70 protein-coding genes, 1 tRNA gene, 1 rRNA gene and 1 pseudogene are annotated in these 81,251 nt (G+C 39.5%); 44 read left to right on the top strand and 29 right to left on the bottom strand.

Going from position 1 to position 81,251, the window contains the following annotated elements; translation table 11 throughout:
• Positions 1 to 24 precede the first annotated feature (24 nt).
• The 5 genes from rrf (at position 25) to ABJE44_RS00490 (ending at position 4,689) form a co-directional block, all read left to right on the top strand.
• Positions 25 to 140 (top strand): 5S ribosomal RNA (gene rrf, locus ABJE44_RS00510).
• Between the two features lie 615 nt (positions 141 to 755).
• The gene (locus tag ABJE44_RS00505; protein WP_348113639.1) at positions 756 to 1,118 is read left to right on the top strand and encodes a hypothetical protein; all 363 of its coding nucleotides are present in this window, start codon (positions 756 to 758) and stop codon (positions 1,116 to 1,118) included.
• Between the two features lie 27 nt (positions 1,119 to 1,145).
• Positions 1,146 to 1,874 (top strand): YjbF family lipoprotein, encoded by a 729-nt coding sequence (locus tag ABJE44_RS00500; RefSeq protein WP_348113638.1) that lies wholly within the window; start codon positions 1,146 to 1,148, stop codon positions 1,872 to 1,874.
• Positions 1,875 to 1,876: 2 nt separating this feature from the next.
• Positions 1,877 to 2,593, top strand: a complete 717-nt coding sequence (locus ABJE44_RS00495) for a capsule biosynthesis GfcC family protein (protein WP_348113637.1) — start codon at positions 1,877 to 1,879, stop codon at positions 2,591 to 2,593.
• Positions 2,594 to 2,637: 44 nt separating this feature from the next.
• On the top strand, positions 2,638 to 4,689 hold the full coding sequence (locus ABJE44_RS00490) for a YjbH domain-containing protein (RefSeq protein ID WP_348113650.1): 2,052 nt from the start codon (positions 2,638 to 2,640) through the stop codon (positions 4,687 to 4,689).
• Between the two features lie 10 nt (positions 4,690 to 4,699).
• Here the strand turns inward: ABJE44_RS00490 and ABJE44_RS00485 are convergent, their stop codons facing one another.
• Both ABJE44_RS00485 and ABJE44_RS00480 read right to left on the bottom strand, forming a co-directional pair.
• Complete coding sequence (locus ABJE44_RS00485; protein WP_348113636.1) at positions 4,700 to 5,710, bottom strand: AraC family transcriptional regulator ligand-binding domain-containing protein; 1,011 nt, start codon at positions 5,708 to 5,710, stop codon at positions 4,700 to 4,702.
• A gap of 1 nt (position 5,711) precedes the next feature.
• A complete protein-coding gene (locus tag ABJE44_RS00480; protein ID WP_348113635.1) occupies positions 5,712 to 6,632 on the bottom strand; it encodes a GGDEF domain-containing protein in 921 nt (306 codons plus the stop codon).
• A 320-nt stretch (positions 6,633 to 6,952) separates the two neighbouring features.
• Here ABJE44_RS00480 and ABJE44_RS00475 point away from each other — a divergent pair, with 320 nt between their 5' ends.
• From ABJE44_RS00475 to ABJE44_RS00465, 3 genes are all read left to right on the top strand, one after another.
• Entirely contained in the window at positions 6,953 to 9,634 is a 2,682-nt protein-coding gene (locus tag ABJE44_RS00475; protein WP_348113634.1) for a TonB-dependent receptor, read from the top strand.
• A 152-nt stretch (positions 9,635 to 9,786) separates the two neighbouring features.
• The gene (locus tag ABJE44_RS00470; protein WP_348113633.1) at positions 9,787 to 11,715 is read left to right on the top strand and encodes a phytase; all 1,929 of its coding nucleotides are present in this window, start codon (positions 9,787 to 9,789) and stop codon (positions 11,713 to 11,715) included.
• 46 nt (positions 11,716 to 11,761) lie between these two features.
• Positions 11,762 to 12,226: an EVE domain-containing protein gene (locus ABJE44_RS00465; protein ID WP_348113632.1), complete on the top strand. Its 465-nt coding sequence runs from the start codon at positions 11,762 to 11,764 to the stop codon at positions 12,224 to 12,226.
• Between the two features lie 28 nt (positions 12,227 to 12,254).
• On the opposite strand, the gene ABJE44_RS00460 is transcribed toward ABJE44_RS00465, so the two are convergent.
• The 4 genes from ABJE44_RS00460 to ABJE44_RS00445 all read right to left on the bottom strand — a co-directional run bounded on the left by ABJE44_RS00460 (position 12,255) and on the right by ABJE44_RS00445 (position 15,580).
• On the bottom strand, positions 12,255 to 12,740 hold the full coding sequence (locus tag ABJE44_RS00460) for a hypothetical protein (RefSeq protein ID WP_348113631.1): 486 nt from the start codon (positions 12,738 to 12,740) through the stop codon (positions 12,255 to 12,257).
• A 35-nt stretch (positions 12,741 to 12,775) separates the two neighbouring features.
• A complete protein-coding gene (locus ABJE44_RS00455; RefSeq protein WP_348113630.1) occupies positions 12,776 to 14,515 on the bottom strand; it encodes a DUF885 domain-containing protein in 1,740 nt (579 codons plus the stop codon).
• A gap of 73 nt (positions 14,516 to 14,588) precedes the next feature.
• The gene (locus ABJE44_RS00450) at positions 14,589 to 14,912 is read right to left on the bottom strand and encodes a DUF1820 family protein (protein ID WP_289029440.1); all 324 of its coding nucleotides are present in this window, start codon (positions 14,910 to 14,912) and stop codon (positions 14,589 to 14,591) included.
• A gap of 92 nt (positions 14,913 to 15,004) precedes the next feature.
• Positions 15,005 to 15,580 (bottom strand): TetR/AcrR family transcriptional regulator, encoded by a 576-nt coding sequence (locus tag ABJE44_RS00445; RefSeq protein ID WP_289029441.1) that lies wholly within the window; start codon positions 15,578 to 15,580, stop codon positions 15,005 to 15,007.
• 68 nt (positions 15,581 to 15,648) lie between these two features.
• On the opposite strand from ABJE44_RS00445, the pseudogene ABJE44_RS00440 reads away from it, so the two are divergent.
• Positions 15,649 to 15,903: pseudogene (locus tag ABJE44_RS00440) on the top strand (peptidase M28); the annotation flags it as partial.
• 87 nt (positions 15,904 to 15,990) lie between these two features.
• On the opposite strand, the gene slmA reads toward ABJE44_RS00440, so the two are convergent.
• Both slmA and coaBC read right to left on the bottom strand, forming a co-directional pair.
• The gene (slmA, locus tag ABJE44_RS00435) at positions 15,991 to 16,581 is read right to left on the bottom strand and encodes a nucleoid occlusion factor SlmA (RefSeq protein ID WP_348113629.1); all 591 of its coding nucleotides are present in this window, start codon (positions 16,579 to 16,581) and stop codon (positions 15,991 to 15,993) included.
• A gap of 28 nt (positions 16,582 to 16,609) precedes the next feature.
• On the bottom strand, positions 16,610 to 17,809 hold the full coding sequence (gene coaBC, locus ABJE44_RS00430) for a bifunctional phosphopantothenoylcysteine decarboxylase/phosphopantothenate--cysteine ligase CoaBC (protein ID WP_348113649.1): 1,200 nt from the start codon (positions 17,807 to 17,809) through the stop codon (positions 16,610 to 16,612).
• Between the two features lie 139 nt (positions 17,810 to 17,948).
• Here coaBC and radC point away from each other — a divergent pair, with 139 nt between their 5' ends.
• The 6 genes from radC to mutM all read left to right on the top strand — a co-directional run bounded on the left by radC (position 17,949) and on the right by mutM (position 21,808).
• Positions 17,949 to 18,623 carry a DNA repair protein RadC gene (radC, locus tag ABJE44_RS00425; RefSeq protein WP_348113628.1) on the top strand — a complete coding sequence of 225 codons (675 nt, stop codon included), beginning with the start codon at positions 17,949 to 17,951 and terminating at the stop codon, positions 18,621 to 18,623.
• A gap of 149 nt (positions 18,624 to 18,772) precedes the next feature.
• A complete protein-coding gene (locus ABJE44_RS00420) occupies positions 18,773 to 19,816 on the top strand; it encodes a UDP-N-acetylglucosamine 2-epimerase (protein WP_348113627.1) in 1,044 nt (347 codons plus the stop codon).
• Positions 19,817 to 20,010: 194 nt separating this feature from the next.
• On the top strand, positions 20,011 to 20,247 hold the full coding sequence (gene rpmB / locus ABJE44_RS00415; RefSeq protein ID WP_133468221.1) for a 50S ribosomal protein L28: 237 nt from the start codon (positions 20,011 to 20,013) through the stop codon (positions 20,245 to 20,247).
• Positions 20,248 to 20,258: 11 nt separating this feature from the next.
• Positions 20,259 to 20,414, top strand: coding sequence for a 50S ribosomal protein L33 (rpmG, locus tag ABJE44_RS00410; protein ID WP_133468220.1), 156 nt, complete (start codon positions 20,259 to 20,261; stop codon positions 20,412 to 20,414).
• 83 nt (positions 20,415 to 20,497) lie between these two features.
• On the top strand, positions 20,498 to 20,992 hold the full coding sequence (locus ABJE44_RS00405; protein ID WP_348113648.1) for a hypothetical protein: 495 nt from the start codon (positions 20,498 to 20,500) through the stop codon (positions 20,990 to 20,992).
• A 3-nt stretch (positions 20,993 to 20,995) separates the two neighbouring features.
• Complete coding sequence (mutM, locus tag ABJE44_RS00400) at positions 20,996 to 21,808, top strand: bifunctional DNA-formamidopyrimidine glycosylase/DNA-(apurinic or apyrimidinic site) lyase (protein WP_348113626.1); 813 nt, start codon at positions 20,996 to 20,998, stop codon at positions 21,806 to 21,808.
• A 13-nt stretch (positions 21,809 to 21,821) separates the two neighbouring features.
• Here the strand turns inward: mutM and coaD are convergent, their stop codons facing one another.
• Complete coding sequence (coaD, locus tag ABJE44_RS00395; RefSeq protein WP_348113625.1) at positions 21,822 to 22,313, bottom strand: pantetheine-phosphate adenylyltransferase; 492 nt, start codon at positions 22,311 to 22,313, stop codon at positions 21,822 to 21,824.
• Between the two features lie 229 nt (positions 22,314 to 22,542).
• Between coaD and ABJE44_RS00390 the strand changes: the two genes are divergently transcribed.
• The 3 genes from ABJE44_RS00390 to ABJE44_RS00380 all read left to right on the top strand — a co-directional run bounded on the left by ABJE44_RS00390 (position 22,543) and on the right by ABJE44_RS00380 (position 23,971).
• Entirely contained in the window at positions 22,543 to 22,698 is a 156-nt protein-coding gene (locus ABJE44_RS00390; protein WP_348113624.1) for a hypothetical protein, read from the top strand.
• A 4-nt stretch (positions 22,699 to 22,702) separates the two neighbouring features.
• Positions 22,703 to 23,221 (top strand): ISAs1 family transposase, encoded by a 519-nt coding sequence (locus ABJE44_RS00385; RefSeq protein WP_348113622.1) that lies wholly within the window; start codon positions 22,703 to 22,705, stop codon positions 23,219 to 23,221.
• A 192-nt stretch (positions 23,222 to 23,413) separates the two neighbouring features.
• A complete protein-coding gene (locus ABJE44_RS00380) occupies positions 23,414 to 23,971 on the top strand; it encodes a hypothetical protein (RefSeq protein ID WP_348113620.1) in 558 nt (185 codons plus the stop codon).
• Between the two features lie 582 nt (positions 23,972 to 24,553).
• Here the strand turns inward: ABJE44_RS00380 and ABJE44_RS00375 are convergent.
• The 6 genes from ABJE44_RS00375 to pbp4b all read right to left on the bottom strand — a co-directional run bounded on the left by ABJE44_RS00375 (position 24,554) and on the right by pbp4b (position 32,905).
• Positions 24,554 to 25,330: a hypothetical protein gene (locus tag ABJE44_RS00375; RefSeq protein WP_348113618.1), complete on the bottom strand. Its 777-nt coding sequence runs from the start codon at positions 25,328 to 25,330 to the stop codon at positions 24,554 to 24,556.
• The gene (locus ABJE44_RS00370; protein WP_348113616.1) at positions 25,318 to 26,421 is read right to left on the bottom strand and encodes a dipeptide epimerase; all 1,104 of its coding nucleotides are present in this window, start codon (positions 26,419 to 26,421) and stop codon (positions 25,318 to 25,320) included. The genes ABJE44_RS00375 and ABJE44_RS00370 overlap by 13 nt, the downstream gene beginning before the upstream one ends.
• A gap of 6 nt (positions 26,422 to 26,427) precedes the next feature.
• Entirely contained in the window at positions 26,428 to 27,861 is a 1,434-nt protein-coding gene (locus ABJE44_RS00365; protein WP_348113615.1) for an SH3 domain-containing protein, read from the bottom strand.
• A gap of 30 nt (positions 27,862 to 27,891) precedes the next feature.
• Entirely contained in the window at positions 27,892 to 28,764 is an 873-nt protein-coding gene (locus ABJE44_RS00360) for a BadF/BadG/BcrA/BcrD ATPase family protein (protein ID WP_348113614.1), read from the bottom strand.
• Between the two features lie 66 nt (positions 28,765 to 28,830).
• Complete coding sequence (locus ABJE44_RS00355) at positions 28,831 to 30,402, bottom strand: serine hydrolase (protein WP_348113613.1); 1,572 nt, start codon at positions 30,400 to 30,402, stop codon at positions 28,831 to 28,833.
• A 10-nt stretch (positions 30,403 to 30,412) separates the two neighbouring features.
• Complete coding sequence (pbp4b, locus tag ABJE44_RS00350; RefSeq protein ID WP_348113612.1) at positions 30,413 to 32,905, bottom strand: penicillin binding protein PBP4B; 2,493 nt, start codon at positions 32,903 to 32,905, stop codon at positions 30,413 to 30,415.
• 494 nt (positions 32,906 to 33,399) lie between these two features.
• Between pbp4b and ABJE44_RS00345 the strand changes: the two genes are divergently transcribed.
• The 3 genes from ABJE44_RS00345 (at position 33,400) to ABJE44_RS00335 (ending at position 39,650) form a co-directional block, all read left to right on the top strand.
• Positions 33,400 to 36,381, top strand: a complete 2,982-nt coding sequence (locus ABJE44_RS00345) for a carboxypeptidase regulatory-like domain-containing protein (RefSeq protein ID WP_348113611.1) — start codon at positions 33,400 to 33,402, stop codon at positions 36,379 to 36,381.
• Positions 36,382 to 36,735: 354 nt separating this feature from the next.
• Entirely contained in the window at positions 36,736 to 38,628 is a 1,893-nt protein-coding gene (locus ABJE44_RS00340; protein ID WP_348113610.1) for a glycoside hydrolase family 3 protein, read from the top strand.
• Positions 38,629 to 38,801: 173 nt separating this feature from the next.
• Positions 38,802 to 39,650 (top strand): MurR/RpiR family transcriptional regulator, encoded by an 849-nt coding sequence (locus ABJE44_RS00335; protein WP_348113609.1) that lies wholly within the window; start codon positions 38,802 to 38,804, stop codon positions 39,648 to 39,650.
• Positions 39,651 to 39,663: 13 nt separating this feature from the next.
• Here ABJE44_RS00335 and ABJE44_RS00330 read toward each other — a convergent pair whose 3' ends face one another.
• Together ABJE44_RS00330 and murQ are read right to left on the bottom strand one after the other, a co-directional pair.
• Positions 39,664 to 40,755: a DUF1343 domain-containing protein gene (locus ABJE44_RS00330; protein WP_348113647.1), complete on the bottom strand. Its 1,092-nt coding sequence runs from the start codon at positions 40,753 to 40,755 to the stop codon at positions 39,664 to 39,666.
• A gap of 85 nt (positions 40,756 to 40,840) precedes the next feature.
• On the bottom strand, positions 40,841 to 41,764 hold the full coding sequence (gene murQ / locus ABJE44_RS00325) for an N-acetylmuramic acid 6-phosphate etherase (protein WP_348113608.1): 924 nt from the start codon (positions 41,762 to 41,764) through the stop codon (positions 40,841 to 40,843).
• 560 nt (positions 41,765 to 42,324) lie between these two features.
• Between murQ and ABJE44_RS00320 the strand changes: the two genes are divergently transcribed.
• The 6 genes from ABJE44_RS00320 (at position 42,325) to ABJE44_RS00295 (ending at position 49,193) form a co-directional block, all read left to right on the top strand.
• A complete protein-coding gene (locus tag ABJE44_RS00320) occupies positions 42,325 to 43,539 on the top strand; it encodes an anhydro-N-acetylmuramic acid kinase (protein ID WP_348113607.1) in 1,215 nt (404 codons plus the stop codon).
• 47 nt (positions 43,540 to 43,586) lie between these two features.
• Positions 43,587 to 44,639: a beta-N-acetylhexosaminidase gene (nagZ, locus tag ABJE44_RS00315; protein ID WP_348113606.1), complete on the top strand. Its 1,053-nt coding sequence runs from the start codon at positions 43,587 to 43,589 to the stop codon at positions 44,637 to 44,639.
• Positions 44,636 to 46,183, top strand: coding sequence for a sodium:solute symporter (locus ABJE44_RS00310; protein WP_348113605.1), 1,548 nt, complete (start codon positions 44,636 to 44,638; stop codon positions 46,181 to 46,183). Before nagZ ends, ABJE44_RS00310 begins: the two co-directional genes overlap by 4 nt.
• Before the next feature lie 34 nt (positions 46,184 to 46,217).
• Complete coding sequence (locus ABJE44_RS00305; RefSeq protein WP_348113604.1) at positions 46,218 to 47,231, top strand: SIS domain-containing protein; 1,014 nt, start codon at positions 46,218 to 46,220, stop codon at positions 47,229 to 47,231.
• Between the two features lie 32 nt (positions 47,232 to 47,263).
• A complete protein-coding gene (gene nagA, locus ABJE44_RS00300; protein ID WP_348113603.1) occupies positions 47,264 to 48,379 on the top strand; it encodes an N-acetylglucosamine-6-phosphate deacetylase in 1,116 nt (371 codons plus the stop codon).
• 157 nt (positions 48,380 to 48,536) lie between these two features.
• On the top strand, positions 48,537 to 49,193 hold the full coding sequence (locus ABJE44_RS00295; protein WP_348113602.1) for a sulfotransferase family 2 domain-containing protein: 657 nt from the start codon (positions 48,537 to 48,539) through the stop codon (positions 49,191 to 49,193).
• Positions 49,194 to 49,207: 14 nt separating this feature from the next.
• Here the strand turns inward: ABJE44_RS00295 and ABJE44_RS00290 are convergent, their stop codons facing one another.
• Positions 49,208 to 49,927 carry a 3-deoxy-D-manno-octulosonic acid kinase gene (locus ABJE44_RS00290; protein ID WP_348113601.1) on the bottom strand — a complete coding sequence of 240 codons (720 nt, stop codon included), beginning with the start codon at positions 49,925 to 49,927 and terminating at the stop codon, positions 49,208 to 49,210.
• Positions 49,928 to 50,070: 143 nt separating this feature from the next.
• On the opposite strand from ABJE44_RS00290, the gene ABJE44_RS00285 reads away from it, so the two are divergent.
• Positions 50,071 to 51,147, top strand: coding sequence for a glycosyltransferase family 4 protein (locus ABJE44_RS00285; RefSeq protein ID WP_348113599.1), 1,077 nt, complete (start codon positions 50,071 to 50,073; stop codon positions 51,145 to 51,147).
• Between the two features lie 10 nt (positions 51,148 to 51,157).
• Here the strand turns inward: ABJE44_RS00285 and ABJE44_RS00280 are convergent, their stop codons facing one another.
• Positions 51,158 to 52,360, bottom strand: coding sequence for a 3-deoxy-D-manno-octulosonic acid transferase (locus ABJE44_RS00280; protein WP_348113646.1), 1,203 nt, complete (start codon positions 52,358 to 52,360; stop codon positions 51,158 to 51,160).
• A gap of 292 nt (positions 52,361 to 52,652) precedes the next feature.
• Between ABJE44_RS00280 and ABJE44_RS00275 the strand changes: the two genes are divergently transcribed.
• The 7 genes from ABJE44_RS00275 (at position 52,653) to glpG (ending at position 60,384) form a co-directional block, all read left to right on the top strand.
• Positions 52,653 to 53,099, top strand: coding sequence for a hypothetical protein (locus ABJE44_RS00275; protein WP_348113597.1), 447 nt, complete (start codon positions 52,653 to 52,655; stop codon positions 53,097 to 53,099).
• 6 nt (positions 53,100 to 53,105) lie between these two features.
• Positions 53,106 to 54,287 carry a TonB-dependent receptor gene (locus ABJE44_RS00270; RefSeq protein ID WP_348113595.1) on the top strand — a complete coding sequence of 394 codons (1,182 nt, stop codon included), beginning with the start codon at positions 53,106 to 53,108 and terminating at the stop codon, positions 54,285 to 54,287.
• 3 nt (positions 54,288 to 54,290) lie between these two features.
• On the top strand, positions 54,291 to 56,750 hold the full coding sequence (locus ABJE44_RS00265) for a bifunctional diguanylate cyclase/phosphodiesterase (RefSeq protein WP_348120598.1): 2,460 nt from the start codon (positions 54,291 to 54,293) through the stop codon (positions 56,748 to 56,750).
• A gap of 183 nt (positions 56,751 to 56,933) precedes the next feature.
• Positions 56,934 to 58,130: a glycine C-acetyltransferase gene (locus tag ABJE44_RS00260; RefSeq protein WP_348113591.1), complete on the top strand. Its 1,197-nt coding sequence runs from the start codon at positions 56,934 to 56,936 to the stop codon at positions 58,128 to 58,130.
• Complete coding sequence (gene tdh, locus ABJE44_RS00255) at positions 58,127 to 59,149, top strand: L-threonine 3-dehydrogenase (RefSeq protein WP_348113590.1); 1,023 nt, start codon at positions 58,127 to 58,129, stop codon at positions 59,147 to 59,149. Before ABJE44_RS00260 ends, tdh begins: the two co-directional genes overlap by 4 nt.
• A gap of 42 nt (positions 59,150 to 59,191) precedes the next feature.
• Entirely contained in the window at positions 59,192 to 59,518 is a 327-nt protein-coding gene (gene glpE / locus ABJE44_RS00250; RefSeq protein ID WP_348113589.1) for a thiosulfate sulfurtransferase GlpE, read from the top strand.
• A gap of 5 nt (positions 59,519 to 59,523) precedes the next feature.
• Positions 59,524 to 60,384 carry a rhomboid family intramembrane serine protease GlpG gene (gene glpG / locus ABJE44_RS00245; protein ID WP_348113588.1) on the top strand — a complete coding sequence of 287 codons (861 nt, stop codon included), beginning with the start codon at positions 59,524 to 59,526 and terminating at the stop codon, positions 60,382 to 60,384.
• Here glpG and ABJE44_RS00240 read toward each other — a convergent pair.
• Positions 60,381 to 60,803, bottom strand: coding sequence for a flagellar basal body-associated protein FliL (locus tag ABJE44_RS00240; RefSeq protein WP_348113586.1), 423 nt, complete (start codon positions 60,801 to 60,803; stop codon positions 60,381 to 60,383). The genes glpG and ABJE44_RS00240 overlap by 4 nt on opposite strands.
• Before the next feature lie 211 nt (positions 60,804 to 61,014).
• On the opposite strand from ABJE44_RS00240, the gene ubiA reads away from it, so the two are divergent.
• Positions 61,015 to 61,866, top strand: coding sequence for a 4-hydroxybenzoate octaprenyltransferase (gene ubiA, locus ABJE44_RS00235; protein WP_348113585.1), 852 nt, complete (start codon positions 61,015 to 61,017; stop codon positions 61,864 to 61,866).
• A 32-nt stretch (positions 61,867 to 61,898) separates the two neighbouring features.
• Here the strand turns inward: ubiA and ABJE44_RS00230 are convergent, their stop codons facing one another.
• Complete coding sequence (locus ABJE44_RS00230) at positions 61,899 to 62,141, bottom strand: accessory factor UbiK family protein (protein ID WP_348113584.1); 243 nt, start codon at positions 62,139 to 62,141, stop codon at positions 61,899 to 61,901.
• 171 nt (positions 62,142 to 62,312) lie between these two features.
• Here ABJE44_RS00230 and rep point away from each other — a divergent pair, with 171 nt between their 5' ends.
• Positions 62,313 to 64,328 carry a DNA helicase Rep gene (gene rep, locus ABJE44_RS00225; RefSeq protein WP_348113583.1) on the top strand — a complete coding sequence of 672 codons (2,016 nt, stop codon included), beginning with the start codon at positions 62,313 to 62,315 and terminating at the stop codon, positions 64,326 to 64,328.
• A gap of 35 nt (positions 64,329 to 64,363) precedes the next feature.
• Here rep and ABJE44_RS00220 read toward each other — a convergent pair whose 3' ends face one another.
• The 5 genes from ABJE44_RS00220 to mutY all read right to left on the bottom strand — a co-directional run bounded on the left by ABJE44_RS00220 (position 64,364) and on the right by mutY (position 69,398).
• Positions 64,364 to 66,982 (bottom strand): EAL domain-containing protein, encoded by a 2,619-nt coding sequence (locus ABJE44_RS00220; protein ID WP_348113582.1) that lies wholly within the window; start codon positions 66,980 to 66,982, stop codon positions 64,364 to 64,366.
• Positions 66,983 to 67,114: 132 nt separating this feature from the next.
• A complete protein-coding gene (locus ABJE44_RS00215) occupies positions 67,115 to 67,510 on the bottom strand; it encodes a cytochrome c5 family protein (protein WP_348113581.1) in 396 nt (131 codons plus the stop codon).
• A 291-nt stretch (positions 67,511 to 67,801) separates the two neighbouring features.
• Positions 67,802 to 67,877, bottom strand: a tRNA-Phe gene (locus tag ABJE44_RS00210).
• 167 nt (positions 67,878 to 68,044) lie between these two features.
• The gene (locus ABJE44_RS00205) at positions 68,045 to 68,317 is read right to left on the bottom strand and encodes an oxidative damage protection protein (protein ID WP_348113580.1); all 273 of its coding nucleotides are present in this window, start codon (positions 68,315 to 68,317) and stop codon (positions 68,045 to 68,047) included.
• A gap of 22 nt (positions 68,318 to 68,339) precedes the next feature.
• Positions 68,340 to 69,398: an A/G-specific adenine glycosylase gene (gene mutY, locus ABJE44_RS00200; RefSeq protein ID WP_348113579.1), complete on the bottom strand. Its 1,059-nt coding sequence runs from the start codon at positions 69,396 to 69,398 to the stop codon at positions 68,340 to 68,342.
• 180 nt (positions 69,399 to 69,578) lie between these two features.
• On the opposite strand from mutY, the gene ABJE44_RS00195 reads away from it, so the two are divergent.
• From ABJE44_RS00195 to arcA, 6 genes are all read left to right on the top strand, one after another.
• Positions 69,579 to 70,205, top strand: a complete 627-nt coding sequence (locus tag ABJE44_RS00195) for an alpha/beta hydrolase (protein ID WP_348113578.1) — start codon at positions 69,579 to 69,581, stop codon at positions 70,203 to 70,205.
• Positions 70,206 to 70,308: 103 nt separating this feature from the next.
• The gene (gene trmB / locus ABJE44_RS00190; RefSeq protein WP_348113577.1) at positions 70,309 to 71,028 is read left to right on the top strand and encodes a tRNA (guanosine(46)-N7)-methyltransferase TrmB; all 720 of its coding nucleotides are present in this window, start codon (positions 70,309 to 70,311) and stop codon (positions 71,026 to 71,028) included.
• Positions 71,028 to 72,053 carry a class I SAM-dependent methyltransferase gene (locus ABJE44_RS00185; protein ID WP_348113576.1) on the top strand — a complete coding sequence of 342 codons (1,026 nt, stop codon included), beginning with the start codon at positions 71,028 to 71,030 and terminating at the stop codon, positions 72,051 to 72,053. The genes trmB and ABJE44_RS00185 overlap by 1 nt, the downstream gene beginning before the upstream one ends.
• 61 nt (positions 72,054 to 72,114) lie before the next feature.
• Positions 72,115 to 73,539, top strand: a complete 1,425-nt coding sequence (glgA, locus tag ABJE44_RS00180; protein ID WP_348113575.1) for a glycogen synthase GlgA — start codon at positions 72,115 to 72,117, stop codon at positions 73,537 to 73,539.
• A gap of 485 nt (positions 73,540 to 74,024) precedes the next feature.
• Positions 74,025 to 75,620, top strand: a complete 1,596-nt coding sequence (locus ABJE44_RS00175) for a HAMP domain-containing sensor histidine kinase (RefSeq protein WP_348113574.1) — start codon at positions 74,025 to 74,027, stop codon at positions 75,618 to 75,620.
• Between the two features lie 125 nt (positions 75,621 to 75,745).
• Positions 75,746 to 76,453, top strand: a complete 708-nt coding sequence (arcA, locus tag ABJE44_RS00170) for a two-component system response regulator ArcA (protein WP_133468176.1) — start codon at positions 75,746 to 75,748, stop codon at positions 76,451 to 76,453.
• A 73-nt stretch (positions 76,454 to 76,526) separates the two neighbouring features.
• Here the strand turns inward: arcA and ppiC are convergent, their stop codons facing one another.
• The 3 genes from ppiC to ABJE44_RS00155 all read right to left on the bottom strand — a co-directional run bounded on the left by ppiC (position 76,527) and on the right by ABJE44_RS00155 (position 79,763).
• On the bottom strand, positions 76,527 to 76,802 hold the full coding sequence (gene ppiC / locus ABJE44_RS00165) for a peptidylprolyl isomerase PpiC (RefSeq protein WP_348113573.1): 276 nt from the start codon (positions 76,800 to 76,802) through the stop codon (positions 76,527 to 76,529).
• A 122-nt stretch (positions 76,803 to 76,924) separates the two neighbouring features.
• Entirely contained in the window at positions 76,925 to 79,099 is a 2,175-nt protein-coding gene (locus ABJE44_RS00160) for a glutamine synthetase III (protein WP_348113571.1), read from the bottom strand.
• Positions 79,100 to 79,262: 163 nt separating this feature from the next.
• Positions 79,263 to 79,763, bottom strand: coding sequence for an FxsA family protein (locus ABJE44_RS00155; protein WP_348113570.1), 501 nt, complete (start codon positions 79,761 to 79,763; stop codon positions 79,263 to 79,265).
• A gap of 283 nt (positions 79,764 to 80,046) precedes the next feature.
• Between ABJE44_RS00155 and dsbD the strand changes: the two genes are divergently transcribed.
• Positions 80,047 to 81,251: protein-disulfide reductase DsbD (gene dsbD / locus ABJE44_RS00150; RefSeq protein WP_348120595.1), on the top strand; the 1,205-nt coding region annotated here is incomplete at its 3' end.

The raw sequence follows: 81,251 nt of genomic DNA, 5'->3' as shown, positions 1-81,251 counted from the left end.
GTGAATTAACACGACAAGTTTTTGTCTGGCGGCCATAGCGATGCGGTCCCACCTGATCCCATTCCGAACTCAGAAGTGAAACGCATTAGCGGCGATGGTAGTTTGGGGTTTCCCCATGCGAGAGTAGCACACTGCCAGACTCCCAATTACACGAAAAGCCCTGAGCATACAACGCTCGGGGCTTTTTCGTATAAGCGCATTCACGCAATGCTACCCAGCAATAAACCTTCACGAAGTGGATTGTCCGGAAGCTCGCAGGGCTCCCTTCGTTCAGGCGGTTACGCTGCTTTGCAGCTAAAAGCAAACCACCTTCACCCCCATGCGAGAGTAGCACACTGCTGGAAGGCCAGCCCCGCAGATTCCTATTCAGAAGAAAGGCCACCTTAATAGGTTGCCTTTTTTTATGTCTAAAATTTAGTGCATTCATTGTACCAATTGACTCACGTGCAGCTGGCCCTTCATCAGATTAAAAACCGCATGCTACCCCGCTGTCATCCTCTGGTAGGCCAGCCCCGCAGGCTCCTATTTAGAAGAAAGGCTATCGATTTATAATTGTTTGGTATTTTTTTTACCTCTTTATTCGCTTTCATACTTGGTTATGATCTAAGGTGTGATAATTTTATTCATACTGATATGATGAATTGAAATTGTACCAAAACACAAGTTTACATATTAAGTATAATTATTTGATTGTGCTTTTGAAGTAGATCAATTAGTATCCAAAATAGAGATCATAATTCATAAAGGAATTTGTAATGAAAAAATTATTAGTAACTTTAGTGGCTGCCGCTTCGTTGGCATCAATAAATATTAATGCTCAAGAACAAGCTGGTGGTGGTTCTGCTGCTGGTGCAACTATTGGTGGTGTAGCTGCTGGTACTGTTGCTGCAGCTGCTACTGCGGTAGCTATTGCTGGTGCTTTGGTTGCAAATTCGAGTGGAACAGCTCAAGATGATATTATCATTGAGCAACCTGAAGAAACGTGCAGCGGCGATGATGCCTTAGCTGATGGTGTATGTATTGGTACTACTGTTACTGTCACTCAGACAGGTACTGGTACTATGACAAGTACAGTAACTGTTCCAGTAACATTTACTTATGCCCCAACACTTCAATAAGTTTATTATTTAGCAAAAGCCGCCTTAATGGCGGCTTTTTTTGTGTCGATTTTTTGTGGTGGCAGTGTGAATTTATATAGAACGATATTTTTATTCTTGGGTTTTGCAGTTTTTGTTGGATGTTCTTCCACCCATAAAGCTTATTTACAAACAATGAAATTAGCCTTTCAATCTAACCCAGACCCCACTTTATCTCTTGCTGAAATACAAAGTTCTCCTATAGACCTTCTTTATATTCGCCTTAACGATAAACCAAGAGCAGTTTTAGCACTGGCCTATATTGAAGACTCAAAGTACAAGTGGGTAAGTGGTGATAATGCCATGTTAATTGAGAAGGCTGGCAGAATTATAAAGACTGTGGGTATGATTGACTATTTTACCTATGTCACGAACATTGAAAATGACCCCTTGAATGACCCTAAAAATATTAGCAATTTTACTAGTTGGGACCGATTTATAGACTATGGTAACAGCCAAAATGCTTTCGTACAGTCGACTTTTGAGTACGTTGGTAATTCAGAACTTGTGATTGACGGTAACCTTGCAAAAGCCGGCATGTTAAAAGAAGTTGTTATTTTTCATAGTGTTAATGAAAAAAAAGACAGTTGGATAAATTATTATTGGTTTGACAGTGAAACTAAGCAGTTGTTAAAGAGTGAACAACAGATTTCACCAGATTCAGACAGGTACGAGCTTACTTATGTAAGTCGTATCTCTCGATTACCTTTAGCATCAATACTGAACATTAAGGACTAGGTGTGAAAATACTTTTATTTGTTTTTACCCTAAGTTGGGCGGGTTTTAATTTTGCAGCAGTTAAAGTCAGGATCAATGATACTACGTATAGTTATGATGCTAACCCTAGATTATCTGAAGTATTGGAAGTTGTGGCTCTTCAACAGCCTTGGTACTGGCAAGCAGCGGCTTTGTTTCGCCTGGAAAAAGGGAGTTTAGAGCAAGATAGGCTCATGGTGATTAAGGAGCTTAATGAGTTGATAGATTCAAAAGACGACTCAAAAGGTATCAGGAGCTTGATAACGGATATTAAGAGTTGGCGTTTAGCTTCTAGGGTATTTATTCCTATAGATTATGACTTGTCCAGAGTACAACCTAAGTTTAATCCTAAGTTTGACGATGGCAAATATCTATTACTTTTAAAAGAAAGGCCTACTACAATTCCAGTTATAGGAATGGTTACAAGCTCCGCTGATATTAATTATCAAGGTAATGTACCAGTGAAAGATTATGTATCAAAAATAAGTAAAACAGAGCAATCTGATAGAAGCTTAATTTATATTATTCAAAACGACGGTAAAGTAAGTAAGTTTGGCGTCGCTTATTGGAATAACAACTACGACCAAATTATGCCTGGGTCTCAACTATTTATACCTATCTCTGAGAATCAATTTACTCCTCAAATTAGTACCTTAAATATGAAAATAGCAAAGTTAGCTTCGAACAGGGTTTACAAATGAAAACTCGTTCTAAGTTTTTAAAGAGCGCTTTTACCCTTGCTCTAATGTTTATTCAGCCTTATGTTAAAGGTCAAGAGAGCAAATCAGTTGCTCCGTCTCAGATGGTTCAGGGAGGCGTTGGTTTGTGGCAAACTCCAACGGCTAGAATGATGCCTGAAGGTTCTCAAACTATTAATTATACCGACAATGACGAATACCGATTTTGGTCAAGTAGTTTGCAGTTGTTTCCTTGGATGGAGGCAACGGTAAGGTATACAGATGTAAGAACACAGCTTTATAGTAATGTGGCCAGCTTTAGCGGTAATCAAACCTTAAAAGACAAAGGTATTGACGTAAAATTTAGACTATTAGAAGAAGGTTATTATTTACCACAAGTCGCTATGGGGTTTCGTGATTTCGGAGGCACAGGCTTTTTTGAAAGTGAATTCATAAACCTCAGCAAGAGAGTAGGGCCATTAGATGTCCATCTGGGGATCGGGTGGGGATACTTAGGTGCAGGTGGAAATATTCGTAACCCTCTTTGTGAGGTTGCAGATAGCTACTGTGAAAGGCCCGGTGGTTTTTCTGGAAGTGGTGGAAAAATAGAGTTCGGTCATTTTTTTAAGGGACCTGCATCTATATTCGGAGGTATTGAGTACCAAACACCTATAGATAAACTAAGAGTTAAGCTCGAATATGAAGGCAATGACTACGTTAATGACCGAGCTGGCGAGCTTGAGCAGAATTCTCCATGGAATTTGGGTTTAGTTTATGAATGGAATGACTTTGATTTTAGTCTGAATTATCAAAGGGGAAATACAGTTGGCTTTGGTATAACGTATAAATTAAATCTGCACACGGCGAAACAAGTTAAGTTTGATAAGCCGCCTCGCTCAATTGAGGGGGTAACCCCTGCAGCAGATATGAAAAGCCTCAACAGGAAACGCCTTTATACAGACTTATATTTACAAGGTAGCTTTTTAATTAATTATAGCCACCAAATTGATGATGAGATGACAATCTATGGCAACCAGTTTGCCTATAGAGATAATGATGAAGCGATTGAAAGAGTTGGGCGCATATTAGCTTCAGAGCTTCCTGAGTCTATTAAAACCTATAAAATAGTAGATAATGCTGCTTTGTTACCTATGGTTGAGACTGAAATTGATGCCGATGCATTTAAAAGTGCCGCTCGATACGAAGCATTGGAGTCAGATTTAACTACATCTTATCACCGCCAAGAACCTTCTACAGAAACCCTAGCGAATTACAAACCTAACAATACATCTGGTTTGTTTCATTCCGTGAATAGTTTCTGGATCCAAACATTTGGAGGTCCAGAGTCTTTTTACCTTTATCAGGGGGGCGCCATTTTAAGTGGTGGATATGGATTTAATGAGAATTTCTCAATATCTGGAGGAGTTAAAGCTACTCTAATTGAAAACTTCGATAAGTTTAACTTCACAACAGATCGCCAGAATTCAACTCTACCAAGAGTTAGAACACAAGTTAGGGAGTATGTTACTCGCAGTAAAGTGACTCTGGAAACCGCGTTTCTACATTGGTCTGATAGAATCGCCCCTAACTTGTTTGCTCAAGCGTACGGTGGTTATTTAGAAGCTATGTTTGGTGGAGTAGGCACTGAATTATTCTATAGCCCAGTTGATAGTAATTTATCATTTGGAATTGATTTGAACTATGTACAGCAAAGATCTTATGAAAATAATTTCGATTTCTTTGACTATAAAGCATTTACCGGACACGCAAGTGTCTATTGGCGTCCGGACTTTTTACCCGATACCCAAATTGTTGTAAGTGCAGGACAATTTTTAGCCAAAGACAAAGGTGTAAATATTGATTTTGCTAAGCGTTTTGATAGCGGAATTATTGTTGGAGCCTACGCGGCAATTACCAATGTCTCAGCAGAGGAATACGGTGAAGGAAGCTTTACAAAAGGGTTTTATATCTCAATTCCCTTTGACTTATTTGTATTAAAGCCGGCTAAAGGGAGAGGAAAAATACCATGGGTGCCGATAGGACGAGACGGTGGTCAGATGCTTCAAAAACCAGTGAATTTAATCGATCTCAATCAGTATAGATCGCCATTTTACGACTAAGCCGAGAGCCTCAAGTTAATCTAAGTTGGCTGGGTGTTTGCCCAGTCCAGCGTTTTACGGCTCTCCTGAAGTTAGGAATATCATTAAATTGCATTAAGCTTGCAGATTCTTCGTTAGACAAATGCTGCATTTGCAATAGGTATGTAGCATATTGTTTACCAAGCTCGTCTTGAATCTGTTGAAAGCTTTTACCATGCAGAGACAACTTACGCTTAAAGGTTGCAGGGCTCATTGAGAATACTGCCGCCGCTTGCTTTAAGCTGAGTTGTCTATTTTTCATCAATAACTTACGTACTTGTTCTAAAAAACCTAATTTTGGAATACTACTCATTTTTGCCTGCTTTAATGAATACCACTTTAAGCCATCACTTCTGTGCGTACATTTTGTGTGTAACCACTTTCTATCAAAGCTAATACTAAAAATCGGTTGTGAAAACGCTAATTTGTAACCAAGATTTTCTTCATATTCTTGGATGTGTTTTGGTCTTTTAAAAGGAAAGCCAAAACTAAATGGAATGCGCCTTTCAAACAATAACTTACTAGTTGATACCAAAGCGGCACAGTAAACCTCTATAAAAAATTGCAATAAGGCCGGATCCCCAAAAGAGTCTTTTATTAAAAGGTACTGCTTGTCTTCGGATGAATAAGCATTGCCCTCTAAAAACGGACATATCTGGTTTCTCAATATTGATAATAATCGTAAGGCTTCACCCAAATTTTTGGAATACATTAAGGCGTTTGATACCGCACCGTAATTACCTGGGAATAATCGCCTCCCAAGCTGAAATGAACAATCATTCCCAGGGGTCAATGCATTAGCATTATGAGTCAATTGTAATAACTGCTGAGGACTAAGCAGTTTATCTGATTTAAAGTCTTCTTGAAAAATACGGGTTCCACGCAACAACTTGTGCTTGTTTACGTTTCTTGAAGTAACTAGATCAAACAAGCTTGCTGCGTATTGATGAGCAGGAAGTAATTTATCTTCAATATTTATGGTTCTGGTTTTCTTTAGTTTCATTCTAAATAACCATGGCGCTAATTGACTGTTTACATAAGTCCAAACGTCTATTTACTCTGGATAAAATCGCTTCTGCTATTTTATCTTCCATCGAAGCAGTTTCTGCTACATAAGTAAGAGAGTGATAAACAGCATTGTTGTCACGACTAGGTTTATAAGCTAAATGCACGATTGCCTTGCGAATTTGTTCTGCTATTTCTTCAGCGACTACCTTTTCTGTATTAGGTAATAGTAAAATAAAGCGGTCTCCAGCATAACGACATACTAAATCGAGAGATCGTAAATTCATTAAAATGAGCTCCGATACTTCTCTTAGTAATCTATCTCCTTCATCATGCCCGTATTGACGGTTAAAGCTGTCAAAGCTATCTATATCTAGCATAACAATTGAAAAAGCAGGATTGCCTGAGTCTTTTAATTGGTCGTTAATTTGTTCACGCATATAGTCGGCGCCATACAACTTTGTAATAAAATCAACTTGATCGTGCTGCCTAAGGTTTAATTCGCGCCTTTGAAGTTGCTGATTGACGATTAATAACTCTTGGTGCCACTGGAATAACGCATAACTCATTATGAACATGCCGAATGCTGCAGGAATAGACTCGAACATATTTAGGTAGGTAGCCCGATTGTCATAGCGCATCCACTCATCGAATAAATCTAAGCAGGCCGAAAATAAAAACAAACTTAGACCTATCACCAATGCTGAAGTCACTCTGCCAGGAGGGCGACTGACTAATACAAATAAGACCCATATTGCAGACAATATAACTAGACTCCCTTCGCCTAATATATCCAACCAAGAGATGACGCCTAATACTTTTAGTGAACCTAGTCCAAAACTCAAACTAATGGGTAAAAATAAACAACCAAAGAATATCGAACAAAGTGTTGAGTGGCGTGTAAATAAAGATAAATTCATAACTATATGTTCCAGTAAGAAATAGACACTGGTATTCAAGAAGCCAAGGTAAGGGTCACATTAGCTCAGCAAGATGACAAAAAGATGAAGTTAAATGAGCTAGGTTGGCCTAAAAATTCATTACCCCTCCTAAAATTGCGGCCTTAGAGGGAGGTCATATTGGCTCAGTCTGTTTTAAAAAACAGACCTAAAGAACTAAATAGGGGATGTTGGGCATAAACAATCCGTTTTAATTCATAAAAATGTCATAGAGCTTCTTTAGGTTGTGGGGCAACAGAGTTAACCCATTCTAAAGTTGCAGGTTGCAGCGAGACACTATTATGAAATTTATTAAATCCACTTTAGCTATAGCATGTATGGCTACTGCTTGTTGTGCGGTAGCAGCAGGCAACATTCAAGGCGTTATAATCGACAGTAGTAAAACAAGTTACTTTGAAGGAGCTCAAATTCAGATTAAAGAATTAGGGCTGGGTACTGTTTCTCGTAGAGATGGCTCATTTAGATTTAATAATGTAAATGAAGGAGATTACACCTTAGTCATTACTTACTTGGGCGCACCTAAGCAAGAGATGGATATTACTATAATCGATGGTGAAATTATTCAGCCAGAAGTCATACTGGATACAAATGGTGAATCGTTAGAAAAAGTGATTGTTTATGGGCAGCGAGCAGGGAAAGCAAGTGCTCTTAATCAACAGCGTGTTGCAGATAGCATTAAGTCAATTGTTTCAGCTGATGCCATTGGTCAATTTCCGGACCAGAATGCCGCAGAGGCTTTACAAAGGTTACCCGGTCTATCGATTGAGCGTGACCAAGGTGAGGGCCGGTTTGTGGGTATTCGAGGAATCGATCCTAACCTAAATAATGTCACCATTAACGGTTTAAACGTTCCATCGCCAGAGGGTGGTGTTCGTTCTGTCGCTCTTGATGTTATCCCTTCTGAGCTGATTCAAGCATTAGAAGTATCTAAGTCTGTTACTTCAGATATGGACGCTGATGCTATTGGTGGTTCTATTGAAGTTAAAAGCCTAAGTGCATTTGACAAGAAAGGCACAACCGCAAGTGTGACTGTGCAAGCGAGTCAAAATCAATTGAGAGATGAAACCAGCCCAAGAATATCGGGCAGCGTTACTACTATGCTCAGTGATAAAGTAGGTATTGCGGCTGCTTTGTCTTACTTCGATCGTAGTTTTGGTTCAGATAATATTGAGTCCAACGGTGATGATGAAATAGAGCAACGCTATTACAGCATCGGTCGAGAACGTATTGGTGCTGCAGTGAATCTAGACTTTCGCCCAGACATGAACACTCAGTATTATGTGCATTCTTTATATAGCCGATTTGCAGACAATGAGTTTCGTTTAGCCAATACATTTACCTTTGATGGCGATGACTCAGAAGTTGAAAGGGGCAGCAAAGATCGTGAAGAAACTCAAAGTATCCTTTCTATTACCACAGGAGCTGAGTATCAATTAGACGATTGGTTAGTAGAATATCAAGTCGGTTATTCCAAAGCAGACGAAGATGAGCCTGATGCCCTGTATTACACTTTTGTAGGGGAAGAGATGAGTATTAACTCGGATTTTGTTGGGCCAATACCTTCCATTACTCAAGATGCTTCTGTTATGGACTTAGGTAATTACGAATTAGATGAAGTGAGCTTCGAAAAGAATAATGCAGAAGATACTGAGGCATCTATTAAAGCTGACTTTACCCGTTTTTTAGAGTGGCAAAACAATCAAGTTGAAATTAAATTTGGCGGTAAGTATCGTAATCGAGAGAAGCAAGCCAACGCAGATATTATTATATACGACGGTGATTTTGACGATGTGGACTCTAGTTCGTTTGCCACTGCAAAGCCTGATTGGGGCTTAGGTGACTTTGGTCCAGGATTAGACCGCCCATTTATGCGCGAATATTACGGACAGCAAGCAGACGCATTAGAAATTGCTGAACTTGATTCTGAGGTTGAATCTAATGGTGCTTCATATAATACCCAAGAAGATATTTTAGCTTTATATCTAATGGGTAAAATTGATTTAGATAAGCTACGGATCGTAGCAGGGCTAAGGTATGAAGGCACAGACTTTAGCACTTCTGGGATGCGCGTTGAGTTGATAGAAAACGAAGAAACAGATGTAGAAGAGGTGGTGAATACTCTATGGGAAAGCGATAAAAATTATTCGTATTTGTTACCGAGTGTGAACCTTCGTTACGAATTTAATGACAAGCTAATTGGTCGAGCAGCGTTCACTCAAACTATATCTAGGCCAAAATTTGAAGATTCTGCTGCATTTCAGATTATAGAATCTAAGACTGAAGAGGATGACGGAGAGTTCGTTACTGAGCGTAAAGCAGAAGTGGGTAACCCTGATCTTGAACCCTACGAAGCAGACAATATTGACCTAGCCTTAGAGTATTACCCAGGAAATATTGGCGTTCTATCAGCGGGTTATTTTTACAAGAACATTGATAACTTTATTATTATCTCTAATGTAGCGGGTACTGAAGGTTGGGAAGGCTTTGAAGAAGTGATGCAACCTATCAATGGTGAATCAGCGAATGTTAGTGGTGTTGAATTATCTTGGGTGAAAGGGTTCAATAATGGTTTGTTGTTAAGCGCTAATGGTACTTTTTCTAGCTCAGATGCGGTGACCTTTTTAGATGGGGAGCGTTACGAGACTTCTCTGCCCAATCAATCTGACCGTATTGGAAACTTCACGATAGGTTATGAAAGTGAGCAAATGAGTCTTCGTTTAAGTATGACTTATAAGAGTGAAAATCTAGAAGAAATCGATGGCGATTTAATTAGAATGGAAGACAAACATCAGCAAATGGACTTTATGGGTAAGTACTTTATCAATCAAAATATGCATGTGTATTTTAATGCCATTAACCTCACCGATGAGCCGTTTTATAACTACTTTGATGAGCGCAGCGTTAATGCTCAATATGAAGAGTATGGACGTACATTTGAGTTAGGCTTCAATTGGAAATTGTAATAACTCAATCGATAGGGCGATAAATTTCGCTATTAATAATACACGTTTTAAGTGGCGCGTATTTTCCAAGTTACTGTGAGCATCATGACAACTAGGTTTCTGAATGCTACAAATAAGGTGCTGTATTAATACAGTATTATTAAAGATTCATTATGAAATATTTTATATGTATAACCCTTGCTGTGCTTGTTAGCGCCTGCCAATCACCTACAATCGACGCCTTGTCGGTACCTTTAAATATACTTCATCAAAATAATGATATTGCTGGTAAAGTCGCCAAGCCGATTCGTCATAAAGGGCAAGACTATTGGTTGCTAACCAGTGAAAAATTAGGTGTGTTACTGACAGACCAAAATGGTAACAAACTTAGTAGTACTAATGGCAATATTGAGCTTTTAGATTGGCGTGACAATATCCAGCTAAATGGTGAAAGCTTTGGGTTAATAGCTGCACTGGATAGCAATTTAGGACAAGTGTTAATTATTAAACTGGACTGGCAAACACTCGAATTGTCAGAAATAACAAGACTTCCCAAAACCTCAGCCCAAATTGAAAGCCTATGTTGGTATTTAATGCCCCAAGGGCACCTCTCATTATTTACTGCCGACACGCTAGGAGAAATTGCTCAGCGAACAGTCGTGGATGGCTCTCAACAGCAGCTTACCGACCTATTGGTACAAACGTTTATAGGAGCGCCGCAAACTAAGTCATGTGTGGTTGACGATTCGTCAGGTTACTTATACTTAGCGGAAGAGAATATTGGAGTATGGCGCTATTTAGCTAGCCACGAGTCCGAATTATCCCGGGAGTTAGTGATAGCAACTGATCCAAATGGCCCTGTTATGGGTGAAATCACCCATCTAGATATCCTACCGTCAGGAGAATTGCTGGTTACTGCGCCAGAACAAAAAGGCGTATGGATGGTTGATACCCAAAATAGCAATCAAGCACAGTTTGTCATTCTTGAGGGAAGCCATAAACCGGAAAGTGTTAGTGGGGTTATGGAACAACAGTCTATAAGGCTTGGAGTGTTTGATGATGAAACAGGTCAATACACCGCAAGTACGTTGAATACAGATAGCTGGCCTTTGCAGAGAACGACTTCTAGTATGCAAGCTGTGACAGCATATGCTGAAACTACTCCTGTAAATGCTTATGGGGATGCTGCTGATGATCCTGCAATTTGGATAAATTTTGCAGACAGTGCCAATAGTCGCGTATTAGGGACCAATAAAAAACAAGGCTTGTTGCAATACGATTTACAAGGCCAATTGTTAAAAGAGCTTAATGTTGGTCGTGTTAACAATGTGGATGTTAGATATGGCATGGAATTCAACGGAAAACGAGTGGATATTGCTACAGCTAGTAACCGCAGTACAAAAAGTATTAGCGTATTTACTATTGAACCTAAAACAGGAGTGCTTTCCTACCTTTCAGATATCAAAACCGATATTGATGACGTATATGGCCTATGTATGTATCAGAATGCTGAGCAATACTACGTGTTTATAAATGGTACTGATGGGCACTATCAGCAATATCTCTTGAAGCCCAATGGGGATGACATTTCTGGGCTGCTTGTAAGAGAGTTCTCAGCTCCAAGCCAGCCGGAAGGTTGTGTGGTCGATGACCAGAATCAACAGTTATATTATGGCGAAGAAGCCGTTGGCGTGTGGCAGGTTTCTGCTGAGCCTATTGACGCACCAAGTAAGTTAATTATTAAAACTAACGATACCTTCGTGGCTGATGTAGAGGGCCTAGGCATTTATCGTTATAAAGGCCAAAGATTTCTGTTTGCATCTAGTCAAGGGAATGATAGTTATGGCGTGTTTGCCTTAGATGATAAAAACAAACACCTAGGCAGTTTTAAAATTGATATGGATATTACCACTAGGGTAGATGGCGCATCAGAAACCGATGGTTTGGCTATTACTTCTTACCCTCTGGGAGCGCAGTTGCCCCAAGGTTTATTAGTGGTGCAAGATGGTCGTAATCGTTTACCTACGGCTCCACAAAACTTTAAGCTGGTGGATGGTCTGCAACTTCAGGGGCTGTTACAAAGTTGGCTTGAAAAGCTCTAGTTTAAAGGCTAATGTTTTCGCTTTAAAATGTCGAAGGGGTGGGTTTGTGCAATATTGGTTATTTAAAACAGAGCCTGATGCTTTCAGTATTGATGATTTAAAAAACAAATCTACCCAAATTGAGCATTGGGATGGCATTAGAAATTACCAAGCCCGTAATTTTTTACGTGACCAAGTAAAGTCTGGCGACCTCGTTTTTATCTATCATTCCAGTTGTAAAAGTGTCGGTATAGTTGGGTTAGCTGAGGTTGTGAAAGAAGGCTACCCTGATCACACTCAATTTGACCCCGAAAGTAAGTATTATGATCCTAAATCTCCGCCAGAAAACCCTAGATGGGTGATGGTAGACATTAAATTTAAGCAAAAATTTTCTAAGCTTTTATCTTTAAAACAAATTAAAGCTATGGATGATATTACTGAAATTGGGTTAGTAAAAAAAGGTCATCGTTTATCAATTATGCCAGTACATAAACAGGAGTTTGAGCTGCTGTTGTTGCGTTGTGAGGGCTAGATAGCTTACAAATTTAATTGCCTAATTCTCAAGAGGTAGAGGCTACTTTCGCCTTATCTGAAGTCAAGTTTTGACAGGCGATTACAAAGCCTTCCACTGTATTTTGACACCAAGGTATACGTGTTTCTGATTGTTGCTTAGCAATAAACTGGCGTATATCTTCTATTGTTAAATTGTTTCCCTTCAGTGCTTTTGCAATTGCAATTTCTACCGTTTCACCATCTTGAGTGCATTGTAAAATAACGTATTTAAAATTCTCTATTATAAACTGAACTATCTCAAAATCTGCTTGCTTAATTAAACCGTGGCTTTGCAAAGCAGTTAATTTTATTTGCAAACTTTGCTGTAGCTGAGATGACATTGTATTTACTACACCCAATGAGTGTTTGTTTTGTAATTGCAAGGTTTTGTGGGCTTGTTGAGTTTGCTTTACTTCTTGTTGAATACTTTGATTACGGGTAACAATGAATACCAACAGTAAAATTAGAAAACCAATTACACCAAAAGCGACCATGTAGCACTCCATAAATTAAAGATAAACTCGTTGGTTTATTGTTGTTCGATAAACTGTTCAATATTTTTTTCTAACACTGATAAAGGAATGGAACCGTGCTCTAACACTGCATCGTGAAAATCTCTGAGGTTAAATTTTTCACCTAGCTGCATTTCTGCTTGTTCACGCAGTCTCTTTATTGTTAATTCCCCAATCTTATAGGATAGAGCCTGTGCTGGCCAAGAGATATAACGGTCTATTTCTGTTTTCACATTGTGTTCTGAGAGTGCTGTATTTTCTAACATATAATCAATAGCTTGTTGTCTCGTCCAACCTTTAAGGTGCATCCCTGTATCAACCACTAATCGACACGCTCTCCACATTTCATAACTTAATCTACCAAATTCATCATAGAGGTCTTCATACATACCTACCTCTTTCCCCAAAAACTCTGAATAGAGGCCCCAGCCTTCACCAAAGGCTGAGATGTAGGTATATCGTCTGACTTCTGGTAAGTCGTCCATCTCTTGCGCTAGTGATATTTGTAAATGATGACCTGGTACCGCCTCATGTAAGGTTAACGCTGTCAAAGCGTATAAGGGGCGTTTATCCAATGCGTAGGTATTCACCCAATAATAACCTGGCTGATTGTCTCGAGAAGGAGATATATAACGACCTGTCGTGTACTTAGGTGCAATGTTTTCAGGTACGGGTTGCACGCCGTATGGGGTACGGGGTAACGTCCTGAATAACTGAGGTAGCTTAGCGTCTACCTTTTTTGCAATGTATGCCGCTTCTTTCAGTAATTCCTCTGCTGTTTTCGCATAAAATTTAGGTTCGGTTCTTAAATATTCTATAAATTGATTAATATCCCCATCAAACTTTAGTTCATCAACTATTTGTTGCATCTCATTGCGAATACGTTGTACTTCACTTAAGCCAAGCTGGTGGATCTCTTCTACTGGCATAGTGGTTGTGGTGTAGTAGTTACTGCGGTTTTGGTAATACTCTCGGCCTTTGGGCCAAGTAGCTGCGGCAATATCGCGTTTACTTTTTGGCAAGTATTCAGATGTTAAAAAATCATAAAAAGTCTGATAAGCACCATAAACGTGTTTATTTATAATGGTTTTCGCTCTTTTGATTACCGCTTCTTTATCTGTACCTGAAAGAGAATTCTCTATTTCTAAAAATGGCCCGTAAAAGACACTTGCTTCGGGCTCATCATGAATAAATGCTAGTACTGAGCTGTCAAAACCCTCTAAAACAGCTTTAGGTTGCACAAAACCAATGTCTATGCCTTTTCTCATCCATCTAATTTGTTGTTTAAAATACTCGGGAAATTGCTCAAGCCTAGATAGATAATTATCGTAATCGAGTTTGCTGTCGAAGCGGCTTGTTCGAGGTAGAAATGCTAAGGCACTATGGAAGCTAGACTCAGAGGTGAGTGGCATATAATGAGCATTGAATTGATACTGATCGATATAGTTTTGCAAGCGGTACTTTTGCATTAATAATGTTATTTGTTCGGTTTGATTTAGCTGTGCTTGATCAATTTTTAACAAGTCGGCCATAAACAGGCGATATTGTTTATTTTGAGTCGCTAAAGCTGCAGGGGATATATCAGATAATTTGTCGTCATAAGTATGCACACCTTGGCGAGTGGCACTGATAGGTGAGACAGATAGCTCATATTGCCAAATCTTATCAATGAGAGGGCTAAGCTGCTTGTCTGCATAAGCGTTAAAAGTGTACAGGTTGCAAGCTAGTAAGATAGTAAACACAGAAAAGCTTTTCATTAAGCTACCTTTTTTATTTTTTACCTAGCATAAAGGTATTGCCTGAATATTTAAATCTTGCAGCAAATAACTATTATGATTTGGGTGTATAGATAGGGTTAGGAAAAGCGGTAACCTTGTCAGATAGTTGGGTTATTTTTGATGTGCCTTGTTTTTTGACTTCGTCAATACGTAAAATACTATGCATAGGAATGTACGTCTGAGTCACTTCTGCAAATTCATCCTTTAGCTTTTCATGGCTTGGGTCTACGACTAAACTCGTATGGGTATCCCAAACAAAGTCGCCAACTTCCACAAAGCCAAACATGCTACCTTGGCTAACTTCTCTTACATAAAGCTCGTACTTTTCGCCATTGCTTATAAATTGAACTCTAAATAAATGTGTATTTTTGGCCATAATTGTCATTGCTATTGAAAGACTGATTTAGAAAACTTGGCCTTTATCAATGGAGCTTGTTTGTGAAATTACAAGCTAAGATAATAGAAAATTTATTGCTTGATGGCCAAAGGTCCTAATAATGCTTGGGTGGCTAATTGAAGTTCGTCTGTATCTCCGGCCAGCACAGCGTTTACAGCAAAACCTTGAACATAACTCGTTAGCTGCAATGCAGTGGATTCAATATTGATATGGGGCTGCACTTGCCCTAGGTTTTGGGCTTTTTCTAAACAACCAATAAAGGCTATTTGTAAACTATCTAGATAATGGCGACCAACTCCTCGCACTGTCTCGTCGTCAAAACCTAATTCAGTAATACAATTTATTAGTAAGCAGCCTTTCCCCTTAACGTGCGAGACGTATTCAGTGAAAAAACTATTGATAGAATCTAATCCTTGTTTCGACTCAAGGTTCTTCATTAACTCCTGTAAGTACTTACTTTGATAATGATCTAATACTTTATATAGAAAAGCTTGTTTACTGCCAAATTCTAAATAAAATCCTCTACGATTGAACCCTGTTCTGAAAATAATTTCATCCATAATTGCACCGTGGTAGCCATGCTCTAAAAATATATCTATGGCCAAAGTGAGAACTAAATCTATATTATATTGGGGTTTACGAGGCATGAGGTGCTTTCTTAATAGAACAAGTGTTCTTAAGAGACTAGTTAAGTTTCATCATGTGTCAAGCTTGTAAAGGTATTCCTTCAGTATTTTTAGTGCCTGGCTTAACGTCAGTCGCTCCTGAAGTTGATGGTAGTAAGCAATTTAATTTGTTTCTTAAGACTAATTATCACAAGCCGGGAGATGACCTAAATCAAACATTTAATTGGCAAGCTGCCACTAAATTTGCTGAGATAAATTTTTATATCGGTATGGCCTTAGCGAATCAACCACAGCGTTCAAGTTGGAATGAGAGGGACTTTTTTGGAGGTGATTTCTCTAAATAATACGGATATCTAAGATAAAAAAAAGCGGTCATCAGTATGGCCGCTTTTTAGTATTGTTACCCTTTATTACGTAATTTATAAACAAGGTTAACCGAAAAATTGCTTGTTAATAAACTGCCATTGCTCAGTAAAACCTTCAGTAGGGCGTCTTGTAAATTCACTACGAATAAATTGGTTAATTCTACCATCTGCAAAGCAAATCAACATATTAGCAATGATGCTTTCTTCTGCTGGTAATGTTTTACCTTCTCTTAGTTTACGCTCTCTAAGTACTTGTTTTAGTTGAGTTTCTAAACGTTCATAAAGCTGAGCAATACGTTCACGCAACCTGTCTTGTTCACCCATTAAAGCATCACCGTTTAAAATCCGTGTTATCCCTGGGTTTTTTTCAGCAAATCCTAAAATAAGATGCAATATTAATTGGCAACGAGTGGCTGTGTCTTTTTCTTCATTAATTATCTTATTAATGCGGGAAAAAAGAGTTTCTTCTATAAACTCAATCAGGCCTTCAAACATTCTCGCTTTACTTGGAAAATGCCTATATAAAGCAGCTTCTGATACGCCTACATGTGCAGCCAATTTTGCCGTCGTAATACGTTGGCCTGGGTTGGTCTGAAGCATGCTGGCAAGAGCTTGGAGTATTTGTGCTCGGCGGTTTGGGCGTTTTGTAGCTGGCATTTTGGTTCCTAAAAGACTGTGGCGTGGTCTATTTTTGTTCAGTGTATCTTTGTTCAACTAACAGCATAAGCTTTTTAGCTAATAATTGCTTATCGGCAACTTCTAATTTTAATTCACCTTTTGGCCAAAAAACTGTCAGTGCATTTTGCTCACTGTTAAACCCGATTTTGCTATCTGATACATCATTAGCAGCAATCATATTCAACTTCTTACGTTGTAATTTCCCCAACGCATATTCTTTCAGGTTTTGAGTTTCTGCTGCAAAGCCCACAGTGAAAGGAGGTGAGCTTAAATGTGCCACCTCTTTCAAAATGTCGGGGTTTTTAACGAAAGTAAGCGTTAACTCATCATCTGACTTTTTAATCTTTTGGTCAACTTTTTGTTGCACTCTGTAGTCAGCAACCGCGGCACAAGCAATAAATATATGACAGTCTTTTATGGTGCTCATAACGGCAGCTAACATTTGTTCTGCACTGTTGACTTTTACTGTATTTATATCTGCTGGAGGAGGCAAGTTTACAGGACCACTAACTAAGGTTACTTCTGCGCCTAATTCCTTCGCAGCTCTTGCTAGGGCGTATCCCATTTTTCCAGAGCTGTGATTGCTAATATAACGAACAGGATCAATTTCTTCTCGGGTAGGGCCTGCGGTAATTGTTATCTTTTGCCCTTTTAACAACAAGGGGCTTTTTTGTGGCAATAGTAAATCAGCTAAATCTTGCGGCTCTAACATCCGACCAGGTCCAACATCCCCACAAGCTTGCTCTCCTTGAGCTGGGCCGAAAAAGGTAACGTCCCGCTGAGATAATGTTGTTAAGTTTGCTTGCGTCGCTTTTGCATGCCACATTTGTTGGTTCATTGCCGGTGCAATATATATTGGAGCGTCTGTAGCAAGGCATAGCGTTGATAATAGGTCATCAGCAAGGCCATGGGTAAGCTTAGCTATAAAATTCGCTGTGGCGGGTGCGATTAAGAGCTTATCAGCCCATTTTGCTAGCTCTATATGACCCATGGCAGCTTCAGCATCTTTGTCTAATAAGTCATTTGAAACGGCATGCCCAGATACCGCTTGCAGTGCTAATGGGCTAACAAATTCTTTAGCAGAGTCTGTCAGTACCACTCGAACTATGGCTCCTTTGGCAGTCAGTTTACGGACTAAGTCTGGTGTTTTGTATGCGGCGATACCGCCTGTCACGCCTAATAAAATGTGTGTGTTTTCAAAATGCATTGTGTGTTTGTATTGCTCTTTTTTAACTAATATTGACATTATTGGCTGGAATAGTCTTCATTTGCTAGGCTTATTTTAAGGTTTTAACCTATCAATTAAATAGCTTTCTATTTAGTTACAAATTTATGAGCATGGATGCATGAAAATTACAGATTGGCCAGAACAAGAACGCCCTAGAGAAAAACTTTTAACAGCAGGAGCTGGATCTTTAAATGACTCTGAGTTACTCGCTATTTTTTTACGGACAGGAATAAGCGGTTATAGCGCTGTAGATTTGGCCCGTAATTTATTAAATGAGTTTGGTAGTTTAAGGAAATTATTTAGCGCGTCTGAACAAGAGTTTTGTGAAGCTAAGGGGTTAGGGCAGGCTAAGTATGTTCAGTTGCAAGCATGCTTAGAAATGAGCCAGCGTTATATGGCTGAAAAACTTGAAAAATTAGATGTATGTAATTCAGTTGAGCACACTCAAAAATATTTGATCAGCAAGCTCAGAGATCAACCCCACGAGGTGTTTGCTGTGTTAATGCTAGACAGCCAATATAGACTAATTAAATTTAGACCTATGTTTTATGGCACAATCGATAGCGCAAGTGTTTATCCAAGAGTGTTAGTGCAACAAGCGCTGAAAGATAATGCAGCGGCTGTAATTCTAGCCCACAACCACCCATCAGGCATCGCAGAGCCTAGCCAAGCAGATAAACATATTACTGGGGCTATTGTTAATGCATTTAAACTCATGGATATTAAAGTACTAGATCACTTTGTAATAGGTGATGGAGAGGCTGTGTCTTTTGCCCAAAGAGGCCTAATTTAATACTGGAATATCAATAGATGCTATTTCTCGTCTACTGATTGATCCGGGAGAAGTTTTTACTATTTCGATGCTTATTATCTTTATCCTTATCAATTGGTAATGGTACATTTCACACATTCTGCACATATTAGAGTTAATTAGAGGTAACGTTGAAAAAGTTTCTTTTCTATATTTCACAGAATTATAGCTTTGCAATGCTGCGCCCACTTCAGGATATTCTGTTGGCTAGGGACGACCAAGTTTGTTGGTTTATCGAGCGAGATAATGTTAACCGTGATTATTTTAAGGAAGATGAGCGCCTTATCAATACGGTATTAGATATTTTTGAGTATCAGCCAGATGCTGTTCTTGCTCCGGGAAACACTATTCCATCTTTTCTGCCTGGCTTAAAAGTCGCAATATTTCATGGTTTTGATGCAGGTAAGCTTGATAGAAAAGGCAATAACGATCATTTTAAAATAAGAGGTTGTTTTGATCTTTATTGTACTCAAGGTCCTAGTACAACTGCTAAATTTCAAGAATTGCAGAAAATTTACCAATACTTCAATGTTATAGAAACTGGCTGGCCTGCGCTTGACAAATTATTCGTTAATGATGCGACCAAGGTAGAAAACACTAGACCAGTCATATTTTTTGGTTCTACTTTTAGTAAAAGGTTAACGCAGGCAAGAAACAATTTTGAGCAGGTAAAGCATTTAAGCGAAACCATGGATTGGCAATGGATCGTTTCTTTACATCCCAAGTCAGATCCAGATGTAATAGATATGTATCGTAGTGTTCAAAGTGATAATTTACGTTATGTAGAAACAGACGATATGCTGCCCATACTACAAGAGGCAAATATTATGGTGGGTGACACATCGTCTGCCCTCACTATGTTTATCGTTCAAAAGAAACCTGTGGTTACGGCTCACAACATTGATCCTAAGCCTTATATGTTAAATATTACTAGCCCAGAGCAACTTAAGGCAGCAATAGAACAAGCGTTGTCACAACCGACCGACTTGATGCAAGAGATTGAAAATTACATTAGTCAAACACATCCTTATACCGACGGAAAGTCTGCAGAACGTGTGGTTAATGCTATAGATAGTGTGTTGGCGGGTGAGCTTCCGCTTAAGGTTAAAAAGCCTTTAAATTTCTTGAGAGATCTCAAGTTTCGTAAATATTTAAGTTATTGGAAATTTTACTAATCCTATTTTTGCTATCTATTTAGCGAGTCATTTATTGTTGAATTAATGCAATGTGTCAGGTTGTTTTTTAAAAACATCTTGAATTAGTTAGAGAGTTACTGTATAAAATGCGCCCTCTTGTTAATAGCGTTAATCGTCATATATATAAATGACTGGTTAAACCTAAATTTTTAGATTGTTTGGAGACAAAGGCCATGGCCAAAGTATGTCAAGTTACTGGCAAGCGTCCAGCGGTAGGAAACAACCGTTCTCACGCTAAAAATTCGACTCGTCGTCGTTTTTTGCCAAACCTTCATTCTCACCGTTTTTGGGTTGAAAGTGAAAACCGTTTCGTGAAACTACGTTTATCTGCTAAAGGTATGCGTATTATTGATAAAAAAGGTATTGATACCGTGTTGGCCGATATGCGTGCTGACGGTGTTAAAGTTTAAGGAATCAGATTATGCGTGATAAAATTAAGTTAGTGTCTACTGCTGGTACTGGTTACTACTACACTACTGATAAAAACAAACGTAATATGCCTGGCAAAATGGAGATCAAAAAGTTTGATCCTAAAGTTCGTCAGCACGTTTTGTTCAAGGAAGCTAAAATCAAATAAATCCTTTGGTTTTGTCTCCAGAAAAACCCGGCTTATGTCGGGTTTTTTGCGTTTACTACTAAGTTAGCCGAGTCTGTTGTGGCATAATTCTCCCCTGTTTTCTTTTTACGTCTCTATTTATGGTTAAGTTGTCTCAGCGCGCTTGGAATAATGTCATTATCGTCAGTATGTTAGCTTTAATCATGCTCTTTAATTTGAGTAGTAACTTTTTAAATGATGACAGCGATGCTCCTGCATTTTCAACCTTAATACCCCAGGGTTTATTGATCAGCACTATAGAATTTTCCAATGCAAAAGTTGAACGAGTAGGTCAAGGTTGGCGAATAGAATCAAAGTTAAGTGTCTCAAAAGATCTGCAAGGGCTACTAGATGTTTGGCAATCAGTAGAGGTAAGTCCTTTTGAAGAAAACCTTCAATGGGGAGATTCTCAACCAAAAGTCACAGTGTGGTTTATTGGGCAGGCAGAACCTATCGAATATTATTTCTTAATCTTGGCAGATAAAACCTTAGTAAAGCTGGGCCAGCAAACCTACCAATTAGTAAATGTTAATTATCAAACCTTAATCCCTACAGAGTAAAGCATGCCTGAATTACCAGAAGTTGAAGTCAGCCGTTTGGGGATAAGCCCTCATCTTGTAAATCAAACTATAGAAAGCATAGTAGTACGTCAGCGCCAATTACGTTGGCCTATTCCTAATGAAGTACATAAGGCAGAAGGTCTTGTGATAACTTCGATTCATAGGCGAGCAAAATATTTACTATTGAATACTAGCGCCGGCAGTATTGTTTTACATCTCGGTATGTCAGGTAAGCTTTGTGTGGTGGATAGTGACACTGAAATTAAAAAGCACGATCACTTAGATATAGTGATGAAAAATGGTAAATGCTTACGTTTTAATGACACAAGGCGATTTGGTTCGTGCCTATGGCAAGGTGCTAATGAGGCAGAGTTAAGTTTATTGACATCTTTAGGCCCAGAGCCCTTAACTGATAATTTTAATGGCGACAGGCTGTTTGAAATGTCGCGGGGTAAATCTGTAGCAGTGAAAAAGTTTATTATGGATAATAAAGTTGTGGTGGGCGTTGGGAATATCTACGCCAATGAGTCACTTTTTATTGCAGGAATTGATCCTAGAAAACCTGCAGCTAAAGTCACCAAAAAACGTTATTTACAACTTGCTGAAATCATTAAAAAAGTATTATCTAGTGCTATTGAGCAAGGTGGTACCACATTAAAAGATTTCGCCCAAGCTGATGGAAGCCCAGGATATTTTTCGCAGCAATTATTGGTATACGGCCGTGCTGGAGAAGGTTGTGATGTTTGTAAAACGCCAATCAAATCTGTGAACATTGGTCAGCGTAATACGTTTTACTGTGGCACTTGTCAGCGTTAGCAACAGACGTTACTTATTGATTAGTTCCATGCAACTTATGCTGTAAAGCGTCAATCACCGCAGGGTGACAAAACTCGTTAACCCGACCTCGGTGCAACGCTACTTCCTTTACTAAAGTAGAGGAAATAAATGAGTTTTCTTCTGCTGGTGTCATAAATACACTTTCTAAATTTGGGTTGAGTCGTCGATTCATATTCGCGAGCTGAAACTCGTATTCAAAATCAGAAACTGCTCGTAAACCACGGATCAACACAGTTGCTCCTTGGTTTTCTGCAAAATCAGCTAATAAGCCTTTGAACCCTATAACCGTCACGTTGTCTAGATCAGCGGTAACGTGCTTAATTAAATCTACACGTTCGTCTAATGAGAACAAAGGCTTTTTATTTGGGTTAAAGGCAACACCTACGATTACGTAGGTGAACATTTTTGATGCCCTAACAATTAAGTCTGCGTGACCATTTGTAACAGGGTCAAAGGTACCTGGATAAATTGCTTTGCTATGCATAGTGATTATATTTTATGTTATTTGTCATTAGGCTAACCTAAATAAAAGCAATATTGCTACTTAAAGTTTATCTATATACCTTACTAGTTGAGATTTAAGTTGTGTTATGAAGGTGTAAGCATGGACAAGAGCGTATTGCATTTGATGGAAAGGTAGTACGAGGCTCTGGGCATAACCAGCACGTGACTCGTTTCTCCGAATGGGCGCCATGATTGCTGAAAGTGGGATAATGCTCTATCAAACGGCCAGTGAAGGTAAAAAGAATGAGATTAAAACCTTACGATTGAAGCTGGAAACCTTACCAGTAGAAGGCTCCATCATATCGGCTGACGCCATGCATTATCAGAGTGAAACCGCTTCGCTAGCTCAGAGAAAAATGCGTTGACTATATGTTGCAGGTGAAAAACAACCAGAAAACAATAACACAAGACATAGAAGCCTATTTCCATAAAACCCGAAGAGATGAATCAAAGTGCATAGACACTCAACAGATTGAAGAGCTTGAATGTGAACATGGTCGTATCGTTGGTAGGCAGCATACAGTGTTAGTGACCAATTCATGGATAACGGGGATTGACCGTTGGGCTGGTGCAAAACATATATTAGGAGTAGTTCGCATCCAACACATAGCAGAGCAACCCGACAAGCAAAAAATCTATTACCTGACCTCAATGAGCAACGACTTACCCGAACTCGCTAGAGTCATTAGAGGGTACTGGGTACTAGATGTCACGTTCAGAGAAGATGAAAGCCTCATTTACACCGAAGACGGCCCTAAAAACATGGCGTTATTAAAAAGAGTGTTTATCAACATGCTCAAAGCCAACTCGTTAAAAGACACTATTGCCGGCAAGCGACTGAGAGTGGCGTGGAACGACAACTTCAGAGCTAAGGTTATGTTTGGATGATGCCAAAGTATAACCCCGCCATGAAGTGAGTAGTATAATTGTTGTTTACATCTCCTCTTCTCAGAGATATTCTTGTTTCGGTAAAATAAATCAACCATATTTCATGGGTTAAAATTAAGGAAATATAATGATTAAGAAGGTTTTATTTATAGTAACGTTTATCCTTTCTAATAGTGTTTTAGGGGGGGGATTTTGTACAAGGATTTAGCATTTAATAGTGACAAATATGTTCTTGTAGATAATGGCGGATATCGGGTTTTAAATAACGGTCAAGGAATGAATAATAAAACTTCTGCTGTTTATGTTGATGTTGGTTCTTGTTTGGTACTTTTCCAGAATGAGCAATTCAATACCAATAAAACATTTTTGTTTTTTCAATCTGGTTATCATATTTTAGATGATTATGATTTCGATAATAAGACTTCATCTGTTCTTATATTTGACTCAACGTATAGTGGATGCGCAGAGGATTCGTTAGTATATTTTCATCGCCATGTAAAAAATGGGGAGCCTGGAGGGATTAAGTTTGCAGCTTCTCCCGGTGCCTCTAATAATTTAAACTCTTATTGGAATAATGAGATAAGCGCTATTACTATTCCTTTTGGTAGGAACTATTGCGTAACCGTTACGAATGGTATAGATGGTGGTGGCACAAAAGTTTTGGATATTGACGTAGAACAGATTATCCTCAAGGATGTTGGTTGGAATGATCAAATTTCTTGGTGGAGCGTTAGGAGAAGCAATTGCTGATTGCAATTGATCAGGATTTTAGAGGCATGTGTTTTTCTTAAATACTGCACATGAATACATAGCAGTTTCGTAAACCTCGCTGTAGTCTTTTTACAGCGAGGTAAAATGAGAGAAAAAGTAACCATTATAATATGACCTTTCCCAAAAGGTAGACTTTCTTACAATTAGCTTTATTTTTAGTTTCTCAGTTAATGCATCTTCAACAACATATAATTTTCTTAATTTGCACTATAATAAACCCAATGCTTGATTCATGAATCAGAATCGTGATTAACGAAGATTAGTTGAAGTTGATACATTTTTTCAGTAACGATTATGCCCTCGGCTTTTTTAGAAAACTTTGATTCAACTACAGCTCCTAGTATTGAGCGTTGTAAAAACATGTACTTATAGATATTTGTTCTGCCTAAATTTTTCCATTGAATAATGTTTTTAACCGAGTATGTCCGCAGAAAGTGCTACCTTGATGAGTTCGATCATTGTTATAAAATCAAGCGGCAAGTATCACAACCCTTCATATACTGGAAGTCAATCTTTATGAAGTTACTGATAGTTTAATAGTAGTATGCGATTTTTGTAAGTTTATAGACTCGGCAAGCCCCAGTTTTTTTGTTTTTTCTCATACTCTGCTTTTGGTAAGGCTAAATAGCGAGGACTCTTTTGTGGGTCTAGCCAAGCTAATAACTTATCCATTTGCGGCTCTGCCATTGATGTACAGCCAGCTGTAGGCACATCTGGCCCAAACCATAGATGTAAAAAGATACAGCTCCCTTTAGTGCTAATGTTGTTGGGGTTATGGTCGAGTACAATTCCTTTTTTATAGATAGTTTGCCCTTCTTTGTGAATGTCTCGGCGCATGGGCTCTGTAGAGCCATCGACAGCCGCTTTGCCCACTTTGGCCTCATCAACTATTTGGTTATAAAGAGGGGAGCTATTTACGTCCATACAGTAATGATTACCTGACATAGCTTGATAAGGCATTTGGGTTTGAGCTTCTGGTAGATAACCAAAAGTGCTGCTCAAATTAAAAATCCCAGCTGTGGCTTTACCGTCACCTTCTACTTTGTAATAGCCTTCTTGAACGGGATGTAACCCTAACCCCCAAGCTAACCCTTTACGGCCTAGATTGACTGGGTAGGCAGAGTCTACTGCTTGCCACTCTCCATCATGCCATTCAAACTTTTGTAAACTGGCAGTAGTCGCTTCCCAATCGTCTGACACCACCACCACAAGCTGCTGAGTCTCTAAGCTTTGTAGTAGTGGTGTTGCTCGCTCTGAATTTGATGCACAGGCATTCAATAAAGCTGTTAATACTATAAGTGTGCCCGTTAAAACGTTGCGTGATGTTAAAATGGCCAAGTTAGCTCCTGTAAGTCTTTTATGCTTTCGATGCCAAGACCAGAGCCTTGACCCAATTCTACCTTTGATAAACTAAAGTCTACGCCACCCACAACGGGGTCGTATTGTCCCAATACTGGGCCATCTAAATCGATTAATGGAATGCTCGATGCTTTTGCTGATGCTAAGTGAGCTGCCGCTGCCACACTAATACTGCCCTCTAGCATACAGCCGATCATGCAAGGTATGTTATGTAGTTCTGCTAAATCGGCAATTTTAATAGCTTGGCTTAATCCAGCACATTTCATTAGCTTAATATTAATAATATCAGCCGCACCGCTGCGGATTAACTCTAAAACTTGTTGCGGTGAAAACGCGCTTTCGTCTGCCATTATGGGCGTGGTGACCCGTTCACTAATATAGGCAAGACCAGCGATGTCTTTACTCTTAACTGGCTGTTCTATTAGCTCAAGTTCGACACCCATGTTTTCTAGTTTCTGAATGGCATAAACCGTTTGTTTAGCGGTCCAACCTTGGTTAACGTCTAATCTAATAATGGCCCGTTTTGCTACATCTTGATAAATTTCGTGTATTCGTGAAATATCATTTTCGATATCCGTACCAATTTTTATCTTTAGAATGTCAAAGCCTTGTTTTATGGCAAGATTAACGTCGGCTAACATCTTATCGATATGGTCAACACTAATGGTGACATCTGTCTTTAAATACGGCTTACCGCCTCCTAACATTTTGTACAGTGGTGCATCAAAACGTTTTGCCCATAAATCATAAATAGCGATTTCTAACCCAGCTTTGGCGCTGCTGTTGGCTACAAGGGCATGTTGAATTTTATGACAAATACCATTCAAATCATCAATATCCATACCGATAATCTGCGGCCCAATTACCGTACTTATGGCATAACTTATAGAGCCGTGAGTATCACCTGTAATAACAGGTGTTGCGGGTGCTGAGCCGTAACCTAATATCCCTTTATCTGTTTCAACAATAATCACTAAATCTGTAATGTTCTGCACAGTACGCATAGCAGTTTTAAAAGGGGTGATCAGAGGTACTTCTAATTTTGCAAAGCGTATTGCTGTGATTTTCATAGGTATTTAAAGTCCTTCAACACTGTTGAGAGTAAGGCGTTTAATGTTGTAGATTCGATCTACATAAGATGTAGTTTCGTTTAAATGTAACTTAATTAAGGGGGTAACCGATACCGCATTTAACGAGCCTTTATAAAACTCGCCATTTGGCTTCCAGTAAGCTAAGCCTTTTACGTCATGTATAACAGTCGGTTTGCCTTCTTCTTCACCTAAATACATCATAACGTGGCCAGGAATATAAATAAGGTCACCTATTTGCATTTTGTTGATTACATTTAATTTTGTCACTGTTGTGGCATTTTTATCAAAACGAAAGTTTGTGCCATATGTGCCTTTACCTTGTTGTCCAGAGTTACGAGGCATCAATATGCCAAAGGTCTTGTATATTTCGCCTACGAAACCGGTGCAGTCTCTACCATTATAATCGTGGCCCCAGCCGTAGCGCTCTCCCAAAAACTTAAACCCTTGTTCGATAACTTTTTGCGGTGTGTAGTCTAGGTATCCCTGATTTACGTCTTGGGTACGGCCAATTAATGCAGTTTGAATGCTAAGACTACCATCTTGATTACGGGTGGGAAGTTTTACCTGATAGCTGCCCGATGTACTCTGGCCATATAATTCATCTTGTTGTTCTGCAGCACTAAGAAGTGGTAACTTCACTCCCATGTCTAGTTGTAACTCAGATACGGCAACTTTGTTAGGTACATAGCTGGTTAGTACTTTTGAACCAGTGATCATGAGAAAGTCTTTTCGGGCTAGGTAGTCTTCAATTTGCTCTTTATCACCAATGGCTATGTCATTTTGTTGTACCCAAGCTAAGTAGTTGTAGTTCTGTACTAACAGCCAATTGCCATCTTTACTGCTATGCAAAATAGCCACGGCTTCCCCAGGGAATACCGCTGTTTCTTGAAAGCGGTCTAAATCTAAATCCATAGCTTTGTTAAACACTTTATCTAATGTTGGAAAGGTGCGTAATGCTGAGCGTTTGCTGACTAAACCAAATCTAACAGTGTTTTTTGCTGCCACTCCTTCAATATTCAGATTTGCAGTGTAGCTTTCGAAATTCTGTTTAGATAGCTGAGAGCCATTGGCATAAAAACGTGGACTGCTGGGGATGCGGCTTATGCTTTTTATTTTTTCGATTAGCTCGGCTTTACTTAACTTACTTGGGCTAGTTAAAGGGTCAACAATGTGTGGGTTGCTTGCAAACAACTCTTGATTGAATGCGCTTATTTCTTCGCTTTTCATCGCCATAACCTCGTTATTTTCTAATTTTTTTTGCCAATATTCAGCGTTTAATTGCTTGCTTGTGATATCTGGTACATTGCTACTTACGGCTAAGCTGCTAAATGCGCTTAACGTAAACAAAAGAATAATCAGGCCTAAGCCTTTCTCTAGTGATATCGGCTTTTTATTTTTTTGTTTGCTGTTGTTTAACATAATTATGACTCGTTTAAGTTTTGCGTTATCTTAATCAGTACGCTCTAGTAAAAATAATGCGCCTTTTTCAGGGCCAGCCTTAGGGCTAACGACAACATTTTGTAGAGCGGGGCTAAATTTAGTTTTAAAAAATGGCGCTAAGCCTCCCATAAGTACTAATGGGAGTTTTGTCCTCTCTAGGGTGCTTTGACAGAGTTTTTCAAGGTAAATACTCGCTTCTTGAATGAGCTTGGCGGCTTGCTCATCCGTTGATTCTAATTTAATAACCTCTGGTGCTAAAGCCGCAAATTGACTGGGCGTAGCTCCCATCATTTTTTGTGCAAGGTCGGCCGCTGAATTGACTTTCAGCTTGCTTAGAACTGTATTGTGTAAGTCACTAAGTTTGGTTATGCCATCTAGTGCATCAAGTGTTGCAGACACTGCTGAATGTCCTAACCAAGCTCCACTACCTTTGTCGCCTAACAGAAAACCATGTCCACCAAATTGAGTAAGCACTCCAGATTGTAAGCGTGCAGCGGATGAACCGGTTCCTATGATTAACAATGCGCCATCTTCGCCGCCGTGTGCACCGTAACTGCTGGTGGCTAAGTCACTGTCTACTTTAAATTTAGCAAAAGGGTGCTGCCAAGTAAGTAATTGATTTCTCACGCTAGGCACGGTTGCACCGGCTAAACCCGCTGCCACATTTAATTTAGGAATAACCTCAATACACAGCTTGGCATCTAAAAGCGCCATATGAACTGACTTTAAAATAGAATCTAAAGTTTGTGATAAGTTTCTGGCCGCATTCGCTGAGCCACTCACCCCCTTGCCTAAAACCTCTCCTTTGGTATTGAATAGGTGAGCGCTACACTTAGTCCCCCCCCCGTCAACTCCTACATATAGGGGGTGTCTGTTATTCATTGAAGTTTGATCCCAATATTATATTTTTGGTTAAGGCTATCATGTGATTTATTAGTACTTTAGTCATTAGAGTTTAGTAAAACTCAAATCTTGAAAATCATAACTAAAATCCACGTCTTTAGACGCTGGCGCTAGGGTCATACCAATAATATTGCCTAGCTCGTTACGGTTAAAATCAATAATGGCGTCTGCTTCTAAGCTGCGGTCGTCCCAGCGTATCAGCACACGATTTGAATTTTCTATTAGAAACAACTTACCGACAAATTTATCTATTCGTAAGGCTTTGATTTTTAACAAAGCGTTTTCGCTATTATCACTTAGTTCAATCACAAAGCGCCCAAGCCAAGGATCTTCATACGTTCCAATATAGGCTCTTGCATCAGCGTGATTCAGGTCTATTGGAACAGTATGTTTTTCTGACTTATTGGTATGTTGATTTGCCGCAGTTTTATTTGAAGGCCTAAATTTGGCTAGCCAGTCAGTATTTGCATCACCCAAATATGGTTTCATAACCGTGTACATTAAGGCGCTACGAGCGGCACTCGATTGCTGATTAGTTAATACCACAAAGCCTAAGTCTAACTCTGGAAATAAGCTTACAAAAGAATACATGCCAGCTAAGCTGCCAGTGTGATGGACTTGTAAATAGCCATCCATGTCATTGATTCGCCAACCTAATCCGTAGGCACTAAGATGGGTGTTGTCAAAGTGTTTACTGCGCCACGATACAGGCATAATGGTGTGTGGGGCCCACATCATTTTATGTTGTGCTTCTGAAAAAAGTGGTTTGCCTGTCGCTGTTTGACCTTGGTTAAGTTGTACTGTTACCCAAGTCAGCATGTCATTCAGGCTGCACTGTATACCGCCAGCGGGGGCGGATACACTAGGTTTTTCTGGATCTATCGGGCGGATAATAGTGTGTAACTCGCCGTCAACCATGCCGTGTGGAGTGGCTATATGCTTTAACTTTTGTGGGCTAACGTTACCAGCAAAACAGTGTTCCATGGCCAGTGGTTGTATGATACGTTTCTCAACAAAGGCTTCCCAACTCATGCCGGTCACTGCGGGAATGATTTCACTGGCAACTATGTAAAGTAGGTTATCGTAGGCATAGTCAGCTCTAAACTCGCCGGTGGGCTTTAAGTGTCGTAAATTATATAAAACCTCTGCTCGGTTGAAGCTTGAAGGTTCTGGCCATAACATCAAGTCACCTGCGCCTAACCCCAAGCCACTGCGGTGGGTTAACAAATCTATTAGGTTGAACTCTTTTGTTACCCAAGGATCATGGAGCTTAAAGTCAGGTAAGTAATCTTGTACTTTACTGTCCCAACTGATTTTCTCTTCGTCCACTAATATAGCAAGTGCTGCAGCTGTGAATGCTTTGGTATTAGAGGCTATCTTAAATATACTATTGGCGTCGATGGGGGCCTTTTTACCTAGTGTTTTAACACCAAACCCTTGTGCTGCGATAACTTTTCCGTTTTGAACAACTCCAATGGCTGCGCCGGGTATGTGCAGCTGCGCCATGATTTTCTGTATTTGTTTATGATCTAAAGGCAACGGTTCGGCAACTGTAATCAAGCTCATTCCACTTAATAAAAGACTAGGTAGTAAATACTTCAGTGTTAACTTTGGCATAGATTTGACCTTACTCATTATCTAACACGGCTTCATAAACCAAGCTTACAATACTGCCGTATTTACCGGTTTCAAACAGTTTTCCGTTAAACTCAGGGCCTCTGTTGTCTTCTCGTTCTACTATTTCACTATGGCGCGCATTAGTAAGTAAAATTACGGCTAGGTCATATTCAGGATCTATCACAGTGACTGTACCTGTCCAGCCAGTATGGCCGTAAGCAGAGGCGCTTGCGTAGGGACCAAAATGCCATTTTCGTTTACCATGAGCGGCTCTGCGCCAACCTAAGCCATAGCTAGCTTCACCTTCTTCTGGCTTTATAAACTCGTCGAGTACACCTTGTGCAAATACTTTGGTTTTTCCATAACCACCTCCGTTCAAAAGGGTTTGTGTTAAGACGGCTAGGTCATCAACTGTGGAAAATAGGCCTGCGTGGCCAGTAACACCACCAAAGGAATGAAACGCTTTTTCATCATGAACTTCACCCTGCAGTACATAAGTACGAACATTGTCGAAGTCTACTCTGCCACCGCGGGTATTCCCCATTATTTCCGTGGCGGCAAACTGGTTTTGAGTAAAGCCTTTTTGTAGGGGGTTAAATAATGTGTTGTCTAGGCCTAGAGGATGATAAATCTGTTGCTCTACATATAAATCTAAAGGCTCTTGAGTAACTCGTTCAATCAAGGTACTTAACAGCATGTAATCTGTATCACTATATACAGTTTTGGTTTTTCGACCTGTTTCAAAGGGCACGCGAGATAATAGTAAGTGCTCAGTTTGTTTTTTATTTTGAGAGAAAAACTGTGGCCCTAATTTATTATCTTTAGTGAAAAAGCGGACTTGCGGAGAGTAGCCTGCAGAATGTGTTAATAAATCCCGCACTAATCGGCTTTCACGCCCTTGGCCTTGATATTCAGGTAAGTAGTCATTGATTGGGCGGGTGACATCAATTTTACCTTCAGACACTAACTTCATTAGTGCAAAGTTAGTGGCAAACATTTTGGTATTTGAGGCTAAGTCAAAAAGTTGGGTAGTTTGCATATTGATTGGGTGAGTGAGTTTTTCACCTCCATCAGCAAATTTTCGGGCATGGCCGTAAGCGCTTCTCTTAATGACTTTACCGTCTTTCAATACAAGCAATACTGCTCCTGGAAACCCTGCTTCTATATCGCTATTGATAAGCTCATCTACTTTGGCAAACTTATCGCTATTGATTGTTTTTTCTAGGGTTAATTCAGGGTAGGGGATCATCACTTTAATACTGCTGCCTTCTGGCAATACATTTTCAATCCTTAAAGTGTTCTCTCCATTCTTAGTACGTTTGGCCAAAGAGTAATGGTAACTTTGATAGGGTTTTAAGTGGGTTTCTATATTGAGTTTTTCACCGTTAACGTAAATATCAGCACTTATTGCATCAACATTATCAATGATGATTTGGCCTTTATTGAGGTAGCTTTTAAATATTGTGCGATCGTTTACCCACTCGCGAGTGCTACGTTCAGTGTTGGGGAATGCCGCATTTACTTGGTAATAGCCTAAACTTTTTGGGGGCTGTTTCGGTTGTTTTTCTTGTTCGTAGCGTTCTAGTAAGGCTTCAATACGTTTTGGAAAATACTTATCTATTAACGCAAATAACGCGGCTGAGGTTTTGCTATCGAGCTTGCCGTTTACTGACCAAGGTAAAAAGTGCATTTGAAAAGCAGACAAGGTATCTAAAGTTGCACCATCGGCAAAGCCAGTTTCGACAATGCCATATCCATACACATTTAAGGCGTGTTGTATTAAGCCTATGCTGGCTGGAGAGGCATTAAACATTTCCCAATATTTTTTGAGTGTATCATTGTCGTACCATGCACCTATACCATTTTGATAGAGTTGATACCAAGGGAACCGGGGGCCAGGGTCGTTTTTACGAGTAGGGGAGATATCAGAATGGCCCACCACAGCGGTTGGTAATATATCAGGATTTCGCGCTAGAATATCTTTTGATAAAGCGATTAATAATTCAATTTGCTTTGAATCATAATCGGGGAAAACGCAAAGGCGGCTAGTATCATTTTCTCGTTTTTGTTCATTGGAAACAGACGTGTCACGCATACACTCGGGCACATTCACTATTTCAATGCCTAAAGATTGGTCGTTTAAATCTTTTCTACCTTGCCAGTAACTTCGCCCTGCATGCCATGCCCGGCCTGCTTCATCGACTAATTGAATGACTTTTAATTCTTTATCTTGATAGCTAGGATCGTTACTTTCTGGAATAAGGTAATGAGCGCTCAAACCGCCTTCTTCAACTAAAGCTGTGACTGATTTTTGGTAATCTATGGCTGTGTAGTGCATCACCAAAAATTTGATTCTTTGGCTGTAATTTTTTGATTGCATGTGGGACAGGGGTAAAGATGTACAGCTCACAATAAGCAGTGTTAAAGGCACTATTAACCATTTGCTATGCGATAGTGGTGATTTTTTTTCACGATATGAATGATGATGAACACCGAACTGCATAACAAACCCGCCTTAAGAATAAAAAATTATTGAACAGTTATAAATATGGAATAATTATTCTACACATATTTTTGGACTAATAATAAACGATTTTATATATAAATCTTTAATTAGATCATTAACCTTGTGCTAACACTTGCCTTTATTAGCTATTTCATTACTCGTTAACGCTGAGTTAAAACTTTCCCACGAATTTTTCTATAAATTGTATTTTAAGTCTGCGTAAGGATAAATTATTTATATATATTGTAATAATTGGAAAAAATTATTCTTGACCTGCTTAGTTAATGTTTGTTAAATAACAACCAGTTTTCCTTAAGTAACAGCCACAACATAAGAGTTGGTGTCGGGATTTCTGTAGCAAGGTCACTTAAATAAATAATTTAAAAACAGGTGAAACACATGTCAATACAACATAAAAACTTTCTAAAGCAGCGCTGTTATAGGGTGCTCAGAAAACCGTTAAGGTTTCATACGTTACAATGGGGAGCATTATGAAATATATTTTAAGATCCTTTTCACTGTTTGCATTGCTCCTTATAGGAATGAATGTATATGCCTCGCAGGTAGGTGAAATCATAGGTAAAGTGACAGGACCGGATGGCTCACCACTTGAAGGTGTCTTAGTCGAAGCAAAAGGCGATGTATTGCCTAAAGCTCGAAAAGCGACCTCTAAATCTAACGGTAGTTATCGGCTACAACTTTTACCTCCTGGTAATTATGAAATAACATTTAGTTCACCTAATGGCGAATCTCAAACCATTAATACTTCTGTATTGCTTGAGCAAAGAAAGACACTCAACTTTCAACTAGATTCTGACAGTACTGAAAAAATAGTTGTATATGGTCAAACATTAACGACTTCTACTAATGCATCATTGGGTAATTCGCTTAATTCTGATGCTTTAGAAGTGCTACCGACTGCTGTTGAATACAGTTCGCTACTTCGTTTAATACCTGGTGTTCAAGTTACCTCTGACAGTGTACGTGGCCCTAGTGCTGGTTCAAGTGGCCAGGATAACGGCTACAAAATGGATGGTGCTAACCTTTCTGTTCCTTTGTTTGGTATTTTGGCTTCTTCTCCATCAACACACGACATTGCACACGTTTCTGTAGAGCGTGGCGGTGCCAGAGCCGTTGGCTTTAATCGAAATGCTGGCGTAACTTTGAATACTGAAAGTAAGTCTGGTACTGATGAGTTTACGGGTGATATCACATATCGCCTGCAAAAAGGTTCTTGGCAAGCAGATGATGAAGATGGCCTGAGCACAGAGGATGATATCGGCTATATCACCATAGGTGCTGGTGGACCACTTATCAAAGATCAACTTTATTTTTATGGTTCTTACTATACCCGTGACGATTCAAAAGAAAGTGGCACTAACGCCCGTGGGACGCTGCCTGATATTACTAATGAACGTGAAGAATATTTCGGTAAATTTACATGGACGCCAATTGACGACATTTTAATTAATGCTAGTTACCGTAGTTCTGAAGTGACTTCTACCAACTTAGAAATCGAAGAAAATAATACAGCTTCTACTGCAACAGACGGTGTTGACGAATTTGAAGTACTAGTAATTGATGGTTCTTGGATCATTAACGATTCAACTACTTTTAACATGTCTTATGCAGATACAAAACAATCGGCAGGTTCGTTTCCAGTTAACAACCTTGGTTTTAGAGGTCAATCAGGTGATTCATTAGATCTGACAGACTTAAGCTCACAAGGTTACTTTACGGTGCCGGATCTTGAAATCAGAACCGGCGCTGACGCTAGCGAACAAGCCTTAATCGATGCCTATAATGCTGGTGCAGCTCCACTTATCGCAGCTTATGGAATTAATGGTGAAGCACTTGGCAGTGTTGGTGCTGCTGCGACTATCAACGATAACGCTTATTTGGGCAAAACCATTGAAATGTCACTCGATCACGTTATGGATATTGGTGATACGTCACATGAACTTCATTTTGGTATTCAACAAGAAGAAGGGTCTGAAGAGCTGTACCGTGTATCTAATGGTTGGGGTTCAATAGAATACTGGGGTGGTTTAGATGTTGACGATGGCGGTATTGTAGCGCCCAATGGTGATTCTATTCCTGTAGGAACAACTTATAGAGCAACAGTGCAAACCCGTGGTTTTGATGCGGGCGGCTTAACGGGTCCACTTGTTTCTGCATCTAAATCAATAAACATTGCGGTGAACGATACCATATACTGGAACGATTTTACCTTCGATGTCGGCTTCTTGCTGAGCCAAGATGAGATTATTGGTCAAGGGTTACGTAAAGCTGATACAAGCTCCGGCTGGGAAGAAGCGCGTGGTAACACTTACGTGATGAAAAAGGTTGGCTTCAGCGAAACCTTCCAACCGCGCATAACGGCAACTTGGGATTACAGCCCTGAAGCTTCAGCATTTGTAAGTTTTGCAAGATATAACCCAGCGGTAAGCTCACTTGCTCGTGCGGCCTCTTGGGATCGTAATACAGGTGGTAGTACTACAAGAGTTTACTTTGATGAAAGCGGTAACTTCCTTGACTCAGAAACCAATGTGTCTTCTACAGGTAAACTATTTGCAGATGGCCTAAACCCTAGAACGGTACAAGAGTTTATTCTTGGTCACCAAACAGCTTTCCAAGACAATTGGACTATTCGTAACCACCTTCGCTACCGTCGTACATGGAACTATTGGGAAGATACCAATAACAATGCTCGTATAGCTTATGATTGTGCAAGTTATCAAGACCGCGTTGCGAGTTTTGCAGATTTGTATCCAGACTTAGTTGCTGATGCAGCTAACTGTGAATTTGACTCGCCAGAGCCGAAAGAGCTTTATATGCCGGTTAATAACCTAATTGGTGAGAGTTCGTATGTCATTGCTCAGCTAGATGGCGCGTACACAAAGTACCTAGAAGCAAGTATGGAAGTTGACTACCAGTCTGAAAACTTCTTTTCGACTTCGTCAGTGGTCTGGAGTCATTATTATGGTAATTTTGACCAAGATGGAACCACTCGTTTTGACAACGATCAAGGTTCATTCATCGGCTCATCGAACATTGCAGATAGCTGGTATGGGCAATTGTGGGGTAGTTACACCAATGGTAATTTGAGAGCAAATCGTACTTGGCAAGTTAAAAGCTATGGTGCTTACGAGTTCCCATGGGATGCATCTCTTGGTTATTTAGCCTACTGGCAATCTGGTCATACTTGGGCGCACCAATGGGCAAGTACGTTCTACTTAGAGCCTCGTGGTAGCCGGGAAACCCCAAGTCATTTTCAGTTGGATTTGAACTACTCTCAGCGCTTTAATATTGCAAGTGATTACGGTTTGCTATTAAGAGTGGACGTGTTCAATGTGTTTGATAAACAAACCGGTTATAACCCTCAACCGCGTTACAACGACTCGGAACTGGGTGTATACCGCAGTCATGAAAACCCACGTCGTGTTCAACTAACAGCTGCATTTAGCTTTTAAAAGTTTGATGTTAGTAAGTTTGACCCCGTAAAGTGATTACTTTGCGGGGTTTTTTAATGGTTTCACAAACAGATGGTTTAAGCCGTTGTAGAATACCCTTAACAGACTTGTTCTAACTAAGAGCGAAGCCAACTAAGTTGTTACTGACTACATTTAAATCGACGGGATTAGAATGACTTTGAGCCTAAGTCACATAATGGCGAATATTCCCACAGACTGTTTAGAGCCCTAATGTATGCAGTAAAAGCCTACATAGCAATTAATCTACACAGCCAAGAATTTTTTATCACCGTAAAGAATATACTATTCTTCATTTATTTTATTACATTTGTTAAAACTCAATGTAGGAAACATATGTTAAAAAGTATCTATCTCATATCGCGTCACGTGCAATTAATATTTATTGCGACAGTTTTAGTTGCGTGCAGCCAAACACCTTTAATATCTCCTGTGAGTAAAGAGCTTGGACGTCAGGTCGCACAAAAATTAATGATTGATTTACGTTATTTTTGTGTTGCTACCATATCGAAAAAACATTGTACTCAACCCGTCACAGAATTAATCGATCCTCTAGCGAGTTTGATTGCAGATACGGGTATCGGTGGAGTAATACTGTTTGCTGAAAATATAGAAAACACATCACAAATATTGCATTTGAATTATGCGCTGCAAGAAGCTGCAAAGGCTGCAGGTCATCCTCCATTATTTATAGCGATTGACCAAGAAGGTGGGCGTGTGGTGCGTTTACCCAAACATTTAGGTACTCCATTAGCGGGTAATATGGCCATAGGTGCGACATACGCTAAATACGGTGATAGGTTCGCCACGCAAACCGGTGAAGTATTGGCAAAGGAATTAATGTCACTCGGCTTTAACTTGAACTTTGCTCCCATTGTTGATGTAAATGTAAACCCACTAAACCCTGTAATTAATGTACGTTCGTTCGGTGAAAATGCTGAAATTGTGGCTAGTTTAGGAACTGCTCAAATGACCGCTATGCAAAACCAAGGAATGATGGCTACATTAAAGCATTTCCCTGGGCATGGAGACACTAATGTTGATAGCCATACTGGCTTACCAAGGGTTGATCATAGCTTACTTCAAGTAGAGGCAACGGATTTATTACCTTTTCAACATGCCATTGATAACAGCTCTCCAGCAATGATAATGACGGCCCATATTCAATATCCTGAATTAGATAATACCAAGTTTAAAGCAAAAGACGGCAGCTCAATTATTCTACCTGCGACTATGTCTCGAAAAATTTTGACGGGGCTACTAAGAAATAAGATGGGTTATGATGGCGTGATTATAACTGACGCCCTTAATATGGCTGGTGTGTCTCATTATTTCGATGAAACCGAAGCCGTGATACAAACATTTTCAGCAGGGGCTGATATAGCCCTGATGCCTACGATAATTCGTTACCCTTCAGATATTAAAAAGCTAAAAAAACTCATTAATAATGTCGCAAATGAGGTGCAGCGAGGGCAGTTAAGCCTGGCCGAAATAGAAGCTTCGGTGCAGCGTATAGTGAGCTTAAAAGAAGGTTACCAGTTAAAGCTAAATACTCACCTGCCTATTGAACAGGCTATAAACAAGGCGACACTAACCTTGGGGTCTAAGCACCATAAAAAAATTGAACAGCAATTGGCCAACAAGGCTGTTGTGGCAGTTAAAAACAATGGCGTGTTGCCTCTAGAAAGTAACATAAATAAGGTCCTCTTAGTCATGCCGGACACCACGAAATGTATGGGGTTAACATTGGCTTTAAAGTCCCGAAAGCCAAGTTTACACATAAAATGTAATAGCATGGCAAGCCATGACGCTGACATTAAGCTAACGTCTTTGGAGTGGGCTGATATGCTAATTACTGCTGATATAATACCAGACCAAAGCTTAGCTGAACTGGGTGGTATGGATGATCTGAAGCATAAAAGTAAGCGCAGTTCTAAACAGCAGCAAAATACGCAACAGTTGAGGTTATTAAAAACTGCCAGAGACTTAGCTAAGAAGACTGTATTCGTTAGTTTCCGTACCCCGTATAAGAGTTATTTATTTTCGCCTTTCTCTGATGCCATATTAGCGAGCTTTGACTACCGCCTTAATCAAACTCAATACTGGGATGACTTTGGTCGTTTTATTACTGAATATCAAGGTCCAAGCTTTAATGCATTAGCTGATGTTATTATTGGCAATATTCAAGCTCAGGGGAGTTTACCTGTTTCGGTGCAAAGGATTAAATAATTAGAGGCGTGAGATGATAAAAGAGGGAATAAAATATTCAGTTGGAATAATGTATAGTTTCTTTTTAATAACTATTTGTATTTATTTGAATTATTAGTGGAAACCAGTTAATAATTTTAGATTTATTGGGTATTATTATTCTAAATTGACAAATAAAATATTATTGAGAAAACATGTCTACATTTACCAAGATTAAAGCCGTTAAAGATTCTTTGTCGAGCAGTGAACTAAAGTTAGCGAAGTTTGCTTTAGACTCGTCTAATGCAATTAGAGAGTTATCATCACAAGAACTGGCGAATGTGGTGGGTGTGAGTCAATCAAGTGTGGTTAAATTTTCTCAGAAATTAGGCTACAAGGGTTACCCCGCCTTTAAAATGGGGGTGATTGATGCGTTGAATACCTCTACTGCTAATAGTAACTTACATGGCAAAATCACCGTTAATGATGGCTTTGCACAAATGTCTGACAAGCTACTTAGCAGTAAGGTATCGGTATTAAATGAAACTCGAAACCTGAATGATGAAAAATCATTGGTGGCAGCTGTAGAGTTACTTAAATCTTCGAAGCGTATTTTAATTTGTGGTTTAGGTGGTTCAGCTTTAGTCGGTAAGGACTTCTCATATAAGCTTCAGAAGCTAGGAATACTGGCGATTGAAGAGGCCGATGCACATGCCCAATTGGCTTTTGCGGCTACTTTAGGTGTAAACGACCTAGTATTTGCTATTAGTGAGTCTGGTAACACCAAAGAAATTATTAATGTGGTATCTGAAGCAAAGCATAATAATACTAAGGTTATATCGCTGACGCGATTTGGTACGACCCCCATTTCTGATTTAGCTGAGGTAAAGCTATATTCAGTTGCAGATGAAGAATCAGCTCGATTGTCATCTATTTTAGCCAGAACAGCTCAAGAATTTATCATTGATATTTTATTTATCGCTATTACGCAATCTTCTCGTCAGGGTCGTCAGATATTAGAAAAGACCAATGCTGTGGTGAGTGACTTTAGGCGCTCATCCTAAGTTACTAGGATTTTTAATCTAGGTACAACAAGTAGGGTTTACGTAGTTGTTTAAAGGTTAGTAGCCCCGGTTTCCAACTTTCTTGTATTTGCTGCAAGTTTTGTCCGTTTTCAATAGCCTTTCGAAGTTTGTGAGTACCTGCTAACTTATCCATGAATTCAGGGTGCTTAAAAAATGGCACTTCTGCTTTTGAGAATGCCTGATAGGTTTTTATAAATATTCCTAAGTCTAATCCCTGTTGTGTGCTTTGTTGCAGGTTTATACCTAATAAGGTTTTATCTTGTAATTTAGGGTGTAGCGCGGCGCCAGGCCTTGATCTTGGGGTAAAGCTGAACTTCCCTAAAGGCACTTCGTTGTGGCCTACAACCTGAAATGGAAAGTCTGTTCCTCTACCGATACTGACCGGTGTTGCTTCAAAAAAACATAAGGAAGGGTAGAGTTTTACAGCTTGGCTATTGGGTAGGTTAGGGCTAGGAGCCACTGGTAATTCATAGGGCATGCTGCGTTTATAGTTAGCGTTGCTAATGGTAAATAGTGCTAATTTGCTAGCGTTTATAATCCAGTTTTCACCTTTAATCATTAAAGCCAGTTCAGCCACTGTCATGCCATGCAAAAGGGGGATTGGGTGCATGCCTACAAAAGATTGATAGTCCATTTCCAGTATTGGGCCGTCGGTAAATTTCCCGTTAGGATTAGGCCTGTCTAACACCAAAAATTGGGTGTTTGATTCTGCGGCCGCTTCCATCATGTAATGCATTGAGCTGATATAAGTGTAGAAGCGCACCCCAACATCTTGTATGTCAAATACCACTATATCAATTTGGTCCATGGTGTCTTTAGAGGGCTTTTTATGTTTACCGTAGATGGAGGTGATTTGAATACCTGTTTTGTTATCTATGGCGTTACTAACGTGTGCTCCAGCATCATGATCGCCTCTAAACCCATGCTCTGGTGCAAATATCCGAACCACATTTACATGTTTAGATAGTAAAAAGTCCACTAAGTGTGAGCCCTGTATTTGAGAGGTTTGGTTAACCACAAGGGCTACCCGTTTGCCCTTTAATAATGGCAAATAACGGTCACTTTGAGTGGCTCCTGTCTGTATATCTGCCTGGGATACTTTAGTTTGGCTAGCACAGGCACTTAAGCTGAAAACTAGTATGGCTAGTGTCAGGCGTATAACGCTTAAATTAGGCAAGGCTAGTCTCTATCGCTTTTCTTAAGAAACCTTTGTTTTGTTGAAGTAAAGCAAGGGATTGTTCGGCACTTGTATTCGTTAATATCATCATAATAGCGACTTTGGCTTCGTTGCCTGCTTGTTGTAGTGCTGCAGTAGCCGTTTCTTCATCGCAATCTGTGGCTTGCATCACAATCAGTAATGCTCGAGCATATAATTTTTTATTGCTGGCATTCACATCTACCATAAGGTTTTGATAGGTTTTGCCTATTTTTATCATGCTAGCAGTGCTCAGCATATTAAGGATTAATTTTTGAGCCGTACCTGATTTCATGCGAGTTGAGCCGGTTAGTATTTCTGGCCCTACAGGGGCACATATATCTACATCAGCTTTTTTGCCAATCGGCGAGTTTGGGTTACAGCTTACCGCCACTGTTTTGGCATCTAATGAATTAGCGTATTGTATGGCAGAAATAACATAGGGTGTTCGGCCACTAGCAGCAATACCCACTAGTACATCTTTTGAGTTAAAGTTGATGGCTTTTAAGTCTGCTATTGCTGCTTCTTGGTTATCTTCAGCTCCTTCAACGGCATGCTTTATGGCTTTTTCGCCTCCAGCTATGATGCCAATCACCATATCTTTGGCGACACTAAAAGTAGGGACACATTCAACTGCATCTAAAATACCCAAGCGGCCACTAGTTCCTGCACCTATGTAAATCAATCGGCCTTGATTGTTAAAGGCGTTAACTATGATATCTACTGCAATGGAGATGGCACATAAAGCTGGGTTTATAGCTAGAGCGACTTTCTTATCTTCTTCATTTATTTTTTGTAAGATATCTCGAGTTGTTAGTAGGTCAATGTCTATCGTTTCGTTGTTTCTGGTTTCTGACAAGATAGTGTAGAGCTCATCTAAAAGCGGATTATTATCCATAATTTTTCTCACTTTTTTTGAAGTAGGTAAATGTTACGATTTGCATATACTTTATTTGATTCATCAAAGTTAGCCTAATTTAAGTTTGATTCACAATGGCTATAAATGATTGCTCTTATCAATGGTTAACACTCAAGATAATAAGAATATCTCATAATTACTATCAAACAGATTAACCGTTTTATTCTCTAAAATACTATAAGTGTTATTAATTTATAGATCCCTGATCTTGAGAATATATTATTCTTTATTTTTTGTATATAGGTAATAATAATTGATTTTTGGGTGCAGCTAGTATCTACTAGATAAATAGACTTGGGTGTTATATTGGGCATGTTCCCATGCCTTTGGGTGATACTTTTTGTAACAGAATCACAGTGGGTGATCCGATAAAGTGACATGATAGCAGTCATCTTCTCAAAAAGTAGCTAGCTGTTTGGCAACTATGTTTTCTAACTTGTTAAGCACTGCTGCTTCACTAGCTGAGCATAGTTACATGAGTGATAGATACTTATCTGTTCACTTTTTCTAAGGTTCCATTTTAAATTTTAGGTTAGGGCATGCACCCACATATTGAAAAATTATATAAAATGTCAAGTAAGAAGTCGCGTCTGATACTTGGCTTGATGAGCGGAACGTCATTGGATGGATTAGACATTGCACTGTGTGAGATATCTGACTCTGGAACCAATACAGTCTGTAATTTAGTTGACTTTATAACCATTGATTATTGTGAAGAGTACCGCAACAAAATAAAAACTATATTTGCCAAGAGCGAAGGGAGTATAGAGCATGTATGTTTATTAAATGCATGGATCGCTCATTATCATGCGAACTTGGTGAATCAAGCCATAAAAGGCTTTGGATACAAAAATTCAGATATTGATGTTATCGCTAGTCATGGACAAACTATTTATCACAGTCCTAAAGAACAACATCAGTATGATGACTTTCCTAATGCCACCTTGCAAATAGGTGACGGTGATCATATTGCTGTGCTGACAGATATTATTACCCTAAGTGATTTCAGACAAAAGCATGTTGCCGCTGGGGGGCAGGGTGCACCTTTAGTAATGTATGGTGATTATTTGTTGTTCCACAGTACAGCTGAAAATCGCATCATGCTTAACATTGGTGGCATTGCGAATTTAACTCACTTGCCAAGCAAAGGTGATATTTCTCAAGTATTTAGTTCCGATATAGGTCCAGGCAACATCATTATGGATGCCTTTATACAAACCTTGCCAGGCAATTTACATTATGACGACGGGGCCAAAGTTGCTAGTGCTGGTAGTATTCATCAAGCTTTATTAATGGAATTAGCGAGTTCCCCCTTTTTTAAACAGCCATTTCCAAAAACCACAGGCCCAGAAGTCTTTAACCTTGATTATTTGCGTACAGCGCAACAGCAAGCTGAGGCAACAGACATCTCTAACGAGGATGTAATGGCTACCCTCTGTGATTTTACCGCTAAGTGTATAGCTGACAGTGTGGCCACAATTGGACAGTCTCTGCCTGATTTAAGTGTGTATGTTAGTGGGGGTGGGTTGCATAACCCTTTATTAATGAGGCGCATACAAATTAGGTTGAGTAATAAGCTACCACATACAAAATTATCAAGTACTACTGACTTATCATTAAACCCAGATGCTAAAGAAGCCGTTTTATTTGCTTTGTTAGCCAATGAAACCCTATGTGCAAATGCTAGTGAGCCTGCTACAGAAAAAGTAAACATGCCGCAAGTTAGCATGGGGAAAGTGAGCTTTCCAGATTGAGTTAGTTGTAAAGCTAAAATAGAAAACCTTAAGCCATAGGGAGTGATATGGATAAGCTAGTGACTTTCAGTCAGCCACCTACAAACGCAATAGTGGGTTGTGCGACTACTGCATTAACCGCAGCAGAAAAGGTTTTGTTTAAACAAATGCGGCCTGCTGGGCTAATTTTGTTTGCTCGTAATATAGCCTCACCAAGCCAAGTGTTTGTATTAGTTGATGAGTTTAAGTCCGTTACCGATAACCAATATGCGTTGGTATTGATCGATCAAGAAGGTGGCAGAGTTTCTCGCTTGCCTAAGCCGTACTGGCGCATTCCACCTAGCCCCACTGAATTTGCAAAGCTTTATCAAGAATCTCCAAAATCAGCAATTAGAGCTTGTGAGATAAATTACCAGTTAATTGGAGCTGACTTAAAGCGTGTAGGGATTAATGTTAATTGCGCCCCCATGTTAGATATTCCCCAAGCGGATGCTTCTACTGTCGTCACTGACAGAGCGTTAGGTGACACACCACAAAGTGTTATTGCTTTGGGGCAAGCCACTATCACTGGTTTGCAGCTTAGTGGTGTTGAGCCTGTGATTAAACATGGCCCTGGGCATGGCAGGGGCACAACAGATAGCCATAAAGCGTTACCTGTAGTTAATGCTGACTTAGATACTCTTGCCAAGTGGGACTTTTTACCATTTGAACATTTTAAAAATCAATCAATGCTAATGACGGCTCATATTCTTTATGCAGCTATTGATAATCAGCACCCTGGAACTTTAAGCCGAAAGGTCATAAATGAAGTGCTAAGAGAGCATATCGGTTTTGATGGCTTGATTATGACAGATGATATCGACATGCATGCGCTGAGCGGCACTACTGCGAATAAGGCGGTGCAAGCTTTAGATGCGGGTTGTGATTTGGTGTTGCAGTGTAGTGGCAAGATTGAGGATTTACAGGCTCTAGAGCCTGCCTTACAGACATTAACTGGCAATGCACTTATGCGTACTCAGATTGCTGCTACAAAAGCTTCAGCTAGTCTATCTAAAATTGATGATGCTACTTTATTAGAAGAATTAACAGAGCTGATATCAAGCAATGGAATGCCAGTATGATTGATCAATACACTGCCTTAGATGTGGCGGTTTTTACAGCATATATTTTAGTTTTGCTGACAACAGGGTATTTTTTTAATCGTCGCGCTAACACCACCAATGATTACTTTTTAGGTGGAAACAGCATGCCCGTTTGGACTGTGAGTATTTCGGTGCTGGCCACCTCCCAATCTGCCGCCACCTTCTTGGGGGGGCCCGACCAAGGTTATCGGGGAGATCTTACCTATTTAGCCACCAATATTGCAGGCTTAATAGCAGCGGTATTTGTGGCTAAATTTTTGTTGCCCAGATTTTATGCTTTGAAAGCATTCACTGTATATGAGCTACTTGGCAGCCGCTTTGGAGATAACGCTAAATATCAAGCGGGTGCGGTTTATCTGTTTGGGCGCTTATTTGCCAGTGGCTCCCGGTTATTCATGGCGGCCATCGCGGTCTCTATGATTCTATTTGGCAATGTCGAGCCCACATCAGTGATTATAGCTATTGGAATCATTACCTGTGTCGGCTTTGCCTATACGGTTTATGGGGGGATTCGCACGGTTATTTACTCAGATGTGGTGCAATGTCTTATTTATGTAAGCGCTGCATTGCTGGTACTGGGGCATCTTGTTCATTCTATTCCTCTGACTCCTAGTGAAATGGTAGAGGTTTTACATGCTCCTGGAGCAGAGCAGGCATCTAAGCTGACTTTTATTGATTTTTCGTTAGATTTTAGTAGTGCCGGTGTATTTAATATTTGGTCAATTTTAACGGGGTTTGTATTGCTAAATATTGCAGCTTTTGGCCTCGACCAAGATGTCACACAACGGATGTTAACCTGTAAAAATGCAGAAAGTGCCACTAAGGCATTAGTCTCATCTATTGTCATGGGTGTTCCTATCGTGTTGGTATTCATTTGTATTGGATTACTGCTTTTCATTTACTACCAACGACCAGACATAATGATGCAAGCCGGTACTGGCGTACCAGTACCTGAATTTGAAGGTCAAACCGTCACCATTTTTATGTATTACGTCTTAACGACTCTACCCAACGGCATTAAAGCTGTGGTGACCATAGGCATTGTGGCCGCTGCTTTGTCTACTTTAAATTCTGGTTTGAATTCAATGTCGTCAGTGGCTGTACAAGATATTTATCGGGGCTGGCTCAAAAAGGGAGCGGCAATAAGCGAAGCCAAGTTGGTAACAGTGGGTCGTTGGTGTATGGGGTTAGTGGCGATTGCTTTGGGCAGCGTTGCCTTGCTTTGTTACTACTGGCAACAATATACAGACACCCCTCTTTTGGCATTCGCCCTGAGTGTCATGGTGTTTTCTTACAGCGGGCTACTAGGTATTTATTTTACTGCTTTGTTTTCTAAGCGTGGTACCCCGTCGTCTATTCTTGCTGCTCTAGTCGTTGGGTTTTCCATCCCTGTGTTAATGCAGCCTTACGTTCAATCTTTGTACTTGCCCAGCCATTGGCAGTTTGACTTGGCTTTTACCTGGCAGTTGGTGATTGGCACCACAGTATCGACCCTAGTGTGTTTAACAAAGAAGAATAAATAGTCATAAATTCACGTTTTATTGAGAGGAAGTAATAGTGTCACAATCACTCATGGCGAAAGAAGCTTTGCAAGCTCCTGAGCAAATCAGGCGTCAGTTGTATGAGAACCAAAATACAGTTAAAGATATAGTTGCAAGAGTAAAAATGTTTGCGCCAAAAATGGTGTACTTGATTGGTAGAGGCTCATCAGATCATGCTGGAGTATATGCAAAGTACTTAATTGAAACGGAATTAGGCATTCCAGTATGTGCGGCAGCGCCTTCTGTAAGCACTTTGTTTGGCAAAACACTGCAATTGGAGCATGCCTTAGTTATTTGTATTTCTCAGTCGGGTAAAAGCCCAGATATTTTGCATCAAGTTAAACAAGCTAAACAGACAGGGGCTTTGTGTTTGGCCTTAGTTAATGATGAATCGTCGCCTTTAGCCAAGTTAGTTGATCAAGTATTACCCCTAAAAGCGGGGCCAGAAAAAGCGGTGGCAGCCACCAAAAGTTTTTTATGTACCCTAAGCGCAATTGCGTCTTTAGTGGCCCAATGGGCAGACTCCAAAGAGTTAACTTTCGGTTTACAGAGTTTGCCTGCTCAGTTAGAAGAGGTAGTCAGTCAGGCACCCAAGTTAGGGGTTAATGACTTAAAGCAGGTGAAACATTGTGTGGTATTAGGTAGAGGGTTTGGTTACGCCATTGGCCGTGAATTAGCCCTTAAGCTAAAAGAAGTGTGTGGGATTCATGCAGAGGCCTTTAGCAGTGCTGAATTTTTACATGGGCCAATTACGTTAGTGGCAAACAAATTGACGCTGCTGAATATTGAGATAGAAGATGAAACCTTTGGGCACCACAAAAAGCAGATAGATGAGGTTGTCCGAAGAGGGGGGCAAGTGTTGACCTTAAACATCAATAAGCAGAACCAGTCTGCTGAAAATATTTATAAACGATTCATCCCTTTGGCAATTATGCTGCGCTTTTACCTTGATATCGAAGGCATTGCACAGCAAATGGGTTTAAATCCAGACGAGCCTGTTGGCCTGAATAAAGTCACGCAGACTTTATAATTATGTATTAGTTTGATAGTGAGATTTTGGGAATGACGTGGTTTTCTGCAAAACAATTTTTTGATGGCGCTGAGTTACATAGCGATTATTATTTTGAAGTTGAAAAGGGTGTGATCAGCTCGGTTTCAGCTAGCTCTGTCGTTTGTGATGCGCACTTAGATGGTTTGGTAGCGCCGGGCTTTGTGGATACTCAGGTTAATGGTGGCGGCGGAGTATTGTTTAATCAGGCTCCCAGTTTAGCTTCTCTGAAAAGCATGTTATCGGCCCATCGCCAATATGGCACTACGACTATGACGCCAACTTTAATTACCGATAGTTTACCTGTTATGCAACAAGCTGCTGATGCCATAGCAGAGGCCGTGTCTGAGAATTTGCAGGGCATAGCTGGGGTTCATTTTGAAGGACCCCATCTAAGTATTACTAAAAGAGGGATTCACCCGTCTGAGCAAGTGCGTGTAATTTCAGATGCAGAACTGAACCTTATTACCCGTTCTGATTTAGGTAAAGTGTTACTGACCATAGCGCCAGAGAATGTTGGGCCTGATGTTATAAAAGATCTAGTCAGTCGTGGGCTGATAGTGTCTTTAGGTCATTCTAATGCTGATTTTAATACTGTTTTGGCAGCAATCGAGGCTGGGGCAACAGGGGCCACTCATTTGTATAATGCTATGTCAGGTTTACAAGCTAGAGCGCCAGGACTAATAGCTGCGGTGCTAACCGATGAGCGTATCACTTCAGGTTTGATTGTTGATTTGTTGCATGTGCATAGTGCCAATTGTCGTTTGGCGTTTAAAGCTAAATCAGCTAAAGGTATTATGTTAGTCACAGATGCAATGGCCCATGTGGGGAGTGATTTAATTCAGTTACCCTGGTTAGACACCGTGATTACCCGTGATGGCGATAAGCTCACTACACCAAATGGCACTTTAGCTGGGTCTTGCTTAGATATGATGGGCGCAGTTAGGCGAGCGCATCAAGTGGTGGGGGTGGCGTTAACCGATGCTTTGTATAGTGCGTCGAAGACCCCAGCTAAGTTTCTTGGCTTAGAAAACGTGGGGCATTTGAGCATAGGCGCTCAAGCTGATTTTGTGGTAATAGATAAGCATTTACAAGTGGATAGTGTTTTTCAAGGAGGGATCAAGCAGTAGTGCTATAAAATTTACTATCTCGAGCGTATTTTTGATAGATTCTATGTATAAGGAACTGATTCAAGTCTGAATAGTCCTAAACCTTAAATATCGACTGTTTAGAATCATAAATACAATCGACCAAGTTCATTTTTAAATTTAGTTTGGGAAATATGAAGTGCTACTGAATCATAAATACAATTTTTTATATGTACATATTGCTAAAACTGGTGGCACAAGTATTCGTTCAGTATTGAATAAATTGCGTTGGCGTTGTCCTATGTATTACTTAATGTTTCCTGGCCATAAAATTAGTAATTTTTGTGGGCATACCACAGCCACTAAGTTTCCCCGCCATGCAGGTGTTATTGCCGCTAAAGAAATGCTCCCTGATGAATTTTTCAATAAACTCTATAAATTCGCTTTTGTGCGTAACCCGTGGGATTTACAAGTATCTTCTTACCACCACATTCAACGTGAGAGGCCAGAGTTATTAGCGGGCATAAAAGATTTTAATGAATTTATAGAGTATAAATTTGATCCCGCGCGCCCGTATATTTTCCATTTTGACATTGCCACAAAATTACAAACCGACCATCTAATTGACTTAAAAGGCAATATTGTTGTGGATTTTATGGGTAGATACGAAACCCTGCATGATGATTTTGAAGTGATTAAAAAAGAATTAGGTTTAAAGGACGTGTCTATTCCCCATAAACGTAAGGCAACTGACCGCAAAAAAGATTATCGCGAATATTACAATACACGTTCAATTGATGCTGTAGCCAAACATTACCAACAAGATATCGATTTATTGAAATATCAGTTTGAGTAGATTGGCTTACAGAGCTATTGTAAAGCTTGGGTATATGCTTGTAATAATGTTTCCCAGTCTGATTGTTGCCAATTAATTTTGGCTAATGTTTTTTCTTTGTCAAAAGAGCGCTTTAGTCGCTCTATATTGCTGGGCTTCCAATCACCTTCCGGTTTAATAGCACACTTGTCAAAATCAATTAGCCAAGCTTTGAGGGTGTTATCTAGCATAATGTTTCGTATATTTAAGTCGTGGTGATACACCTGGTGATTATGAAAGTCAGCGATGGTTTTACCTATTGTTTGCCAAGCTTCAATGGGAAGAGTTTGCTGCATTAAAATATGGTGTAAATCTAGCGCCTCTGGAATTTTCTCTAAAATAATATCGGCACAGTAATACATTCCATACTTAACGACGCTTGCGGCTACAGGTGCTGGACAATGAAGTTTTTGGTTGTGCATGTGCTCTAGTAAATTAAACTCTAGCCAAGCTCTGGTATTTTTTAAGCCGTTGTAAAAGTATTGGTCAGATAAAACTTTGCCAATTAAACCGCCCCGGCGGTAACGGCGTAAAACATACTCTTTGTTGTCATGCTTAAAAAAGTAAGTGGTGCCACGCCCAGCAGCTTTGCCAATTAAAGCGTCTTTAGATTGCCAATATTTTTTAGTAAATATGTCTTTGTTAGGATTATCAAAATGGGCAGGGTCAAAAAGTATTGTTTGCTTGTTGTTGGTGTTTAGCTTGATATCAGGCATGTTACAATCAGAAAATAAATATTGGGTGTATTGTATACCTATACCCAAGCCACCTCAAAACTCACGCTGAAACGCGCATTTTGAGATAGTTAACGTTCAAGCATATTCGTTTGTATCGACCTAGGGTAATTCCGCCGTAAATTATGAAAAACTCAGTAACTGATAAATCCAAAACAAATGAAGTTGAATTGATCGTAGGTAATTCAAATTCTAATTTTTCCGGTGTGACCTCTACTATGCTGCAGGTGATGTCCTATCAAAAAGAGTTAATTAACTTACGGATCATGGGAGAGCACTTTTTACCAGATCCTAGTTTGGCTATTTCTTTTTGGGATACAGTTAAGATGTGTCGTAAGCCGCTAAAAAGTGGCAAGTTTCGAGTGTTTCATGCCAGACGCGTAGATGAGATGATCCAAGGTCTCATTTTAAAGTACTTCTTTAAAGCAAAACTTAAACTGGTGTTTAGTTCAGCGGCGCAGCGTAAACGGTCAGGCTCTACTGTGTGGCTAAGCCGGAAAATGGACGCAGTATTAGCGATGAGTCGGCGTTCTGCTAGTTTTTTGTCTGATCCACCTACTATGATAAGCCCCCATGGTGTGCAAATTAATGACTATCAAGCAGCTGAAGATAAAGCAAAAGCTTGGGAAGCCCTAGGGTATGGCGGAAAAATAGGTATTGGCATTTTAGGGCGAGTTAGAAAACAAAAAGGCGTGCATCTATTTGTGCAAGCTTGTATTGAGCTACTTGATAAGTACCCAGATGTGAATGCAGTGGTAGTGGGCGCTATTTCATCAAGTAATACGGCTTTTGTTGAAGAGCTAAAACGAAAAGTAGCTGATGCTGGCTTAGCAGAGCGGGTTACGTTTACTGGTGAACTACCATTTGAGAATATTCCCGCAATTTTTAGTGCGCTATCTTTAGTGGCAGCCTTAAGTGAAAATGAAGGCTTTGGTCTGACTGTGTTAGAGGCCATGAGCTGTGAAGCTGCTGTACTAGCCACAGAGGCTGGGGCATGGGAAGAGATTATTCGCCCTGGCGCAGACGGCTACATAGTACCTGTTAATGATCAGGCAGCAGTGACTGAAAAAATGGAGTTATTGCTTTCTGATTTTGAAAAGCTGCTGAAAATGGGTAAAAACGGCAGGCAAAGAGTTGAGCAAGAATACCGCGTTGAAGATGAAGCTAAACGGCTGGTGGATTTTTTTCGTTCAATTCAATGAGATACCATATCTACGACGAATAGATTAACTCGAGTGTTTTCTCAATGGCGCCACCATTTTTTTCAAGTACTTGTTTACCAGCCGCGCCCGCTGTTTTTCTTTGTGTTGGGTTGTTTAACCAATCTTGAAACGCTGATTTTATATCTTCAGTATTTTCAACATTTCTTAGTGCTTTAGCTGACTCTAAAGCTGCACAAATGGCTGGGTTATTATATCTAGATGGCCCCATAATCATTGGAACGCCTACCGCTGCGGGTTCTAGTGCATTATGACCGCCTCTGTCAGCCAAGCTCCCTCCAACAAATGCAATATCCGCTAGAGCGTAAATGGCTCTCAGTTTACCCATTTGATTGCATAGGAGTACTTGGGTTGAGTCGTCGCAGGGCTTTAATTCACTCATTAAATTAACCTGAATATTCTGGCCTTTTAATAACTGATATACCTTTTCAAACCGCTGTGGGTGTCTAGGTACAATAATCAATAAAAGATTTGGATATTGTCGTATTAATGGTAAATAAGCATCGATTAGTAACTGTTCTTCAGGAGCATGAGTACTGGCCCCTACCAATATATCTCTGTGACCAATGGTAAATGTGTGTTTGATGACTTCAGTGGTTTTAATATCGGTATCACTAAAGCTTAGGTCAAATTTTATGTTGTTGGTTAAAAATAGCCGGTTGCGATCTACTCCTAAGTCAAGATAGTTGTCGTAGTCTCTTTGTCCTTGGGCACAAATAGCGCTGAAATTCGCAAACATGGGAGAAAACAAGCTTGGAAATTTTCTATATGTTACTTTGGATTTGTCACTCATTCTGCCATTGATAATGTAAATGGGGATCTGCGCTTTGTTACAAGCTCTGCTGAAATTTGGCCATAATTCCATTTCATTAATTAGAATTTTTTTAGGTGCTAGACGTCGAATAAATGAAGTAACAAATAGTGGAAAATCATAGGGGAAATAAACATGTTTTACCCTACCTTCAAAAAGTAAATTTACTCTTTCTGCTCCTGTAGTGGTGGATGTTGAAATAGTAATGCCCTGTTCCGGGTTGGTCTTTATAAGACGCTCAACTAGGGTTTGAACTGCTACCACTTCTCCGACAGATGAACAGTGTATCAATATCCCTTGTCTGCTAATTTTTTGCGTGAATAACAAGCCATATCGAGAAAGCCTTGAGATTGAATATCCAGATTTTTTACTCAAATACTGCACAATAAAATGGCACAAAGTGAATGGGGTGAGTATCAGCCACAACAAGGAGTAGCAAAACAAAGCTAGTTTTTGTTTTAAGTCGAGGTGGTTTTTTGGGGACATGTTTGTGCAATTGATTAGTAAGAGACGCAGGTCTAATTTTAACAGCTTTTTTTGTAGTATAAAGTGGCAAAGTTTTTCAGTAATAATTAATGCCCTCCTAACTGGTTGAACAGTCTTTATTTTTCAAAAACTATAGACTTTTGGCTTAGGTCGCTTAGTATAAAAAACATACCTTTGAGAGGCGTTTTGTTTGCTTAGAATTTGCATGCTGAGTCAGTTATTACTTTTGCTCCTATCAATTATGCCCATAGCGCATAGTCAGGACTCTTTCGTGCAGGTTGTTGTGAATACCTCAGTCCCAACTGACGACATGACTAAAGTACAAGCAAGAAGGGTCTTTTCAATGCGCCAAGTATCTTGGGCCAATGACTCCACTATTACCGTTTATGTGATGGAAGATCACCATCCAACCCATAAAGTTTTTAGCACTCAGGTGTTAGGACTATTTCCTTACCAGCTAGATCGTATTTGGAACAAATTAGTTTATTCAGGTTTGGGGGAAGAACCTATTAAGGTTAAAAATGAACAAGAAATGCTTGAGAGAATCAGTAGCACTCCAGGGGCCATTGGTTACCTTATGAGTAATATTCAAATTGATAATTTCAATGTAAAAATTATTCGTGTTGGTGAGGGGTAAATGGGCATGGTGCGGTTAATATTAGGGTTATCGATATTGCTTGTAGCTTGTTTCGTTTCAGCCTTGTCCCATGCCCGAGAAGTGAAAGTAAATGGGTTTATAGCACAAGGTGTTATTCAAGCTGATGGGTCTAATTTTGTTGAGGATGACGGAGATATTTCCTTTAAATTAACAGAAGTAGGTCTTAACTCTTCTTATCGTTTCAATTCCATTTTTAGGGTCGCCGGGCAAGCTGTTTATTTGGATGGCGGTAATCGTTATCAGCAGGGCGCCAGAATTGACTATTTGTTTTTAGAGTCGCAACTATATGATAGTGACCAATGGAGTGTTAAAGCTCAATTAGGTCGGAACAAAAATTATCATTGGTTATATTCAGCCACTCGAGATGTGCCTCATACAAGGCCATCTATTATTTTACCCCAATCTCTATATTTTGATGTGTTTCGAGATGTAGCCCTTGGTGTGGATGGTTTAGCTTTAGTGACTCAGGGCAATAATAGCCTTGGAGAGTGGGATATTAATTTCAGCTTGGGTACCTCACCTATTAGCTCAGAACAAAGGACTAATTTACTCGGGGCATCGGCCAAAGGTAAATTGAAGCATGATAGCGATAAGCAGTTTAGCGTGTATTGGCGTCCAAATTTAAGTGGTTTTCAATATGGCCTTTCTGTTATTGATGCTGATTTTAGATATGTTCAAGGTGAAAATGATGCCTTTGTAAATGGTAAAGAAACATCTCAGCGTTTTATGTTTAATGTGATGTATCAAGGTTCTAAGCATGAGGTTGCTCTAGAGGTAATGCGTGAAAGAACTATCGCAGAAGACGTCTTATTTGCGGGTTTTTATAGTGATACTTTTGCTGAGGGGGGCTACTTTCAATGGCGATACTTTTTGCCACAAAACTTAACTTGGATGGCGAGACTAGATTTATACGACCGCGATAGAGACGATAGAAATGGGAATTTAATTAGTACCCTGAGTCAGGGGGTTGTCCCTAGTTATTTCGGTTATATGGACCAAGCGACTTTAGGGCTGACATGGGAGTTTTCAGGAAACATTCAGATACAGGCTGAAATTCATAGAGTTAAGGGGGCGGCAAGGCTAGCGCCTATCTTTACTCCTAATATTGCTTTAAACCGTAATAAGTACTGGAATATATGGGCAGTGCAATTGATGTATTGGTTTTAAGAAATGCGTAGATATTTAAGTTTACCTTTTAAAATCATGGGCCTACTTATGGCTTTTTTATTGATCGCCAGTATTTCTTTGACTTATTTGTGGGTCGGACAAAGCAATCAAAATTATGCATTTCAACAGAAAAAATTACATGATAAAGATCAGCAACAATTCCAACTAATAAGAGATATGCTCAGGACCCAAGTTGAATCTTGGTTTGCATCTTTTTTACACTTTCAGGCGGAGTACTCTCAAAATCCAGACGGTATTGCATCTTTTATGGAAGATGAATTCGAGTATTTGCAATTTGAGTGGCATATCAACAATTTATGGATACTGGAGGGGGAGGGAAATCTTTACTTCAGTACATCAAAAACGACCCCAGATTACATCTTTGAAGATGCATCAAAAGCCTTAAAAACTCAGTCTTCTTTTTCTTATATTCGTTGTCTAGAAGAATGCCAACAGTTGATCACTATGCCGATATTAACTCAAGACGGCGATATGCTCGTTTTATCCATTGGCAGTTCATTGATAGAAACCTTAGCTGCCCTTAATCGCTCAACTTTTGCAAAACTGGCAATTTTAAGCACGGATTCCTCATTTGATAAAACTGAAAAGCTGGCAAATCTGAAGGTTAAAATGCCTATTAGTTTTAGTAACAAAGAGTTTATGCAGAATATTCTTGCGCAGCTCCCCGCCAACTTGAGCATAAGTGAGTTATTGGATAGTGGATATCGTTTTGAAAATGAAAAAGGTGTTTATTTGTTAGGTTTAATTGCCGTTGATCCAGAACTTGGTAATCAAACTTATTTGCTATTTGTGCATGATATTAGTGAGCAGTCACTGGCACATAAGCGTTATCAAAAAAAGGTGTTTTTCATTTCTATCTCAGTGGTGGTGTTATGCTCAATAACGTTAGTTTTATTGAGTATGCAATTTCGAAAACGCCTATTGTTGTTAGCTGCGCAACTTCCTTTACTGGCAAGTAAAAAGTATCGTCAGTTTCGTACCTTTAAATTTGCTAAGTCCCATCTTTTTATTGATGAAATCGAACTATTACAAGACTCGGCATGTTTATTGGCTGATGAATTAGAGTCTATGGATAGAAAAATAGAGCTGAACACCAGAGAGCTTGAAAATATAGCCATGTACGACAGGTTGACAGGATTACCTAACCGCAACATGTTAAATCATCAACTTAAAAAACAATTGGCCTCATTAAAACGTGACTCTAACAAGGTTATAGTGATGCTGTTAGATTTTGATAAATTTAGAAAAATCAATGATACCCACGGCCATCAAATGGGTGATAGCTTTTTGGCTCAGGCTGCGAGGCGAATTCGAGGAAGCTTACGTGACTCTGACATGTTATTTCGATTTGGCGGTGATGAGTTTGTGGTGGTATTTGTAGAAAAAGCCATGATGGAAGGTGCCCCTATTTTGGCATCTAAGATAATTGAGAGCTTTAGGGAGCCTATTGCTGTGGATCAGTTACTGTTTTATAGCTCTTGCAGTATAGGGATTACCAGCACCAATAATGCCGATATTTTAGTCGATGATTTAGTTAGGCAGTCAGATATTGCTATGTATGCATCGAAAGATAGTGGCGGCGGTCAGTACGATACTTTTACTAATAATATGTTGACGGCAGTTATACGTAAGGTCGAGTTAGAAAATGAAGTGCGCAATGCCTTAGATCAAGGGCTGTTTAGTTTTGCATTACAGCCTCAAGTGAATATTGATAGCGGCAAATTAATTGGCTTTGAAGCTTTGCTACGATGGATTCACCCCGAGAGAGGTACTATCCCTCCTGATGAGTTTATCCCTATAATTGAAAGCTCTGAGAATATGTTGAAAATAGGTTACTGGGGACTGAAAAAGGCTTTTGAAATTCTTAAAAAGTTTGATGAACTAGGTTACCCAGATTTAAAAATTGCTGTTAATTTGTCTGCCAGTCAATTTTTAGATCCTGACTTGTTGCCGTTTTTGCGTGAGCAGGTAAGAGTATTCAGGCGTAGTCCTTCACAAATAGAGTTAGAGCTTACTGAGCGAACCGTTGTGGCAGATATCGACCATACTTTAGAGATTATGAGACAGCTCAAAGAAATGGGATTTATCTTTTCAATTGATGATTTTGGAACAGGGTATTCCTCTTTAGCGTATTTGAAACAGATGCCAGTGGATATAATTAAAATTGACCGAAGCTTTGTGTCAGGTATGAATGATAACAGCGCAGATATGCAGATAGTGTCTTCTACTATTGCTATGGTACAAAACCTTGGTATGAAAGTGGTGGCCGAAGGTATTGAGACTTCTGCACAATTTAAATTATTGTCGCAGCTTAAATGTGAAATTGGACAAGGATATTTTATATCTAGGCCTATACCTGAGGCAGACTTATATTCATTGTTGCCTGATAAATTAAAGTCCGATGTTTGGGAAGACTTAGACAAAATAACTAAGCTTCCATAATCTAGTGTCGCTTTACGACATTTACAATGTTTAGCGCAGAGTGCCTTCTACTTGATATCAGAATGTTTTCAAAGTGTATAAAAATCTTTGCTCTACATTGAGTATCAGTTTTGCCCTTAAATTCCATTTTAAGTACTGAATATATATCATCAGCACTTTATTGTTTTCCTTCGAGGATGTTCCATGAAACATGAGTTTTATCAGCGTTTAGCTGCGCAATTATCTGAAGTCAAAGCGCAAGGCTTGTATAAAAGTGAAAGAGTTATTACCTCTAGTCAGCAGGCTGATATCAAAGTAGCAAATAATCAAGATGTACTTAACTTTTGCGCTAACAACTACCTGGGATTGGCCAACAACCCTGAGTTAATTGAAGCAGCAAAACAGGGCTTAGATGATTATGGTTTTGGGATGGCATCGGTGCGCTTTATTTGCGGCACACAAGATATTCATAAAAAACTCGAAACTCAAATATCTACCTTTTTAGGAACGCAAGACACCATACTCTATCCGTCTTGTTTTGATGCAAATGGTGGTTTGTTTGAGACAATCTTAGATGCAAATGATGGAATTATTTCTGATTCTCTTAACCACGCCAGCATTATAGATGGAGTACGTTTGTCTAAGGCAAAGCGTTATCGCTATGCTAACAATGATATGGCAGCACTAGAAGCGCAACTCATTCAAGCAGACAAAGATGGAGTGCGTACCAAAATTATTGCCACCGACGGCGTGTTTTCTATGGATGGTGTGATTGCTGATTTAGCGACTATCTGTGATCTCGCAGATAAATACCAAGCCTTAGTAATGGTAGATGATTGTCATGCAACGGGTTTTGTTGGAGAGCAAGGCAGAGGTACTCACGAATATTGCAATGTGATGGGGCGAGTGGATATTTTAACCGGGACGTTAGGTAAGGCTCTTGGTGGCGCTTCTGGCGGTTACACCTCTGGGAAAAAAGAAGTGATCGAATGGTTGCGTCAACGTTCACGACCTTATTTATTTTCTAATTCTGTTGCTCCGCCTATTGTTTCAGCCTCAGTAAAAGTATTTGAAATGATGGCTAATGGAGGGGAGTTGCGTAAGCAATTACGCTTGAATAGCGAGCATTTTAGAGCGCGTATGTCTGCGGCTGGATTTGTATTATCTGGACAAGATCATGCCATCATTCCGGTTATGTTGGGGGATGCAAAGCTTGCCAGTGATATGGCCGATAAAATGTTGCAAAAAGGCATTTATGTTGTTGGCTTTTCTTTTCCTGTTGTACCAAAAGGCCAAGCAAGAATCCGCACCCAAATGTCAGCAGCTCATAGCCTCGATCAAGTAGATATTGCAGTGGATGCCTTTATTGAAGTAGGTAAAGATCTAGGAGTGATTGGGTGAAGGCACTAGCGAAATTACATCCGAAACCAGGTATATGGCTAACCGAATCTGAGATGCCAAAGTGCGGCCATAATGACCTACTAATTAAAATCCACAAAACTGCTATTTGCGGCACAGATATGCATATCTATAACTGGGATGCTTGGTCACAAAAGACTGTTCCATTAACTATGATAGTGGGTCATGAATATGTGGGTGAAGTTGTTGATATGGGCCAAGAAGTTAAAGGGTTTGATCTTGGCGATAGAGTCTCCGGTGAAGGTCATATTACATGTGGGCATTGTCGTAACTGTAGGGCTGGTCGCCGTCATTTATGTCGCAATACTACTGGTGTGGGAGTCAATAGGCAGGGAGCTTTTGCCGAATATTTGGTTATTCCAGCTTTTAATGCTTTTAAAATTCCAAGTAATATTTGTAGTGATTTAGCTGCTATATTTGACCCTTTTGGGAATGCAGTACATACCGCTTTATCCTTTGATTTAGTGGGAGAAGATGTGCTAATTACGGGGGCTGGTCCTATTGGCATCATGGCAGCTGCGGTTGCTAGGCATGTCGGGGCGCGTAATGTAGTGATTACCGATATAAATCCTTATCGTTTAAATTTAGCTAAGACTATGGGGGTAACTAGAGCGGTAAATGTGGCTACTGAGTCTCTTGTCGACGTGACTAAAGAGTTAGGGATGAATGAAGGGTTCGATGTAGGCTTAGAGATTTCAGGTGCACCTAATGCGCTACGTGATATGTTGGCAAACATGAATCATGGAGGCAAAATTGCTATGCTGGGTATTCCACCTGATAATGTCGCCATTGACTGGAATCAGGTGATTTTTAAAGGCTTGGTGATTAAAGGTATTTATGGCCGGGAAATGTTCGAAACCTGGTACAAAATGGCGAGCTTGATCCAAAGCGGTTTGGACCTAACACCTATTATTACCCATGAATTTTCAATAGACGATTTCCAAAAAGGGTTTGATGTTATGGGGTCTGGGCATTCGGGGAAGGTTATTTTAAATTGGTAGAGTGTAAACTACCTTAGGTTATTATTTACTGGAGTAAATTAAATGGAGCAATTCGCTCATATTTCTGTACAAGAGGCACAACTAAAGTTGGCAAATGGTGGGGCAGAATGTGTAGACATACGTGATGAAGCTTCTTTTGCTGCAGGGCATATAAAAGATTCTATACATTTAACCAATGGAACCTTAAATAGTTTTGTATCGAGTGTAGAGTTTGAAACCCCTGTTATTGTATGTTGTTACCATGGCAATAGTAGTCAGCAAGCTGCGCAATTTCTAATACATCAAGGTTTTGAAGAAGTGTATAGCTTGGATGGTGGCTTTGAAGCATGGCGTAACCTACAACCATTTGAAACATCAAAGGAAAGTTAAGCTTTTTGAATACCCACATTAAACTCGTCGCTTTTTCTAAAGAACAGCCAGCTCGTCTACTCAGCCTTTATTTGAAAGAGCAGGGTATTAGAGTGGAGTACTGTAGGCTTGATAATGATTATGCCCATGGTGTTATGTTGGCTGACCCTGCCGATTTAGACAAGGCGAAACTATATGCAGAAGAATTCGTATTAGACCCAAGTAATAAAAAGTACCAAACTGCTGCTTGGCATGCAGGAGAGTCGGTAACCTTGGATCAAGATCCCTCATTTTCAACTGATAGTATACTGTTGAGCCTCATTCGGTCGCCATTCGCCGCGAGTGTGTTAGTTGTTTGTATTGTTATTTATTGTTTAGCTATGATTGGGATCAGTGCACCCTACGCTTGGTTACAAATTGAGCCTCTTTCAGAATTGGTTGCAAATGGTCAATGGTGGCGATTGTTAGGGCCTGCATTAATTCATTTTTCAGCTATGCATATTGCCTTTAACCTACTGTGGTGGTGGATATTAGGGAAACAACTGGAAAATACTTTTGGTTCTAGTTACTTAATCTTGTTATTTACCATGTCTGCGCTTATTTCAAATGTCGCTCAGTTAATGGTTAACGGCCCCAGCTTTGGTGGTTTGTCTGGGGTAGTTTATGCTTTGGTTGGTTGTGTTTGGTGGTTAGGTTGGTTAAAACCATCTTGGGGTATATCGTTACCCAAGCCTATGGTGGGCTTTCTATTGGTTTGGTTATTGGTAGGTTACTTGGATATATTACCGGTCCATATGGCCAACATAGCCCATACAGCAGGGCTCATTTGTGGTTGTTTGTTTGCTTGGGTATTGGTGCTTAGGGCCTCGAGGCGAGCAGACAATTAACCTTGATGATGGATATATTTAGTAAAAATGACTTGATTTATCATTTCAGACCCAGTTTCCTTAAGCATTAGCTCCCGTAATTTTTCTAAACAGGTTAGACGGATATCTTCACGTCCAGTTAATGCGGTTACTTTTTCTGCGCTCTGACGACCAAATATCTCTATAACTGCCGCTTTTAATAGTGGCGAGTGATGTTCGGCCGCCTCAAGGTATTCAGGGTCATTTAACATTAACTCAACGGATACCCTTACAAACCCTAACTTTCTTGAGCTTGTATTAGTGCTTATAAAATTTGTGACAATATCTGGCTCTAAGCTGAAGTAGGCATAGGTTTTTCGGGCTTGCTCTTGTGCAAATGTAGAGCTTTGATAACCCATAAGAATTAATAAACTGGCAACTATCAACAGTGATTTTTTCATATTAGGTAATTTTCTTTGGGTAATAATTTAAAGCGAAGTCTATCAACTTTTAAGGAAAAGCATAATAGCTAATCTTCAAACCAGTGCGCACTTTGCTCTAAATTTTGATTTAGTTTGATTGGGATTTACTTCAGTCTATGTGCTGCCCTTGTTATGATCAATCAATAATAAAAACTCTTATCTAAGAGTAAATAAAGGAACAATGTTTTTAATGGCTAAATTGAGTGGGTATTGGCGACTAATACGAGCTGATAAGCCGATTGGTATTTATCTATTGTTATGGCCCTGCTTGTGGGCTTTGTGGATAGCGGCAGAGGGAGCGCCAAACTTACATTTACTCTTCGTGTTTGTGCTAGGTGTAGTTGTAATGCGGTCTGCTGGTTGCGTTATTAACGATTATGCAGACAGAAAAGTCGATGGTGCAGTGGCAAGAACCTCAACTCGGCCTTTAGTGACCGGAGAGGTGACTGTCAAACAGGCTTTAGGTTTGTTTATTTTGTTATTGTTAGTGGCTTTGGTTTTGGTACTGACACTTAGCTGGCAAACAGTTTTGATGTCGTTTGGTGCCTTGCTATTAACCACCTTATACCCATTCATGAAGCGTTATACTTATTTCCCACAGCTAGTATTGGGTGCGGCATTTGGATGGTCTATACCTATGGCTTTTGTGGCATCAGAGCAGTCATTAAGTTGGATTGTTTGGGCTTTATACTTAGCAAATTTATGTTGGACAGTCGCCTATGACACCCAGTATGCCATGGCTGACAAGGAAGACGATATCAAAGTAGGAATAAAATCGACGGCTATATTTTTTGGTAACTATGACAAAGTAATCATAGGATTATTACAATTGTTCAGTCTATTGTTGTTGTTGTTAGTTGGACTAAGCTTAGCGTTTAGCTGGCCATTTTTTGTGGCTTGCGGCATCTCATTAGGCCTGTTTGGTTATCAACAATTACTTATCAAAAATAGAGATAGAGACTTGTGTTTTAAAGGGTTTTTACATAATAACTATGTAGGAATGGTTATTACTATTGGCATTGTTTGGAATTATTGGCTGTAAGTTAAGAGGAGCAAGCTAACTCCTCTACAACTCTATTCAGTTTTTTCTAACTCTGCGATACGAGCTTCAAGAGCTTCAAGCTTTTCGCGAGTACGTATTAATACCTGACTTTGAATGTCAAACTCTTCTCTGCTGACAAAATCAAGACGGCTAAGCTGGGTTTGTAATACTTGTTTTACTTTAGATTCTGCACCTTCAGCCATAGTTTTAACCCCTGGCGGTACGGCTTCAGTAATTTGTTTAGCAAGTTCTTCTAACTTTTTAGGGTTTAACATAGCGGTTCTCGTAACGGTTTTTAAGTTGGGTGTGTACTAATAAAAAAGTATCCACTAATAAAATTTAATTGGGGCGCGAGTCTAAAAAACAATATAATAAGTGTTAATCCGGTTATTTAATATAATCATCATCTTTTTGATTCTTTATCTCCTTTAGGCATTTAATTTAGCATGAAACTTAATCCCGGTCAGAATGAAGCCGTTAATTTTATTTCTGGGCCTTGCTTAGTGCTTGCGGGGGCAGGCAGCGGTAAGACTCGAGTCATCACTAATAAAATAGCTTATTTAGTTCGGGAGTGTGAAATGCCGGCTAGATATATTGCAGCCGTCACCTTTACCAATAAAGCCGCTCGAGAGATGAAAGAGCGGGTAGGGCAGACTCTTGGGAAGAAGGAAGCCCGAGGTTTAAAAGTGTCTACTTTTCACACGTTAGGACTCACTATTATTAAATCTGAAGTAAAATCCTTGGGTATAAAGCCGGGTTTTTCTTTGTTTGATGACAAAGACAGTTTGTCTTTGTTAAAGGATTTAACGGAAGTTGAATTAGATGGTGACAAAGAGCAGTTGTCATTATTACAGAGTTGTATCTCTAACTGGAAAAACGATTTAATTCTGCCTGAGCATCTAAAGAGTCAAGCCTTGTCACCCGGGGAATTGGAATATGCTGAATTTTATCAACGCTACCATAACCATCTGCGTGCATATAACGCCCTCGATTTTGATGATTTAATTTTACTTCCCACACTGCTACTAAAAACTAATGAATCAGTTAGAACTAAGTGGCAAACCAGAATTCGCTATTTGCTGGTGGATGAGTACCAAGATACTAATACTAGCCAATATGAATTGGTAAGATTATTAGTGGGTGAGCGAGCTAGATTTACTGTAGTAGGTGACGATGATCAGTCGATTTATTCTTGGCGAGGCGCTCGACCACAAAACCTAGTTTTATTACAGACAGACTTTCCTAAATTACGGGTTATAAAGCTGGAGCAAAACTATCGTTCATCAGAGCGGATTTTGCATTGTGCCAATATCTTAATTCAAAATAACCCTCATGTGTTTGAGAAAAAATTATTTTCTGAATTAGGCTATGGTGAACCATTACAGGTGATAACAGCGAAAAACGAAGACCATGAAGCTGAGCGTGTTGTGGCTGAGTTAATGGCTCATAAATTTATGAAGCGAACAGACTATAAAGATTATGCGATTTTGTATCGTGGCAACTTCCAATCTAGAGTCTTTGAAAAAGTACTAACCAACAACCGTATTCCATACAAAATAAGCGGTGGTATGTCTTTCTTCGGACGTACTGAAATAAAAGACATCATGGCTTACTTACGTTTATTGGTGAACCAAGATGATGATAACGCCTTGCTTAGAGTGATTAATACGCCTACAAGGGGGATAGGCAGAGTTAGTTTAGAAAAGTTAGGTAATCTCGCAAATCAAAACAAAACTCCTATATTTGAGGCGGCATTTTCTCCCTACCTGCAAGATGTCTTGTCAGGAAAAGCCTTAGTTGCGGTAGAGCAGTTTAGTCGCTGGATTGTAGAGTTATCAGATCGCGTGGTGCGTGGTGATGGCATTGCAACTATTCGTGAAATGATAAAAGCCATGGGTTATGAAGAATGGCTCTATGAGTCAAGTACTAGCCCCAAAGCAGCTGAAATGGCTATGGCTAATATTAGTACTTTATTTGGCTGGATGAGTGACATGCTAGAGGGCAATGAGCTTGAACCGCCTATGACACTGCAAGAGGTGGTTAATCGCTTTATTTTAAGAGATATGATGGAGCGAGGCGAAGATGAAGATGAAGCTGATCAGGTGCAACTGATGACGTTTCATGCTTCTAAAGGCTTAGAGTTTCCTTATGTCTTTATGGTGGGAATGGAAGAAGGTTTATTACCCCATCAAAGCAGCATAGATGAAGATAACATCGATGAAGAAAGGCGCTTAGCTTATGTTGGCATTACGCGTGCTCAAAAAGAACTATTTATGACCTTGGTAAAAGAGCGCAGACAATACGGTGAGGTGATTAACCCTGAACCAAGCCGCTTTCTCTATGAGTTACCCCAAGATGATTTAGTGTGGCAAGAGAAAAAGGTTAAGGTTTCAGCTGAAGAACGACAGAAAAAGTCTCAAGTGGGTATTGCTAATTTACGTAACTTAATGGGGAATAAATAACGGAACCCCTAGGTAAGGGGGATGACTTCTGAAGCTTAAATTGCTTTGTCTAAACTCTGAGCAAAATCTATTTTACTTGAGGCTTCTAAGTATTTACCTTGCCCAAACTCACATTTAGCATTAACTAATGCTTGGTATTGTTCTTCTGTATCTATACCTTCTGCAATGAGTTTAAAGTTTAAGTGTCCTGAAATAGCTCTCAAAGATTCTAACAGTTTTAAATTGCGTTCAGATCGAGTTAAGCTTTTTACAAAAAGATGATCAACCTTAACGTAGTCAAATGGATAGGTATATAAGTAGCTTAAGGAAGCCAGCCCGCTACCGAAATTATCTAACACTAATGTTATGCCTGCTCGTTTTAATATTTTTATCGCGGGTAAAAAAAACAGAGAACTACGATTAAGCGCATTTTCATCAAATTCAAATACTAACTTGTTGGGATCAATACCACAGCTATTAATGTACTCGATCAAAGATTTAGCCAAGCTAGTTTGGGTTAGATGGTGAGTCGAAAGGTTGATGGCTACCTTTCTTTTCTGAGCGCTATCATGATTACTCTGCCCCCAGTAGCGAAGAATATTGCATGCTTTGTTTAGCATGAATTTATCCATCTCTACTGTTAACCCACTTTGCTCTGCAAGTTGGAAGTATTGCTCTCGTTTAATTCTACCTAAGGTTGGGTGCTCCCAACGAATATAGCATTCGGAATAAATAGCTTGTTTGTGCTGGAGGTCGAATACTGGCTGTGAATAACTTTCAAAAGCATCTGCATTGAGTACTTTTCTAAAAGCGCTTTCTATTTCAAGCTCTTCAAGTAACTTTTCACGCATGGTCTTATCAAAAATAATATAGCGACCACGTCCCAGTGATTTTGCTTGATACATAGCAGCATCCGCATCCCTTAATACTTCGTCAGCCTTTTGATAACCACTTTCGATTGAAGCAATACCAATACTGGCACCAGAGTAAACATCTTTGCTCTCAATATTAAATGGTTGGGCTATTGATTTAATAATTCTTGATGCAATTTCTTCAATATCTGTAGCCGTCTCAAAGTTATCAAACAAGACTACAAACTCATCCCCCCCTAAACGTGCTAATAAATCATGACCACGAATACAAGAGTCTATACGACGAGCGACTTCTTTTAAGAACTCGTCACCAGCATAATGCCCAAGAGAATCATTGATTTGCTTAAATCTATCTAAATCGATAAATATCACTGCATAGTTATGTGATACATAACGCTTTTTACTGGCTAGCGCTAAATCTAATCGAGTGTTAAATAATGTTCGGTTTGCTAGTCCGGTTAAGGAGTCATGGTGGGCGTCATGCTCAAGCTGCAGTTGTGCTTGCTTACGTTCTTCTATTTGTTTTTGTAAAAAGGCGTTTGTGGTATGTAGTTCTTCGGTGCGTTGTTTTACTTCGTTGGCTAAACGTTGATTATAAGCTTGGATATTGTCGGAGTACTTCTTTCGCTCTAAAGCAACGGCTATATGATGGGACACATATCGCAAAAATTCTAAATCCCGCAGGTTATATCGTTTTTCGTTGCCATAACTTTGTACGGCTATAACACCTAAAATGATGCCATCTACTACTAATGGAACACCAATCAATGAAGTCATTTTTTTACTAATACTATTAGCAGTATCAATTGCGAGTTCATTATTGGCGGCTAATTGTTTTACTTTAGTTGGGTCTATTAATTCTGCACTGCCATTACGAATAATATACTCAGTAACACCTAAACCTAAGGGCCTTGATTTTACTTGTGGATACACCTCGTCTTTATAATAGGGAAAATGTAGAATTTTATTATCATTATCTACTAATGCGATATAACAATTTGGCGCACCGATCAATCGCGATAAAATGTCATGGATAGTGCGATAAAAATCATCCATATTGCCTTCGATTGAGGCTGATAACTCTGAAATTTCAAACAGAGCTTGCTGTAACGCCTCAACTTTTTGTCGCTCGCTTATTTCTTCTTGTAATTCTTCATTGATTTGCCGCATTTGCTTCGTTCGTTGGCGAATCGTTTTTTCGGTCAACTCTCGGCTTTTTACGCGATCTAAGCAATTCACTATATGTTGTGATACAAATAACAATAACTCTAAGTCTTCTTGGGAATAACGTTCGGTTTCGACATAACTTTGTACCACTATGGCGCCAATTACTTGGGAACCACGCTTTAGAGGAACTCCGACCCAATCTACAGAGTCGGCCCCCATACTCTTAATTGAAGAGTTATTTAATAGGGTTTGTCGATTTTCTCTAGTTAAAAAAAGGTGTTCACCAGTACGTAGAAGGTGGCCAGTAAGACTGTGCTTTAGTTCTTCCGCCGATACTTTTTTTATGACTTGTTCGTCAAACTCGTCAACAAAGTAAACAAAATCAATTAGCTCATTCTCTTCTTCATAAAAAGCCACGAAGAAGCTTTTAGCGGGCATGAAATCGCTGATGATTTCGTGTATGGCAGGATATAAACTAGATAATTCATTAATCGAACTTGCCAACTCTGAAATATCAAACAATGACTTCTGAATTCTTTCAGAGCGTTTGTATTTTTTGGTTATTTGTTGCAATTGAGGAACTAACTCACGCAGTTCTTCTAGCGACAATTCATTGGCAACATTTTCAGAGTTCATTGGGTTTTATTAGTAAGCTTAGCTTTGTTGATTTATTTTTTTAGTTATCCCGTAAAAATAAACTATTCGGATCAAAAAGGCCACCCCAAGGTGGCCTTATTTTAAACAATACATTGTTCAGTTATTGCGATTTTAAATACCATCAATCATATGTTCTATGGCTGATTTTATCTCGTCGTCAGTACAGTCATTACAGGTGCCTTTAGGCGGCATGCCACCGATACCATTGATAGCATTTTGCCAAACTGCATCAAAACCTTTTTCTAAGCGGGGACTCCAATCTGCAGCGTCTTGTAATTTTGGAGCACCTAGAACACCTATACTATGACAAGCAACACAAGTCTTGGCATATATGTCTGCCCCTGAGCGTGGGCCACTTGAAGCTGCTTCAGCTTTTGCTCCAGCAATATGTACTTTACCTACAGGCTCAATACGAGCTTTGATATCATCTTCAGTCATATCTTGAGCTTGAGCACTAAAAATACTAAATACACTCACACAAATGCATAAAAAAACGTTAAATTTCACAAAATTCTCCAAATCAGGCGTATTAACCTTAAAATCTGTAGGAGATTATAACCACTAATGCTTTATGAACAACCATTTAGAAAAAATATTCCTAATGAAATATCAAATTTTACGACTTGAATTAAATTAATTGGAAGATAATGGGTGATATAGCACGATATCAATTTATGTATTGATTTAGACATAAAGCCTAGTTAAAAAGGATTGGTAAATAAAGCGATATCAGGTGAAATTTATTAGCCTTTAGAAACGAAAAACCCCAACCAAAAGGTTAGGGTTTGTCTGTAATAATGGTGCCCAGACTCGGGATCGAACCAAGGACACGAGGATTTTCAATCCTCTGCTCTACCAACTGAGCTATCTGGGCTTCAACTAACAAACTACTGTATAAGTATGCCTGTGTCGCTGTGGGTGCGTATTAAACGGATTTACGGCTTTTAAGTCAACCACTTTTTCCGGTATTTTTGTAGATCGCTTATAGATTAAGCAAATTGACTACAAAAAATGCCATATAGGTAGAAATTTTTAGTTAAATTACTTGTTTGGCGCAACGTAACCTTCAATATTTGGCTCTTTGCCTTCAAATAGGTAAGCCTGCATTTGGGTTTCTAAAAATGCTCTGTCTGTCGGCTCCATCATATTGAGCTTGTTCTCATTAATTAACATGGTTTGTTTCTTTTGCCATTCAGCCCATGCTTCTCTACCAATATTTTCAAATATCCTCTGCCCTAGTTCGCCAGGATAAAGTTGAAAATCAAGGCCATCGGTTTCTTTTTGCATGCGTTGACAAAATACAGTTCTACTCATAATGCTCTTATTACATATTTAATTAAAATGATGCACCAATTGTACTAAATAGTTTCTTGGTTGGCGCGGCTAATCCTAAACTTTGTGGTTGCGCTAAATCAAACCACATTTGTGAGTTTTCCATTATCTGGTGTGAGGGTTGTTGTTTTAAGTGCAATACAATTGGCTGAATATCTAAATGAAAGTGGCTAAAAGTATGACGAAAAGGGTCTAGTGCCTGTTCTTGTACCGCTCCCAATTTTAAATTAGTTGTGACCTTTTCTATCATTCCTTCATTTTCAACTTCATGAAGTCCCCACAACCCTCCCCATATACCACTTTGAGGGCGCTTATAAATTAATACTTGTTGCTGCCACATTGGGACTAACATAATTGTAGATTTAGTAGGGATGTGTTTTTTTGGTTTTTTATGGGGGAGCTCGGTTTGTCTACCTTGAACAAAAGCCAAGCATCCCAATTGTACAGGGCATCTATCACATTTAGGTTTACTACGAGTGCATAGGGTAGCGCCCATATCCATCATTGCTTGAGTGTAGTCGCCGGTTCTGGTGGCTGGGGTTAATTCATCTGCATAGCGCCATAATTCGGTTTCTACTTTTTTATTGCCCGGCCAACCGTCTATAGCGAAATAGCGTGCCAGCACTCGCTTTACATTACCATCTAAAATACTGTGCTCTTGTTGGCAAGCAAGAGATAATATTGCGCCAGCAGTTGAGCGACCTATACCTGGCAATGCGATTACTTGTTCTAGCTCCTCAGGAAACTTGCCTTGGTATTCATCACGAATGACTTGTGCTGCTTTTTGTAAATTCCGAGCGCGAGCGTAATATCCCAGTCCAGTCCAAAGATGTAAAACTTCATCTTGTGGGGCATTAGCTAAACTTAGTACATCAGGAAAACGCGCCATAAATCGTTGATAATAGGGAATAACAGTTTTAACCTGGGTTTGCTGTAGCATTATTTCAGACACCCAAACCGTATAAGGCGTTTTAGCAGATTGCCAAGGTAAATCTTTACGACCATGTTTATCAAACCATTTAAGAACGTTTTGATTAAATGGCTGACTACTATTTTTGGACACGGAATTATCGACTGTTGTTCTTACAATATTTACAGGATAATACCTTAATCTAAGATAAAAACATCAATCGAGACTCTCTTGCTAAACCCGAATGCTGCTCTGCATAAAATCGAACTACCTGTCATCTTTTCCCCAGGCACTTTGTGTGATGAGCGAATATTTAATTCTTGTTGGCAGCATATGAATATACCTAAACGTGCCTTTGTGCCTTTACAGTGGGCTCAAAATCTAGATCAAATGCGAATGTTAAGTGCTGATCGTTTAGACTATTTTGACGAGCCGGTACACTTAGTAGGCTTCTCTATGGGGGCATATATTGCAGCGTTAACAGCGCTTGAGCATAAGTCTCGCGTGGCGTCTTTAACCTTAATTAGTAGCAGTTGTAATGCCTTGCCCGAGGATGTGTTAGTTCAGCGCAAGCAAACCCTTAAATTAATACGGAGTAAACAATTTAAAGGCTCTAGTGAAAAACATATTATTAAGTATTTTCATGAAGCTAATCAAAATGATAATGCTCTTAAGGATGTAGTGAAAAGTATGGAACGTGATTTGGGTATGGGTGTTTTGGAGGCCCAGCTTAGCGCTACTGAGGTTAGAAAGAACTTGGTTCTTCAATTAGCAACATGTCATTTTCCGATACAATTCGTAGTTGGTGAGCAAGATAACTTAGTCAAGCTGACCGAAATAGAACGAGCAGTTGCTAGCTTGCAACAAGCAAAGGTGACAATAATTAAAGGTGCTGGACATATGCTGCCTTTAGAGCAGCCGATTACTCTAGCTCAAAAGCTGGCCAATTTCATAGCATGATATTTACTGGCGAAACCTTGCAATCCTTAACTGTGAAAGGATAATGCGCCACATTAAGTGCTGAATTAAAACAGCAATTCGTTTTTTAATAAGAGAAAAATTCATGAGTCAGTTTAAGTCTGAAGAAGAAGCCGCTAAGTCAGGGGTTTATATTCGTAAAATTCAAAGTTTTGTGAAGCGAGAAGGGCGGCTTACGCAAGGGCAAGCAAGAGCCATTGAACAATATTGGCCCACCATGGGGTTAGAACATAAAGCAGGGTCACTAATCTTTTCTGAAGTATTTGGCCGTTCAGCCCCTGTTGTTCTTGAGATAGGCTTTGGTATGGGGAAGTCATTAGTTGAGATGGCTGCTAACGAGCCGGAAAAAGACTTTATTGGAATTGAAGTGCATAGGCCCGGCGTGGGTGCATGCTTAAATGAAGCAGCAGAGCAGAGTGTAACTAATTTAAAATTATTTGAACATGACGCAGTAGAGATACTTGCTGACTGTGTTGCAGATAATAGTTTAGCCAGAGTACAACTTTTTTTCCCTGACCCATGGCATAAAACTCGCCATCACAAAAGGCGTATAGTGCAGAGTGAGTTTGTACAAAAATTAAGAGCGAAACTGGCAATCGGTGGGGTATTTCATATGGCTACCGATTGGGAGAATTATGCTGAGCATATGTTAGAAGTCATGTCCGAAGCCGAAGGGTTTAAGAACCAATCAGAAACAAATGATTATGTGCCTCGTCCAGAACAAAGACCACTTACAAAGTTTGAACAACGTGGTCACAGATTAGGACATGGAGTGTGGGATTTAATGTTTGAGAGAGTTTCATAATGTTGTCTGCTCCTAGTCAATTACTAATGCGTAGTAAAGAGGTTTTTCAAACAGGTAAGTGGTTGCTTGTGAACCCTACAGATAGTCATATTAGTACCCAGTTAAACAATGTGGAGCTTCATGTTTTTCATCAATACTTTGATGTTTATCAGAACAGTTGCGCCAATGGGCAGCAGGATAAGCACCTTTTTGCTGCTTCTTACCCCACAATGGATGAATTTGATGGGGCAGTTATTTATATGCCAAAGTCTAAAGAACAAGCAAAAATGTTGATTGCAAATATTGCTGCTTGCCTTAAAACTGGTGCTGATTTATTGCTCGTTGGTGAAAATAAAGGTGGTGTAAAAAGCGCATCAAAGATGCTTGAAGTTGTAAGTTCTCAAGTGAATAAAATTGATTCGGCCAGACATTGTGCGTTGTTTGCTGCAAAAATTGATAAAACGATCAAACCGTTTGAGTTAACACAATGGCTAAAGACTTTTGATATCGAAGTAGCAGGCATTGAATATAAAATTTGTTCGTTACCTGGTGTGTTTAACCATGGCTCAATTGATAACGGCACTAGGGTATTGTTGAATAGTGAAATCAAAGTTCCCAATGGGCGAGTACTTGATTTTGGCTGTGGGGCAGGGGTCATTGGATGTTTCCTGGGGCTTAAAAATCCAAAGGCTCAAATTGTAATGAGTGACGTTAGCGCCTTAGCCGTTTACTGTTCTGAGGAAAGCGCTAGATTAAATGATCTAGAAGTAGAGGTAGTCGCATCAAATGGTTTGACAGAGATAAAGGGTAAGTTTTCAAGTGTATTTACAAACCCTCCTTTTCACACTGGAATTCAAACCGATTATTCAGTTTCGGAGAGTTTTATATCACAGGTTAAACAATACTTGGCTGCTGATGGAACCCTAAACTTGGTTGCTAACAAGTTTTTGAGATACTCTGAATTACTTGAAAAACGTTTTAAAATGGTTACCTTGATAAAGCAAACTACACAATTCAGTGTATATCTTTGTAGTCGAGTGAAATAGCCTTAGACTTAGCAAAATGGGAGTATGATTTAATCATTCAATTAAAGGGTTGGCTATTGCTATGAGAATATTATTTGTTGTTTCGGAAGTTGAAGATTTAGTCAAAACTGGAGGCTTGGCTGACGTAGGAAAGTCTCTGCCTATCGCTTTAAAAGCAATGGGTCATGACGTGACAGTTGTGATGCCATATTATCAACAATTAGCCCAAAGATTTAATGCTCCTGATTACTGTGAAAGGCAGGTGTTATTTTCTGGTAATAAAGCTTATGAATATGCCATAAAAGAGTTGAGTATTGAAAATGTACAGGTATTAGCTGTTGATTATCCTAAATTTTTTGATCGAAAGGGATTATATACAGATGATTACCATGCATATCATGACAACGCAGAACGTTTTGCATTTTTTGCTAACGCAGCGCTACAAACTGCTAAAGCAGTAGGTTTTCAAGCGGATATTATTCATTGTAATGACTGGCATACAGCATTAACCCCTTATTTTGTGACTATTGATAACAGTGGCTTTTTTACTAATGCTAAAACAATTTTTACAATTCATAATGGAGCATATCAAGGCACCCATAAATTTAGTGACATTGAATACCTGCAACCTCATTACCAGTTGCATAGCCAACTAGACGGTGATGCCCTCAACTTTGTTCGTATGGGGATTCGATACGCAAATAAAATCAACGCCGTGAGCCCTAATTATGCACAGGAACTCCTATCTCCCCTTGGTTCACATTATTTGTTTGACGAGTTTAATCGCAGACGAAATGATGTATCGGGTATCCTTAATGGGTGTGACTATACTCAGTGGGACCCTGCTACAGACGGAAATATAGTAGCACAGTATGACTACTCGAATTTAGCCGGTAAAAAACATTGTAAAAATGATTTGCAGAAAAATGTTGGGCTGCCAGAGAATGATAATTTGCCGATTATAGGCATGGTGTGTCGGTTAACTGAACAAAAAGGTTTTGCCTTTATTATGCCAATCTTGGAGTTATTATTACGTCATCAATTTCAACTGGTTATTATTGGTACCGGTGACCCTGAAATCAGTGATGCGTTAAGAAATGCGGCTGCAAAACATCAATCTAAATTTGCTTTTATAGAGGACTTTAGTGTTCGCAAAGCACATATGATAGAAGCTGGCAGCGATTTCTTTTTAATGCCTTCTCTGTTTGAACCTTGTGGTTTGAATCAAATGTATAGCTTAGCTTATGGCACGTTACCCATAGTCAGGGCAGTTGGTGGCTTAAAAGATACGGTGATTGATTTAGCGGATGACCCAGAATCAGCAACTGGCTTCGTTTTTGTTGAGCCTAGTGGCGAGGCCCTACTTGCTTGCGTTGAACGGGCACTACTGTTTTATTACGAAAGCCCAGACGTGTTTGAATCGACTCAAAAGAAAGCTATGTTAAGCCGTTTCACTTGGGAAGATGCAGCTAAAAATTATGAAGGGTTGTATTTAGGAGCTTTATAATGAATTTAAAGGTTCCGACAAGTTTTATTGTTTTGAGTTTTTGGGTTGTGGGGAGCTCGTGGGCTATAACAAAAGAATGTCTTCAAGCCCCAAGTCGAACTGCTAGCTGCCCTCACTTAATATATAAAAGAGCGGCGTTAGCAGTGCCGTCTCTGGGGATCGCAAAACATCAAATTATATGTATTTGTTTGAGTGATATAAATAGAAATGTTAACCCTCAGAGTAATACTGCAGAGAATATTAAGCAGCAAGTCTCAATACAACGAATGGCTATAAACTATGGTTTGAGTGAAGAGGAAATAGTGAAATTAGTTAAGAACTAGTGCTTTTAGCTGATTTAATTCTAAGTTTTATGCAAGTATTTCGTTGCGAGATAGTAATGTAATGACCAGATAGTCATTTTGGTAAATTTGGGGCAATATAAGATTCATATGGTAGCTAAGAAAACATTTCTTTCGATTAAGAGCCTCATATTATGGGGGGTAATGGCCGTTATTGTACTTTCACTAAGTCTTTCTTCTTCTATTAATCTATATAGCCAGATTACGACATACCAAAAAACACTTGAACAAAGTGTTGTTGTTGCAGCAGAGGTTACGGGGGGGCAAGCTAAACCATTTATTGTTGAAGATGATGTCCGAATTTTAGAGCTAATGTTAAGTGCTTTAGTGTCTTCACCCACAATTGAGAATGTTCACATCTATAAGGTGGATGATGAGTCTGAATTGAGTTTGTTGGCTAGTTACAACAAAACTGGAATAGCTCCCGTTAGAGCCAAGTACTCACAAATTAATGAGTTATTTATCCCTCAACAATCCCTCGATGTTATGGAGGTAGTCAGGCCCATCTATTTAGAAGACAAACTGATTGGTTACGTCTATGTTAGATCTTCTGTTGCCTCACTAGATTTACTAATTACACGCTCCTTTATTATTACCTTTGGGGTATTTTTACTTTGTTTAGCGGTGTGCTTTCTTTTAATTTTTAAATTGCAACGCTCAATTACTTCCCCTATAGAAGGTATGGGTAAGCTGGTACAACGTATCTCTAGAACCAAAGATTACTCAAGTAGAGTAGATGCTCATGGTATTAAGGAGTTAGATATCTTAGGTAGTGCCTTCAATGGAATGTTGTTCAATACTCAAGAATATATAGATAAGCAGGCACAAGCCGAGGCAGAGCAACTTAAGTTGACTGTAAGTCTAGAGGGAAAAGTGCAACAGCGTACCTTGGCTTTAAAGGAAGCAAATAGTGAACTCATTCATACTCTAGAGCAGTTACATCAATTTCAAAGACAAATTGTACAAAATGAAAAAATGGCTTCTTTGGGGGACATGGTTGCTGGTGTTGCACATGAAGTTAATACTCCAATTGGCTTAGGGGTCACAGCCTCTACTATGATGTTAGATAGGCTTGCAGATATGCGAGTAGCCTTTGAAAGTAAAACCCTCAAAGCGAGTGCTTTGACTAAGTTTATTGATGAAGGTGAAGAAAATCTCAATATTATTTATCGGAATTTAAATAGAGCTGCTGAGTTAATTTCTAGTTTTAAACAGGTGGCGGTTGATCAGTCTTCAGAGAGTAGCAGAGTATTTTCATTTTCGAACTTGATGAGCGAAATTCTAATTTCAATGGGCCCTACGTTGAAGAAAACGCCCTATAAAATACATATTGCTTGTTCTGATGACATTATAGTTGAGTCAAAAGCGGGGCCTATTAATCAAATTATGATTAATTTAATTATGAATTCCATTATTCACGGTTTTGAAGGCATGGAAGAAGGCGATATTAATATTAAAATAGAACTAATGGAAAATAGTAAGGTCAAAATCGACTTCGTAGATAATGGAAAAGGTATTCCTGAGCAATTGTGTAAGCGAATCTTTGACCCTTTTGTTACGACTAAGCGCGGACAGGGGGGGAGTGGACTAGGGATGCATTTAGTCTACAATCTGGTGACTCAAGGTTTAAACGGTTCGATTTCCATTGTTAGTGAAGAACATCACGGGGTGCATTTTTCTATTATGTTTCCAGTGAAAATAGTCGATTCCAAGCATGTAAATGCTAGTACTTTTAAATAAATAGACAAAGAAGACTATTTTCCTATGTTTAAATGCGCTATTTTTTACTTAATATGTAATTATGCTACTGATTTTTAGATATTTTCTGATAAACTTTTACACAAATTTTTAACTAGGCCCGAATCATGCAGACTCCTAACGTATTAATTGTTGAAGACGAAGTCGTTACTCGTACCACTTTAAAAAGCTTGTTCGAAGCAGAAGGGTACAATGTATTCGAAGCTGAGAACGGCGAACAAATGCATGACTTCTTTGAAAACAACACAATCAATTTAGTCATCATGGATATTAACCTTCCGGGTAAAAACGGTTTGATTTTAGCCCGAGAAGTACGTGGTCGTAAAAATATCGGACTGATATTTTTAACCGGTAGAGATAACGATGTAGATCGTATTTTAGGATTAGAAATTGGTGCAGATGACTATCTAACAAAGCCATTTAATCCACGTGAATTAACTATTAGAGCTAGAAACTTATTAACACGAACTACCAACAGTAGTGAAGACGATGATTTGCCTAGCCGAGTGAGCTTTAATGGCTGGACGTTAGATGGTGATAGCCGCAGTCTAATTTCTCCAAGCACAAAAGAATTCCGTTTACCTCGTAGTGAGTTTAGAGCATTGCATTTGTTTTTAAATAACCCAGGTAAAATACTGACTAGAGAGCAGCTGATTATGGAAATGACGGGGCGAGAATTACGTCCAAATGACCGTACTGTAGATGTTACTATACGACGCATACGTAAGCACTTTGAGTCAGAAGTGAATGCAGATGATTTGATTGTTACTATTCACGGTGAAGGTTACCGTTTTTGTGGCTCAGTAGATTCATAATTATCACTACAAACCCATTATAAAATTTAAGAAAGCTCCTTGTAGGAGCTTTTTTATTGCCTAAAAATTGTGATTAGTTTCTATATAAAGTTTTAATTAGGTGGTAACCAAACTTCGTTTTTACGGGCCCATGCACGGTTAAAATTTCTTTCTTAAATACCACGTTGTCAAAAGCTTTAACCATAGAGCCTGGACTAAACTCTCCTAAATCGCCGCCTTGTTTTCCTGAAGGACAGATTGAATGCTTTTTAGCTAACTTATGAAAGTCTCCTCCTTTTTTAAGTTGTAACTTTAATTTTTCAGCTAATGCTTGGTTTTTTACTAGAATATGGCAGGCGCACGCTTTCATGGCATATATCCGTTGGGAGTGTATTGTTGAGTTCTATACGCAGGAGTTTAGCAGGTAGTGGCTTTAAAAAAAGAAAAAGAGCCGGAGCTCTTTTTCTTGTAGATTTGAAGTTTATGTTTTGATTATTTGATAAACAACATTTCTTGATACTTAGGTAAAGGCCATAAGTCATCAGAGACTACTAATTCTAGTGCATCTGCATGAGTACGTACTTCTAGCATTAGTGGGCAAAGTGTATCTGCACAATAATTAAGGTGAGCTTCAACAGAGTCAAACTCCTCAACCTCAATCGCTTCTTTTAGTTTACGTACTGCAGCCATCATCGCGTCTGTTTCAGCGGCAATTTCGTCAATACTATTGTGACTAATTGTAATATTCAACTTACTAAGGTTGGTAGCTGTACTAGATAAACTATCTAGATACTCAATGGTCGCTGGATATATTCTAGTACTGGCCATGCCAACTACTAACTTAGCTTCTACTTCAATAGATAGAATATATTGCTCTGCGTATACTTCAAAACGGCTAGCCAGTTCTGCTGGAGATAGAACGCCAGTCGATTCAAAAAGTTTAACCACAGACTCTTCTTTAAACGCAGGTAGCGCATCAGCAGTGGTTGGAATGTTTTTCAAACCACGTTCTTCTACAGCAGCTTTATGCCATTCACTTGAATAGCCGTCGCCACCGAAGATAACATTACCGTGCTCTTCCATTAGTTCTTGAAGAACTGTGATGACTGCAGCTGTTTTGTCTTCACCTTTGTCTAAGACAGCTTCTAGTTTGTCTGCAATCCAAGTTAATGAATCAGCTAACATAGTATTCATGGCAACCAATGGCCCTGATACTGACTGCGATGAACCAACAGCTCTAAATTCGAAACGGTTACCAGTAAATGCAAACGGTGATGTACGGTTACGGTCACCCGGATCGCGTTCGAAAGAAAGAATTTGAGATAGACCTAAGTCCATTAAGCCGCCTTTAGCTTTCTCAAGTAACTTACCTTCTTTTATATCATTGAAAACGCTTTCTAATTGAGTTCCCAAGTAAACTGATAATATTGCTGGCGGCGCTTCGTTAGCACCTAAGCGGTGGTCATTTGCAGCAGATGCGATTACCGCTCTCAAAAGTGGTCCGTATTTATGTACGCCTCTAATAACAGCTCCACAGAATAATAAGAAGTTTAGGTTGTCATGGGGTGTGCTGCCTGGGTCTAACAAGTTACCTTGAGTCGCATTACCAACGGACCAGTTAACGTGCTTACCTGAACCATTTACACCTGCAAAAGGTTTTTCATGTAATAAACACAAGAAGCCATGTTCTTTAGCTGTGCTTTTCATTAACGTCATCAGTAATTGTTGATGATCAGCCGCTACGTTGGCAGCTTCGAAATAAGGAGCAATTTCAAATTGGCCTGGAGCAACTTCGTTGTGGTGTGTTTTTGCTGGAATCCCCATGCGATATAGCTTGTCTTCAAAGTCTTGCATAAAGACTTGGACTCTCGCTGGTATAGCGCCAAAGTAATGGTCATCAAATTGTTGACCCTTTGCAGGGGCAGCACCAAATAAAGTACGACCAGCGAGTAATAGGTCAGGGCGAGCATTAGCAAAGTGTTCATCAACTAAAAAGTACTCTTGCTCAGCACCGCAGCTAGAGTTTAGGGTAGCGATTTCAGTTTCACCCATTAAACTTAGTACTTTTTGAGCCGCTTTATCCATTGCTTTGTTTGAACGTAGCAACGGAATTTTCTTATCTAGTGCTTCGCCTGTCCAAGACATAAATACGCTTGGGATCATTAATGTTGCGCCATTGGCGGTTTTCATGACATATGCAGGGCTGGTGGGATCCCATGCAGTGTAACCACGGGCAGCGTTAGTCATACGCAAGCTACCATTAGGGAAAGAAGAACCATCAGGCTCGCCTTTTATCAACAAGCTACCTGTAAATTCTGTAATCGCTCCGCCGTCTGAATTGGTGATGATAAAACCATCATGTTTTTCAGCCGTGATATTGGTCATTGGATAGAAGATATGAGAGAAAAACTTAACACCCTTGGCGATTGCCCAATCTTTCATTGCGGCAGCAACAACGTCTGCGGTAGCTGTATCAAGTGGAGCACCGGTTTGAACTGTTTTCTTGATAGCTTTAAAGGCGTTTTTAGATAATGCTTCTTCCATAGCCGCTAAGCCAAACACATCGCTCGCCCAAATTTTGTTCAATGGTTCTGGTGTTTTGCACGATTTAGGTGCGCGATTGGTAATTTCTGTTATAGCGTTTTTACGAGATGTTAATCCACTCATATCTTTTCCTCAGTCTGTCTTTAAAGGGGTGTAGGGATTTACCTTATTTTTTTAAAGTAAAACATACTAAATCTGAGGTTGTTGAAGCAGATATCAGGCCACAAGGGTTTACATAGCGCTAGGTGCGCTGTATTGGATTTTCCATATCCTTAATTTCTAGAATCTAATCTGGCTTATTTAAATCGTCATTGAGTCTTGGTTTGCTAGAAGACGATTCTTTGCGCTCAAATTCACCTTCAATAATATCTTCTGAGTTTTGCTTTGAATGTGGGGGGGATTGGAATCCTTGGTGAAAAGAGGGCTCTACCGTTTTAATTATTAGTCGTTTTAACAAATTACTAGCAATAATAGGCCTAGTCATAGGCAGGGTTAGTAGCAAACCTAAAATATCAGTAATAAACCCTGGCGTAACTAAAAGAACACCTGCGATTGCTAGGAGTAAACCCTCTGCCATTTCTTGGCCTGGCATAATCCCTGTTTGCATTTTTTGCTGGGCTTGAGTGAGTGTTGTCAGGCCTTGTTGCCTAACTAAACGGGCCCCTACAAAAGCGGTAAGGATGACGATAGCAACGGTATACCAGCCTCCAATTAGCTCACCTACATTGATTAATATCGCGATTTCAGCAATCGGTAATATTGCGAAAAGTAGAAATAATTTAGCCAAAAAATGCCTCTTTATGATGATATACCCAAGTATTATTTTAACTGATACCAGAGCCTATGTATTTGTTATTATAATGGGCTCAGCTTGGAATAAACCAAGAGTCGCTTTGTTACAAAATATTGCTTTTGTTTCTGGCAGGAGCTGTGGAAAGATTCTTAGATTAGTAAGGGTCTTTAACTAAAAGTTTACTTTCTTAATATATTTTTAAGCTTACACGCTTAACTTTGAGATATTTACAATATGTAAATTGTCCCAGTTACTGTTTAATTAAAAAGAGTTGTTCATGAACTTAGTTGCTAATCGTGTCATTTTATTTGTTTTTTTGAGTTTGTTTTGTTTGGGTAGCTTTGCGCAATCGGCTGACCCTTTGGCCGATTTATTTGCAGACGAGCCTGAGTTTTTGAAAGTAGACGAGGCCTTCCAGTTTGATTTTGAACAAAGAAGTGGCCAATTGATATTAAAGTGGAAAATTGCAGATGACTATTACTTATATAAAAAGCAATTTAAGACAGCATTAAAACAGACTGAGTTAGGGGAACCTGAGTTTCCTGAGGCGATGCAGGTAGAAGATGAGTTTTTTGGATTGTCTGATGTGTTTCGTGGCGAATTAGAAGTCCAATATCCAATAATTTTTGCAGCCAAAGATGGGGTTGTAAAAATTCGCTACCAAGGTTGTGCTGATGCTGGTCTTTGTTATCCCCCTGTCACCAAAGAAGTATTTTTAGAGAGCGTTACCGCCTCTGAGCCGAATCTCTCAGCAGTTGATGCCAGTAAAAACAACTCTGCTACTCCAGTTGTCTCAGAGCAATTTGAGCTTGCAAGCTTACTATCCAGTGAACAAAGTTTGCTGTGGACCTTACTAATATTTTTAGGATTAGGAGTGGGGTTAGCTTTTACACCTTGCGTGTTTCCTATGTACCCGATTTTATCTGGTATTGTTATTGGTCAGGGTACCAGTATGAGTACCTCTAGAGCCTTCAGTCTTTCTTTTGTTTACGTCCAAGGCATGGCTCTCACTTACTCCTTATTAGGGCTACTCGTGGCCTCTGCGGGAGTACAATTTCAGGCTAGCCTGCAGCACCCAGCGATTCTAATTACGTTAATTGTTATCTTTATTTTGTTGGCCATTGTGATGTTTGGGGCTTATGAGTTGCAGCTGCCATCTGCTTGGCAAGAAAAACTCAATGCAATGAGTAACAAACAAACCAGCGGTAGTTATTTGGGTGTACTCGTAATGGGGGCTATTTCGGGCCTAGTTGCCTCACCGTGTACAACAGCACCGCTAACTGGAATTTTGTTATTTATTGCTCAAAGTGGCGACCTCGTCTTAGGTTTTAGTGCTTTATATGTGTTAAGTCTCGGCATGGGGATACCACTGATTTTATTTGGTGTCACAGGTGGTAAGTTGCTACCTAAAGCGGGGCACTGGATGAACATTGTTAAAGTAGCGTTTGGATTCATGATGCTAGCGGTAGCCATAATGTTTGT

It is taken from the genome of Paraglaciecola sp., from assembly GCF_039942875.1.
Taxonomy (GTDB): Bacteria; Pseudomonadota; Gammaproteobacteria; order Enterobacterales; family Alteromonadaceae; genus Paraglaciecola.
The sequence above is the reverse complement of the archived record's forward strand: the minus strand, read 5'-3'. Positions and strand labels throughout refer to the sequence as shown.

What these genes read in the sequence shown, in the direction of transcription:
- ABJE44_RS00500 (WP_348113638.1), top strand. Translation starts at nt 1,146, where the DNA reads ATGGCGGCTTTTTTTGTGTCGATTTTTTGTGGTGGCAGTGTGAATTTA.
- arcA (WP_133468176.1), top strand. Translation starts at nt 75,746, where the DNA reads ATGCAGACTCCTAACGTATTAATTGTTGAAGACGAAGTCGTTACTCGT.
- rpmG (WP_133468220.1), top strand. Translation starts at nt 20,259, where the DNA reads ATGCGTGATAAAATTAAGTTAGTGTCTACTGCTGGTACTGGTTACTAC.
- murQ (WP_348113608.1), bottom strand. Translation starts at nt 41,764, where the DNA reads ATGGATAATAATCCGCTTTTAGATGAGCTCTACACTATCTTGTCAGAA.
- ABJE44_RS00390 (WP_348113624.1), top strand. Translation starts at nt 22,543, where the DNA reads ATGCTCTATCAAACGGCCAGTGAAGGTAAAAAGAATGAGATTAAAACC.
- ABJE44_RS00505 (WP_348113639.1), top strand. Translation starts at nt 756, where the DNA reads ATGAAAAAATTATTAGTAACTTTAGTGGCTGCCGCTTCGTTGGCATCA.
- ABJE44_RS00230 (WP_348113584.1), bottom strand. Translation starts at nt 62,141, where the DNA reads ATGTTAAACCCTAAAAAGTTAGAAGAACTTGCTAAACAAATTACTGAA.
- mutM (WP_348113626.1), top strand. Translation starts at nt 20,996, where the DNA reads ATGCCTGAATTACCAGAAGTTGAAGTCAGCCGTTTGGGGATAAGCCCT.
- ABJE44_RS00265 (WP_348120598.1), top strand. Translation starts at nt 54,291, where the DNA reads ATGCGTAGATATTTAAGTTTACCTTTTAAAATCATGGGCCTACTTATG.
- ABJE44_RS00270 (WP_348113595.1), top strand. Translation starts at nt 53,106, where the DNA reads ATGGTGCGGTTAATATTAGGGTTATCGATATTGCTTGTAGCTTGTTTC.
- pbp4b (WP_348113612.1), bottom strand. Translation starts at nt 32,905, where the DNA reads ATGCAGTTCGGTGTTCATCATCATTCATATCGTGAAAAAAAATCACCA.
- ABJE44_RS00320 (WP_348113607.1), top strand. Translation starts at nt 42,325, where the DNA reads ATGCACCCACATATTGAAAAATTATATAAAATGTCAAGTAAGAAGTCG.
- ABJE44_RS00490 (WP_348113650.1), top strand. Translation starts at nt 2,638, where the DNA reads ATGTTTATTCAGCCTTATGTTAAAGGTCAAGAGAGCAAATCAGTTGCT.
- ABJE44_RS00310 (WP_348113605.1), top strand. Translation starts at nt 44,636, where the DNA reads ATGATTGATCAATACACTGCCTTAGATGTGGCGGTTTTTACAGCATAT.
- ABJE44_RS00205 (WP_348113580.1), bottom strand. Translation starts at nt 68,317, where the DNA reads ATGAGTAGAACTGTATTTTGTCAACGCATGCAAAAAGAAACCGATGGC.
- coaD (WP_348113625.1), bottom strand. Translation starts at nt 22,313, where the DNA reads ATGCATAGCAAAGCAATTTATCCAGGTACCTTTGACCCTGTTACAAAT.
- ABJE44_RS00175 (WP_348113574.1), top strand. Translation starts at nt 74,025, where the DNA reads ATGGCCGTTATTGTACTTTCACTAAGTCTTTCTTCTTCTATTAATCTA.
- coaBC (WP_348113649.1), bottom strand. Translation starts at nt 17,809, where the DNA reads ATGCATTTTGAAAACACACACATTTTATTAGGCGTGACAGGCGGTATC.
- slmA (WP_348113629.1), bottom strand. Translation starts at nt 16,581, where the DNA reads ATGCCAGCTACAAAACGCCCAAACCGCCGAGCACAAATACTCCAAGCT.
- ABJE44_RS00460 (WP_348113631.1), bottom strand. Translation starts at nt 12,740, where the DNA reads ATGGTCGCTTTTGGTGTAATTGGTTTTCTAATTTTACTGTTGGTATTC.
- ABJE44_RS00195 (WP_348113578.1), top strand. Translation starts at nt 69,579, where the DNA reads ATGAATATACCTAAACGTGCCTTTGTGCCTTTACAGTGGGCTCAAAAT.
- ABJE44_RS00455 (WP_348113630.1), bottom strand. Translation starts at nt 14,515, where the DNA reads ATGAAAAGCTTTTCTGTGTTTACTATCTTACTAGCTTGCAACCTGTAC.
- ABJE44_RS00370 (WP_348113616.1), bottom strand. Translation starts at nt 26,421, where the DNA reads ATGAAAATCACAGCAATACGCTTTGCAAAATTAGAAGTACCTCTGATC.
- ABJE44_RS00285 (WP_348113599.1), top strand. Translation starts at nt 50,071, where the DNA reads ATGAAAAACTCAGTAACTGATAAATCCAAAACAAATGAAGTTGAATTG.
- ABJE44_RS00360 (WP_348113614.1), bottom strand. Translation starts at nt 28,764, where the DNA reads ATGAATAACAGACACCCCCTATATGTAGGAGTTGACGGGGGGGGGACT.
- nagA (WP_348113603.1), top strand. Translation starts at nt 47,264, where the DNA reads ATGACGTGGTTTTCTGCAAAACAATTTTTTGATGGCGCTGAGTTACAT.
- ppiC (WP_348113573.1), bottom strand. Translation starts at nt 76,802, where the DNA reads ATGAAAGCGTGCGCCTGCCATATTCTAGTAAAAAACCAAGCATTAGCT.
- radC (WP_348113628.1), top strand. Translation starts at nt 17,949, where the DNA reads ATGAAAATTACAGATTGGCCAGAACAAGAACGCCCTAGAGAAAAACTT.
- ABJE44_RS00365 (WP_348113615.1), bottom strand. Translation starts at nt 27,861, where the DNA reads ATGTTAAACAACAGCAAACAAAAAAATAAAAAGCCGATATCACTAGAG.
- ABJE44_RS00485 (WP_348113636.1), bottom strand. Translation starts at nt 5,710, where the DNA reads ATGAAACTAAAGAAAACCAGAACCATAAATATTGAAGATAAATTACTT.
- ABJE44_RS00340 (WP_348113610.1), top strand. Translation starts at nt 36,736, where the DNA reads ATGTTAAAAAGTATCTATCTCATATCGCGTCACGTGCAATTAATATTT.
- ABJE44_RS00470 (WP_348113633.1), top strand. Translation starts at nt 9,787, where the DNA reads ATGAAATATTTTATATGTATAACCCTTGCTGTGCTTGTTAGCGCCTGC.
- ABJE44_RS00220 (WP_348113582.1), bottom strand. Translation starts at nt 66,982, where the DNA reads ATGAACTCTGAAAATGTTGCCAATGAATTGTCGCTAGAAGAACTGCGT.
- ABJE44_RS00260 (WP_348113591.1), top strand. Translation starts at nt 56,934, where the DNA reads ATGAAACATGAGTTTTATCAGCGTTTAGCTGCGCAATTATCTGAAGTC.
- glpE (WP_348113589.1), top strand. Translation starts at nt 59,192, where the DNA reads ATGGAGCAATTCGCTCATATTTCTGTACAAGAGGCACAACTAAAGTTG.
- ABJE44_RS00240 (WP_348113586.1), bottom strand. Translation starts at nt 60,803, where the DNA reads ATGAAAAAATCACTGTTGATAGTTGCCAGTTTATTAATTCTTATGGGT.
- ABJE44_RS00475 (WP_348113634.1), top strand. Translation starts at nt 6,953, where the DNA reads ATGAAATTTATTAAATCCACTTTAGCTATAGCATGTATGGCTACTGCT.
- ABJE44_RS00450 (WP_289029440.1), bottom strand. Translation starts at nt 14,912, where the DNA reads ATGGCCAAAAATACACATTTATTTAGAGTTCAATTTATAAGCAATGGC.
- ABJE44_RS00480 (WP_348113635.1), bottom strand. Translation starts at nt 6,632, where the DNA reads ATGAATTTATCTTTATTTACACGCCACTCAACACTTTGTTCGATATTC.
- nagZ (WP_348113606.1), top strand. Translation starts at nt 43,587, where the DNA reads ATGGATAAGCTAGTGACTTTCAGTCAGCCACCTACAAACGCAATAGTG.
- trmB (WP_348113577.1), top strand. Translation starts at nt 70,309, where the DNA reads ATGAGTCAGTTTAAGTCTGAAGAAGAAGCCGCTAAGTCAGGGGTTTAT.
- rpmB (WP_133468221.1), top strand. Translation starts at nt 20,011, where the DNA reads ATGGCCAAAGTATGTCAAGTTACTGGCAAGCGTCCAGCGGTAGGAAAC.
- ABJE44_RS00185 (WP_348113576.1), top strand. Translation starts at nt 71,028, where the DNA reads ATGTTGTCTGCTCCTAGTCAATTACTAATGCGTAGTAAAGAGGTTTTT.
- glgA (WP_348113575.1), top strand. Translation starts at nt 72,115, where the DNA reads ATGAGAATATTATTTGTTGTTTCGGAAGTTGAAGATTTAGTCAAAACT.
- rep (WP_348113583.1), top strand. Translation starts at nt 62,313, where the DNA reads ATGAAACTTAATCCCGGTCAGAATGAAGCCGTTAATTTTATTTCTGGG.
- ABJE44_RS00445 (WP_289029441.1), bottom strand. Translation starts at nt 15,580, where the DNA reads ATGCCTCGTAAACCCCAATATAATATAGATTTAGTTCTCACTTTGGCC.
- ABJE44_RS00160 (WP_348113571.1), bottom strand. Translation starts at nt 79,099, where the DNA reads ATGAGTGGATTAACATCTCGTAAAAACGCTATAACAGAAATTACCAAT.
- ABJE44_RS00385 (WP_348113622.1), top strand. Translation starts at nt 22,703, where the DNA reads ATGTTGCAGGTGAAAAACAACCAGAAAACAATAACACAAGACATAGAA.
- ABJE44_RS00355 (WP_348113613.1), bottom strand. Translation starts at nt 30,402, where the DNA reads ATGCCAAAGTTAACACTGAAGTATTTACTACCTAGTCTTTTATTAAGT.
- ABJE44_RS00335 (WP_348113609.1), top strand. Translation starts at nt 38,802, where the DNA reads ATGTCTACATTTACCAAGATTAAAGCCGTTAAAGATTCTTTGTCGAGC.
- ABJE44_RS00290 (WP_348113601.1), bottom strand. Translation starts at nt 49,927, where the DNA reads ATGCCTGATATCAAGCTAAACACCAACAACAAGCAAACAATACTTTTT.
- ubiA (WP_348113585.1), top strand. Translation starts at nt 61,015, where the DNA reads ATGGCTAAATTGAGTGGGTATTGGCGACTAATACGAGCTGATAAGCCG.
- ABJE44_RS00345 (WP_348113611.1), top strand. Translation starts at nt 33,400, where the DNA reads ATGAAATATATTTTAAGATCCTTTTCACTGTTTGCATTGCTCCTTATA.